Genomic DNA, 113786 nt, shown 5'->3' with positions numbered 1-113786 from the left:
TCCTCGCGGTCGACGTGGGACTGCGCCGGGTAGTCGATCAGCAGGTTCGCGAGCGCCGTGAGGGTCTGGCTGGTCGCGTACGGCCAGCTGGGTCCGTTCCAGCGGCAGCAGCCGTTCAGCGCGTCCCGCATGAACCACGGGCTGCGGCGTTCGGCGGTGGTCGGCCCGTACGGGGCGGCGAAGCCCTGCGGGTCGGTCAGCTGCGCCCACGCCGCGCTGTTGGCGGCCGGCGCCATGTGGAAGTACCACGGCACGAACCCGATCGACTCGCGGTCGGCGAGCTTGGTGCGGCCGGGGTTGTCGTCGCGCATGACGTGCTTGTAGAACTTGCCCGCGTCGTCCCAGAGCCACCGCTCCTGGTTCGCCCTGAGCGCGGCCGCGGCCTGCTCGAACGGCTGGGCGCCCGCCGGGTCGCCCTTGGCCCGGAACAGCTCCGCGATCGCCTGCGCGTCGCCGTACTGGTAGGCGTTGAGCGTCGGCCGGAAGCCGTCGCCGCCGTGGTAGGGGTCGGGGCTCTGGTAGGAGCTCGCCGTGTACTCCATCGCGTCCCAGACCGGCGTCTGCCAGTAGAGGCCGAGGTTCTGGTCGAACTGCGGCGACCAGCGCTGCCACTGCCGCACGAGCTCGGGCAGCCGGTCGGTGGCGTACCGCGCGCGCCCGTCGACCGCGGCCCGCGCGGCCACGGCGTCGGCGGCCCAGAACGAGTACTGGTGGGCCCAGTCCGTGGTGTTCTTGTTGAGGAAGTCGGTCGCGGGCTTGGGGCCGGCGCCGGAGCCGCGCAGCCAGTAGTCGACGTAGTCGTCGAGGTAGCGGTGGTCGCGCAGCCAGCGGCCCTCGTAGACGTGGTGGCCCGCCGCGGCGACGATGCCACCGTTCGGGGCGGAGTAGCCGACCGGGCCGAGGAACTCCGAGACGATCCAGCCGTCCTTCGGGCCGGTGTACTTGAGTGCCTCGCGGTAGGTCCGCCAGCGGTAGTAGTAGGTGTCGCGGATCTCCCGGTCGGGCAGGTCCACGAACGGGATGTTGGCCTCGTACCAGGCCGGCTCGGGAACGTTCCCGAGCAGCTGGGAGTGGTCGAGGAAGGCCGTGCCCGCGCCCACGGCGGGGTAGAGGTCGGAGGCCGCGGCGCTCCCCGGCCGCACGGCCGCCGGATCCGTGTCGCCAGCCGCCTCGGGGTCCTGCCGCACAGCCGCCGCGTCCGCATCGCCGGCCGCCGCACTCCCCCGCACCACCGTCGAGTCGGCACTGCCAGCCGCCGCACTGCCCGGCCGCACCTCCGCGGCGCGATCTCCGTGCGCCACCGCCGGCCCTGACGTCGAGATCGTCAACGCCGCCACCACGAGCATCGTCACTGACACGCGCATGGCCCTATTAGAGTGGGAGCGCTCTCAACGCGCAAGACTCAACGCAGTCCGACATACCTGCACAGGATCTCGAACATCGGCGATCGTCGCGGCCGCCCGAGCCGCCGCCGCGGCGAACCCGGGGTCGCCGAGCACCCGTCCCACGGCGTCCCGCAGACCCTCCACAGTGGACGGTCGGACCAGCACACCACTCCCCTGCCGCGCGACCCGGCACGCCATCTCCCACTGGTCGCCACCGCCGGGCACCACCACGACGGGCACGGCCGCGCGCAGCGCCTTCACCAGCATCCCGTGCCCGCCGCCGCAGACGAGCACCTCGGCCTCGCGCAGCAACGCGTCCTGGTCGCCGGGACCCGACCGCGCCCACTCCGGCAGGTCGGCGGCGGGCGCGAAAGTGGACACGACGGCCCGCACCCCGAGGCCCTGCAACGCTTCCAGCGCCACCTCGGCCATGCCGCGCGCGCCGGTCCACGCCGTCGACGGCGCGACGACGACCAGCGGCGCGTCGCCCGGCGGCGGGCTCAGCCGCTCCTTGCTCGCCTCCCACAGCAGCGGCCCCACGACGTGCGCGTCGCGCGGCCAGTCCGGGCGCGGCACCTCCAGCGCGGGCAAGGTCGCGATCAGCCGCGCGGCCGGTCCGGGCTCCCGCGGGTCGAGCCCGATCCGTTGCCGCACAACGGCTCGCTGCCGTTCCCCCTGCCGCAGCGACCGGGCCGTCAACGCGCGCAGCACCGCGTCGCGCAGCCTGCCCCGCACCCCGACCCCGGCCGCCAGCCCGCTTCCCATGGGCGGCAACCACTTCGAGGGCTCGTAGAGCGGGTGCGGCGACAGCTGCACCCACGGCACGCCGGCCAACTCGGCGGCCATGCCCGCGCCCAGGGCCAGGACGTCGCACACGACCAGGTCGGGCGCGAGCGCGGTCAACTCGGGTGCGAGGACCGTCGCCAAGGTCGCGGCCTGGTCGTGCAGCGCGCGGCCGAGGTCCGGCGCGTCCTTCAGGTCCTCCAACGACAGTCCGGGCACCCGCGACGCGCTGATGCCCTCGGCGGCCGCCGCCTCGACCCAGCGGCCGCCGGTGAGCAGCAACGGGGTGTCACCGGCCTCGGCGAACCGCAGGCACAACGCGATGGCGGGCACCACATGCCCGGGGTCGCCCCCGGAAACCACGACGACTCGCATCGGACAGGCCTAGTGCACGTCCACCGGCCTGTCCAGTTCGTCCGATCAGCGACGGGCGCGGTCGGTCGCGCAGCCGACGAGGAGCATCGTCATGACGGCTGCAAGCGCGTGGTCACCGCTGAGCGCGACCACGCCCACAAGTGTGAGCCAGAGCACAAGCCTCATGGATCGAGGTTAGGGACCGTACGACGCGGTCCGCATCTCATTTGGGGAAGACTTGATAGTCCGTTAAGCAAAACTGGAAAACATGAGGACAGAGGAGTTCTGGGACGCGCACGCGGCGACGTTCGACGAGGAGCCCGACCACGGTCTGAGGGACCCGCGCGTGCGCGATGCGTGGGCTCGGCTCCTGCTGCCCCTGGTCCCGCCGGCGTCGTCCGTCGTGGACCTCGGGTGCGGCACCGGCAGCCTCTCGGTGTTGCTCGCCGAGGATGGCCACGACGTGCACGGGCTGGACCTGTCCGGAGAGATGGTGAAGGCGGCGCGGGCCAAGGCGTCGGCGGCAGGCGTGACGGCCCGCTTCGACACCGGCGACGCCGCGCACCCGCCCCATCCGAAGGCGTCGTTCGGCGTGGTGCTGGCGCGGCACGTGCTGTGGGCGCTGCCGGACCCGGCCGCGGCGGTGCGGGAGTGGGTGTCGCTGCTCGTGCCGGACGGGGTGCTCGTGCTGGTCGAGGGCCACTGGTCGACCGGCGCCGGCCTCACCGCCGCGCAGACCCGCGCCCTCGTCCTCGGAGTGCGCGAGGAGGCCGACGTCACGCCGCTGACCAGCGAAGACCTGTGGGGTCGGGCGATCGACGACGAGCGCTACCTGCTCGTCAGCCGGCGCTGAGCCCGTCCAGCAGCAACCCGATCGCGAACTCGAACCGGTCGTGCCCCTCGCCCGCGTTGATCTCGTCGACGTGTTCGAGCGTGTGCGGGAAACGGTTCGGAGGGAGCATCTTCAGCCGCGCGAGCATCTCGCCGCGGTCCGTTTCACCGCGCAGGGACGACTCGACCGTGTACGCACTCACGTACAGAAGGGCGGCATCGATCGCCCACGCGGCCTTGCGCGGTGGCACGCCGCCCGCCAGCAGGATCGCCAGCACTCCCTCGGTGATGCGGAGCGTGTTGAGGTTCGCGGGCGGCGCGGCCAACGCCGCCCGCGCGATCCCCGGATAGCGCAGGAACTGGTCGCGCAACTGGGCGCAGACGTCGAGGACCTGCTCCCGCCACCGCGCGGGGTCGGGCGCGGGCACCACCACGTTCTTGCTGAGCGCGCCGATCAGCAGGTCGTCGAGCTCGGCCTTGTTCCGCACGTGCGCGTAGAGCGAGGCCGGCCCGGTCTGCAGCGCGGCGGCGACCCGACGCATGGTCAGCGCGTCGAAGCCCTCGGCCTCGACCAGCGCCAGCGCCGTCGTGACGATGCGGCCGACCGTGATCGGTTCCTTGCGGGCCGGGGGCGCGTCCTCCAGCGCGGCGATCTGCGCCGCCCACTCGTCCCGCGTGTTCCTGGTCATGCGACCCACCCTACCAGTTGACCCGAACAGTGTTCGTGAGTAGAACACTGTTCGTGACTTCCTCCCTTGCTCCGCTGCGGGCGCCGACATCGCTGCGCGAGGCGTGGATCGCCCTCACCGGCCTCTCCGCCGTGTTCCTGTTCGAGATGTTGGACAACTCGATCCTTAACGTCGCCCTGCCCACCATCGGCCGCGAACTGCACGCCTCGACCACCGCGCTGCAGTGGGTGTCGAACTCCTACGCCGTGGTGTTCGGCGGCCTGATGCTGGTGTTCGGCGCCGTCGCCGACCGCTTCGGCCGCCGCCGCGTGATGCTCACGGGCCTGGCGCTCCTCGCCGCCGCGAGCCTCGCCACCCCGTTCGTCACGTCCGTCGGAGGCCTGATCGCGGTCCGCTCGCTGATGGGCGTCGCCGCCGCCATGACCACCCCAGGCTCCATCGCGCTGGCGTTCCGCCTGTTCGCCACCGACGACCTGCGCGTCCGCGCGATGACGCTGATCTCCACCGTCGGCCTCATCGGGCTCGCCGTGGGGCCACCGCTGGGCGGCTTCCTGCTGGCCGTCGCCCCGTGGCAGGCCCTGCTGCTGATCAACGTCCCGATCGCCGTCCTCGCGTTCGCGGGCATCGGCCGCGGCATCGGCCCCGACACCGACCTGCACCGCGCCCCGGCCGACTACCTCGGCGGTCTGCTGGGCACCGCCGCCATCACCCTCGCGCTCGTCACCCCGACGCTGTTCGTCGAGGGCGCGACCTGGCAGGCCTGGACCGCCTTCACGCTGACCGCCGTGGCGTCGGTGCTGTTCGTTCTCCGCGCCCGCACGACCCGCCACCCTTTGCTGGACCTGAAGCTCGTCGCGCACCCGCTGGTCTCGAGCGGCCTCGCGCACAAGGCCGCCACCGGCCTGGCCGCCGCCGGCCTCACCTACCTCGTGACGCTGCAACTGCAGCTCGACTGGGGCTGGTCCCCCGCCCTCGCCGCCGCGGGGATGCTGCCGCAGGTGGCCGTGCTGATCGCGGCGGGTCCGCTGGTCAACCGCTTCGTGCGCTGGGCAGGCCTCGACCGCGCCGTGTGGCTGGGCGCCCTGTGCGTCGTCGCCGGCTTGGCCGTCTACGCCCTGCTCGGCCGCGTCGGCTACCTGCCCGTCGCCGCCGCGCTGGTGCTGGTCGCGCTCGGCATCCGAGTGGTCGGCGCGGTCGCGGGCGTGAACGTCCTCAAAGGTCTGCCGGAGAGCCGTACCTCGATCGGCGCCGCGCTGGTCGACACCGCCTCGCAGGTCACCTCGGCCGCCGGGGTCGCCGTGAGCGGCACGGTGCTGGCGGCGCTGTTCGCCGGGGGCATCGCGCAGCCCGGCTGGAGCGCGGCGCAGACGGGGCAGTTCGAGCGGGCGGTCACGATCGGCGGACTCGCGCTCACGGCGATGGCCTCCGGACTGGTCGGTTGGGCGTACTTCCGCGCACGCCGCGTGCAGTAGGCGGAATTGCTCCAGAAAGTTCTTGCAACGATTGGTCTTGCCTGTGTCCAGATGCTAGGACGGTGTACGAACCCTGCACACAAGGAGACAACGTGGTTTCCTCAGTTTCGCGCACCCTCCTGGCGGTGCTGCTGCTAGTCGGACTGTCCACACCGGTGCAAAGTCTTGCGGCGCCACCGGGCGCCAAGGACGTCACCGTCACCCTGTTCCAATGGCCGTTCGCCCGCGTCGCGTCGGAGTGCACCAACGTCCTCGGGCCCAAGGGCTACGGCTACGTCGAGGTCTCCCCCGCGACCGAGCACATCCAGGGTCCGCAGTGGTGGACCAGCTACCAGCCCGTGAGCTACCGGATCGCCGGCCGGCTCGGGGACGAGAACGCCTTCCGGACCATGGTGAACACCTGCCACAACGCGGGTGTGAAGGTCATCGCGGACGCGGTGATCAACCACATGAGCGCCGGGTCCGGCACGGGCACGGGCGGCACGAACTACTCGAAGTACAACTACCCCGGCGTCTACAGCGACTGGGACTTCCACGGCTGCCGGTCGCCGATCACCAACTACCAGGACCGCTACAACGTCCAGAACTGCGAGCTCGTGGGACTGTCCGATCTGGACACCGGCAGCGAGTACGTGCGCGGCGCGATCGCGGCGTACCTCAACCGGTTGATCGGCATGGGCGTGGACGGGTTCCGGATCGACGCGGCCAAGCACATCGCGGCGGCCGACATGAGCGCCATCAAGTCCAAGCTCAGCAACCCCAACGTGTTCTGGGTGCACGAGGTGATCTACGGCGCGGGCGAGGCGGTGCAGCCCGGCGAGTACACGGGGTCGGGTGACGTGGACGAGTTCCGCTACGCGTACGACGTCAAGCGGATCTTCAACAACGAGAACCTGGCCTACCTCAGGACGTTCGGCCAGTCGTGGGGCTTCCTGCCCTCCAACCAGGCCCGGCCGTTCGTCGACAACTGGGACACCGAGCGCAACGGGTCCACGTTGACGTACAAGGACGGTTCCACCTACACGCTCGCGAACGTGTTCATGCTGGCGTGGAACTACGGCGCGCCGCAGGTGTACTCGGGCTACGAGTTCACCGACAAGGACGCGGGTCCGCCCGGCAACTCCGTCTGCTACAGCGGCTGGAAGTGCCAGCACGCGTGGACCCAGATCGCGAACATGGTGTCGTTCCGCAACACCGTCGCGGGCACGGACGTGAACAACTGGCAGGACAACGGGTACGACCTGATCGCCTTCGGGCGCGGCAACAAGGGTTTCGTGGCGATCAACCGGGAGACGTTCCCGGTGACGCGGACGTTCCAGACCGCGTTGCCCGCCGGGAGCTACTGCAACGTCCAGGAGAACGGCTGCGTGCGCGTGACCGTGGACTCGCAGGGCCGGTTCACGACGACGCTCGGCGCCGGCGTCGCGCTCGCGTTGCACGTCAACGCGCGCTAGCGGAAAACACCGGCTGTCCACCGCGAGGAGCGGTGGACAGCCGGGAGTTCCGCGGATCAGGCCGTGTGCAGCCTCAGGCCGTACACGTTGAGGATCTCGTTGATCGGCTGGAACCAGGTGCGGCCACCGCTGGTGCAGTTGCCGTAGCCGCCGGACGTGACGCCCTGCGCCTGGTCACCGGTGATGAACGAGCCGCCGGAGTCGCCGCCCTGGGCGCACACCGAGGTGCCGACCATCTGGTAGACGGCGCCCTGCGCGTAGTTCACGGTCTCGTTGCGGCCCTGGATCACACCGCAGTGCCACTGCGTCGTCGAACCCGAGCGGCAGACCGAGGTGCCGACCGGCGCCTCCCACGAGCCGCGCACCAGCGCGTCCGGCACCCGGCCCCAGCCGAGCACGACCGGGACGGTCCACCAGCCACCGCCCGTGCGCACCCACGCGTAGTCGTTGCCGGGGAACGAGGATCCGGCGAAGTTGCCCTGGAACGAGCGGTCCCAGCCGTAGACGGCCGCGCCGTTGCCGCCGCAGTGACCCGCCGTGACGTAGCCGCCGTGCACCGAGAAACCGATGGAGCAGCGGACGTTGCCGGTGTAGTACGGGTCGCCGCCGACCGTGCCCGCCGCGTACGTCTGCGGCTGCTGGACGCCCTCGGTGCGCACGGTGATGGAGCCGTGCTGACGCGCCTTCTCCAGGAAGGAAGCCACTTCAGCGGTCTGCTTGCCCGCCTCGACGTCCACCACGACGGTCCCGGTGCGGGCGTCGGTGCGCCAGCCGGCGACCGCGGCCGGCACGGCACCAGTCGCGGACAGCGCGTCGATCCGGTTCTTCTGGGCCGTCATCGAGTTCGCCGAACGGCCGACGACGACGGCGTCCGCGCCGGTGGCCTCGACCTTGCGCGCGGCCGCCCGGTCCGTGACGGCCACGACCAGGCGGTTCTTCGCCTCGTCGAACCAGCTGCCGGCGAGCGCGGCGCCGGCCTCCGCCTCGGCACGCGGCGCGAGCTGCGACGCGTGGTTCTCCTTCTCCAGACGCAGCCGCGCCTGGGCCTCGGTCAGCCCGAACGCCGAGCTCATCGCGGTGAGCAGGCCGGGTGACATGTCCTTCGCCGACGCCTGGGCAGGCGTGGCGAAGGTGGACCCGACCAGCACGAGGGCCAGCGCGGGCACGATTCTGGGCATGGTGAATCGCAAGCTCTTCTCCTTGTCCGTGCAGGGATCGCTTCCGCCCCGTTGCGAGAAGCGACGAACATGAGAGCGCTCTCACCGTGCAGCAGGACAGCGGTGGTGGTCAACACCTGTTACCGGAACTGTCCTGCCCGACAAATGCCCGAACGGGCCAAAACGGGCATCACTCCATCACGACGACCTGCCGGACGGCCTCCCCGGAGGCGAGCCGGGCGAACCCGTCGTTGATCTCGTGCAGCCCCAGCCGGCCGGACAGCAGGCCGTCGACCGGCAGCCGTCCCGCGCGGTAGAGGTCGACGAACCGCGGCACGTCCCGGCGGGGCACGCAGGAGCCCAGGTAGCTGCCCTTGAGCGTGCGTTCCTCGGCGACCAGGTTCAAGGCGGGCAACGACACCGTGCGGTCGGGGTGCGGGAGGCCGACGGTGACCGTAGTGCCGCCGACGGCCGTGGCCGCGTAGGCCTGTTCGAGGACGGCCGCGACCCCCGTGGTGTCGATGACCTTGTCCGCGCCGCCACCGGTCAGATCCCGGACACGCTCCACGACCTCCGGTCCGCCCGCGGCCGCGTGCGTCGCGCCGAGGGTCAGGGCCAGGTCGCGCTTGTGCTCCACCACGTCGACCGCGACGACCTGCGTGGCGCCCGCCGTGACCGCCGCTAGCACCGCCGCCAGCCCGACGCCGCCGAGACCGAAGACCGCGACCTTCTCCCCCGGCTTCACCTCGGCGCTGTAGAACGCCGCGCCCGCCCCGGTCAGGACCGCGCAGCCGAACAGCGCGGCGACGTCGAGCGGCAGGTCGGCCGGCACGAGCGTGGCCGACCGGTCGGAGACCACCGTGTGCTCGGCGAACCCGGACACGCCCAGGTGGTGGTGCGGGCGCGTGCCGTCCGGGAGGGTCCAGCGGCGCTCCCCGCTCAGCAGCGTGCCGTCGCGGTTGGCCGCGGCGCCCGGCTCGCACAGCGCCTGGCGGCCCGACGCGCACCGGCGGCACGCACCGCAGGCAGGCACGAACGACAGCACGACGTGGTCGCCCGGCTTGAACTCGGCGCTCGGCCCGGCTTCCACGACCTCGCCCGCCGCCTCGTGGCCGAGCACCATGGGCAACGGCCGGAGGCGCGAGCCGTCGATGACGGACAGGTCGGAGTGGCACAGGCCGGTCGCGTGCACGCGCACCAGCAGCTCGCCGGGGCCGGGCGGGTCGAGCTCGAGGTCCACGACCTCCAGGGGGCCACCGACCCCGGTCAGCACCGCGCCGCGCGTCTTCACGCCACCACCAGACCTTCCATCGCCGCGCGCAGGGTCGCGGGGATCTCGACGGGCTTGCGGGTCGTGCGGTCGACGAACACGTGCACGAAGTGGCCCTCCGCCACGACGTCCTCCCGTCCCTCGAAGAAGAACCCGACCTCGTAGCGCACGCTGGAGCGGCCGAGGTGCCCGATGCGCAGCCCCGCGTCCACGGCCTCCGGGAACGAGATCGACGCCCGGTAGTTGCAGTGCGACTCCACGCAGAGCCCGATCTGCTGCCCCGCCTGGATGTCCAGTCCCGCGCCGATCAGCCACGTGTTGATCACCGTGTCCATGAACGCGTAGTGGACGACGTTGTTCACGTGGCCGTAGACGTCGTTGTCCGCCCACCGGGTCGGGATCCGCTGCCAGTGCCGGTACCGCTCGCGCACACAACCTCCATCGTCAGTCGAGTCTCCTGGTGAGCTCGACCCTCGACCGCACGCCGAGCCGCGCGAAGATGTTGCGCAGGTGGTGCTCGACGGTGCGGTGGCTCAGGAACAACCGCGCGGCGATCTCGCGGTTCGTCGCGCCCTCGGCGACCAGCCGGGCGATCTGCGCCTGTTGCGGCGTCAGCTCCGGGTGGTCCTTGGGCTCGCTGGTGGAGTCGCCCGCCGCGCGCAGTTCGGCGCGAGCCCGTTCGACCCAGTGATCCGCCTGGTAGGACTGGAAGATGTGCACGGCGTCGCGGAGGTGTTCGCGCGCGGCCTTGGGTTTGCGCCCCCGGCGGAGCCGGTTGCCGTACAGCAGCTCGGTCTTGGCGAGCTCCAGCGCGGTGCCGCTGGCGCGGTGCAACCGGATCGCCTCCTCGAAGTGCTCGTCGGCGGTCCCGCTCTCGAGCAGCCCGCGGCACCGGTGCGAGAGCGCGAGCCTGGCCGTGCTCCCGGTCGTGCCCGCCCACTGCTCGAACCGCCGCAGCGCTCTGTCCCCTGTGGACGGACGGCCGCACGCGACGGCCGCCTCCACCACGTGCGGCGCGGCCATGACCTTGATGCCGGCGTGCCCGGGGTGCAGCCGCAGCCGGTCGAGCGCGTCGGCGGGCCGGTCGCGGGCCAGGTCGACGCACGCGAAGGCCCAGGCGCCGAACGTGCCCGGCCGGGTCAGCCCGCGCCGGGTGATCTGCTCCGTGGCGGTGTCGATGCGGTCCAGCGCCGTGTCGGTGTCCCCGCGCAGAGCCGCCAGCAGCGCGAGGATCGTGAGGTGGTCGACCACGGCGTTGTGCTGCCCGATGGCCGTGGCCGCGTGCACGCCCTCGGTCGCCGCGGTGAACGCCGCCGTGTGCTGGTCCAACAACAACGCGGACAGCGCGCGGTAGACGAGCGCCCACGGCACGAGGGCCGTGAATCCGGTCTCGCGCGCCGCCGTGACCGCGCTGGTGGCCAGCTCGTGGGACCGGGTGGCGTCGCCGAGCACGTAGGCGGCCTGGCTCGCCCAGATCCGCGCCTGCGGCCCCGGCACCCGGCCGGCCAGGTCCATGACGCCGTGCAGCGCGGGCACCGCCTCGTCGTGCCGTCCGTCGAAGGTCGCGAGCATCCCGACGAGGTGGTCGAGCGTGAGCCGGGTGGCCGGGGGCTCGTCCGCGAGCCGGATCTCGCGCGCGATCGTCGCGACCTCTGTGTAGCGGCGGTGGTCGCCCGCGATGCTCGCCGCCTCGCCCGCGAACCCGAGCGCCGCGACCGCGAGCTCCCTGCGCGTGCCAACCAGGCCTTTCGCCGCCCGGATGAGCCGGTCCGCGGCCACGTCCGGGAGGCTCTCGCCGAGGTCGATGCCGCCGACGACCAGGTCCATCAGCGCCCGGAGCTCCGGCGTGCAGGTCAGCTTCGTCGCGGTGCGCAGCACGGCGCGCGAGCGGTGCGGCTCGCCGTGCGCCCAGTGGTCGGCGGCCGCCTTGAGCAGGCTGTGCGCCTTCTCCTCGGGATCGGTCGTGAGGCGGGCGGCCCGGTCGTGGTCGCGGGCGGCGGTCGCGAAGTCACCGCACCGCCGCGCGTGCTCGGCGTGCGCGGTCAGCACGGCGGCGAGTGCCGGGTCCTGCGTCGTGACGGCCTCGTGCCACGCGCGCCGAGCCCCCGGCGGGAGGGTCCGCGCGAGCTCGGCGTGCGCCTCGCGCCGTTGGACGAGCGGCACGTCCGCCAGCAGCGCGGACCGCACGAGCCGGCGCGGGTCGGCCAGCGGCCCCGCCTCGCTCACCGCGTCCGGGTCGAGCGTGCCGGGATCGACCTCCCCGTCCACCGCGAGGAGCGCGACGACGTGCTGCGCCCGCGGCGACAGCTCCGCGAACCGCGCCCGCCACCGTTGCCGCAACGAGCTGTGCTCCGGCAGCACCTCCGGCGCCGGCGCGATGCCGCCGAGCTGCGCGGACGTGAGCGAGCCCGCCAGCTCGACCAGGGCCAGCGGGGTGCCGCAGGCGAGGTCGGCCAGGTCCGCGGCGAGGGTGGAGGGCAGGCCGGGCACGAGGTCGTGCAGCACGCGCACGCTGGTCGCGGCGTCCAACGGCTCGAGCGTGACGCTCGGCAGCCCTCGTGCCTCCCCCTCGGTGGCGATGAGCAGCGCTGCTCTCGTGTCCTGCACCTCGCGCGCAAGCTGCAGCAGGTCGTCATCAATCTCTTCGACATCCACGCACAACAACGCGTCGTAGGTGTCCATCACGGCGTCGAGCAGCGCAGACTTGCCCGAGCCGGCTTCGCCGCGCAGCACCAACGCCCCGCCGCGCCCAACGCGCGCACGGTCGACCAACGCGTCCACGGCGACGCGTTGCCGCTCTCGGCCACGCAGCAGCATCAGCCCAGTCTTATGGCGGCATGGGCTCCACCGGAAGAGGGAGAGCCCAAATTCACCTACCACCGTTAGTTTTCCTCTCGAAGCTGTTCACCGAGACCGGTGGTTGCACCGATGCGGACGCTCCGCGCGGGGTTGCAGGGTCGAGACGTCCCCCTCCCCTGCCGAATGAGGTGTACAGCGCAGTGCAACTCCGAACGCTCGTCCCCATCGCCCTGTCCCTGCTGCTCGTGGGCAGCACCGCCGCCCAGGCCGCGGACAACCCGTACGAACGCGGCCCGGCCCCCACCAACGCGAGCATCGAGGCGTCCCGCGGCTCGTTCGCCGTCTCGGAGACCTCGGTCTCGTCCCTCGTCGGAGGCTTCGGCGGCGGCACGATCTACTACCCGACCAGCACCTCCGCGGGCACGTTCGGCGCCGTGGCCATCTCCCCCGGCTACACCGGCACGCAGTCGAGCATCTCCTGGCTCGGCCCGCGCCTCGCGTCCCAGGGCTTCGTGGTCTTCACGATCGACACGAACACGATCTACGACCAGCCCGACAGCCGGGCGTCCCAGCTCCTCGCCGCCCTCGACTACCTGACCCAGCAGAGCTCGGTCCGCTCCAGGATCGACTCCTCACGCCTCGGCGTGATGGGCCACTCGATGGGCGGCGGCGGCACGTTGCGCGCCGCCAGCCAGCGCCCGAGCCTGCAGGCGGCGATCCCGCTGACCGGCTGGCACACGACGAAGAACTGGTCGTCCGTGCGCGTCCCGACCCTGGTGGTCGGCGCCGAGAGCGACTCCATCGCCCCGGTGTCGTCGCACTCCGAGCCGTTCTACACCTCGCTGCCGTCCACCTTGGACAAGGCGTACCTGGAGCTGAACAACGCCTCGCACTTCGCCCCGAACTCGTCCAACACGACGATCGCGAAGTACAGCATCTCGTGGCTCAAGCGGTTCATCGACAACGACACCCGCTACGAGCAGTTCCTCTGCCCGGCGCCGGGGCGCAGCACGCTGATCGAGGAGTACCGGGACACCTGCCCGCACTCCTGATCCGCTGATCACGGGTCGCGGCGTCAACCGAGCGCGGGGCGCCGCGACCCGACCCAGCCTACTGCGTCATCATTGGAGTCCGAGCGGACACCGAGGAGACGCACGTGGCCGAGGAGCCGGGCGTTGCGATACAAGCGACCAACAGGTTCAGCGGCGACCTCCCTGTCCCGCGGAGCGCCTATCTGCACCAGGTAGAGCAGATCGCGCCCGCTTCCCTGATCGGCCGCGAGCACGAACTAGCCGAACTCGCCGAGTTCTGCACTTCTGCAAGCACCTCGGGCCGTTACCTCTGGTGGCGCGCCGAGGCGTGGTCCGGCAAGACGGCCCTCCTGTCCTCGTTCGCGCTGGACCCACCCGCTGGCGTGACGGTCGTATCGTTCTTCATCACCAGCAGGCTCAGTGGCCAAAACGACCAGACAGCCTTCCTCGACAACGTTCTAGAGCAGCTTTTCCTCCTCCTCGGTGAGGAGGTGCCGGAACTCCTCACCGAAGCCACGAAACACGCCCATCTTCTCCGTCTCCTGGACTCCGCGACCACCGCCTGTCACTCCCGCGGCGAATCCTTTGTGCTCGTCGTCGACGGCCTGGACGAGGACAACGGCGCAGGGGTCCACAGCATCGCCTCCCTGCTACCGGTCCGACCGCCGGACGGCATGCGCATCGTGGTCGCGGGCCGCCCCAACCCACCGCCGGACGCCCCGGACGACCATCCGCTGCGGTCAGGCACCGCTGAAGTCCGTTCACTGACTCCCTCCCCGGCCGCCGTCGCGTTACGCCGCGAGACCGAGCGCGAACTCAAGACCCTGATGCACGCTGTCGGCCTGCAGAAGGACGTTCTCGGGCTGATCGCCGCGGCCGGCGGAGGCCTGACGTCCTCCGACTTGGTCGAGCTCACCGGGGCATCGTCATATGAGGTCGAGGACCTCTTGTGCACGGTCGCCGGGCGCAGCTTCGCCGGGCGTGGACGTACCTACCTCCTCGCTCACGAGGAACTTCAAGTCACCGCAGTCAGGATGTTCGGGTCTGTGCTCGGGAACTTTCGCGACCGGCTGCACGTCTGGGCCGAGAAGTACGGTGCACAGGAGTGGCCCGAGGCCACACCCGAATACCTGCTGCAGGGATATCCGTCAATGCTGCGATCCGCTCCGGACCCGGCCCGGCTGGTGGAGCTCGTGACAGACCGGCTGCGCCAGTCCCGGTTGCGATGGCAGACCGGCGGCGACGCCGCCGCTTACTCGCAAATCCTCGCCGCACAGCAACTCGTGGCCGAGCACACACCCAACGACCTGCTGTCCATGGCGAGACTGGCCAGCTCACGCGGAGAACTCGGCGCGGGCAACCGTCGTCTGCCGATCGGGCTTCCCGCCGTGTGGGAGAAGCTCGGACACCCTGATCGCGCGACCGCGCTCGCCCACGGCATCGTCAACCGCAACACGCGATCGCAGGCGTTGGCGATTCTCTCCAAGGCCGTCGCCGAGTCCGGTGATCTCAGCAGAGCCGAGAGCATTGCCGACACCATCGACGAGGCACGATGGCAGGCACAAGCCTTCACCGACTTGACTCTTATCCTCGCAAGCTCCGGCGGAGGTCAGCATGCCGAACACATGCTGACGAAGGCACGGGGCTCTGCCACCAAGATCAGCGATGCGTACACCCGGACTCGTGCTCTCGTGCATCTGGCCCGCGCTCTTCATCTGCTCGGGCATCGGGAACAGGCGTCCGCGTTGCTCGACACCGCAGAACTGTTCGAAGCCAGTGAGCTGGACCTGTTGACGATCGAGCTCGTCTCCTGCGCGGAATCCTTTGGTGAGATCGAAAGGGTCTACAGGGTCGCCTATACCGCCTCAGACCCGCATGAACGGGTGGCGCTCCTCGCAGCTGCGGGCGCCGAGTCGCTCGCCCAAGGCCAGGTCGATCGAGCCTCGACGTTGTTCGTCGAAGCGGAGGCCCTGGTGTCGCGGCAAGAGCAAGACATCGAAATGGTCTCTGCGCTTACAGAGATCTGTCGCGGTGCGGCTCCGCTCGGTGATCGCGCGGCGGCGTTGGCGGAACAGGCTTACGCCGCAGCGAAGGTCCACAACAATCCCCGGCCCCACGACTCGACGCTCCTGGAGCTAGTGGATTGCTCCATCGCGTGTGGTGACTTGGAGGGAGCAGAGAACACAGCCCGCATGATCGAGGACATCACAGAGCTCCCAGGCGCACTGGCAAAAGTAGCTCAGCTGGCCCTAGCACACGGCGACAAGACGCGGGCGGACGCGCTGATCGCAGAAATAGCTGCGCTGGACACATTCGGGGACTCGGTCAATGACCTGGCGCTGTTCTTGATCCAGTGCGGCCAAAAGGAGCGAGCTGCGATACTCGCAGAGCTTGCAGAGACGACCTCGCGAGGACGCAGCTCGTCCTACATGGACTACGTCGCATCCCATCTGGTATCCGCGTTCTCATCGCTCGGGTGGTACGACGAGGCCGAAGCCGCTACACCGATGATCGAGTCGGCCACGGAGCGCGCCCGCGCGCTGCTCGACATTCTAACCGCGCTGAAACCGACCGCCAATCGGCAGCGGTGGCACCAACTCTTCGACTCGATCGATTCCATCTGGCCAGAGGTGGTCGCCGGCTTCTTCTCCGATGAGATCGCCATGGACCTCGTGAGGGTGACGGCCGCTGCGGGCGAGTTCAAGAAGCTTTCCGTCATCGTCGACTCGATGCCGGACCAGTCGCGACGAATCATGGCTTTGACAGCCGCCGCCTTGGCGTTAGCACTTCTCGACCGCGAAGCAGCCACAGCGTTCGCAGAACGCGCTGAGGCCTCGACACGGTCGTCCGTGCTGGCTCAACACCCAGAACTGTTCTCCCGAGTGGCTCTCGCCTTCGACGCCATCGGAGATGCGGACCGGGCGAACAAGATCATCACAGAGCAGCTACCGAACGTGTTCAGACGCGATCTGACCTGGCGGGAGATAGCAAGGAACGCTGCGATGGCCGGCGATCACGTGCGCGCCCGAGGCCTCGCCAGATCTATCAGGGATCCCTACCAGTACGAGATGGCCCTCGCAGAGGTAGCGGTGGCCAAGGCTCGAGCAGGGCTCACAGACGAGGCCGAAGAGTTGGCTCTGGTGCTCAAGCTGGACCACCACCGCGACCTGGTGAACTACGCGATCACGATCGCGATCGCCAGAACCGGAAATTTCGCACGGGCACGTCAATACTTGGACATGGTGCCGCACCGCGATCATGCACCTCTGCTCGACGAGCTCGCTGTGGTGGCTGCGAGCATGGGGGAATCTGCCGTGGCCAAGCAGTTCCTAATGCAGTCGTTGACGACTTCGGAACAGTGGTACAGGTCGCTGACGGCGATCGGCAAGGTGGATCCTGACGTACTGCGGCAGATCTCTGCAGTACTTCAGACGCCGCAAAGCTGAACACATCACTGCACGACGGTCATCCGCACGTCGCCCGACAACCGGTACGGCCGCGTCTGCACCAACGCCCCGAGCAGCCGCCGCAACCGCGACACCTCCGCCCGCACCGTCACCACGTGCTCGGCGTCCCCGTACAACGCAAGCCCCAACGCCTCGACCGACAGCCCGGCGGGCCCGGCCCGGTGCAGCAGCACGAGGATCTCCGCGTGCCGGCGCGTGACGGTGCGCCGCCAGTCCGCGTCCCCGCCGGACAACCGCACCTGCGGCGTCGAGGTCAGGTCCAGCTCCAGCCGGACGGTCCGGTCCCCCGAGCCGAGCCGGATCAGCCACCCACCGGCCAGCCGCTCCGGCACGCAGGCCCCGAGGCCGGGCACGGCGAGGGGTTGCCCGGCCTCCGGCACCGCCACCCGCGGCCCGACCGCCACCCCGTGCGACGCCGCCACCCAGCCGAGGTCGTCCACGACGAGCCCGGGGCCGGTGAGCAGGACCGACGTGCGCAGCCGTTCGAGCCTCTCCTGGTGGTAGCGCCACAGCCGGGACTCGGCCAGCATCCGGCCCGTCTCGACCAGCGCGCCGATCGCCGGGTGCAGCGTCAGGGCCGGTCCGCTCACGTCGATCACCCCGAGCACCGAGCCGGTGCGCGGGTCGTGGACCGGCGTGGCGGTGCAGTACCAGGGGTGCTGGCCCTGCTCGAAGTGCTCGCCCGCCAGCAGTTCGACGGGGGCGTCCTCGGCCAGGGCGGTGCCGATCGCGTTGGTGCCCACGCGGCCCTCGGTCCAGTCCGCGCCCTCGAAGAAGCCGAGGGAGTCCGCGCGGCGACGGACAGCGGGCGTGCCGGAGCGCCAGAGGATGACGCCCTCGTGGTCGGTGACCACCAGCAGCAACTGGGAGGCGTCGGCCAGCCCGCCGATGACCGCCCTCAGGTCCGGGACGACGGAACGCAGCGGTGAGGACTCCTGGCGGTGGCCCAGTTCGCTCGCGCCCAGCCAGTTGCGGGCGTTCACGTCGTCGGCGCGCAGGCCCAGGTCCAGGACTCGGTTCCAGGAGCGGGAGACCAGGGCTCGCGGGCGCAGGGTGGAGCGGCTGCCCGCGATGACCGCGTCGTGCATGCGCACCAGTTCGCGGGCATACGTGGGCAGGTGCTGACCGGGCGGCACTGCCCTGGGCACGCTCACCGGTCGAGCATGACCCAGGCGTGCAATCCGGTGCAACGGTTTCACCTGAGCGCCGGAAGGAGGTGAATCGGGGCGAAGGAGGAGCCCATGACACAGACGATGGACCGCACCGCGCAGGCGAGGGTCGACGCCTGGCTCGGACAGTTCGAGGCCGCGCTGAAGGCACGGGACGTCGACGCCGCCGCCGGGATGTTCGCGACCGACAGCTACTGGCGCGACCTCGTGGCGTTCACCTGGAACATCAAGACCGTCGAGGGCCGCGACCAGATCGCCGGCCTGCTCAGCGCCTGCCTCGACGCCACCGATCCCGCGCACTTCCGCACCACCGAGACGCCGACGGAGGCGGACGGGGTGGTGGAGGCGTGGCTCGAGTTCGAGACCGCGGCCGGGCGGTGCAGGGGACACCTGCGGCTCAACGACGAGGGCGCGTGGACGTTCCTGACGAGCCTGCACGAGCTGAAGGGGTTCGAGGAGAACAAGAAGGACACCCGGCCCAAGGGCGTCCAGCACGGCGCGAAGAAGGACCGCAGGTCGTGGGCCGAGGAACGCGAGACCGAGGCCAAGGAGCTCGGGTACGCGACGCAGCCGTACGTCGTGGTCATCGGCGGCGGGCAGGGCGGCATCGCGCTCGGCGCGCGGTTGCGGCAGCTCGGCGTGCCCGCGCTGGTGCTGGAGCGCAACGACCGGCCGGGCGACTCGTGGCGCAAGCGGTACAAGAGCCTCTGCCTGCACGACCCGGTCTGGTACGACCACCTGCCGTACCTGCCGTTCCCGGACAACTGGCCGGTGTTCGCGCCCAAGGACAAGATCGCGGACTGGCTGGAGATGTACACCCGCGTGATGGAGGTGCCGTACTGGACGCGGTCGACAGTGAAGGAAGCGACCTACGACGGTGCACAGTGGACGGTCAAGGTCGACCGGGACGGTGAGGAGGTCACGCTCCACCCCCGGCAGCTCGTGTTCGCGACGGGCATGTCCGGCAAGGCGAACGTGCCGAAGTTCCCCGGCGCGGACGAGTTCGCGGGCGACCAGCACCACTCGTCGCAGCACCCCGGACCGGAGGCCTACGCGGGCAAGAAGGCCGTCGTCATCGGCTCGAACAACTCCGCGCACGACATCTGCGCGGCGCTGTGGGAGCACGGCGCGGACGTCACGATGGTCCAGCGCTCCTCGACGCACATCGTGCGCTCGGACTCGTTGATGGACATCGCCCTCGGCGACCTCTACTCCGAACGCGCCGTCGCCGCCGGCGTCACGACCGACCGCGCGGACACGATCTTCGCGTCGCTGCCCTACCGGATCCTGCCGCAGTTCCAGATCCCGGTGTACCAGCGGATCAAGGAGAAGGACGCGGACTTCTACGCACGGCTGGAGAAGGCCGGCTTCGACCTCGACTGGGGCGACGACGACTCCGGCCTGTTCCTCAAGTACCTGCGCCGCGGCTCCGGCTACTACATCGACGTGGGCGCCTCGGAGCTCGTGGCGGACGGGCAGGTCAAGCTCGTCCGCGGCCAGGTCCAGCGCCTCACCGAGCACACCGTCGTGCTGGCCGACGGCACCGAACTGGAGGCGGACCTCGTCGTCTACGCCACCGGCTACGGCTCCATGAACGGCTGGGTCGCGGACCTCGCCGGGCAGGAGATGGCCGACCGCGTCGGCAAGTGCTGGGGCCTCGGGTCCGGCACCACCAAGGACCCCGGGCCGTGGGAGGGCGAGCAGCGCAACATGTGGAAGCCGACCCAGCAGCCCGGGTTGTGGTTCCACGGCGGCAACCTGCACCAGTCGCGCTACTACTCGCTCTTCCTGGCGCTGCAGCTCAAGGCGCGGTTCGAGGGTGTGCCTACGCCGGTCTACGGCCTGCAGGAGGTGCACCACCTCAGCTGACGGCGGCCAGGTGCCCGTCGGGCCGCACGAGCCCGGCGGGCGTCTGCACGTGCCCGCCGGTGCGCAGCCGCGCGAAGAGCGTGCCGTCGTCCGGGACCCGGCGGCCGGTGGCGTAGGCGACGTCGAGACCGGAGAGCCGCTCGGCGAGCACCTTCGACATGTCCGGGGCCGACGCGATCAACCCGCTCACCACGGCCCGCAGCGCCTGCCCCTCCGGCGAGTAGCCCGTCATCAGGGCGGTCTGGGCCCTGGTGTGCCGGAGCAGGTCGGCGCCGACCGGGTGCCGTTCGGCGTGGTAGGTGTCGAGCAGCGCGCTGTCCGACCGGCCGGCGGCCACGGCGGCGAGCTTCCAGCCGAGGTTGTGCGCGTCCTGGATGCCGACGTTCATGCCGACGCCACCGGTCGGGAAGTGCATGTGCGCGGCATCGCCCGCGAGCAGGACGTTCCCGGACCGGTACGCGACTGCCTGGCGGGTGGCGTTGCCGAAGCGCGACAACCACCTCGGGTCCCGCAGGCCGAAGTCCGTGCCCGCGATCGCCGTCACTGACGCCCGCAGTTCCTCCAGCGTCAGCTCCCCCGGCCACTCGGCCCCGTTCGTGGCGGGATCACCGCCCACGATCCGGTGGACGCCGCCGGGCAGCGGCACGACCATCAGGCCGCCGGACGGGCCGGTGACGCTCGAGAACCCGCGCGGCGGCGGGTCGTCGAGGACCACGTCACCCAGCCAGCCCCACGTCGTGGCGTCGGTGCCCGCGAACTCGATGCCCGCCGCCTCCCGCACCGTGCTGCGCGTACCGTCGCAGCCGGCCACGTAGCGCGCGGCCACCACCTCGCCGCCCTCCAGCGAGACCCCCTCGGGCACGAGGCCCGTCACGCGACAGCCCCGCCGCACCGTCGCGCCCATCTCCACGGCACGTTCCTCCAGCAGTTCCTCGGTGCGGGCCTGGGGCAAGGCCAGCGTGAACGGGTACGGGGTGTCGAGCACCGAGAAGTCCATCCGGTCGGCGAGCCCGCCGAAGTGCCCGTTGGGGATCCGCAGCCCCTCCCGCAGGAACGGCTCGGCCACGCCCCGGCAGTCGAAGATCTCGATGGTGCGCGGGTGGATCGTGAGCGCCTTGGAGTTCGGGTCCCGCTCCCGGCGCGTCTCGAGCACCGCGACCGACGCTCCTCCGAGCCGCAGCTCCCCGGCGAGCCACAGCCCGGTCGGACCCGCGCCCACGATGACGACGTCGTACATCGCACCCTCCTGTTCTTGGTCACTGACCAACAGTCGATGGGTCGAGTAGACTAGGTCAGTGACCAAGAGTCAAGCGGACGTCGTGCGCGCCGCGCTGGAGATCCTGGACGAGCGCGGGGCCGAGGCCGTGTCGATGCGCGCCATCGCGCAGAAGCTCGACGTGCGGATGAACACCGTGCTGTGGCACGTGAAGACGAAGGCGCGCCTGGAAGAGCTGATGGCCGACGCGATCGTCGCCGGTGTCTCCCTCGCCGGGCTGCCGCGGCGCTGGCACGACCGCGCCGCCGAGATCGTCCGCCGCTACCGACAGGCCCTGCTCGCCCACCGCGACGGCGCCGCCGTGGTGGCGGGCACCTACGCGGCCGAACCGGCCACTTTGGACACCGCGGAGGCGCTCGTCACGGCGTTGCTCGACGGCGGCCTCTCCGAACGGGACGCCGCGTGGACGTGCTGGGGCCTCATCTACTTCGTCCTCGGCCTGGCGCAGGAGGAACAGGCACTGCCCGCGGGCTCGCGGGACCTCGCCGTGGGCGAACGGCCCTCGTTGCGACGCGTTCTTCCCTTCCTGGCCGAGGAATCGTTCGACGAGCGGTTCGAGTTCGGCGTCGCCAGGCTGCTGGCGCGCTGAGGCACCGGCTCAGGCGTCGGTCACACCGACCAGCGCCTCCTCCACCACCTCGCTGAGCGACCGCATGAACGTGGCGCTCACGTGGTTGTCGTCGAAGTTGACGAGCAGGTCGTCGATCACGGGCGGGCACAGGTCCTCGGTGCAGAGGTGGTCGCTGAAGTCGAGGAAAGACACGTTGGCCGGCACGTCGAGGTGGGCGTAGGGCGGCACGGGCGCGAGCAGGTCGGCCCTGGGCGCACCGCAGCGCGCCGCCGGGCCGTGCACCTGCACGCAGTCGAGCACGGAGAAGTTGTAGCGCGGGTTGTCGCGCACGGCGACGACGCGGATCCCCTCGGCGTCGAGCTGCCGCCAGCGTTCGACGAACCCCGGCGGCGTCACTTCGGTCAGTCCCACCCGGACGTCGCGGGTGGCGAGGGTGAAGACGAAGTCCGGGCGCAGGTCGACGATCTCCGCCGTCGCGCTGTCGTTCCACCGCAGGCAGGACTGGTCGCCCGGCACCTTCTCCGACCGCGTGGAGTACGGGCAGGCGCCCTTGAGCATGCCGATCAACTGCCAGCCTCGGCGTTCCGCGATCGGGGCCAGCGCGGCCAGGTACTGCTGGATGTGCGAATCGCCGACGAGCACGACCCGTTTGACCGGAGGTCCCTCGGTCGGGCCGAAGCAGACGTCGAGTTCCTGGCTGTGCACCGACTTCCGGCACTCCTGGCCGTCGAACGGCGCGAAGTCCGTGGCGGTGGCCGGGAGCTGGGCGGCCACCACCTCGCCCGGGGTGAAGGGCCGCAACGTCAGCGCCGCCACCAGGAGCGGGACGAGCAGCAGCGCGGCGAGCGGGCGGGCGCGCCAATGGGACGTGCGCACCGGTTCCTCCACCAGCAGGTGTGTCGCCGCCGCGAGCACGAGCGACACGCTGATGATCGCGATCCCGCCGAGCAGCCCGACGTCGTCGCGGCCCTGCCACACGAGCCAGCCCACGAGCACCGGCCAGTGCCACAGGTAGAGGGCGTAGCTGAGATCTCCCAGGTAGCGCAACGGTTCGGCGGCGAGGAGGCGGTCGGCGCCGAACCGGCTGCCGGTCGCGCCGGCGAGGATCACCAGGGCGGCGCACATGGTCGGCCACAGCGCCAGGTAGCCGGGGAAGGCCGCGCCGACGTCCAGCACCAGCCCGCAGACCAGCAGGCCGAGCAGCCCGGCCCAGCCCAGCACCGTCCGGAGTAGACGGTCGAGCTCGATCCGCGTCACGGCGAACGCCAGCAGGCCGCCGAACGCGAACTCCCAGATCCGCGTCGCCGTGTGGAAGTACGCCAGCGGCTGGTCCACGGCGGTCAGCCACACCGAGAAGCCGAACGACACCGCGAACACCACGAGCAGCACTCGCGCCAGCGAGCGTCGCAGCAGCGTGACCACCAGCACCAGCAACGGCCACAGGAGGTAGAACTGGCCCTGGATCGACAACGACCAGAAGTGCTGCACCACGCTCGCCTGGGCGTGCTGCGCGTAGTAGTCCGTCGAGTCCGAGGCCAGCTGCCAGTTCTCCAGGAACAACGCCGAGGCGATCACCTCGCGCACCGTCTGCGGCCAGCGGTTCTCCGGCAGCAGCAGCGCGGCGGCCACCAGGCTCGCGGAGAGCACGACGAACGCGGCGGGCAGCAGCCGCTTGGCCATCCGGCCCCACGTCGCGCGCAGGTCGAGCCGTCCGCGTTCGACGGCTCGCACGAGCTGGCCCGTCACCAGGAACCCGGAGATCAGGAAGAAGACGTCGACGCCACCGGACACACGGCCGAGCCACACGTGGTAGACGACCACGAGCAGTGCGGCGACCGCGCGCAGGCCCTGCAGCTCCGCGCGGTAGGTCCGGCTGGGCGATGGTGCGCGCTCTGCCGCACGGTGATCACTGGCCAACACGCCTGCGAGGGTGGCCGCCGCGCCCTCTCCGGTAAATCCGTGGCAACACCCAATTCGGACCCGCGCCAGACCCTCATGCGGCCTGAGGTTGAGTGCCCGACCGGATCGCGCTCGGGCCCCCTGCCGGGGAATCGTTGAGGGCACCAACCCTCCGACCGCAGCTGGGAGGCGCCGTGGTCCACACCGATCGACCTGTCCGCACCCGACGGCCGGTGAGCTGGGTGCTGCTCGGGGTCGCCCTGGCCCTGCTGATCGCCGGGATCACGGCGGCGCACGCGCTCCTCGTCGCCGCCGGGCTGATCCTGGCCGGCCTGACCGGCGTCGGCCACCGGCACTGAACCCGCGCACACCAGACAGGAGGCGACCATGTCCACAGCGCAGCGACTGACCGGACGCACCGAACGGGCTGATGCCATGCAGGCACGCGACATCGCCATCAACGTTCCGACCGTGACGGTCGACGACCCGATCACCAAGGCGGTGCGGGTGATGGCGGTCAACCGGCTGCCGGGACTGGTCGTGGTCGACGACCGCGCCCGGCCGTGGACCGTGCTGCCCGGCACCCAGGTCCTGCGGCTCGCCGTGCCGCAGTCCTACCAGGAGGACCCGGCGCTCGCCCGCGTCGTCGACGAGGGCCACGCCGACCTGTTCTGGATGGAGCTGAGCGACCGCACCGTCGGCGACGTCGCTCCGAACCAGCGCGCCAAACCCGCGACCGTCCGCGCCGACGCGACCCTGCTGGAGGTCGCCGCGCTGATGGCACGCCAGCACAGCCCGCTCGTCGCCGTGGTCGACGACGACGGAGCCCTCGTCGGGGCCATCACCCTCGACCGCCTCATCACCTCGCTCGCGGTGTACACCGCCGAGGACTGAGCCCACCGGACCATCTGTCCCCGTCACCGCCGGCGTGCTGAACTCGCGCCGGCGGTGACAGCCATCGGGTTGGGAGATCCGTGAGCGCCGCACTCGCCCTGACGATCTTCCTGATCGCGTTCTTCTTCATCGCCACCGAGAAGGCGAACAAGGTCAAGGTCGTGCTCGTGGCCGCCGGGCTGATGGCCGTGTTCGGCCTGGTGCCCGGCTCGGAGGTGTTCTTCTCCGAGCACGAGGGCATCGACTGGAACGTCATCTTCCTGCTGTTCGGGATGATGATCATCGTCGGCATCGTCAAGCAGACCGGCGTGTTCGACTACCTCGCCATCTGGGCCGCGAAGAAGGCCCGCGGCCGGCCGTACCGGCTGATGGTGATGCTGATGATCATCACGGCGATCGCGTCGCCGTTCCTCGACAACGTCACGACGATCATGCTGGTCGCGCCCGTCACGATCGTGGTGTGCAACCGGCTGCGCATCTCCGCCCAGCCGTACCTGATCGCCGAGGTGCTGGCGTCCAACATCGGTGGCGCGGCCACGTTGATCGGTGACCCGCCGAACATCATCATCGGCAGCCGCGCCGGACTGTCCTTCCTGGACTTCCTGGTGCACATGGCGCCGATCGTCGTGGTCGTGTTCGTGGTGTTCGTGCTCCTCACGAAGGTGTTGTTCCGCAAGGACTTCCAGTACAACGCCGAGCACGTCGAGGCCGTGATGGCGTTGCAGGAGAAGCGGGCGATCACCGACCCCGCGATGCTGCGGCGCTGCCTCGTCGTGTTCACCGGCGTGGTGATCGGGTTCGGGTTGCACGCCGTGCTGCACCTCGATCCCGCGATCGTGGCGCTCGTCGGCGCGGGCGTGATGCTGCTCGTGACGCGGGCCGACGTGGACGACGTGCTGGCCGAGGTCGAGTGGCCGACGCTCACGTTCTTCATGGGACTGTTCGTGATGGTGGCCGGTCTCGTCCACACGGGAGTGATCGAGACGGTGGGCACCTGGGCGGTCTCCGCCTTCGGGGACAACCACTTCGCCGCCGCGACCGCGTTGCTCTTCGGGTCGAGCGTGCTCGGCGCGTTCTTCGACAACATCCCCTACGTGGCCACGATGGCGCCGGTCGTCGAGGGCATGGTGGCGGAGATCCCGGACGCCGCCACGGGTCAGTCGCTGTGGTGGGCGTTCGCACTGGGCGCGGACTTCGGCGGCAACGGCACGGCGGTCGCCGCCAGCGCCAACGTGGTCGCGCTCGGCATCGCGGCCCGTGCCGGGCACCGGATCAGCTTCTGGCAGTTCACCCGCTACGGCATCGTCGTGACGCTGATCAGCACCGCGATGGCGTGGGTCTACGTCTGGCTGCGGTACTTCTGACGCCGCAGCACCGGCGACACCCACGCCGTGACGACACCGAGCAGCAGCGCCGCGAGACCGACGACGATCCCGGCGCGCGGGTCACCGGTCGCCACGGACACGGCGCCTCCGAGTGCCGCGCCGAGCGGGTGCCCGAGTCCCCACGCGACCATCCGCGCTGTGGTGTTGACGCGCGACTGGAGCTCCTCGGGGCACACCTGCTGCCGGTAGGTGATCCCGTTGATCACGACGACCGCCCCGGCGACGCCCCAGCAGATCGCCAGCGCGCACGTCAGCAGCCAGTGCCCGCTCAGCACCACGAGCACGCCGGAGGACAGCGAGGCCGGTAGCGCCCAGAGCGCCACGCGGGCGTTGCCCCACCGCGAGGTGAGCCGCGGCAGCAACCGGGAGGCGATGATCGCGCCCAGCCCCCAGCAGCTGAACAGGGCGGCGAGCCGCGCGTCGTTCTTCGGCGCGACCCCGAGCACCTGGTCGGCGAACGGCACGAGCAACGCCATCCACGCCCCGCTCGTCACCGAGTGCGTGGTGCCGACGAGCGTGAGGATCCGGATCGTCGGCTCGTTCCAGACGAACCGCAGCCCCTCCTTCACGTCCGCGACGAGCTGACCGGCGCCCTGCACCGGACGCGGGTTCGCCAGGCTGCTGGTGATGGAGCGCAACAACAACGCCGACCCGACGGCCGTCAGCGCGTTCACCGCGAGCAGCGACGCCGGCGCGACGACCGCCACCACGAGTCCGGTCAGGCCGGGCACGACGAGCTCCACCACGGTCGTGCGGCCGAAGAGGGTCGAGTAGGCGGCGGTGATCCTCTCCTTGCCCACCAACGTCGGCAGCGCGCCGAAGTTCGCCGCGTCGAAGAACACGAACGCCGTCTGCGTCGCGAACGCCACCGCCACGACGTGCGGCGCGGTCAGTCCCCCGGCCAGCCACACCAGCGGCACGCTCAGCAGCACGGCGGCGACCACGAGGTCCATCGCGACCATCAGCCGCCGCCGGTCCACCCGGTCCGCGAGAGCACCGGCCAGCAGCCCGAACACCAGGTACGGCAACGCTTCCGCGGCCGTGACGGCCGACGTCCAGCCGGCGGACCCGGTCAGCTGGTAGACGAGGACGGGCAGCGCCACCGCGGACACGACCGCGCCGATGACGGACAACACCCGCGCGTTCAGGTAGCGACCGAAGTCGCGATCGGTTCCCGCCACTACTCCCCCTCGCCGTACCGGGCGGCGAGCGCGACCGCCCGCTGCCTCAACACCTCCCGCAACCACTGCGGCTCCAGGGCTTCCCCGCTCGTGCCCAACCGCCACAACGCCCACTCCGCGTGCCGTGCGTCCTGGAACGAGACCTCCAGCCGCAGCCACTCCCCGTCGGCCTCCTCGGCGAGCACGGCCACCACCGTGCCCACCAGTTCCTCCCGCCGCTCCGGACGGACCCGCAGCACGACGGCGACCTGGTCCCCACCCGCGCGGAACCGCGTGCTCCGCTCCTGCCAGGCCCGGTCGAGGTCCACGCGGTCCGGCCGCTCGGCGGGCTCGTCCAGCTCCTCGGCCGCGACGACGCGCGACAGCCGGTACGTCCGGTCCTCGCCGGACCGCCGCGCCAGCAGGTACCCCCGCCCCCGCACGGTGACGAGCCCGATCGGGTCAACCGTGCGCCACCGCGGCGCGCTGCCGGACGCCGCGTAGTGGATGCGCAACCGGTGCCCCGCGAACACCGCGCGCCGGACCTCCGCCACCACCTCGTCCGGCAGTTCCTCGTCCACCTCGCGCCGCGACAGCAGGTCGATCTCCGGGTCGACGAGCAACCGCTCCGCCGCACCGGCCGCGGTGAGCCGGTAGCTCTCCGGCAGCGCATCGACGACCTTAAGCATCGCGGAGGCGAGCGCCGATCCGAGACCGAACACCTGCGCACCGCGCCGGGAGCCGGCGACCAGCAGGGCGAGCGCCTCGTCGTGGTTCAGGCCGGTGAGCTCGGTCCGGAACCCGGGCAGCAGCGCGAACCCGCCGTGCCGGCCGCGTTCGGCGTAGACCGGGACGCCCGCCGCGGACAGGGCGTCGATGTCGCGCAGGACCGTGCGGGTCGACACCTCGAGCTCGCGCGCGAGGGTGGCGGCCGACAGCTGTCCGTGCCGCCGCAGCAGCAGGACCAGCGACACCAACCGGTCGGCCCGCATGCCCGAACCGTACGTGAATACGTGACACAGGATGTCGTGTATGGCTTGCGAGGCTGGCGGCACTGTCGAAGAAGATCGAATGGAGCTGTCGTGGCTGTGGAACGAACGCCGGTCGACCCGTGGACGTGGTCGGTGGCGCTGGGCTACCACCAGGGCGAGGTCGTGACCGGGCAGAGCAGGACGCTCTACTGCGCGGGCCAGACGTCGATGAACGCCGACGGCAAGCCCGAGCACGCCGGGGACATGGCGGCGCAGCTGGCGCTGAGCCTCGACAACCTGGAGGCCGTGCTGGCCGGCGCGGGCATGACGCTCGCGAACCTGGTGCGGCTCAACGTCTACGCCACCGACGTCGACCTGCTGTTCCAGCACTACGGGGTGTTCGCGGGGCGGCTGGGCGAGGCTCGGGTGGCGCCGCCGACGACGATGCTCGGGGTGAGCAGGCTGGCGCTGCCCGAGCTGATGGTGGAGTTGGAGGGAACGGCGGTGGCGTGACGGGCCGGCGTGACGCCACCGCGGTGGCGTAGCGCGGTGGCGTAGCGCGGTGGCGTAGCGCGGTGGCGGGTCCGGCTCGTGCCAGACCCGCCACACCTCCGTCAGACGCACCACCCCCTCCCTCCCGACCCATCACACCCCTCGCTCAAGGCGCTCAGCGCCCCCACCTGGCGTTTCCCATCTCGGCTGGAAACGCGAAACACCTCCTGCCGGCCGCCCGCCTCGGCTGGAGTGACCGGCATGATCACCGCGAACTCCTGCGTCTTCTGCGCCATCGCCACCGGCGCCGCCCGCGCGACCGTCGTGCGCGAGTGGCCCGACACCATCGCCATCCGCGCCGAGCCCGGGGTCAGCGCCGACGGTCACGTTCTCGTCATCCCCCGAGCGCACGTCGTCAGCGCGATCGACGACCACACCATCGCGGGCCTGGTCGCCTCCCGCGCCGCGCAGCTCGCGGTCGAACTGGGCTGGGACGAGCTCAACATGATCGACAACGTCGGCCGGGCCGCCTCCCAGACCGTCATGCACTACCACCGGCACATCGTCAGGAGACGCGCCGGCGACGGTCTGCAGCTCCCCTGGCCCCAGCGGCAGGCCTGACGCCGGATTTGGGGGCCGCCACCGATGCGGCCGGCGTGGCCGGTGGGTCACGATGAACATTCGAGCGCGGAACGGAGGACCCGATGGCACTGGCGGAGCACGAGAAGCGCGAGCTCGACGAGATCGAGCAGCGGCTCGCGGGTGAGGACCCGAAGCTGGCCGCCGCGCTGACCCGGCCTTCGCCGTTCGTGCTCCTGTCCCGCCGGACGCTGCGGGTGCTCGGCCTGGTCGCCGCCCACCTGTGCGGTCTGCTGGTCCTGGTCGGTGGGGTGACCTGGTCCTCCGTGCCGCTCCTCGTGCTCGGCGCCGTCATCTGCGCGGGCGTGTTCGCGGGCCTGTTGCTCCTGGCGCGCGTCAAGGACAGGACCTAGCCCGCTACCTCGATCGACTCGATGGCGGCGGCCGCCAGTGGCGCCGCCGTCTCGCGGTACCGGGTGGCGAGCGACTGGAAGAGCTGCTCGGCCTCGATCGCGGGCCAGTCGCCCTGCAGCAGCTCGGCGGGCAGGTGCGGGTCCTGGCGCACGAGGTCGAGCCAGTCGCTGTGCAGCAGCAGCTGGCGGGCCAGGTCGTCGGGCAGGCCGGCGTCCGGTTCGCGCCAGCGCGCGAGGAAATCCTGGTAGCGGGCCGCGATGGCGGCCGTGTCGAACGCGCGGCGCGCCAGGTCGGCCGCCTCGGTCGGTTTGGCGTGCTGGGCGGTGAAGACGGCGACGTTCTCCGCCAGTCCCTCGACCAGCGCCGTCACGTCGTGCGTGCCGGGCGCGATCCACAGGCCGTTCTGCACCGGGCCGAAGCCCGCCCACTGCAGCTGCGTGCGGAGGTCGTGCCGCTCGCCGCGCCGGCCCTCCGGCAGTGAGAAGCCGACGAGGGTCCAGGTGCCGTCCCAGTCGCGGTTGACCGCGCCGCGCTGCCAGATCCGGCGCTCGCCGTCGCGCAGGACCTCCGTGGCGCGCGGGGTCAGTCCGAAGTAGACCTTGCGGCCCGCGCGGTGCTTCGTGAGCAGCCCTCGGGAGGCCATGCGCGTCAACGTCGACCGCACCGCCTCCTCCGACACGTCGACGCGCCCGAACACGTCGATCACGCTGCCCGAGTAGACCGCGATGCCGCGCTCGAACACGTACAGGCCCAGGAAGTTGAGCATCAAGGACTGGGGCGTCACCCCGCCCACGATACATGTTGGGCAGCATCTAGACGAGCGTCACGAATATGCCCTACTTTGGGTCGGGTTCCCCACGGAGAGGACTCGCCTGATGGAACTGTCGGGAAAGGTCGCGATCGTCACCGGCGCCGGTCGCGGACTGGGCCGGGCGTACGCGGAGGCCCTGGCGCGCAACGGGGCCAGTGTTGTCGTCAACGACGTGGACGAGGTCGTGCACGAGGTCGCGGCGGCCGTCGGCGGGCACGCGGTCGTCGGCCCGGTCGGTCCCGCCGAGACCGCGGACCGGCTCGTCGCGGCCGCCGTCGAGCGGTTCGGGCGGCTCGACGTGCTCGTCACCAACGCGGGGATCCTGCGCGACCGCGTGCTCTGGAAGATGAGCGACGACGACTTCGACGCCGTGATCGACGTGCACCTGCGCGGCACGTTCACCTGCGCCCGCGCGGCGGCGGTGCGGATGCGGGAGCAGGGCACGGGCGGCAGCCTGGTGCTGATCTCCTCGCCCGCGGGCCAGCGCGGCAACTTCGGGCAGACCAACTACGCCGCCGCCAAGGCCGGGATCGCCGCGATGGCGCGGACCTGGGCACTGGAGCTCGCGCGGTCGGACATCGCCGTCAACGCGGTCGTCCCCGTCGCCGCCACCGAGATGACCCGCACCATCCCCGCGTTCGCGCCGCTGATCGAGGAGTCGGAGCGGACCGGCGCGCCGCTGCCGGAGTGGGTGCGCCGCGACGAGGGCCTCGGCACCGTCGAGGACGTCGCCGAACTGATCGTGTACCTCGCCTCCGACGCGGCGAAAGGCATTACGGGACAGGCGATCGGCATCGGCGGCGACCGGCTCGCGCTGTGGTCGCACCCGGCCGAGAAGCAGGCCCTGTTCGCGGACGGGGGCTGGAGCGCGGCCGCGATCGGCGAGCGGTTCGGCGAGTTCGAAGCCGAGACCTACGGCATCCCGCAGCCGGTGGCGCCGTGAACGCTCCCAGGATGAACGTGGACGAACTGGTCGCGATCGACGTCCACACGCACGCCGAGATCTCGCGCGACGGGCACAGCTCGCTCAGTCCCGCGCTGATCGAGGCCTCCGCGAAGTACTTCAAGGCCGCGCACAGGCAACCCACCATCGCCGAGACGGCCGCGATCTACCGCGAGCGCGGGATGGCCGCGGTGATCTTCACGGTCGACGCGGAGCACGCCACCGGCCACCCGCGCATCTCCAACGAGGAGGTGGCCGCGTCCTGCGCCGAGCACGCCGACGTGCTGATCCCGTTCGCGAGCGTCGACCCGTGGAAGGGCCGCGCTGCCGTCCGGGAGGCCCGCAGGCTCGTCGAGGAGCACGGGGTGCGGGGCTTCAAGTTCCACCCGAGTCTCCAGGACTTCTCGCCGGACGACCGGATGGCCTACCCGCTGTACGAGGTGATCGAGGAGCTCGGCGTGCCCGCGCTGTTCCACAGTGGACAGACCGGGATCGGCGCCGGCGTGCCGGGCGGTGGCGGCATCAGGCTCAAGCACTCCAACCCGATGCTGGTGGACGACGTGGCCGTGGACTTCCCGCACCTGCGGATCGTCCTCGCGCACCCGTCGTTCCCGTGGCAGGACGAGGCGCTCGCGGTGGCGACGCACAAGCCGTTCGTCCACATCGACCTGTCCGGCTGGTCGCCGAAGTACTTCCCGCCGAACCTGGTCCGCTACGCCAACACCCTGTTGCAGGACAAGGTCCTCTTCGGCTCGGACCACCCCGTGATCACCCCGGACCGCTGGCTCGCGGACTTCGCGAAGCTGGACATCTCCGACGAGGTCCGGCCCAAGATCCTCAAGCACAACGCCGCCCGCTTGCTCGGACTCGTGAAGGAGGACGCGTGACCATCTCCGTCCAGGGCATCGCCGAGCTCAAGGCCCTCGCGGGCCAGAGCCTCGGGCACACCGACTGGTTGCAGATCGAGCAGAGCCGCGTCGACACCTTCGCCGACGCGACCGACGACCACCAGTGGATCCACGTCGATCCGGAACGCGCCGCCGCCGGCCCGTTCGGCGGCACGATCGCCCACGGCTACCTGACCCTCGCGCTGCTCATCCCGCTGATGACCGAGCTGCTCGAGGTCTCGGGCGTGCGGATGAGCCTCAACTACGGGCTGGACAAGGTGCGGTTCCCCGCACCCGTGCCGGTCGGCGCCAAGATCCGGCTGCTGGGTCAGGTGGCGTCCGCCGACGACGTGCCGGGTGACGGCGTCCAGCTCACCGTCGACTTCACCGTCGAGATCGAGGGCTCCGAGAAGCCCGCCTGTGTCGCCCGTGCCGTCTACCGCCACTACTCATGAGGTGAAGTCATGGCGCCAACAACGCAGTTACGCCGTGCGGTCGCGTCGAGCTACCTCGGCAGCGTGATCGAGTACTACGACTTCCTGCTCTACGCCACGGCCTCCGCGGTCGTGTTCAACAAGGTCTTCTTCTCGTCCCTGGACCCGCTGGTCGGCACGATCGCGAGCTTCGGCACGTTCGCCACCGGCTACCTCGCCCGGCCACTCGGCGGGGTCCTCTTCGGACACTTCGGCGACCTGCTGGGGCGCAAGAAGATGCTCGTGCTGACCATGAGCCTCATGGGTGTGGCGAGCTTCCTGATCGGTCTGCTGCCCACCTACGCCCAGGTCGGCTGGCTCGCCCCGGCCGGGCTCGTCCTGCTGCGGGTCGTGCAGGGCATCTCCGTCGGCGGCGAGTGGGGCGGCGCCGTGCTGATGTCCGCCGAGCACGCCACCTCGCGGCGCGGGCTGTGGGCGAGCTTCACCAACGCCGGCGCGCCGTCCGGCATGGTGCTGTCGACGGCCGCGCTCACCGGCACCGCGGCACTGGTCGGCGAGCAGGCGTTCCTCGACTGGGGCTGGCGGGTGCCGTTCCTGCTGAGCGTGGTGCTGCTGGGCATCGGCCTATTCGTGCGGATGAAGGTCGAGGAGACGCCGGTCTTCCAGGCCGAGCGGAAGCGGGCCTCCCTGCCGCTGGCCGACGTGCTGCGCAACCACCCCCGCACGTTGCTGCTGGCCATCGGCGTCGGTCTCTCGGCGTTCGTCGCGCAGTCGACGCTGACCACGTTCGTGCTGGCGTACGGCGTGCAGGCGGGCGAGAGCCGGCAGACGATCCTGAACGGGCTGACGTTGTCCTCGGCGCTCGCGGTGATCGGCATCATCGGCTGGTCGGCGACCTCGGACCGGTTCGGGCGCAGGCCGGTGGTGCTCGTCGGCGCCGTGCTGATGGCGGCCTTCGGCTTCGTGTTGTTCCCGTTGGTGGACAACGGGTTCGTCGTGATCGCCCTGGTGCTCGGCCAGGCCGTGATCCACCCGATGATGTACGGGCCGCTGGCCGCGTTGTACAGCGAGCTGTTCAACACCGGCAGCCGCTACACCGGTGCCTCGCTCGGCTACCAGCTGGCGGGGCTGGGCGCGGGCCTCGCGCCGTTGCTCTTCGCCCAGGTCCAGAAGTCGTCGGGCACGGGCGCGATCCCGTTCATCCTCGCGGCGTTCTGCCTGCTCACCGTCGTGTGCACGGTGACGCTGCACGAGACCAGCCGGACCAGCCTGACGGGAGACGGGAATGCGGAACGCGGGACTGGGCAGCTGGCCACTCCGCCGAGCGCGGATCGCGCCGAAGCGTGAGGCGTTCACGTACGAGGGGGTCTCGACCTCGTACGAGGACCTGGCGGTGCGGACGACGCGGCTGGCGTGGCGGTTGCGGGAGCTCGGCGTGGGGCGCGGTGACCGGGTCGCGTACCTCGGCCCGAACCACCCGTCGTTCGCCGAGACCCTGTTCGCCGCGCACCAGCTGGGCGCGATCTTCGTGCCGCTGAACTTCCGGCTCAGCCCGGCGGAGATCAACTACCAGCTCGCGGACTGCGGCGCGCACGTGCTGGTCCACGCGGCCTCCCACGTCGTGGAGCACCCGCGGGCGGTGTCGCTGTCGGACTACGAGGACTGGCTCCTCGGCGGGTCGGCCGACCCGCTGGACGAACCCGTCGGCGTGGACGACATCGCGTTGATCCTCTACACCTCCGGCACGACCGGCAGGCCCAAGGGCGCGATGCTGAGCCACGCCAACCTGCTGTGGAACACCTACAACCTGATGATCGGCGTCGACATCGCCTCCGACGAGGTCGCGCTGATCACCGCACCGCTGTTCCACGTCGCGGCGCTCAGCCAGACGCTGCTGCCCACCTTCATCAAGGGCGGGCACAGCGTGATCGCCTCGCGCTGGGACGTCACCGAGTGCGTCTCGCTGATCGAGACCCACCGCGTGACGTGGATGTTCGGGGTGTCGACGATGTTCGCCGACCTCGCGAACTCTCCACTGTGGCCGGACGCGGACCTGTCGTCGTTGCGGGTGCTGCTGTGCGGCGGGGCAGCGGTCCCGTCCTCGCTCATCGAGACCTACCAGGACCGCGGTCTGGTGTTCTGCCAGGGCTACGGCCTCACCGAGACCGCGCCCGGCGCCACGTTCCTGGAGGCCTGGGACAGCGTCCGGCGCGCGGGGTCGGCCGGTCCGAGCGTGTTCTTCGGCGACCTGCGGCTCGCGGACACCGGCGAGGTCGAGGTGCAGGGCCCGAACGTGACGCCGGGCTACTGGAACGACCCGGTCGCCACAGCGGCGGCGTTCACCGAGGACGGCTGGTTCCGCACCGGCGACCTGGGGCGGCTCGAGGACGGGCACCTGCACGTCCTCGACCGGCTCAAGGACATGTTCATCTCGGGCGGCGAGAACGTCTACCCGGCCGAGGTGGAGAACGCGATCACCGCGCACCCGGACGTGGCCGAGGTGGCCGTCGTCGGGGTGCCGGACGAGCGCTGGGGCGAGGTCGGGCGGGCGTTCGTCCGGCCGCGCGACGGCGCCTCGGTGGACGCCGCCGGGTTGCGGGACTTCCTGTTGCCCCGCCTCGCGAAGTACAAGATCCCGGTCCACGTGTCGGTGGTCGCCGAACTGCCGCGCACGGGGTCCGGGAAGGTCCTCAAACCCGCGCTGCGCCGGTTGCCGCTGTGACCGCGTGGCGGGCCAGGACCGTCTGGACCGCCTCGTTCACCGAGTGGGCCAGGGCCTTCTCGGTGGGCGCCCAGTTCACCAGCAGCATCCGCGGCCAGAACGCGAAGTTCGAGATCATGCCGAGGAACTGCGTGGCCGTGCCGACCGGGTCGTCGAGGGTGAGCGTGCCGGCGTCGCGCTCGGCCGCCAGGTAGTCGCGCACCGAGTCGAAGAACGGCTGTTTACCCAGCTTGAACTGCGTCTGGCCGAGCTCGGGGAACCGCGGCGCCTCGGCGATCACGATGCGGAACAACGCGACCATGCCCGGCCGCGTCAGCAGCGCCACGTACCGGTCGCCGAGTGCCTTCAGCCCCTTCGCGGGATCGCCCGGCGGCGGCGCGAGCGCGCCCTCCTCCGTGCGCCAGTAGTCCGTGACGATCGCGTCGAAGAGCTCCGCCTTCGTCGGGAACTGCTTGAACAGCGTCGCCTTCGACACCCCGGCCGCGTCGGCGATCCGCGCGAGCGAGGTCTTGTCGTAGCCGGACTCCAGGAACAACGTCGTCGCCGCGTCGACGATCGCCGTCCGCTTCTGCTCCGCCATGCGCTCGTGGTAGGTCGGCATACCGTCATTGTGCCATGAGGTGAGTCACTTGACTCACCATCGGGGTCGTGACTACCGTTCCGAGGTGAGTCACTCAACTCACCACTGGAGGACATGATGGGACGCTTCGACGGACGGACGGTGCTCGTCACCGGCGCGACGAGCGGGATGGGTGCGAGCCACGTGCGGGGCTTCTGGGAGGCCGGCGCGCAGGTCGTGGTCGCCGCGCGCAACGAGGAAGCGGGGTCGGCGTTCGCCGCGGAACTGGGCTCGCGGGCGTTCTCCGTGCGGCTCGACGTGACATCCGAGCCCGACTGGAGCGCGGCGGTGGAGGCCGCGACCGAGCGGTTCGGACCGCTGTCGGTGCTGGTCAACAACGCGGGCGCGCAACACCCGGCCGCGTTGATCGAGGACACGAACCTCGACGTCTGGCAGCGGACGCTCGCGGTGAACCTGACCGGCCAGTTCCTCGGCATCAAGCACGTGGCACCGTCGCTGCGGAAGGCGGGCGGCGGGTCGATCGTGAACATCGCCTCGACCATGGGCAACGTCGGCCAGGCCTATTACGCGCCGTACGTGGCGAGCAAGTGGGCGCTGCGCGGCCTGACCCGCACCGCCGCGCTGGAACTGGGCCGCGACGGCATCCGCGTGAACTCGGTCCACCCCGGCGTCGTGGCCACCCCGCTGATCACCGAACCGGTGACCGAAGGCCAGCCGGCGATCGGCGACCTCTACTCCCCCGCACCGTTCGCCGTCCCCCGCCTCGGCACGCCGGAAGAGGTCACCGCGCTCGTCCTGCACCTGGCCTCCGACGACGGCGCGTTCGCGACGGGCGCGGAGTTCGTGCTGGACGGCGGCCTGCTGCTGGGCCCGGCGCTAGCCGCGTAGGAGGTCCGCGACCGGCCCGAACGTGAACAACCCGGTGCCTGCCACGAGCTCGTTCCCGGCAGGCAACAGGATCGCGTGCGCCCGTGCCCGCAACTCGTCGTCGCCGAGCCGGGCCGCCGCCATCGCCAGCAGGCAGGCGCGCGTCTCGATCAGCAGGTCCGCCGGCCCGTCGGGCAACGCGTGCGCCGCCTCCCGCGCCTCGTCCGGCGGCAACGCGAGCGGCCGCACCCAGTCGAGGTGCGGACCCCAGTCGTCACCGAGGTCCACAGTGGACGGCCCGTGCAGGCTCAGCAGGGCCAGCGGCAGGAGTCCGCGTTCCATCCCCCACATCCCGGTGCCCGCGACCCGCGCGGCCGCGGCCCGGTAGGCGCGTTCGGCTTGTGCCTTCTGTTGCGCGGCAGCCAGTTTCAGCGCCGCGTACCACTCCGTGAAGACACCGACAAGCGGCAGGTCGTGCCGGCGAGCCAGGTCGTCGGCGGCCTGCGCGTGCCGGTCTCCCGTGGCGAAGTCGGCCAGTGCCGAGCACGCCTGGACGAGGATCAGGTGGCCGAGCACGTCGTGGGTGACGCCTGCCCCGACGTCGAGGAGCGCGCGGCCGATCGCGGCCCGTTCCGGCGCGAGTCCGGCGCGGTGGAAGGTGTGCATGAAGCGGGCGTTGAGGGCGAACGCCCGCAGGGCGGGGTCGCCGAGGTCGCGGGCGATGGCCTCGGCCTCCTCGGCTTCGGGCAGGCGGGTGCCGGTGCCGCGGTCCTCCATCGCGATGGTGGCGAGGAGGCGGGCGCGGGTGGCGGTCGGGGCGGGGAAGGCGGGGAGGGTGCGTTCGGCGGCGGCGACGAGTTCGGCGGAGTGGGCCGGGTCGTCGTTGGTGGTCCAGATGCCGGGCACGTCGAAGGAGCCGATCACCTCGGCGAGGAGGTGAGGGTCGGCGGGAGCGGGGAATGCTTCCGCCTGCGGGCCGGGTGACCCGCTCGCCACCCGCAACGCGGCCGACCGCTGCTCCCGCGCCCCGGCCAGATCCCCGCTCACCGCCAACGCCCTCGCCAGCCCGACCAGCAGGTCCACCCGCGCCACCCCGGCCGCCGCGATCGCCGCCCTCCACCACCGCACCGCCTCACGCGGCGAGTGAGTCACCTCCGCCGCCGCGACCAGCGCCCGCACGGCCACCGCACTCTTCGTGCCCGCGAGCGCGTGGTGGTGCGCAAGGGTCTGCACGTCGCCCAGCGGCAGCGCCGCCACCGCGGCGTGCCAGCGCGACCGCCTCGTCAGCGACACGTCCTCGTACAGCGTGTCGCGGACCAGCGCGTGCGTGAACCGAGCGTGTCCCGGCGCCACCTCGACCACGAACCCGGCCTCCAGCGCCACGTCCAGCGCGTCGAGCACGTCCTGGCCCGCCAGCGCGGTCAGCAGGTCCACGTCGACGTCGCGGCCCAGCACCGAGGCCTGGTGCAGCACCGTCCGCACGGAGGCGGGCAGTGCGGCGAGCCGGTGACGCAGCAGGTCCCGCACCCCCGCGGGCACCGAGGCGAGGTCGCCGCCGGAGTGCACCAGCCTGACGAGCTCCTTGACGTAGAACGGGTTGCCGCCGCTGCGCGCGTGGATCGCCCCCGCGTCGAGACCGCCCGCTAGCTCTGCGACAGCTCCCACGGACAGGCCACCCAGCTCGATCCGGACGGGCTCCGCCCGTGCGACCTCCCGAACGGCAGTGCGGGAGGTCGCGAGGATCAGGACGCGACCGGAGAGTCTGCTCGTCGTGAACGCGTTCAACACGGCGAGGGTCTCCTCGTCGGCCTGGTGCAGGTCGTCGAGCACCACCAACACGGGCGCGGCCGACTCCACGACCGACACGATCCGCCGGCGCAGGTGGAACCGGTCGGTGGCGGCCAGGTTCTCCCCCAGCGCCTCGACCACCTGCTGCCACGGCCAGGCCACCGGCGCGTCCTCCTGGCAGCGCGCCAAGACCGTCGTCCAGCCGAGGACCTCGGCGAACGCCTCGGCGAGCGTCGTCTTGCCCACGCCCGCCTCGCCCGTCACCAGCGCGAGCCCGAGGCCCGACGCCGGCACGGCCGCCTGCAGCGCGGCCAGTTCGGCGGACCGTCCCACCAGCGAGGGCGTGCGCGTGAGGCGCGGGGACTGGGCGAGCACGTCGGCCTCCAGCGCGCGGAGTTCCGGGCCGGGGTCGACGCCCAGGTTCTCCACCAACGCGGTGCGGGCCTCGCGCAGCACGGCCAGCGCGTCGCCCTGCCTGCCCTCCCGGTACAGCGCCAGGGTGAGCAGGCTCCAGGCCTTCTCGCGCCACGGGTGGTCGGCGAGGTGGGCGCGCAGGTCGGCGACGACACCGGCGGACCGGCCGAGGTCGAGGGCCGCCGAGGCACGGCGTTCGACGGCCACCAGCCGCAGTTCCTCGAGGCGGTCGATCTCCGCGCGTGCCCACGGGAACTCCGCGAACTCGGCGTAGGCGGGGCCGCGCCACAGCGCCAGCGCACCGTCCAACACGGACAGATCACCGCCGAGCATCTCCTCGAACCGCCACGCGTCCACGTCCTGCGCGAGCAACGCGTACCCGCTGCCCTCCGTGACGAGCAACGTCGAGGGTGTCCGGGGTGGACGGTCCGGTTCCAAGGCCTTGCGCAGCGCTCCGACGAACGTCTGCACGGTGCCGACCGCGCCGTCCGGCGGGTCCTCCCACAGGTCGTCGACCAGCACTCCCACCGGCACCGCCCGGCGGCGGGCCACCAGCAGCCTGGCGAGCACGGCGCGTTGCTTCGGACCGCCCAACCGCGCGGAACCCGCGGTCAGCGGGCCGAGCACCCCGAACGTCACCACCCGCTGACCCTAACGCTGATCCGTTGCTGATCGGGCCGGCGCACAGTGTCCCCGTGAAGCACACCGCATTCGACTACCAGCGCGTTCAGGTCTCCGAGGGCATCGAGCTGAACGTGGCCACCACCGGCAGCGGCAGCCCCGTCGTGCTGCTGCACGGCTTCCCGCAGACCCACCTCATGTGGCGGCACGTCGCCGCCGACCTGGCCGCCGACCACACCGTGATCATGCCCGACCTGCGCGGGTACGGCGACAGCGACAAGCCCGCCGACACCGGCCTCACCTACGCCAAGCGCACGATGGGCGCCGACGTCGTGGAGGTCGCCCGGCAGCTCGGGCATGACCGGTTCGCCCTGGCCGGGCACGACCGGGGCGCACTCGTCGCGTTCCGCACCGGCCTCGACCACCCCGGCCACGTGACGCACCTCGCCTCGCTCGACGTCCTGCCGACGCTCGACATGTGGGACGTCATGCGCGGCACGTCCGCCGCCGTCGGGTTCCACCTGTTCCTGATGGCCCAGCCGCCCGGCCTCGCCGAGGAGATGATCGGCGCCACCCCGGACGCGTTCTTCGGCCACTTCCTCGACGCGTGGGGCGGCACGCCGTTCCCCGAGGACGTGCGCGCCGAGTACCTGCGCGCGAGCCGCGAGGCCGTCACGTCGATCGTCGCGGACTACCGCGCGTCGGCGACGATCGACGTCGAGCACGACGCCGCCGACAAGGCCGCGGGCGCGCAGCTCGCGATGCCGGTCACCGTGCTGCAACAGGACTGGGGCGCCGCGCTCGGGTTCGACGCGAAAGCGTTGTGGCAGGCCTGGGCGCCGGATCTCGACCACCGCACGGTCTCGTGTGGACACTTCATGGCCGAGGAGGCGCCCGAGGTCGTCGCAGGTGCGATCCGAGACCTGCTCGAGCGCTGATCCAGGACGCGAGCGGGTCCAGCACCACCGGGCCGTCCCAGCGCGACCCGGCCACCCGTCACGCCTGGACGCGGCCCTTCGTCGTCCACATCCGGTACCCGGCGGACACCGCCTCCGCCTCCGTCCGGAACGTCATGTCGCCCTTGGTCCGCCGGTAGTACGGCGAGTCCGGCGTGTGGTACACCATCGTCTTCGAGTTCCCCTTGACCGGCAACGGTTCCGGCTTCACGGGCGCCGGCACCACCGGTGCCGCGGGCTGCTCGGCGATCACCACCTGCTCCGCCGCCGGACGGGGCGCGGGCAGGGCCAGGCGGGTCTTCGGGCGCTCCGGCTGCAGGCGGGAGCGCACCGACAGCCACGTCACCAGGGAGCCGACGGCGAACGACACCAGGCAGAGCAGGAACATCTGCGAGAACAACCAGAGCACAGCGGACTCCTAACGGACTGCGACGTCGACCTGGCGCGTGACCGGGTCGTACTCGCCGCCGGGGGCGGGACGGGTCTCGATGGCGATCAGCGCGGGGGACACGCCCTGGCCGACGAGGACGTCGCGGACCATCTCGCCGCGCTTCGTCGCCATCGCCTGGTCGGTGCCGTGCGCGATCAGGGTGATCGAGGCGCGCGGGGCGACCAGCAGCATGCGGCCGACGCGCTCGACGAGCACCGGCCCGTGGCCCTCCCACGCGGTGGTGCCCTGCACGAACCGGATCGCGCCGTTGCCGTTGACCAGGCGGGAGATCGAGTCGTGCAGCGCCGCGACGTCCAGGTCGCCGACGGAGGTGGACGGGCCGACCTCGATGCGGTCGCTGACCTGCAGGCCGTTCGCGGCATCGCGGACGGCGGCGCGGACGGCGGTGGCCCTGTCCTCGTCGGGGACGCGGGCCGCGATCACGATCTGTCCGTTGTGGACCGTCGCGGTCACGTCCGACACCTTGGCCGACAGAGCGGCGCCGAGCACCCTGCCGATCACGGCCGGCGGGATCGGCAGGAGGCCGCCCTGGCGGAGCGCGGCCGTGACGCGGTGGCCGTCGGTCTGCACCGCCTCGATCAGGGCGCGTTGCTCCGCCTCGTCGGCGACCGCGCCGGACACCAGGATCTCGGCGCCGCGCACCGCGACGAGCAACTGCTCGGGCTCGGCCGCGCGCACGTCGGCGGCGGTGACGCCGGAGACGTCGGACACCACGGCGCGCACCGCGTCGACCGAGCGCGGCGAGACCTCGCTGACCACGACCGTCCGGCCGTCGACCGCGACCACACCGTGGTAGCCGGCCTTTCCCAGCGCTGTGCGGACGTCGGAGTGCAACGTCCGTTCGATGCCACCGCCGTAGACGAACACGCCGGTGGCGGCCAGCAACGCGGGCACCAACAGCCCGCCGATCCAAACCGCGTGAGGCAAACGCACGGCGAACTGGCTACCGGACCGCGTCGCCGGAAATCCAGCCAGTCCATCCGTTCGGACCGAGCTTCACCCGGTCAGGTGACCAGGTGAAGCTCGGCGGCACTAGTCCACGGAGGTGCGCGTGCGCCGCCAGGCGACGACGATCAACGCGATCAGGCCGAACAGCGGGATCGTGCTGATGGCCCAGGACAGGCCCATCGGCGGGCCGGGCTGCTCCATCACCTGGAGGTTCGCGAGCTCCCCGGACCCGGCGCCGGCCGGTCCCTCGACGTCGAACCGCATCGACCAGTTCCCCTGCTCGGGCAGGGCGAAGATGTCGAGCCCCCACACCTCGCGCTTGCGCGGGTGCCGCGCCAGCGGGCTGTCGTCGGCCTCCACGCCCTCGCGCAGCAGCGTGAGCGTGCCCTTCTTGCCGTCGATGCCGTTCTCCGGGGCGAAGGTGAAGTCCAGCGACTGCATGGCCTTCACCGGCCACGTGCTGAACCCGATCGTCAGCTCGTACGGTCCGGCCTGCACCTTCTCGGTGTGCACGACGTTCACCGGCTCGAACGCGAGAGCCGGGGCGGTGAGGCCGAGCAGCAGCGCGACCGTGCCCGCCAGTCCCAGCAACGTCTTACGCATGGCGGTTGTCCTTTGCTGGCGCGAGGTGGCGGAGCATGTGGCCGAACCGGCGGCCGAGCATCCCGGCGAGGGCGCCGAGCACCACACCCGCGACGACCGTGGCCACGTACCGCTGCAGGGCCGGGAAGTTGCTGCCGTACGTCAACATCCGCTGCACCGGCGCCAGGGCCGTGATGATCAGCCCGCCGGCCGCGCCCGCGACCCAGGCGGGCAGTCCGCGCAGCAGTTCGACGGCGACCGCGACGAGGAGCAGGCTCATCGGGATCATGTTGGGCAGGCCGGGAACGCCGTCGACGTAGTCGCGCAGCGGCAGGCCGGTGGCGTCGGCGTAGACCTCGGTCGCCCACGGCGAGAACCACCAGAACACGGCCTGCAACGCGGCCACGACGACTCCGACCGCCAGTGCCCCGCCGCGCCGGTTCAGCACGTACGCGCCCATGAACAGGATCATCACCGAGAAGAACGCGCTACCGGCGTTGATCGTGTTGACCGGCCCGCCGGGCAGCGCGCTCAGGCCGAGCACGGTCACCATGCTGAACGCCAGCAACGTGCCCGCGGCCCCGGCGATGCCGTAGGTGCCCCACGTCTGGTCACGGGCGACCGCGAAGATCATCACGGAGCCGACCATGGTGATCGAGATCGACAGCAGCAGTCCGATGTGCGGCGGCGAGTCGATCACGGCGTCGAAGCCGTACAGGCCGTGCCACCACTGGTCCCACAGGCCGTAGACGAGGAACAGCGCCGCGCCGATGCCGGAGATCAGGTAGCCGACGGGTGCGGCGAACGTGCGGCCGAAGACGCCGACCGCGCGGCCGCCGACCACCGGGTCGACCGCCTTGCCGCGCTTCGAGTCCGCGGTCGTCATCAGCACGACCGCGAGGCTCGCGAGGCCGGAGATCGCGCTGCCCGCGTACAGGAACAGGTGCGGCATGGTGAAGAACGTGTCCGGCCCGACGTCGCTGTGCCACTGGATGTCCCAGGTCAGGCCGATCAGCGAGATCAGGGTGCCGCCGACCACGACGGCGGCCGGGACCACCCCCTTCGGGACCGTCCTCGCCGACGACACCGTGGTCGCCGCGATGTTCGCGGTCATTTCCTCCCCCTTCTCAGGTGAGCAGCAGCGGGATCACGACCCGCTCGCTGCGCAGTGACACGGTGATTTCCCATTGGCCGGCCATGAACAGGTCGACGCCCGCGACCTGGTAGCGGCCGGGGGCCCGCGGCGCCGCGGTGATCGGGGCGAGCGCGTGGCCCATCTGCGGCATGGCCGGTTCGACCGTCACGTCGCCGTCGGCGGCGTTGCCGGACAGGTCGGTGATCCGCAGGTCGAACGAGTTGTTGCCGGTCTTCGTGCTGCTGGGCGTGAGTTCGAAGCGGAGCCGGGCGCTCTCCGCGAGGTGCGGCCGGGCCTCGACTCCCCGTGGCCACAGGACGAGCACGGCGGCCACCACGGCGATCACCCCGGCCACGACGGCGATCGTGGAACGCTTCACTTCACGGCCCCCTTCCCGGCCGGGACGTCGACGACGTGCGGCACGGTGATCACCGAGTAGTCCCGCTCGACCTGGATCCACACGAGGTACCTGCCGGGCAAGGGGAACGAGTACGTGAACGGGACGTCCGGCCCGAACGCGGCGACGCTCTCGTCGGGCTGGCCGGGGATGCCCGGTGTCGGCGGGATCATCGAGTGCACGTGCGCCCAGATCGGCGCGGAGGCGGGGCTGCCGGTGACCGGGCCGACGACGATCATGTGCCCGAGCATGCCGAGCCACGGCTGCAGGTCGCGCTCGCCGAACTTCGCCGTGATGGTGCTCGGCCGGCCGGCCTCGCGGATCTCCAGCGCCGTCTCGGCTTTCCCGTCGTGGCGCGGAGAAGCCGCGCCGGCGACGTCGACGCTCGACCGCAGCAGCTGCACTCCCCCACCGCGCCGGGCGATCTCGGCGGCGACCGCGTGCACGCCCTGTTCGGGATCGCGCAGCTTCGCCCGGAACTCACCGGGTGCCGTGCGGACCGGGTGCAGGTGGCGCAGGTGCCCGCTCGGCGACACCACGACGAGGTGGACGAACGCGCTGTCGTGCACCAGCAGGTCGTCCACCGGCCGGCCGGACGAGCCGTCGGTCAGGTCGAGCACCAGGTCGGCGCCGTCCACGCGCGGCACCATGTTCACCGGCGGCCGTGAGAAGTCCATGATGGACGTTCGCTCGTACGGGTTCATCACGGTGTCGTACGTGGGATCCAGCTCCGTGCCGGGTGCCGCGACCGGCGGGATGCTCGGCGACAACAGGGCCGCCGTCACCCCGACCGCGACCGCCGCGACCACGCCCGCGGTCGGCACCAGCGCCAGGCCGATCCTGCCGAACACCGCGCACAGCAACGCCGCCAGCAGGAGCACACCGGCCGCGATGAACCCGCCGTAGGTCGCGTTCTCCCACGGCGACGGGACGAGCGCCGGCACCACGAACGGGATGGTCGCCTCGTCGACCGCGAGCTCCCACGGACCGGGCCGGTCGACGTGCAGCCGTCCGGAGTAGAACCCCGGCGTGGCACCGAGAACCACCTTGGTGGCACTCGACTGCGCACCGGCGGAGCGCAGGGTCAGCGACAGCTCGCCGGCGGGGGTGCCGGCGTGCGTCACCACGTCCACGTGCACCGGCCCCGGCACCTCGGCGACCCGGCGGATGATCACCGTCAGGTCGCGGTCGCCCAGGGTCTGCGCGACGTGGATGTCGGCGCCGGTCTGGGTGCCGTCGGCCAGCGCGGGGGACGCGATCCCGAGGAGCGCCCCCAGCACGAGCAGCAAGGTCACAACACGTCGTTTCATCGCGACCGAACGTATCGATCATGGCGGTCCCTCCGCGTCACTGCGGAGTCGGAAACCGCATCCCCCGCGCGGGGGATGCGCGACCCCTGCGAAGCGGGAGGTCCTCAGGGACGCGATGCGGCAGGATCACCCCCGATGGATCTGATCAAGCTGCCCCTCAAGCACCAGTCGTGGCTGGTCGCGTCCGTGTGCATGGTCGTCGACGGCGCGTTCGTGCTGCTCGACGGCGAACCGTTGCCGCAGACGGTGATCGTGCTGCTGCTGACGCTGGCCGTGGACGCGATGCTCGCCGGTCCCGCGCGGCTGTCGCTGTGGGTGGCGGTGGCGCAGGCGGCCGTCCCGGTGTTCGTCGTCCTCGCCTGGCACAACGGGTTCGACGCCAACGACGCCGGCATGCTCATCGCCGGGTACCGGGCGGGGGCGTGGTTGCGCGGCACCCCGGCGTACGCGTCGCTCGCCGTGCTCGCGGCCGGGTGGATCGCCTGCATCGCGCTGCAGGACTTCGGCTGGCTCACCGCGGTGCTGGTGGCGGGCAAGGGCGCGCTGCTCCCGTGGCTCGTCGGCCGCTACACGACGGCCCGCCGCGCGTACCTCGCCGAGCTGGAGAAGCAGTCGGCGATGGCGGAGAAGGACGCGAAGGCCGCCGTGACCAAGGCGGTCACCGAGGAGCGCGGCGCGATCGCCCGCGACCTGCACGACGTGATCATCCACCACGTCAGCGCGATCAACCTGCACGCCGGCGCGGCGCGGCTCGGGCTGCCGGAGGGCAACCCGAAGCTGACGAACTCGTTGCGGGCCGTGGAGACCTCCAGCCGGGCGGCCATGGTCGACCTGCGGCACCTGCTGGACCTGTTGCACGGCGACAAGTCCGAGGGCGCGCGGCAGCCCGGCCTCGACAACCTCGACGAGCTGCTCGACGGCGTCCGCGCGGCGGGCATGCCCGCCCGGCTCGAGGTGCGCGGACCGCGGCGGGAGGTGCCGGAGTCGTTGGACATCACCGTCTACCGGATCATCCAGGAGATGCTGACCAACGCGCTGCGGCACGGCGACGCGTCCGGCGTGACGGTGACGCTGGAGTACGAACTGGAATCGCTGACCGTCTCGGCGTGCAACGTCGCGGGAGCAGGTGACGACTCCGGCTCCGTGCGCCGCGGCCTGGTCGGCATCCGCAACCGCGCGGGCATGTTCGCCGGCACCACGAGGTCCGGACTGGAAGCGGACGGCCGCACGTGGCGCACCGTCGTCACGTTCCCCCTGGAGGCGTCATGACGCTGTCGGTGCTGCTGGCCGACGACCACGCGATGCTGCGCTCGGGCATGCGCGCGATCTTCGACACCCAGGAGGACCTCCACTGCGTCGCGGAGGTGGCGGACGGCAGGGCCGCCGTGGCCGAGGTCGCGCGGCTGCGCCCGGACGTGGCGGTGCTCGACATCCGGATGCCCAAGCTCGACGGGCTCGGCGCGACGGAGATGATCCTCGCCGACCCCGCGAACCGCACGAAGGTCCTGCTGCTCACGACCTACGACACCGACGAGTACGTCTACCGGGCGTTGAAGGCCGGTGCCAGCGGGTTCCTGCTGAAGTCGCTGCCGCCGGAGGAGCTGATCTCGGCGGTGCGCGTCGCGGCGCGCGGGGACGCGTTGATAGACCCGTCGGTCACGCAACGGCTGATCGCGCGGTTCGCCGTCAGCCTCGCCCCTCCCCCGACGCCGCCGGAGCTCGAGTCGCTGACCGCGCGCGAACGCGAGGTGCTGCAACTGGTCGCGGCGGCCCACAGCAACGCCGAGATCGCCGCGCGGCTGCACGTCGGCGACGAGACGGTGAAGACCCACGTGTCCCGGGTGCTCGCCAAGCTCGGCCTGCGCGACCGCGTGCACGCCGTGGCGTACGCGCACATCAACGGTCTGGTGCGGTGACCCGTTCCTCGACGATCCAGGACCGTGTCCGGGAGCGGTCGAGGAAGCGCTCCTCGTCCTCCGCCACCCCGGAACCCGGCGCGAGGACGAGCGAGAGCCAGGTCCGGCGGGTGGCCGCGTCGGCGAACTTCATGTGCGTCACGACGTCGAACTCCGCCGGGAACCCCTGCTCGTCGCGGGGCGGCAGGTAGTTGCGCACGTAGTGGAACGGGCCGGAACCGATGCCGAGGATCAGCGGCACGTGGTGGTTCTCGTAGTAGTCGACGAACTCTTCCCTGCTCATGCCCTCACGGGCCTTCAGGAAGGCCATGGTGGTGATCACGGATCACCACCCTAGGAGACCTGCTGAGCCGCGGGAACCCCTCGTGCGCCCCGCGGCTCAGCTCTCCCAGACCACCGGCGACTTGGTGTAGCCGTCGCCGCGGTTGTACTCGCCGGCCGCGACCTTCAGGCCGTCCGGTGCCGCGGTCAGCACGCAGGTCTCGTAGGTCTCGCCGGCCGCGCTGAAGGTCTTGGGCGCGCTGGTGGAGTCGCAGTTCGGGGTGTCGCCGCTGATGATCACGCCGGTGCCCTTGCCGTCGGCGCCGAGACCGCGCAGCGAGACGGAGGTGTAGCTGAGGTCGGTGCCGCTCAGGTTCTCGACCTTGACCCGCAGGTAGAACGGCGAGATGCCCTTGGCCTTGTCGCCGAACTTCGCGAGGTCCTCCTTCGCGCCCGCCTCGATCGCGGTGAGCGTGACGGCGATCGTGCCGTTCTTGTCCCCGGAGGCGAACGGGATGACCGCGCGGGCGCCGACCTTGAGCTTCGTGCCGGGAGCGGTGACGTCGCCGCCCGCGGGCGTGGCCTCCTTGGAGGCGCTGGTCTTCTCGGTGCTCGTGGCGGTGGTGGTGGTCGTCGTGTCCGTGGCCGGCGAGGCGGACCCGCCGGTCTCCGAGCCGCAGGCGGACAGCAGCAGGCCCGCCGTCGCGGCGGCGGCGATGAACAGGGGGCCACGGGCGTGCGTCACTGCGGAACTCCTCGGACTGCGGAACCAGGGGTGCCCCGCACGTTAGGCCGGATGTCGCAGCGGCGGTATCGGTCGTTCACACCACACCCGGCCGTCAGAGGTCGTCGAGGCCGATCAGCCCGTCCTGGATGGCCCGCGCGACGAGAGCCGCCTTCGTCGGTGCCTGCCGGCCGATCGCCGCGTACTTGACCCTGATCCGCTCCAGGTGGGAGTTCACCGTGCTGAGCGTGATGTTCAGGCGTTGCGCCACGAACTCCTTCGACTCGGACTGGAACCACTCGACCAGGACCTCGGTCTCGCGCGGCGAGAGAGCGGGCCGCGTCTCGGACCGGTCGCCCGCGAGCGCGCCGGCGAGGGCGGGCGGCGTGTACGACTGGCCCTCGGCCGCGGCCCTGACGGCCTGCACGAGGTGGTCCGCCCCCTCGGCCTTGGTGAGGTAGCTGAGGGCGCCGATCTCCAGGCACTGCAACACGATCTCGTCGTCCGCGCGCATCGAGTAGACCACGACCCGGCGGCCGTTCTCGACGAGCTTGCGCAGTTCGGACGTGGCGGGCGCGACGCCACCGAGGTGCAGGTCGAGCACCACGACGTCGGCCGTGGCGCCGGGCCCGGACCACGCGACCTCGGGCTCCTCGCCGCTCGCCACGAGCTCGACGCCCGCGGTGGACAGCCAGTGCGCGACCCCCGCGCGCACCACGGGGTGGTCGTCGACCACGACCGCCGTCACGTCGTCCGCCATCGCGCCTCGCTCCTCACCAGTCCGCTGTGGACACTCGTCTCCACGCTGACCGCACTCGTGTCGTGGCTTTCCGGCAACGCCCGGCGCGCGTCCGCGACCACGGCCACCCGCACCTCGGTCGCGGTGCGCAACAGGCTCACCTTCGCACGCCCGGTCGCCGCGGCGAGAGCCTGGGCCATCGGCGCGACCAGCTCCCGCCGCACCTCCGTGGGCACCGGCGTGGCCGTCCCGCTGACGGCGAGCGACACCACGACACCACGCCGTTCGGCGACGTCCACACAGGCCGTCAGCTCGTGCAGCAACGGGTCGGGCACGTCGTCGTTCTCCGCGAACAACCTCCGCAACTGCACGGCCGCCACCGAACACCGCAACCGGGTGTCCGGCTCGTCCGCGCCGACCCGCTCGTCGGCGAGGTCGGCCAGCAACGGCAGCAGCGCCCCCAACTGCCCCTCGAACCCGGCCCGCAGGTCCTGCTCCCGCCGCCGCGCCAGCACCTCCTTGGTGCGCGCGGCGTCCAGCGCGGCAGCGGCCTCGGCGGCGAGCCGGGCGTCCCGTTCCAGCACGCGCGTGATCACGAGCACCCCGACCTGGAAGCTGGTGCCGCTGAGGATCACCACCCCGGCCGTCCCGACGTCACCGCCCCCGCCGTGGGCGAACCAGGCGACGCTGAAGCAGAGGTGGGCGGTGAGCGCGCCGACGAAGGCAGCGGGCTTGTCGAACAGGACCAGCAGCAGGTACCAGCCGACCAGCCCGAACGCCCAGTCCGCCGGACCGAACGACGCACCCGGCGGGAGCGCGGTGGTGGCGAGGACGGACGCCGCCAGGGGTGCGGCGGCCAGTGCGGCTCTGGTCGGGGTGTGGGCGGCCACCTGGCCGGCGACGGTGGCGAGGACGGCGGTGAGGAGGGCGTAGGCGAGGTAGGCGGGTGGGGCGTGGGGGTGGCTGACGAGGGACGGGAGGGTGAGGACGAGTTGGACGGCGGAGACGACCACCAGCAGGACCTGGCGGGTGGTGGTGAAGACGGCCTGGTCGGTGGCGGGTGGGGTGGGGGTGGACTGGGAGGTGTCGGGCGCGGCGAGGTCGGGCCGCGAAGGGTCGGCGTGAGCGGGCTGCGTCCCACGACGCGGCTGCACCTCCCCGCCCGGCCTCGTCTCGTCGTCTGGCCGCGCACCACCCTCGGAACTCGCACCGTCGCCCGGCCCCACACCACCGCCCACCCCGGAGCTCGCGTCGTCAGCCGTCCGCGACCACTCCAGCCGGGCCACCGTCCCACCGGCCCCCGACTCCACCACCGCCGTCCCGCCCACCGCCTCCAGCCGCCCGACCACCGACCCGCGCAGCCCACGCCGGTGCTCCGGCACCTCGTCCACGACGAACCCCCGCCCCCGGTCCGCCACCACGACCACCGCACCCCGGCCGGCCGTCACCGACACCGAGGCCTCACCGGTGCCCGCGTGCCGCTCGACGTTCGCCAGCAGCTCCCGCACGGCCCGGACGAACGCCAGCGCGACCCCCGCCGGCACCGGCACCACCGAGGCGTCGACCCGCACCCGCACGGTGCTGTCCAGGCTGACCGCCGTCAGTGCGGCGCCGAGGTCCACGGTGCCCGGCACGTCGCGTTCGGCCAGCACCACGAGGTCGCGGCGGGCCTGGGCGGCGACGTCCGCCGGGTTGCCGCCGTGTGCGGCCATCAGGAACGTCGCCGCCGCCGTGTCGTGCAGCAACGCCAGGTACTCGCGCTCCCGCCTGCTCTGGTCGAGGGCCACGGCGGCGGCGACGTCGCGTTCGGCGGCTCGTTCGCGCAGCTGGTCCACGCGGCGGCTGGACCTGCGCAGGAGCTCGTACGCCAGGCGGGCCAGCACCGACTCCAGCACGGCTCTGACCAGCACCGCCGGGCCGGTGGTGACCACCTGCACGGCGAGGAGCGCGGCCGTGGCCGGGATCGTGACGCGGAGGGGCCACTGCCACTGCCAGGTGATCAGCGTCGTGGTGAGCACCGTCAGGACCCACTGGTCGGCGTCCGCGCCCAGCAGCACCGAGAGCACCACCACGCGCAGGAACGCCACCGGCAGCGCTATCCGGGGCAGGCGGAAGTCGGCGACGGTGCTCACGGCGACGGCCGCGAACAGCCACCAGCCGAGCGGCGAGCTCACCGAGAAGGCGCCGAACAGGCTGATCAGGACTACGCCGGCGCCTCGGACGGGACCCGCGAGACGGGACACCGTCGCCAGCAGCCTCGCCTCCAGCACGTCTCGCATTCTGCGTGACCCGGCCCGGCGACGCGAAAGCGGGTGCTCAGCGCGAGCGCCTGTCCCACCAGAGGGCTCCGGCCGTGATCACCGCGCCGGCCGCCTCCCACACGGCCGCGCCCACGTACGACGTCGGCGCCTTGCCGAGCGCGATCATCGTCAGGAATCCGGCGGCCTGCGCGGACCGGGTCGCGACCGTCACCGCGGGGAACCACGACCAGCCCTTCGCCACGCCCAGCACGTACAGGGCGCCGGTGTTCACCGCCGCGATCGACGTGCTCGTCATCGTCACGCGCAACGGGTCGTCCGCCGGGTAGGCGGCAGGCTCCAAACCCACCGCCGCCAGCTGCGCGTCCTGGTTCAGCAGCCCCAGCACACCCAGCCCGAGGGCGATCACCCCCGCCACTCCCACGGTCCAGCCCGCCGCACCGCGCTCCCGGAACAGCTGCTCGCGGGCCTTCGAGAAGATCTCCACATCGGCACGCTAACCACGGGCGAGCTTCCCCTTCAACGTGCCGGCAAATAGTGCCTGAGCTGCGAATACGGAGTCACGATGTAATCGGCGGACCGCGCCGGAGTCACGATGTGACCGGGGTTTGACACCCCCGGAAACGGCTCCGTTCACTCGCGTCATGACCTGGACTCCACCCGACCTGACCGGCAGGACGTACGCCGTCACCGGCGGCACCGCGGGCATCGGCCGGCACCTCACCGACCGGCTCACCGAGGCGGGCGCCGAGGTCGTGACGCTCGCGCGCGGCGGCCGGGCGACCGTCCGGCTCGACCTGGCCGACCTCGACTCGGTCGCCGCGGCGGCCGCCCGGCTGTCCGAACTGGACCGGCTGGACGGCCTGGTCCTGAACGCGGGCACCAACGACGACCAGCGCGCGTTCGCGACGAACCACCTCGGCCACTTCGCGCTCACCGCGCTCACGTTGCCGTCGCTCACGGGCGGCCGGGTGGTCTCGACCGGCAGCGTCATGACCCGGTTCGTGAAGTACGACCCGCACGACGAGAAGTCCTACGCGCAGTCCAAGCACGCCGTCCTGCTGTTCGCGTTCGAGCTCGACCGCAGGCTCCGGAGGTCCGGTGTGGACGTCCGCTCGCTGGCCGCGCACCCGGGACTCGCGGTCGAGAACCTCCCCCTGCGGTGGCCGGTCCAGAGCAAGGCCCGCGGCGCCTGGCCCGCCCTGCGCGCGCTCACCGACCCGGACGCGGCGGGAGGACTCCACTTCGGTCCCAGGTTCGGCACCGCGGGCTCCCCCGTCGTCGTGCCGGCCCGCGCGGACGCCGCCCTCGCCGCCCGGCTGTGGACCCGCTCCGAACAGCTCACCGGCATCACCTTCGACCTCCCGGCAGGCACCCGATGACCTCACTCGACCAGCTCGCGAAGAGCAGCACCGTCAGCCTCACCACGTTCCGCCGGGACGGCACGCCCGTCGCCACGCCGGTGGGTGGCGTCGTCAGCGGCGACGCGCTCTACGTCCTCAGCTACGCCGGCACGGGCAAGCTCAAGCGGCTGCGCAACAACCCCCGCGTGGTCGTCGCACCGTGCGACAACGCCGGCCGGATCCCCGCGGACGGGCGGAGCATCGAGGGCACCGCCCGCGTGCTCGACCGCGAGGAGACCGAGCGCGCGTACCGGCTGATGGCCCGCAGGACGCCGCTCGCCCGCCTCGCCAAGGCCTGGTACACGATCCGGCGCAGGCAGGACCCGTGGGTCGGTGTCGAGGTGACGTTCTGATCCTGCCCGGCCAGAATCGGCTCGTGGACACCGTCGAGCCGTCGGTCACCGGCACGCAGAGCGTCTTCCGCGCGCTGAAGATCCTGCACGCGTTCACGGCGGCGCGGCCGACGCTGACCGGTCCCGAGGTCGCCGACCTGTTCGGCTACTCGCTGCCCACCGCGTACCGGTTGCTGCGCGCGTTGGAGGCGGAGAACTTCCTGGTGCTCGACCGCTCCACCCGCGCCTACAGCCCCGGCCCGGAGATCCTCCGCCTGGCCGGGGTGATGCTGCACCGCGACGCGCTCGTCGCCCAGACGCAGACGAGCCTGGTCAGGCTGCGCGCGCTGACCGGCGAGACCGTCGCGGTCTACTGGCGGCTCGGCAACCGGTGCACGTGCACGCAGGAGATGCCGAGTCCGCAGGTCACCCGTGCCGAGGCGGGCATCGGCGCGGACTTCCCGATCACGCGCGGTGCCGCGGGCAAGGCGCTGCTGCTGGGTCTCCCGGAGTCCGAGGTCCGCGCGCTGCTGCGGGAACCGGACGTGCCGGCCCCGATCGGCGGCGCGGACGCCCTGCTCGCCGAACTGGCGGTCGGCCGGCGCCGCGGTTACACGGTCAGCGGCGGCGAGACCGTGGCGGGCTCGGTGTCGATCGCCGCGCCCGTGCCGTGGGTGCGGGAGGGGCTGGCGGCCTACTGCGTGATCGCACCGGAGTCGCGCTTCGGGCCACGCGAACGGGACGCGGCCGCCCGCACGCTGGTCGAGGAGATGGAGCGCCTGCGGTCGATCCTGCAGGGCCACACCCCGTACTGACCCCGCATATCGTCCGCGTATCGAAAAACGCGTACGTCCTCGCAACGGGCGGGCGAGTTCACTCGGCAGGTGCTCAACACCTGGCAGGAGTGGGTCGGTACGGAGACCGGGGTCGTGGTCGGCGGGGTCCTCGGCATCCCGGTGGCCGTGCTCGTGGCCCTGCTCCTCGGGCTCCGCCGCAAGCTCGCCCACCGCGACCACCCGTGGCGCACGGCGCTGGCCGACGCCGGCATGGTTTGGGGCACGCTGCCCTGGGTCTGGCTGATCATGCTGCCGGGCTCGGGACCGGGCCTCAGCCTCGTGCCGTTCGCGGACATCGCCGACCTGGTGGCGCACCGCGACGCCGGGCAGATCGTCGGCAACATGCTGGTGTTCGCCGCACTGGGCTTCTTCGCCCCGCTGCGGTTCGCGGCACTGCGGTCGGTGTGGCGGGTGCTGGCGCTCGGGGCGGCCTGCTCGGCGTTCCTGGAGGTCCTGCAGTTCGCCCTGCACCTCGACCGGGTGTCCTCTGTGGACGACGTGCTGCTCAACGCGATCGGCGCGGCACTGGCCTCCCTGCTGTCCCGCTGGTGGTGGCGCCCGAAGCCCGCGGCCGTGCCCGAACGCCACCTGGTCACCGTCTGAATATGCCCGCGATATGCCGCCGTGCCTAGGCTGGCGGCATGCGCGTGCTGATCGTCGAGGACGAACCCCACCTGGCCGAGGCGGTCCAGGACGGGCTCCGGCTGGAGGCGATCGCCGCCGACATCGCCGGGGACGGCGACACGGCCCTCGAGATGCTCAGCGTCCACTCCTACGACCTGGCGGTGCTCGACCGCGACATCCCCGGCCCGTCCGGGGACGAGGTCGCCCGGCGGATCGTCGCGTCCGGCAGCGGCATGCCGATCCTCATGCTCACCGCCGCCGACCGGATCGACGACAAGGCCTCCGGGTTCGGGCTCGGCGCCGACGACTACCTGACCAAGCCGTTCGAGCTGCGCGAACTGGTGCTGCGGCTGCGGGCCCTCGCCAGGAGGCGCGCGTATGCCCGGCCGCCGGTCACCGAGATCGGCGGGCTGCGGCTCGACCCGTTCCGGCGCGAGGTCTTCCGCGACGGGAACTACGTCGCGCTGACCCGCAAGCAGTTCGCGGTGCTCGAGGTGCTCGTCGGGGCGCAGGGCGGGGTCGTGAGCGCCGAGGAGCTGCTGGAACGCGCCTGGGACGAGAACGCCGACCCGTTCACCAACGCCGTCCGCATCACGGTCTCGGCGCTGCGCAAGCGGCTCGGCGAGCCGTGGCTCATCGCGACGGTGCCCGGTGTCGGCTACCGCATCGACGCCGATGCCTAGGACCCCCGGCCTGAGCGCCCGCCTCAAGTTCACGCTGAGCTACGCGGGCATCGTCGTGGTGTCCGGCGTCGTGCTGATCGCGGTGGCCTGGTGGTACCTGCTGCGCTACGTGCCGGACAAGGACCAGGGCCTGCTCTTCACGAGCCCCAACCGCTACCTGCTCAGCCGCATCTTCGGCCGGGCCGCGGCGGTCGCCATGCTGTTCCTGGTGGCGTTCGGCCTGATCGGCGGCTGGCTGCTGGCGGGCCGCATGCTCGCCCCGCTCGACAAGATCACCGACGCGGCGCGGCAGGCCGCGAAGGGATCGCTCGCGCACCGGATCCGGTTGCCGGGCAAGGCGGACGAGTTCCGCGAGCTGTCCGACGTCTTCGACACCATGCTGGAGAAGCTCGAGTCGCACGTCGCCGAGCAACGGCGGTTCGCCGCCAACGCCTCGCACGAGCTGCGCACACCGCTCGCGATCTCCCAGTCGCTGCTGGACGTCGCGCGCCAGGACCCGTCCAAAGTGGATGGAGAGCTGCTCGACCGGCTGCACACCGCGAGCCGTCGCGCGATCGACCTGACCGAGGCCCTGCTGCTGCTCAGCCGAGGCGAGCGCGGCACGTTCACGCGCGAGCCCGTCGACCTCTCGCTGGTCGCCGAGGAGGCCGCCGAGACGCTGCTGCCCCTGGCCGAACGGCGCGGGATCACGCTCGACGTCACCGGCTCGACCGCGATCACCGACGGGTCCCCGGAACTGCTGCTGCGGGTGGTGACGAACCTCGTCCAGAACGCGATCGTGCACAACCTCCCGTCCGGCGGCGTGGTCACCGTCCACACCGAACCGCAGCACCAGGCGTGCGTCGTGCGGGTCGAGAACACCGGGCGGGTCCTCGCCGCGGAGTTGGTGCCGACGCTCACGGAGCCGTTCCAGCGCGGCGGCGAGCGGGTCCGCGACGACGACCACGCGGGCGTGGGACTCGGGCTCGCCATCGTGCACAGCGTGGTCCGCGCGCACGACGGCGCGGTCGACGTCGCCGCACGCCCGGAAGGCGGCCTGCGCGTCACGATCCGGCTTCCTGGTCGTCCCTCGCCGCAATTCCGTTACAGCCCCGCTTGGGGAAATCCATCAATTCGGTGAATGCCATGGAGCCTTTCGACTCTAGGCCGGTAATACCGCACGGGATCACGATTGTTCGTCTTCCGCACCGACGGGGAGGACGACATGACCGAGCCGAGTGGCGAGGTGACCGGCAGCGGCCAGTTCCGCGTCGGACCCGAGCTGAGAACCGGTGTGATCGAAACGCGGACCCAGGGCGGGAAAGCCGTTCTCTACACCGTGGTCGACGGCGAGCCGATGGTCGAGGGCGACATCGTGCTCACGCTCGTCCAGGAGGGTGACGTCCACCCCGAGGGCGTGATCATCCCTGGTCAGCAGTTCCGCTGGCCCGGCGGGCGGGTGCCGTTCGAGATCGACGCGGCCCTGCCGGACCAGGCCCGCGTGCACAACGCGATCGCGCACCGGGAACGCAACACCCGAATTCGCCTGGTGCCGCGCACCGCGACGGACACGAATTTCATTCGTTTCCAGCCGGGCGGCGGGTGCAGTTCCCCGGTGGGCATGCGCGGAAACCGGCAGAACATCACCCTGGCGGCCGCGTGCGGCACCGGTGCGACGATTCACGAAATCGGGCACAGCGTCGGCCTGTGGCACGAGCAGAGCCGCGAGGACCGCAACAACTTCGTGCGCATCGACTTCACGAACGTCCAGCAGCAGCACGCCCACAACTTCAACCAGCACATCACCGACGGCGACGACATCGGCCCGTACGACTACCACTCGATCATGCACTACCCGCGGTGGGCGTTCGCGATCGACACGAGCCGCGACACCGTCACGCCGCTCCAGAACGTGGAGATCGGCCAGCGCGACGGGCTCAGCCCCGGCGACTGCGCGGCGGTGCGGGCGATGTACGCGGGTCTCGAACCGGCGGCGGTGTTCCGGGGCGTGCAGTTCACCGGGTCCGTGCCCGCCGGCACCACCAAGCGCTGGTTCACCCACAGCTGGCCCGCCCACTGGTACGTGCTCTGGACGGTCGTGCCGACGGCACCAGCGGTCGACGGCGGCGCGCAGATCGAGTGGACCACGCAGGTCACCCGGCAGTCCGGCGGCCTGCTCAAGTACTTCCTCGCCATCACGAACCTCACCGGCGGCCCCGTCGACGTCGAGGCCCGCTACGACGTGCTCGGCTGGTCGCCGAGCGCCCTGTGAGAGGAGCCGCCATGAGCGCCGACCTCGACGGCGGGGCCGCCCCCGCCTCGCTCGACGACCTGGTGTCCGCCGAGCCGCCCGCCGCCGCGGACGACGGCGGTGCCGCCCCCGACGCCACCGACGACAGCGCGGACGTCGTGGCCGAGGAGGCCTCGCACGCGGCCGAGGACGCCGGTCCCGCACCAGAAGGAGAGTGAGTCCCGATGCGACTTGGTGTGCAGTTCCGAGGACAGGTGCCGGGCGGGACGTCGCGGCGCTGGTTCACCCACAGCTGGCCGGAGAGCTGGCGGGTCGTGTGGATGGTGGTGCCGACGTGGCCGGTGGTCGACGGCGGCGCGCAGATCGAGTGGAAGGTGCAGGTCGACCGGCAGGCCGCCGGACTGATCAAGTACTTCATCGAGATCCGCAACCTCACCGGCGGCCCCGTCGACATCGAGGCCCGCTTCGCCGTGCTGAACTGAGCACGTGGACGGCGTCGTGGTGATCCCGGCCGGCACGCCCGCGTTCGGCCGGGCGGTGCTGCGGGTGCGGCTGCTCGACGTGACGCTCGCGGACGCACCGGCCGTCACGACGGCCGAGCACGTCCGCGAGTTCTCCCGTGACGACACCGCCGAGCAGCGCCTGCCGTTCGAGCTGGACGGGGACGGCGGGGACGTCGCCGCGCACGTGGACGTGAGCGGCGACGGACAGGTCCGGCACGGAGATCTCGTGAGCACGGCCGCCGTCCAGCCCGTGGACGGGGTGGTGGTGCGGGTGGAGGTCGTCTGAGGACGGGTCCGCGGAACGGCGGGTGCGGACGGACCGGCCTGCGCGGACGCCGCGGCACGGTGGGTGCGGCCGCACCGGCCTGCGCGGACCCCGCCGCACCCCCGCCCGGCACCCCGCCGGGTGCCCGCCCTACACGCGGCCGAGCAGGTGGCGCGCCGCCTCGAAGTCCCGCTCCCCCACCAGGAACTCCCGCAGCGCCTGCTCCAGCTCGTCACCGTGCACGGTGCCGTCGCCGTCGTGGTCGAGCTCCCGCAACGCCGCGATCAGCTCGTGCCGCTGCGGGCTGTGGTCGAGCAGCCGGGTGTACTCGTCCTGCCGCACCTCGCCGTTGCCGTCGCGGTCGATCAGCCGGCGGACCGCGGCCGCCACGGCGCCGTACCCGCGTTCGCGGTCGGGCGGGCCGGGGTACGCGCCGTCGACCAGCGCGACGTTGTACGCGGCCAGGGTCACGTTGCCGTCCGGCGGGGTGCCGGTGGCCGCGGCGAGCTGTTCCCACCACGAGCGGAACGCGTCGTGCACCGCGTCCTCGTCCTTCTCGTCCAGGTCGAGGTGCGTGCTGATCTCCCGGGCCATCGCGAGCAGGTCGCTCCACCGCAGCACGCCGTCGCCGCTCTGGTCCAGCACCGTCTCGAAGAACGACTCGGGCACGACCGCGGCGGCCGGGGACTCCGCCGCCCGGATCGAGGCGGCGGCCAGCGGCATGTACCGCCACGGCTTGGGCAGCACGTCGGTGATCATCCGCACGGCCTGGTGCAGCCCGTGCACCACAAGGTCCACTCCGGGGACCTGCGCGAGCCTCAGCCGTTCGCGGTAGACCGGTGGCAGGGTCGCCGTGGTGGCCTGGACGGCGGCGGTCACCAGGGCGAACCGCAGCGGCGCCCACACCAGCCCGGGAACCGGCAGTCCGGGAGGTGGCGGCACGCGGTAGACGCTGCCCGACAACAGGTCCCGGACCGTCGCGTTGTCCTCCAGCACCTCGGCGACCACCCGGTCGAAGTAGGCGTGGAACTCCTCCAGCGTCGCCGGCAGGTCCTCCTCGCGCAGGCCGAACCGCCGGCCGACGTGGCGCCACTCGCCGTAGAAGCGGCCGGTCTCCTCGGCCGAGAGCGGATCGCCGCCGAGGCGTTGCATCGTCAGCACGGCCTCGAACAGCGTCAGGTGCACCCACGCCCTGGACGAGGTGTCGCCCGCGTCGAACGCCCGGCCGTAGCCGTCCTGGCCCTGCATCCTGCGGTGCAACCGTTCCAGGCGCGCGAGTTCACGGCGCTGCTCGGACGCACTGCCGTAGACGTACGTGTGCAGGCTTTCGATCGTGCGGAGCAGTCGCCGCCACGGTCGCGCGTTGTAGACGGAGAACTCGGCGACCGCGGCGCCCACGGCGGGGTGCGCGGACTGCAACACCAGCGACCGGTGCATCACCAGCAGGTACCGCCACTGCCCGAGGTGCTCCCACGTGCTCGTCCCCGGACCCAGCGCCACTTCGACCGTCATCGTTCCGAAGCTAGTCACGAGGCCGGGACCGGAGAACGACATTCACCTCATGCGGTAACAAGATCCACCCGCTTGGCCGCGCGGGCGGACGCGCGCCATCACGCCTGCCCCGACACGGGGAAGTGCGAGGAGAGCGCTCTCACAACCCTGCCGCCGAACGGTACGACCAGACGCCGCGACTGTCAAAGAACCGGTCTTGACACCTCGCGCGGCCGGGCGGGACGCTGTTTGGGAGAGCGCTCTCCAAGCCGGTTTCCCCACTCGGCAGGAGGACACAGGTGTCCCGAAAACTCAGCGCGTTGGCGATGACGGCTGCCCTGGTGGCAGCGGTGGTGGTGACCCAGTCGGCCCAGGCCGACGACCTGGTCACGCACCACGAGTTCCAGGCGAACTGCTCGGTCACGACCCACCTCCCGGACGACCCGATCGTCTTCCCGGGACTTCCGGGCGCGTCGCACATGCACACGTTCCTCGGCAACCCGTCGACGAACGCCCGCAGCACCAACGACTCCCTCAAGGGGGCGCAGACCAACTGCAGGACGCCGGACGACAAGTCCGCGTACTGGTTCCCCTCGGTCTACAACGGCGACCAGATCGTGCCGCCGAACTTCCCGCAGGTCATCTACTACAAGTCCGGCATCCTGCGGTACCAGGACGTGGTGCCGTTCCCGCCCGGCATCCGGTTCGTGGTCGGCAGCCCGACGGCGACGCAGGAGCAGTTCCGCACCGCGCCCGGCGCGGTCGAGGGCTGGGAGTGCGGCGACAGCTTCCACAACTACGACTTCCCGGCGTACTGCCCGCCCGGCACCCAGCTCAACGTCCGCTACCAGGCGCCGAGCTGCTGGAACGGCCGTGACCTCGACTCGGCGGACCACAAGTCGCACATGGCCTACCCGGACCGCGCGACGCTCGTGTGCCCGCCGAGCCACCCCGTGGCGGTGCCGATGATCGAGTTCAAGATGGCGTTCCCGGTGTCCGGGGACATGTCGCGGGTCCGGTTGTCGAGCGGCCGCGGCTACACCTGGCACTACGACTTCATGAACGCCTGGGACGCACCCACCCAGGCCGCCCTGGTCCGGCACTGCATCAACGGCGGGCTGCAGTGCGACCCACGCGGCTACGACCTCTACAAGCCCCACCGGGGTGCCGCACTCGGACCGGACTACCGGTTGCCGCGGTGAGGTTCCTCGCCTCATGCACCCCAGGGCGGCGCGTGCCCTGGGGTGTTTCCGCCTTGCTGCTGCTCGCGGGGTGTGCCGCGCCCGCTCCCCCGCCCGCGCCGCAGGCCTCGCCGTTCAACGCGACCGACACGGCGTGGGTCCAGCTGATGATCCCGATGAACGAGCAGCTGCTGCCCGCGCTCGACGTGGCCCCGGCCCCGCTGGCGGAGTTCGCCCGCGAGCTCAGGGCGTCGCACGAGACCGAGCTCGTCCACTTGCGACAGCTGCGCGACCGCGCGGGGTTGCCGGACACCAACGTGCACGCCGGCCACCAGATGCCGGGCCTGGTGTCGGCGGCCGACCTGCTGGCCATCCGGACGGACCCCTCGTCGCTCGCGAAGAAGCTGCACGAGCACCTGGACCAGACGGCCAAGCTCGCGCGGAGCGAGCTCGAGAACGGAACGGACGCCGCGACCAAGGAGTTCGCGGCGTCCGTCGAGTCATCCCGCAGGGATCAGCTCACGCGGCTCGGTCAGGGGTAGTTCACGACGTACCGGACCTGGTTCGCCAGGTCCGCCTGACCGCCCGTGCCGTTGATGACGTTGGCGATCGTGCCCACGCCACCGAGCGAGACCGCCACGAGGTGCGTGAACCGGACTCCCGACCGGTTCGGCGCCTCGAAGGCGTTGTCGGTGACCACGCTCGGGTTCGCCTGGTTGAAGCAGTACACGCCGACACCGAACGCCTGGTGCGTGGTCACGTTGTCCGACACCTTGTACCCGGCCCAGCCGCGCTTGGTGCCGTTCATCCACGCGGCCTGGTTCGGCGGGTCGTACGGCAGCTCGTTCTGGTACAGGTAGACGCGGCCGCCGTTGCCGTTCCAGATCAGGTTGTGCTGCTGGTAGTGCTCGACGAACAACCCGTACGCGATCACGTCGTCGCCGTTGACGATCACGCCGTTCTGGCCGGGGTTCGCGGTCCAGCTGACGCCCTCGCCGTGGTCGGCGCGCCACACCCAGGTGTGGTCGATGATGGTGTTGCGGCTGTTCACCCGCATGCTGACGGTGGCCTTGCCGGCCTGCGACCCGCCGACGCGCAGGTACACGTCGTGCAGCGACGTCGGGTTCGCCGCGTGCGAGACCGCACCGGAGTCACCGACCTCCAGCAGCACCGGGGAGTTCTGCACGCCCGCGTCGACCAGGAACCCGGCGAGGCGCACACCGTCCACATCGGACGTCGTCAGCGCGGCCCTGCCCGTGGCCGGCGTCAGGGTCGCGAGGCCGAGGCCCAGCACGACGGTGTTCGGGCGGGTGACCCGGATCGTGTCGTCGAGCTGGTGGATGCCCGGCGTGAGCAGGAGGTGCTTGCCCTGCTGGAGAGCCGCGTTGATCGTCGCCGCCGGCGTGCCGGGCTTGACGATGAAGAAGTCCGCGAGCGACACCGAGGTGCCCGGGTTGCCGTTCTCCCAGCTCGTGCCACGCGAGTTCTGCCGCAGCGCGGGCAGGAAGACCCGGTACTCACCGGAGCTCGTGAAGTACAGGTAGGGCTTCTCGCGCGTCACCGGGGAGGTGTCGACGGTGGTGTGCGACGGGTTCGGGAAGTTGTTGGGCGGGGCGCCCTGGGTGCCCGCGAACACCATGTTCCAGACCGAGCCCGACCAGCCGCCCGCGAGGTTGCTGTTGCGGGTGAGGAACTGCTGCTGCGAACCGGAGACGACCACGCCGTCGATCTTGCTGTCGACGATCAGGCCACCGCTGGCCCAGCCGTCGTAGCCGTTCCACAGGTGCTGCTGTCCGCGCAGGTGCATCCGCCGGTACGCGGTGGCCTGCGAGACGGCCCAGCGCTCGATCTGGTTGGGAGGCAACGTGACCGAGAGGTTCTCGGTGCCGCGCCAGAAGTTCTGGGTGGCGTTGCCGAGGTTGTTGGGGTCGTTGCCCTGCTGCAGCCAGTCGGCCTCGACCCTGATGTGGCCGTTGATGTTCACGTCGTCCGGCATCAGACCCAGACCGACGATCTGGGTGTAGAAGCGCAGGTTGACGTCGGCGTTGTAGGTACCGGGCTTGAACAGCACCGCGTGCCGCTGCGGCCCGAACTGGTTCGTCTTCATCTGCGCGGCGATGGTGTCGAGGCGCGACTGCATCTCCGCCTGCGACGAACCGGGGCCGTAGACGTGCACGTTCGGACCGAAGTCCGGGTTGCGCGGATCGGTCGGCGTGACACCGGGGACGTCCGGGGTGCCGGTGTAGACGCCCAGCTCCCACAACGAGTAACCGTAGCCGGTGCCGCGCTGGGTGCCGAGCACGCGCAGGTAGCGGCCCGACCCGCTGACGTCGAGCGACTGGGTGCCGCCCGTGCCCGTGGTCGTCGAGTAGACGTCGCGCCACGAGTTGGCGGCCGCCGTGTCGGACACCTGGACCTGGAACGCCTTGCCGTACGCGCCCTCCCAGTTCAGGGCGACGCGGCAGACCTGTTGCGTGGAACCGAGATCGACCTGGATCCACTGCGGGTCCGAGAACTGCGACGACCAGCGCGTGCCGGTGTTGCCGTCGACGGCGGCCGACGCGGGCGTGCCGCCGTTCTCCGTCGAGGACGCGGTGGCGGTCTTGCCGAGAGCGACGTTGGTGGTGCCGCAGGCGGCGGCACCGGCCTGCGAGGTGGCGCTGACTGTCGTGACCAGACACAGGGCGGCAGCGGCGAACGCGGCGGCCCTGGACAGGGGTGAGCCCATGATCCTGCCTGACGGGGGAAGGGCGGAAAGCCTTGGACAGGGGCGTGAGAGCGCTCTCCCAAGGGACGTTAACGCCGCGTGTCGGGCAGGTCAATCAGGCGGAGGCCCTCACGACGAGTTCCGGTTCGAAGATGACGGATTTCGGCCGTTGTCCCGGTTTTTCCAGGTCCGAGAGCAACATCTCGGCCATCTGCGCCGCCATCCGCTCGACCGGCTGGCGGATCGTGGTGAGCTGCGGCCGGCAGGACAGCGCGGGCGCGCTGTCGTCGAACCCGACCACGGCGACGTCCTCCGGCACGCGCAGGCCGTGCTCCAGCAGCACGTCCACGGCTGCCTGGGCCATCAGGTCGTTCGCGGCGAACACCGCGTCGAGGTCCGGGGTGTCGGCGAGCAGCCGGTGCATCGCCGCCGCGCCGCTCTCGGCGGTGAACCCGCCCTCGACGGTCGGGACGAACGGGAAACCGTGCCGTGCCATGGCGTCGCGGAACCCCGCGTGCCGGTCCTGGCTCGCGAGCACGTCCATCGGGCCGGAGATCGTGGCGATGTTGTACCGCCCGGACGCCACCAGGTGGTCGGCGGCGATGCGGCCGCCCGCGCGGTGGTCCATGTCGACGTAGCTGATCGGCATCGGGCTGCCGGGGCGGGCGTAGAGCACCGCCGGGACACCGGCCTCGACCAGCCTGCCGGGCAACGGCTCGGCGGCGTGCGTGGTCACCAGCAGCGCGCCGTCGGCGCTGCCCTGGCGGAGGAACTCGACGACCTCGGTGCGCGCGGAGTCGGTGTCGGCGAGCATCAGCACCGGGTGGACGCTGTGGCCGCGCAGGAAGTCGACCACGCCCGCCGTCACGCGGCCGAAGAACGGGTCGGTGAAGACGTCCGACCCGCCCCCGGCGCCGGAGATCACCAGCGCCACCGTGCCGGTGCGCCGGGTGACGAGAGACCGGGCCACGCGGTTGGGCGTGTACCCGGTCTGCTCGATCGCGTTGCGCACGGTCTCCTGGATGTCCGGATCGACGTTCCGCGTGCCGTTGACGACACGCGAGACCGTCGCGCGAGACACTCCCGCGACCCTGGCGACGTCCTCCAGCGTGGGCGCAACCTTGCTCATGCTGACGGTTGTACCACGCCGGAGAGCGTTCTCCCGTGATCAGGAGGTGACGACCACGTCCTTGATCGCACCTCGCCAGTAGTCGACGTTCTGCCCGTTGTACTTCGCGCGTCCGACGGTGAACGCGCCGGTGCTCAGCGTGGCCGGCCCGGCGGTGGCGGTGGCCACCAGCGCGCCGTCGACGTAGAGCCTGATCTCGGTGCCCTTGCGCTCTCCCTTGAGCTCGTACCAGCGGCCGATCTCCGGCGTGACCTCGAACCGGGCGCGGTTGCCGCCCGGCGTGCTGAACGCGAACGCGCCCTGGCCGTACTGCAGGTAGAAGGGGTTCTCCGCCTGCCGGCCGTCCTGGCTCACCGCCGTGGCGTAGTTGCCGGGCAGCTCGTCGAGCCGGACCTTCGCGGACACGGTGTAGTCCTTGGTCGTGTCGACCACCGGGCCGTAGGTGTCGGCCGAGCCGCCGCGGAACTCCAGCGCGCCGTCCTTCCAGGTGGCGCCGGTCGGGCTGAGCGTGAGCGGGTTCTTGCCCGTCGAGTCCTTGGCGGTCGTGCCCTTGGTCTCGTTCAGCTTCCAGTCGCCGCTGCCCGCGTACGGGTACGGCTTGCCCGCGTTGGCACCGGCCTCGATGACGCGCCGGTTGATCTCGCGGACGGGACCGGGGTCGACCTTGATGCGCTTGCGGTCGTAGGTCCAGAGGCCGTTGAGCTCGCCTTCGAGGTCGGTCACCTGCGTGTAGACCGACGCGGACATCTCCTGGCGCGCCTGGCCCAGGTAGAAGGTGCGGGTGTTGTCGACGTACTTCGCCGTCAGCGCCGCCTTGTCCGCTACGCCGCTGTAGATCGCGATCGGCGCACCGGGCCACTGGTGGCCGGGCGTGCGCAGCGTGAAGCCGCCGTGCTCACCGTCCATCACGACGCGCTTGCCGTCCGGGCGGGCCGGGTCGGTGTTGTTGTAGTCGTGGTGGTCGATGACGTCGCCCTTGCCGCTGTCGCCCTTGGAGGCGCAGCAGTTCACGCCGCTGTGGGCGCTGACGATCCGGCTCGGGTCGAGCGCCTTGACCTCGTCGGTGATCTGCCCGGTGACGGTCTTGTCCCACTCGCCCCAGCCCTCGTTGAACACGATCCAGGCGTAGATGGACGGGTAGTTCTGGAGCTGGTGCATCAGCTCCTTGCCCTCCTTGACGAACCGCTCCTGCGAGAGCGGGTTGTTGCCGTCCTCGAGGGCCACGAAGTCCTGCCACACCAGCAGTCCGAGCCGGTCCGCGTGGTAGTACCAGCGGGCGGGTTCGGCCTTGATGTGCTTGCGGACCGAGTTGAAGCCGAGGTCCTTCTGCGCCTGCAGGTCGAAGACCAGCGCCTCGTCGCTCGGCGCCGTGTTCAGGCCGTCCGGGTAGAAGCCCTGGTCGAGCTGCATCAGGTTGAAGATCGGCTGGCCGTTGAGCGTGAGCTTCGGGGTGCCGCCGACGTTCGCGATGCCGGTGGAGCGCATGCCGAAGTAGCTCTTGACCTTGTCCTTGCCGAGCGTGATGTCGAGCTTGTAGAGGTACGGGTCGTCCGGCGTCCACAGGTGCGCGTTCGGCACCGGCAGCACGAGGTCGGAGTTCGCCGCGCCGGTGACCGTGCCGACCTGCTTGCCCTTGGCGTCGCGGGCGACCGCGGTGACGGTGGCGTTGCCCGCGGACTTGACGTTCACCTTGAGCGAGCCGGTGGTGAGATCGGGGGTCGTCTTGATCTCGTCGATCCCCTTGTCCGCCACGGGCTCCAGCCACACGGTCTGCCAGATGCCCGACGACGGCGTGTAGAAGATGCCGCTGGGGTTGGGCGACTGCTTGCCCTTGGGCTGGTTCGGGCCGGTCGTGTCGGTGACCGCGACGACGATCTCCTGCTCACCACCGCGCTTCAGCGCGTCCGTGATGTCCGCGCTGAACGCCGTGTAGCCGCCGGTGTGCTCGGTGACGAGCTTGCCGTTGACCCAGACCTTCGCCTGGTAGTCGACGGCGCCGAAGTTCAGCTTGAGCCGCTGGCCGGAGCCGATCTTCCAGTCGTGCGGGACGTTCACCGTGCGGCGGTAGAACATGTGGTCCTCGTGCCGTTCGAGTCCGGAGAGCTGCGACTCGATCGGGTAAGGCACGATGACCTTCTCGCGCAGCTTCTTGCCGAACTGCGGCTGCTCGCCGGCCTTGGCGGCGGCGAACTCCCACGGGCCGTTGAGGTTCAGCCACTTGTCCCGCTCCAGCTGCGGCCTCGGGTACTCCGGCAGCGGGTTGCGCGGGTCGACCTTCTCGCCCCACGGCGTCTTGAGCCGCTCGGTGGAGACGTTGCCGGTCGTGCGGGCGGTCTTCTCGACCTTCTGGCCGTCGACCGCGAGCGCGCCCGCGCCGTCGTAGTACATCCGGACCCGCTGGCCCTTCAGCACCCGCTCACCCAGCCGGATCGTCGCCTTGTTCCGGTTCGTCGTGATCAGCGAGATCGGGAACGGGGTGGCGTCGACCTCGATGCGCAGGTGGTCCTTGAGGTCGTTGGTGCCGGTGACGCGGCCGCCGAAGTCGGCGGTGAGGGTGCGGCCGTCCCTGGAGACCTCCGCCGTGCGCGGCACGACCTCGAAGTCGGCCGGCGGCGTGAACGCCGACGTCGGCACAAGCTGCTTCGGCGTGGTCGCGCTCGACCAGCGCAGGAACATGTTGGCGCCGCCGACGTCCTGGAACATCTCGAGCTTGAAGTCGTACTGGCGCCCGGCGGTGAGCGTCACCGGGGCGCTGTTCTGCTCGCGGTCCCAGTCGCCGACCCAGTGGTCGATCACCGGCTGGCCGTCGATCAGCAGCCGGAAGCCGTTGTCGCCGATCGCGTGGAACGTGTAGTCGCCGGTCTGCGGCACCGCGATCTGCCCGGTCCACCGCGCGGTCGTGTGTTCGGTGCGCCCGTTGAGGAACGCGAACACACCGGTCAGGTCGCCCTGGTTGATGTCGGCGTCCAGCACGGTGCCGCCCAGGGTCGCGAAGTCCCGCGCGCCCGGTGCCGACATGCTGAAGTACTCGCCCTTCAGGCCGTGCACGGGCTCGGCGGCGCTGGCGGCCTGCGTGCCGGGGGCTATGCCCAGTGCCAGCAGCAGCGCGACGAGTACGGGGGCGGTTTTCTTCATCGGCGAAGATCCCCTTCGTTTTTACAACGTTGTAAGAGCGCTCCCCCACATCAACGCACAAGAATCAACGCGAGGGCTACGGCCGTTCGGAGGTATCGGCCATGTCAAACCGGACAAGTTTCCGGGACGACCCCGGTCGTTTGGAGCGACCGATGAGTTCGGCGCACCGCGTTGGTCCACCTGCGGCAGGACGTTCGACGGAAGGATGACGCCATGCGGAAACTGGTCTACGGCATGAACGTGAGCGCGGACGGCTACATCGCCACGGCCGACGGCGACCTCGGCTGGGGCTCGTCGAGCGACGAGCTGTTCGAGTGGTGGCTCGAACGGGAGCAGGCGGTCGAGCTGTTCCTGTACGGGCGCCGGCTGTGGGAGGCGATGAGCTCGCACTGGCCCACGGGCGACCAGCTGCCGGACGCCACCGCGGCGCAGAAGGCGTTCGCGCGGAACTGGCGGGACACGCCGAAGGTGGTGTTCTCCTCGACGGTCGGCGAGGTCGACTGGAACACCCGCGTGGTGCGCGGTGACGCGGTCGCCGAGATCACCCGGCTCAAGGCCGGGGAAGGCGGGCCGATGAGGGTGGGCGGCGCGACGCTCGCCGCGGCGGCCATGAGGGCCGGGCTGGTCGACGAGTACGAGGTCGTGACCCACCCGGCCGTGCTGGGCGGCGGCGCGCCGTTCTTCCCGGCGCTCGACGGCGTGCTGGGGCTGACCCTGGTGCAGACGCGGGAGTTCCCGGGCGGGGTCGTGATGACGAGGTACGAGCGGCGCTGAGCCGCTCAGCCCCCGGCGAGCCGGAGGTCCTCGGTCACCCGCAGCCCGGCGCCGGTCCACTCGACGGCGCGCAGGTCGGGGACGACGACGGGCGCGGCGGTGTGCAGTGCCTTCTCCCCCACGCCGATCACGCCGGCGGGCTCGGCGGCGAGCCCCGCCGCGACCCCGTTGCCGCTGTCCTCGAAGACCACGCACTCGCCGATCGGCAGCCCGAGCTTGCCCGCCGCGAGCAGGTACCCCTCGGGGTCGGGCTTGCCCCGCGACACGTCGCGGCCGTTGATCACCACCTGCGGCTCCGGCATGCCCGCGGCGGCCAGGCGCGCGACGAGCAGGTCCGGCGGGGCGGACGTGACCAGCGCCCAGTTGCCCGGAAGCGACTCCAGCAGCTCCCGGGCACCGGGGATGGGCTCGGTCGCGTCCGCGTCGGCGATCTCGATGTCGTCGATGCGCCGCAACGCCTCATCGTGCACGGCGTCGGGCACGTGCAGCCGCACGGTGTCCGTGGCGCGCCGGCCGTGCAGGCCCTTCATGACCTCCGCGGGGTCGACGCCGTACTCGTGCGCCCACTGCGTCCAGGCGCGTTCGGCGGCCACGGTCGAGTCGACCAGCACCCCGTCCATGTCGAACAGCACACCTCGGCAGGACAGGTTCATCGTGTTCCTCACTGCAGCGGGATCTCCAGGCTCACCGTGCCGCGCAGGTCGAGCCACGCGCGGTCGCGGCCGCGCACCAACCTCAGCACGACCTCCTCGCAGTGCGGGCAGCGGGCCACCACTCCGGGGGCGTCGCGGTAGACGCGCAGGCTCGCCACCGCGCCGCGGTAGCCGCAGCCGGAGCACTGCCCGGTCGCCGCCGTCAGGTCGACCGCGAAGATCTCCCGCAGGTCGCCCGCCAGCGCGTTGCCGTCCACGTGGGTCATCGGTGCTCTCCTAGTCAGCCGAAGCGTTCCGTGCGGACGCGGCGGGGGTCGTGGCCCAGTGCCACGAGGATGTCGGACACCGTCTCGACGAACCCGGTCGGCCCGCACACGAACACGTTCGGGGCGAAGTCGGCGGGCCAGGCGTGGGTGTTGATCGTGGCGAGGCCCAGGCGCTTCGGTTCGGGCGCGCCGTCCGGGGCCTCGCGCGTGTGCACCAGGTGGACGTCGAGCCCGCCGTCCTCGCGCGCACGCCGGCGGAGCTCGTCGGCGTAGTAGACGTCCCCGGGTGTGCGCACCGAGTAGATCAGCCGGAACGGCACCTTGCTGCCCTGCGCGGCGCGCGTGCGGATCATCGCCATCAACGGCGCGATGCCCGAACCTCCGGCGACGAGTGTCACCGGCGCCGGGTCGGTCGCGCGCCACACGAACCAGCCGCCGACCGGTCCGCGCAGCTCGACCTGCTGGCCGGGCTCGAGCACGTCGCATAGGTACGGCGACACCTCGCCGTCCTCGACGCGCTGCACGCTGAGCTCGACCCGGTCCCCGTCCGGTGCGGAGGAGATCGAGTAGCTGCGCTGCACCGAGTAGCCGTCCTCGGCGGTCAGCCGCACGTCGACGTGCTGGCCGGGCAGGTGGCCGGGCCAGCCGGGCACGTCGAAGACGAGGCCGCGCGCGCTCTTGGTGATGTCGGTGGCCTCGGCCAGGTCGGCCACCCGCCAGGTCAGTCGCCCTGGTACCGCTGCTCGCGCCATGGGTCTCCGTAGTCGTGGTAGCCCGCGCTTTCCCAGAAGCCGGGTTCGTCCTCGAGCAGCAACTGGATCCCGCGGACCCACTTCGCCGACTTCCAGAAGTACAGGTGCGGCACCAGCAACCGCGCCGGGCCGCCGTGCTCGGGCGTGAGCTCGTCGCCGTCGTAGCGGTACGCCACCCACGCCTGGCCGTCGACCAGGTCCTCGAGCGGCAGGTTCGTGGTGTACCCGCCGTAGGACTGGACGAGCGCGTAGTCGGCCGCCGTCTCGACGTCCTCCAGCAGCACGTCGAGCGACACGCCCTTCCAGCGCGTGCCGAGCTTGGACCACTTGGTGACGCAGTGGATGTCCGTGGTGATCTTCTCCGCGGGCAGCTCCATCAACTGCTGCCACGACCAGTCGTAGCGCTGACCGGCCTCGGTGTTGATCGTGAACTGCCACCGGTCGGTGGTCACCCGCGGCGTCGGCCCCGCCGTGAGCACCGGGAAGTCCTCCGCCAGGTACTGGCCGGGCGGCAACTGCACGTCCGGTGACTGGCGCCGCCCGGTGAAACCGGGAGAGACGATTGGCATCGTTTCAGTAGACGACAGCGGCGCGCCGAACGCCACTGCTGATCACGGAGGTCACATTGGACGTCTTGGTCGAGCACACCGGTGCCGTGACGATCATCCGGATGAACCGCCCGGACCGCCGCAACGCGGTCGACGGCCCGATGGCGGCCGCACTGCGCGACGCCTTCCTCGCGTTCGAGGAGGACCCCGCGCAGCGCGTGGCCGTGCTCTGCGGTTCGGGCGGAACGTTCTGCGCCGGCGCGGACCTGACGTCCGTCGGGGATCCCGCGCGCCGCAACCCGCTGGACCCCGCGGGCAGCGGGCCGATGGGTCCGACGCGGCTGGAGCTGAGCAAACCGGTGATCGCCGCCGTCAGCGGGTACGCGGTGGCGGGCGGGCTGGAGCTCGCGCTGCTGGCCGACCTGCGGGTGGTGGAGAGCGACGCGGTGTTCGGGGTGTTCTGCCGGCGGTGGGGCGTGCCGCTGATCGACGGCGGGACCGTGCGGCTGCCTCGCGTCGTCGGCTTGGGGCGGGCGCTTGACCTGATCCTGACCGGGCGGCCGGTGGCGGCGGACGAGGCGTTGGCGATGGGACTCGCGAACCGGGTGGTGGAGCCGGGGACGGCCGTGGAGGTCGCGGTGGAGCTGGCCGCGCGGATCGCGGAGTTCCCGTTCGCGTGCGTGCTGGCGGACCGGGCTTCGGTGTACGGCGGGCTGGACCTGCCGGTGGCGGAGGCGTTGCGGGCGGAAGGGGTGGCGGGGGTGCCGGTGGTGATGGCGGAGGGGGTGGCCGGGGCGGCTCGGTTCGCCGGTGGGGCCGGGCGGCACGGCGAGTTCGGTCGCTGAGCGGGCCGGGAGGCACGGCGAGTTCGGTCGCTGAGCGGGCCGCACCGCCCGTGCCGGCTCGGTACCGCACTCCGTGCTGCCACGGATCCGCCGCGCGCCCGGTGCGCCGAGACTCGGTGCACCAACCCAGGAGGCCACCATGTACGCGCAGCTCACCTACTTCGACGGGCCCCGCGGCCCGGAACAGCTCGCCGCCGCGGACTTCGCGGCCAGGGAGCGGATCACGCCCGCGGCCCTGTCCGTGCCGGGCAACATCCGGACCTACGTGCTGCGCCGCGCGGACGGGTCGGAGGTCGTGCTGTCGATCGCCGAGTCCGAGCAGGTGCTGATCGACACCCAGAAGGCGATCACGAGCACCCGGCTGCTGCCCGGCGAGGACGCGGCGCTGCTGCCGGGCGCGGACCGCGTCGAGATCTACCCTGTGCTGCAGGTCTTCGAGTACGAGCAGGCGCGGTCGTGACCGCCGTCCGCACGCTCGCCGCCGGCACGTGGCGAGCCGACGTGAGCCGCAGCACGGCGTCGTTCCAGGTCGGCAACCTCGGCCGCAAGGCGCACGGCACGGTGCCCGTCACCGCGGGCACCGTCGAGGTCGGACCGGACGGCGCGCTGCTCGCCGTGCACGGGACCCTCGACCTCGGCGCCATCGACACCGGTGTCGCCAAGCGCGATCAGGACCTGCGCAAACCCGGTCTGCTCGACCTCGACCGGCACCCCGCGATGACGTTCACCGCGACGTCCGCGCGCACCACCGGCGGCGGCTGGCACGTCACCGGCACGCTGTCCGCACGCGGTACCGAGACCGTGCTCGACGGCACGGCAGAACTGTCCTCATTGGACGGCCGCGAGGCCGTGCTCACCGCGACCACCCGGCTCGACCGCCGGACTCTCGGCATCCGCGCGCCGCGCTTCCTGATCGGCCGGTACGTGGACGTCACGGTCACCGCGGTGCTCACTCAGTCCGCGTGAAGCACGAAGAACAGGAAGTTCGGCGCGCCCTCGTAGTGCGCGAACTCGTCGGGGAACAGGTCGCGCGCCTCCGGCAGCGGCTGCGGCTCGCTGATCCGCGCGAGCCGGAACCCGGCGGCGGTGAACGCGTCGGTCATCGCGTGCAGCGACCGGTGCCAGAAGGTCAACTCGACCACCCCGTCGCCCACCGGCCACGCCGCCTCCTGCGCCCAGGTGGTGAAGTGGTCCGGCCGGCGACCGGCGACGAGCTCGTCGCTGTACCCGGCGGCGGGGTGGTTGACCGACGCGATCAGCCTGCCGCCGGGCCGCAGCACGCGCCGCAGCTCGGCCAGGGCCGGTCCCCAGTCCCGCAGGTAGTGCAGCACCAGCGACGCGATCACGTCGTCGAACCCGCCGTCGGGGAACGGCAGCGGCCCGGCCAGGTCGGCCACCCGCACGTCGGCGTCCGCACCGAGGCGCAGCCGGGCCTGCCGCACCATCCCGGCGCCGACGTCGAACCCGCTGACGACCGCACCCCGGTCCCGCAACGCGGCGAACAACGGCCCGGCCCCGCACCCCGCGTCCAGGACCCGCCGCCCGGTCACGTCCCCGGCCAGTGCCAGCGTCGCCGGGCGCTCGTAGTACGCGTTCGCGTAGCTGCGGTCGTTGTCGGCCGCGTACGCCTCGGCCACGACGTCGTAAGCGCTCACTCGACCTCCAGCACGAAGAACAGGAAGCTCGGCGCGGTCGCGAGCAGGTGGTAGTCGTCCGGGAACAGCTCGCGGGCCTCCGGCGCGGGAGGCGGTTCGCTGATCCGGGAGATCCGGAACCCGGCGGCGGTGAACGCGTCGGTCATGGCGTGCAGCGGCCGGTTCCAGAAGGTCACCTTCACCACCTGGTCGCCGACGGGCCATTCGGCGGCCTCCGCCCAGGTCGCGAAGTAGTCGGGTCTGCGGCCCTGCAGGCGGGCGATGCAGTAGTCGGCGACGGGGTGGTTGACGGACGCGATGAGGCGACCGCCGGGCCGCAGCACGCGCCGCAGCTCACCGAGCGCGGGTCCCCAGTCCTCCAGGTAGTGCAGCACCAGCGACGCCACCACGTCGTCGAACTCGGCATCGCCGTACGGCAGCGGATCGGCCAGGTCCGCGACCCGCAGATCGGCGTCCGGGCCGAGCCGCAGCCGCGCCCGTTCCACCATGCCCGCGCTCACGTCGAAGCCGCTGACCACCGCGCCCCGCTCCCGCAACGCCGCGAACAACGGCCCGGCGCCGCACCCGGCGTCGAGCACCCGCCGTCCGGCCACGTCCCCGGCCAGCCCCAACGTCGCCGGACGCTCGTAGTAGGCGTTCAGCAGGCTGTTCTGGTTCTCGAGGTCGTAGGCCTCTGCCACGGAGTCGTAGTCGCTCATGCACTCGATCTTGCCCGAGCCACCCGGTCACCGTCCGAAACCAGGGCACCACGGGAAACCGCCCACCTGTTGTACCGGTCTTTTACGCGTGCGGAACCGGGACGTCCCGCGTTCTCGCTGGCCAGCGGACATGACTCGATCCCGAAGCGATGACATCGATGTCTTCGCTGTCAATTCCTGTCTCGCTTGTCTTATTGACCAGTGCGGTAACGGCACCGAAGCTTCCTGGCAACGTTGTCAGGACAGGGATCGGAGCTCGCAATGGCGCAGGACTTCGGCAGCGGCATCTCGCGGAGACAGGCACTGACCATGGGCGGCGGGCTGCTCGCCGGCTTCGGCGTGACCAGTCTGCTGCCGGGGACCGCGACGGCCGCACCGGAGGCAGCCGCCAGGCAGGAGAAGGCTGTGGACCTCGCGCTGTTCCGCCCGGTGTCGGTGTCCTCGACGGACTACGCCGCCACCCCGGCGAAGTTCGCGGTGGACGGTCTCGCGCAGGTCGGCGTGCAGGGGTCGGGCTGGCGTGCCGGGCAGGGCGACAGCCAGTGGCTGATCGTCGACCTGCAGGGCCGCTGCGAGGTCTCCTCGATCGTGCTGACGTTCGAGGCGAAGCCGGGTGACCCGGCGTTCGACGCCAACGCCTCGCGGGCGGAGACCTTGGGCACCGAGATCCTGTCGAGCTACGCGGTGGCGTTCGACCTCGACGTGTCCGACGACGGCCGGACGTGGCGGACGGTCCACCACAGCGAGTCCGGTGCCGGCGGCCAGGTCACCGTCCCGTTCACCCCGGTCGTGAAGGCGCGCTGGGTCCGGTTCTCCTCGACCCGCAGGTCCACGACGAACCCGTTGGGGCTCAACGGTCTCCAGGTCTACGGCACCACCAGGGACAACCGTCCGGCGGTGCAGGGCTGGACGAACTGGCCGGTGCGCACCCACGAGAGCCCGGCGCTGACCGTGGCGCCCGACGGCTCCGTGCCGCTCGAGTCCGGCTGGGTGCTGACCATGCAGGACTTCGCGCCCGCCAAGGACGGCGCGGCGTTGTCGTCCCCGAACGTCGACACCCGCGGCTGGGTGCCCGCGACCGTGCCCGGCACCGTGCTCGCGTCGCTGGTCGAGCAGGGCCACCTGCCGGACCCGGTGTACGGCATGAACAACCTGGAGATCCCGGAGGCCCTCTCGCGGCACGTGTGGTGGTACCGCCGCACGTTCGGCCTGCCTTCCGGCCTGAACACCGGTGCGGGCAGGCACGTCTGGCTGGAGTTCGACGGCATCAACCACGAGGCCGAGTTCTGGCTCAACGGAGCCAGGATCGGCGCGATCAGCAACCCGTTCGGCCGGGCCGTGATCGACGTGACGACGGCGCTGCGGCGGTCCGGCGACCAGAACCTGGCCGTGCGGATCGCGCCGATGCCGTTCCCCGGCAGCCCCGGCGACAAGGGACCGCGCGGTGAGGCGTGGGTCGGCGCGAACAGCACGATGTTCAAGAACTCCCCCACCTACCTCGCCGTGTCGGGCTGGGACTGGATGCCCGCGGTCCGCGACCGCGCGTCCGGCATCTGGAACCACGTCCGGCTGCGCTCGACCGGTGCCGTGGTCGTCGGCGACCCGCGCATCGACACGAAGCTGACCGACGCCACCACCGCCGAGGTCACGTTCACCGTGCCGGTCCGCAACGTCGAGGCGAGCGCGAAGACCGTCACCGTCACCGCCGAGTTCGACGGCGTCAAGATCACGAGCACGGTCACCGTGCCGGCGAACTCCGCGGCCGACGCGGTCTTCTCGCCGGCCACGCACCCGCAGACGCGCATCAAGAACCCGAAGCTGTGGTGGCCCAACGGGTACGGCGACCCGGTCCTGCACGACCTCACGCTGACGGCCACCGTCGGCGGCGCGGTCAGCGACCGCAAGAAGCTCAAGTTCGGCATCCGGCAGGTCACCTACAAGTACGACCTGCCGATCACCATCGTCGACGGCGCCGCCGACCAGACCGTCGACTTCCCGGCGCAGCAGGCCCGGTACGTCCGGATGCAGGGCGGCCGGCGCGCCACCAGCTGGGGCTTCTCGGTCTTCACGATGTCCGTGCTGGACAGCAGGTCCCCGGACACCGACCTCGCGCGCGGCAAGACCGCCACCGCGTCGTCGAGCGCCGACTGGACCTCGCCCGGCGCCGTGACCGACGGCGACCCGAAGTCCCGCTGGACCTCGAACTACAACGACAACGAGTGGGTGCAGGTCGACCTGGGCGCCACCACCTCGTTCGACCGCGTGACAATGCGCTGGGAGACGGCCTACGCCGCGACGTTCAAGATCCAGGTCTCGCAGGACGGCGACACCTGGACCGACGTGGTGGCGCAGGACAACTCCCCCAAGCCGCTCGTCATCTTCGTCAACAACGTGCGGATCTTCGCCCGCGGCGGCAGCTGGGGCTGGGACGAGCTGTTGCGCCGCATGCCCGGCTCGCGCGCGGACGCGGCCGTCGCGCTGCACCGCGACATGAACTTCACGGTGATCCGCAACTGGGTCGGCTCGTCGTACCGCGAGGAGCTGTTCGAGGCCTGCGACAAGTACGGCATCCTGCTGTGGAACGAGTTCTGGCTCGGCTGGTCGTCCGACCCCGCGAACCACGAGCAGTTCTTCGCGCAGGCGAAGGACACCGTGCTGCGCTACCGCTCGCACGCCTGCTGCGTCGTGTGGTTCGGCTGCAACGAGGGCAGCCCGCCCTACGCCGTCGACAAGGTGCTGCGCGAGATCGTGCACACCAACACCGACCTGATGTACCAGCCGAACTCGGCGAGCGGTGTGATCACCGGCGACGGCACGTACCGCTGGGTCGACCCCCGCACGTACGGCACCGGTGAGGCCACGGGCGGGAAGTTCGGGTTCTGGAGCGAGATCGGCCTGCCGACCGTGTCGGTCGTCGAGAGCATGCGCAACCTCGTCGGCCAGGGCAACCCGGGCTGGCCGATCGGCGACGCCTGGTACATGCACGACTGGTCGGAGAACAGCAACCAGCAGCCGAAGGGCTACCAGGCCGCGATCGACGCCCGCCTCGCGCCGTCGAGCAGCCTGGAGGAGTTCTGCCGCAAGGCGCAGTTCGTCAACTACGAGAACATGCGCGCGATCTTCGAGGCGTGGAACGCCAAGCTGTGGAACGACGCCTCCGGTGTGCTGCTGTGGATGTCGCACCCGGCGTGGCACAGCACCGTGTGGCAGACCTACGACTACGACATGGACGTCAACGGCAGCTACTACGGCTCCCGCAAGGGCTGCGAGCAGCGGCACGTGCAGGCGAACCTGACGACCTGGCAGGTCAGCGCGGTCAACCACACCGCGTCCGCGCTGACCGGCGTCACCGTCAGGGCGCAGCTGCACGGCCTGGACGGCAAGGCGATCGGCCCGGCGCACGAGCAGAAGCTCGACGTGGCGGCGACGTCGGTGAGCCACCTGTTCACCGTGCCGTTCGACGACGCGCTGCCCGCGTTCCACCTGCTGCGCCTCACGCTGACCGACGCGCAGGGCAAGCAGGTCTCCGAGAACACCTACTGGCGCTACCGCACCCCGGAGTCCATGCACGCGCTCAACCAGCTGGCCTACACCCAGCTGGCGACCACGATGAGCGCCACCAAGGACGGCTACACCGCGACCGTACGCAACACCGGCAAGACGGTGGCCGCGATGGTCCGGCTGTCGCTGCGCGAGCGCAACGGCACCGACCGCGTCCTGCCGACCCTGTACAGCGACAACTACTTCTGGTTGCTGCCGGGCGAGGTGCGGACCGTGACGATCAGCCCGCAGCGGTCCGTCCGGACGCCGCGTCTGCTGGCGGAGGCGTACAACTCGGCTCCGAAGCTGACCTGAGGTCCTCCCGGCCTGGGTGCCGTCGCGCCGACCACAGCGTCAGCGCGGCGGCACCCAGCCCCACCAACAACGACGTCCAGATGTTGAGGCGCAGCCCCAGGATCGTGTTCGCCTCGTCGATCCGCAGCGCCTCGATCCACAGCCGGCCCGTCGTGTAGAGCACGACGTATAGGCCGAACGCACGGCCGTGCCCGAGCGCGAACCGGCGTTCGGCCCAGATCAGCACAGCGGCCGCCGCGAAGGTCCACAGCAGTTCGTAGAGGAACGTCGGGTGGAACGTCCCGAGCACCACCGGCTGCCCGTCCGCACCGGCCACCGCCCGGCCGGCGCCCTGGTCCCACTCGTGGATCGTGAGCGCCCACGGCAGGTCGGTCGGCCCGCCGTACACCTCGTTGTTGAACCAGTTGCCGAGCCGTCCGATGCCTTGCGCCAGCAGGATTCCCGGAGCGGCCGCGTCGGCCAGCGGAGGCAGCGCCACGCCCGCGCGCCGAGCGCCGATCCACGCGCCGAGGGCACCGAAGGCGATCGCGCCCCAGACACCCATCCCGCCCTCCCAGATGTAGAGGGCCTTCACGGGGTTCCCGCCGGGACCGAAGTACGGCTGCCAGGACGTGGCCACGTGGTAGAGCCGGGCGCCGACGATGCCGAACGGCACGCCCCAGGTCGCGATCTGGTTGATGACACCGGGCCGGCCGCCGCGCGCGACGTAGCGCCGTTCGGTCAGCCAGGCGGCGACGAGGATCCCCGCGATGATGCAGAAGGCGTAGGCGCGGATCGGCACCGGGCCGAGGTGCCAGACGCCCTGGGTCGGACTCGGGATGGCCGCGAGCAGCATCGCGCCACCCTAGTGAGGCCGGGGCTCGCGCACTGTGAAGTCCGCGAACCCCGGCCCGTTCGCACTAGTTGAGCGCGCCGCCGACGATCGGCAGCACCACCTTGCTGACACCGAGCGACACCTTCAGCGAGACACCACTCGCCGCCGAGTCCGACGCGATGTAGGCGTTGTGGTTGGTGACGAGCACGATGCCGATCCGGTGCCCGGCCGGGATCAACGCGTCCCTGGCGTGCAGCTTCCAGGTGACGTCCGCGGTGGACCCGTTGGTGGGCAACGGGGTCGCGGTCTCGAGCGACGACCGGTTCTTGGTGTCGATCGCGCCCTTGGTGAGCATCGTCGCCGTGACGGCCTGGATCGACACGTCCGGCTCCTTCGCGCAGCCGGTGCGGTCGCGCAGGTCGTTCTTGCCGCACACCTCGGTGGACAGCTGCAGCGGGCTGCGTTCGGACAGCACCGCCTGCGTGCTCGGGCCGTAGTCCACCAGCACCGCCGTGAGCGGCGTGGACGCGCGGTTCGACGCGACCCGGACCGTCAGGCTGACCTCACCGGAGAGCCGCGCGTCCTTCGTCAGCGGCGCGGTCACGTAGGCCAGCCGGCTGGTGTTCGCCGTCTCCGGGTTGGCCATCATGCTCGCCTCGCTGATGTTCGCGTTCGCGCCCAGCGTCTGCGTGCCGCTCGCAACCGGCGAGGTCGTGAGCGACCCGGACATGCCACCGGAGGCCGGACCGAGGTACAGCGTGGTGCTCTGGGTGTTCGGCCGCGGCCACGACGCCGCCTGCTCCCAGCTGCCGTCCGGCTTCTGCACGTCGGCCATGGGCTCGCTCATGATCCCGTTGTCGGCGCCCTTGAGCCAGTGGTCCATCCACAGGCCCATGACGCGCTGCCACTCGGCCTGGCGGAACGAGATCGGGTCGAGGTGCCCGCCGCGGTGCAGCCAGATCTTGCGCGGCACGTTGTTGTCCTGCAGTTCCTTCCACCAGCGGCCGAACTGCGACGGCTTGACGTTCCAGTCCGCCTGGCCGTGCACCACGAACACCGACGCGGTCGTGTTCTGCGCGCCCGGCCGGTAGTCGCGGGCCTTCCAGAACGACGTGTAGTCCCAGGACTCGTCGCCGTCCTGCGCCGTCAGCTTGTCGAACACCGGCTTGCACTTCGCCTTCTGCGCCGCGCTGACGACGTAGTTGGCGAGGTACGTCGGGTAGTTCGACTCCCAGCCCTTGTAGCCGATGCCCTGGTCGCGGGCGTACTCGTACCAGCTGGAGATCGCGGCGATCGGCACGATCGTCTTCACGCCGGGGATGTTCGCCGCGGCCGCCGCGTTGGGCAGCGTGCCGTTGTAGGAGACGCCGAGCATGCCGACGTTGCCGGTGCTCCAGCTCGCGACCGCCGCGCGGCCGTCCGCGTAGAACGCCTTCGCCCGGCCGTTCAGCCAGTCCACGACCGCGCGGACGCTCGCCGTGTCCTCGGGACCGCCCGTGGTCGGGCAGCCGGTCGAGCGGGAGGTGCCTTGCATCTCCATCTCGACGACGGCGTACCCGCGCGGCACGAAGTACTCGTCGTACCAACGGCCGAAGCCGCGCGGCACGGTCATCGACGACGCCGCGGCGGCGCCCAGCCCGTAGTAGGGGCTGGCCTCCATCACGATCGGCACCTTGCCCGCCGTGTCCGGGCGCATGACGTCGGCGGCGATCCGGTCGAGCTTGCCGTCCGCGTCGCTGTCGATTGTGGACTCGACGTAGACGGTCTCGGTGATCGCCGCCGCCGCGGCGGGCGCCGCGGTCGAGGCAGGCGTGTGGATCGTCGCGGCCGTGAGCAGGGCGGCCACGACGAGGTAGACCCTTCGCATAGGTTCCTCCGTCGGAGGGCCCGATGAAGCAGCAGGGATGGAGCTCGGGCCCTACGAAGGAATCTCACCGGTTCCGGCGGTGTCGCCGGTACGGCCGAAAGATCTAAACCATTGCTTGTCTCAGGCCGCGACCAGTTCCTTGTCCCGGTCGGACGTCTTCTTGGCCTTGGGCTTGCGGTTGGGCAGCGACAGGCGGAACACCCTGTGCCACGCGGAGAAGACCTGCTTGGGCAGCGGGCCGGTCACGTAGTCCAGCTCGTACTTCTCGAACAGTGCCTTCACCTTGACCGCGACCTCGGCGTACCGGTTGCTCGGCAGGTCCGGGAACAGGTGGTGCTCGATCTGGTGCGACAGGTTGCCGGTCATGATGTGCATGGCCTTGCTGCCGCTGATGTTCGCCGAGCCCATCATCTGGCGCAGGTACCACTGGCCGCGCGTCTCGCCCTTGATCGAGCGGCGCTCGAAGACCTGCACGCCCTCGGGGAAGTGACCGCACATGATCACCGAGTGCGACCACAGGTTGCGGATCAGGTTCGCGGTGAACGTCGCCGCGAGCGTCGTCAGGAACGACGGGCCGGACAGCAGCGGGTGGATCACGTAGTCCTTGAGCACCTGGCGGCGGATCTTGCGGCCCACGGCCTTGGCCCGCGCGCGGAACTCGGGGTTCTTGCGGCGGCGCTTGTGGAGGTTCTTGCCGAGCTCCAGGTCGTACGCCGCGATGCCGTACTCGAAGAAGCAGGCGTTGATGAAGTTCCACAGCGGCTGGCCCAGGTGCATCGGGTGCCACTTCTGGTCCTCGTCCACGCGCATGATGCCGTAGCCGAGGTCGTTGTCCTTGCCGATCACGTTCGTGTACGTGTGGTGCAGCTCGTTGTGCGAGTGCTTCCACTGGTCGGCGGGCGACACGTGGTCCCACTCCCAGGTCGTGGAGTGGATCTTCGGGTCGCGCATCCAGTCCCACTGGCCGTGCAGGATGTTGTGGCCGATCTCCATGTTCTCCAGGATCTTCGCCACGGAGAGACCGGCGGTGCCGATCAGCCAGGCCGGCGGGAAGATCGAGAACAGCAGGATTCCCCGGCTCGTGATCTCCAGCTTGCGCTGCACCGAGATCACCTTGCGGATGTACGCGGCGTCCTTCTCACCGCGGCTCGCGATGACCTCGTCGCGGATCGCGTCGAGCTCGCGGCCGAGCTCCTCGATCTGCTCGGCGGTGAGGTGGGCGGTGGGGTCGATGGCGGTCATGGAGCTCGCTTTCGAGGGTCCAGTGGCTGGGGGTGGGCCACTTCGCGGGGGGAGGGAGGTCTGTGGTGGAGAGGTACGCGGCCTGGTCGGGTCAGGCCGTCAGCGTTCGAGTTCGCACGGCCCGGCGGCGGCGGACACGCAGGTCTGGACGAGCACGCCGTCCTCGGCCTCGGTGATCTCGCCGGTGCGCAGGTCTCTCACCGCGCCGGACTTCAGCGGCGTGACGCAGCCGAAGCAGATGCCCATGCGGCAGCCGGACGGCATCAGCACGCCCGCCTCCTCGCCGACGTTGAGCAGCGGGGTGGCGCCGTCGGCCTCGACGGTCTTGCCGGTCTTGCCGAACGTGACCTCGCCACCGTCACCCGCCACGACGACCGTCGGGCGGAACCGCTCGGTGTGCAGCTTGTCGGAGATGCCGTGCGCGGCCCAGTGCGCCTCCGCGGCGTCCAGCAGACCGGCCGGGCCGCAGGCCCAGGTCTCGCGCTCGGCCCAGTCGGGCACGAGCTTCTCGAGGTCGGCGATGTCGAGCATGCCGTCGGTGTCGGTGTGCAGCTCGGTGAGCGTGAGGGCCTTGTCCGCGACCAGGTCGTGCAGGTCGTTGCGGAAGATCACGTCTTCCTGGCGCGGCGCGGAGTGGACCATCACGACGTCGGCGAGCCGGGAGTCGCGCAGCATGCCCATGGCGGGCGTGATGCCGCTGCCGGCGGTGAGGTAGAGGACCTTGGCGGGACGGGTGGCGGGCAGGACGAACTCGCCGGTGGCCTGGTCGAGCTGGATGACCGTGCCGGGCTTCGCCCTGCGGACCAGGTGGTTGCTGACCTTGCCGTCGGGGATGGCCTTCACGGTGATCGTGATGCGGCCGTCCGCGCGGTTCGTCGGCGACGTCACCGAGTAGGCGCGCCACAGTCTCACGCCGTCGACGTCGATGCCGATCCGGATGTACTGACCGGCGACGTGACCGCGCCAGCCCTTGCCGGGCCTGATCACGATGGTCGCGGCGTCGTCTGTCTCGCGGTGCACGGCCTCGATGCGGCCGCGCAGGTCGGCACCCGCCCGGAGGGGGTTGACCAGGTCGAGGTAGTCGGACGGCAGCAGTGGCGTCGTGACCAGCTCAAGGAACTTCCACGCCCTGCTGCGGAGGGCGGCACTCGTCATGACTCCAGCTTGATGCGCCTCAGGGCGTAAAGTCCTGTCCGCAGGACGTGAATTTGAACCTTCAGATTGTTCGCAGGGAACAAATCGTGACTCACGCAATGAGGAGGGCCACCGAACTGGCCCTGGATGAGAAGACCGTGACCGCGTTGCGGGCGGTTCTGAAGACCACCGCGGACGAGGTCGTGCGGGCCATCATCGCCGAAGTGCCGTCTTATGCGAACGCACTGTCCGGACGCATGGGCGGCACGATCCGCCGTGCGGTTCGCACGGCGCTAGGACACTACTTGGATCTGGCCGGTGGCACAGGTGGTGGCGGTGACGCGAGTGACGCGGCGTACGAGCTCGGCCGCGGTGAGGTGCGCGACGGCCGGTCGATGGACGCCCTGCTCAGCGCGTACCGCGTGGGCGCCAGGGTGGCCTGGCGAGGCCTCGCCGCGGGCGCCGTACCAGCGGGTCTGCCCGCCTCCGAGGTGGCGAAGTTCGCCGAGCTGACGTTCGCGTACATCGACGAGCTGTCCGCCGCGTCCGCCGCGGGCCACGCCGACGAACTGGCCGCGCGGGGCCTCGCCCACGAGCGCCACCTGGAACAACTGGCCCGCGACCTGCTGGCGGGGTCGAGCACCGAGGTCCTCCTGGCCGCCGCGAGCCGGGCCGGCTGGCAGCCGCCCACCACGCTGACCGCGGTGCTGCTGCCCGCCTTCCAGACCCGCCCCGCCTACCGCCTGCTCGACCCCGGCACCCTCGTCCTGGACGACCTGCCGGACACCACCGGCGTGCTGTTCGTCCCCGACGCCGACCGCTCTCATCTGCTACGACAGCTCATCGGCCGTAACGCCGTCGTCGGCCCAGCACGTCCATGGACGCGTGCCTCCGCTTCGTACGCACGGGCCGAACGCGCGCGCTCCCTCTCCCCCGACATCCGCGACACCGAGGAGCACCTGGCCTCCCTGGTCCTGAGCGCCGACCCTGACGCGTACGCCGACCTCCGAGCGCGCGCGCTCGCCCCGTTGCTCGCTCTACCTGCAGCTTCAGCCCGACGCCTGGAGGAAACACTGCGCGCGTGGCTGCTGCACCACGGCCGCCGCGAGGAGGTGGCCGCCGCCCTGTTCGTGCACCCGCAGACGGTGCGCTACCGGATGGGTCAGCTCCGCGACCTGTTCCCGGACCTCGGCTCTCCGCAGCGCGTCCTGGAGCTGACGCTCGCCGTCGGACTGCCTGATTTTGGTCAACACTGAAGCTATAGAGCAGCATGATTGAAGTGGCGCACACCACAGCGGGACGAGAACCTGGCCGTCGATCTCGACGTCTTGCGGAGTGTGAGAGCCATCCGGGGTGAGCCTGCGGACCTCGACGAGGAACAGCTCGTGCGCCGAGTCGCACGGGGCGACCGCCGCGCGTTCGAGGAGCTGTACCGCCGCACGTCACCGTGGCTGACCGTGCGCCTGCGCCGCCGCTGCGCGGACGACCAGATCGTCGCCGAGGTCCTCCAGGAGACCTACCTGGCGGTCTGGCGGGCGGCCGACGCCTTCGCGGGCGCCGCCGCGGGAGGCACCGCGGTCGGCTGGCTGTGGACCATCGCGGCCCGCCGCCTGATCGACGCTTTCCGCCGCCGCGCCCACCACGCCACCCCACCGCTGGCGGCCGCGCCGGCCCCGTCGATGGCGGCCGACGAGGAGGTGCTCGACGGCGTGGTCGGCGACGAGGTGGGGGACGCACTGCGCCGGCTCGCGCCCGAACTGCGGCAGGTGCTGCAGGCGATGGTGCTGGACGGGCTGACGGTGCGGGAGACGTCGGTGCTGCTCGGGGTGCCGGAGGGGACCGTGAAGACGCGCGCTCGGAGGGCGCGGATCGCGATGAGGGAGGCGCTGGCATGAGGTCGAGCCGCACCGCGTCGGGCACGCCCGCCGGTCGCCGGCGAGGGTGGTTCGGCGACGCCGCCCGGCAGCCGAGGCCGTGCCGCTGGGCACCCAGCCACGCCGCCCGCCTGCCTGCACCACACCGCCTGACTCCCAGCCCACCCGGCCAAGGCGCGTCGACCGGCCCGGCCCCGCACCTCCCCGGCGCCCCTCACCTCGACCGCCCCCACCCCGCGACGAAGGAGGCGCGACCATGACCGCCCACCACCCCGGCGACCCCCTGCTCCGCCGCTACTCCCAGGGCGACCCCGACATCCCAGCCGACCAGCTCTGGGCCGTCGAGGCGCACCTCGAAACCTGCGCCCCCTGCCGCGCGAGGCTCGCCCCCGTCCCCCTCGCCGACGCCGTCTGGACCGGCCTCTCCCCCCTCCTCGACCGCACCCCGCAGATGCCGCGCGCCAAGCCCTGGCACCGGCTGCACGCCTGGATGTCGCCCGCGGCCGGGCCGTGGCTCGCGATGATCCTGCTGGTCATCGCGGCGGCGGTGGCGCTCGACCGGGTCGGGGTCGTGGTGGGTGATCGGGTCTCGCTGGTGCTGCTCGTCGCGCCGGTGCTGCCGGTCCTGGGCGTCGCCGCGTCGTGGGGGCGGGCGCTCGACCCCGCCCACGAGATCACCGCCGCCACGCCCAGGGCGGGGTTGCCGCTGGTCTTCCGGCGGACGGCGGCCGTGCTGGCCGTGGTGGTCCCCGGGTTGGGGGTGGCGAGTCTGTTGACCGGCGCGGGGTTCGCGCGGTGGCTGCTGCCGTGCCTCGCGCTCACCGTCGGCACGCTCGCGCTCGGCACGCTGATCGGCGTCACGCGCGCGGCGGTCGTGCTCACGGCGGGCTGGGCCATCGCCATCGTGGCGCCCACGATCGCGTTCAGCCGCACGGCGGCGGCGCTCGACCTCGCGCCCGTGTGGGTGGCGATCACCGTGCTCAGCGTGGTGACCATCGCCGCGCGCCGCCTGACGTTCACGCGACTGGAGGTCCACCGGTGACCGCACCCACCACCTACGCCTGGGAGATCGAGGCGCGCGGACTGCGGGTCAGGGCGGGGCGCCGCACGGCCGTCGACGGGGTGACGCTCCGGATGGGACGCGGCGTGCACGGGCTGCTCGGGCCCAACGGCGCCGGCAAGACCACGCTCATCCGCGCGCTCGCCACCGTGCTCAAGCCGCACGGCGGTGAGCTGACCCTGTTGGGCGGCATGGACTTGCGGGAGCTGCGGCGCCGGGTCGGGTACCTGCCGCAGGAGTTCGGGCACTACCGGCGGTTCACCGTGCGGGAGTTCGTGTCCTACGTGGCGTGGCTCAAGGAGGTGCGGGACGTGCCGGGGGCCGTGCAGCGGGCGGTCGAACGGGTCGGGCTCGCCGACCAGGCCGACGACCGGATGAAGACGTTGTCCGGCGGCATGATCCGCCGGGCGGGCATCGCGCAGGCCATCGTCAACGACCCCGAGGTCCTGCTGCTCGACGAACCCACCGCGGGCCTCGATCCCGCGCAGCGCCTCAGGTTCCGCGAGCTGCTCACCGAGCTCGGCAGGGACTCGTGCGTGGTCGTCTCGACGCACCTCGTCGAGGACGTCGCCGCCGCGTGCACCGACGTAGTACTGCTGTCCCAAGGAGAACTCATCTTCCAGGGCACGCCGGATCAGCTCGCGCAACGAGGAACGGACGAGCACGCCGGGGACAGTCCCCTCGAACGCGGGTACAGCGCCCTGCTCGGCATCGCCCGCCGACCCGGCGCGTGGTGACCGGCGTCACACGAAACCGAGAACCTCGCGCGCACCACCGCCGTCTAGCCCGTCGAGAACGCAAAACACTTGAGGGAGAACAGGATGCAGGCGATCGAAGCCGACAGCCTGGTGGTGCGCGTGGGCGGGCGCAGGGGCCGCGACGCGGTCAACGGGCTCAGCCTGGAGCTCGGCCGCGGCGTGCACGGGCTGCTCGGGCCCAACGGCGCCGGCAAGACCACGCTGATCCGCACGCTGGCCACGGTGCAGGCCCCCACGTCGGGGACGTTGTCGTTGCTCGGCACGCCGTCGCACGGGAAGTTGAAGGCCGTCCGCAGGAAGCTGGGCTACCTGCCACAGCACTTCGGCTACTACAAGCGGTTCAAGGTGCGCGAGTTCGTCGAGTACCTGGCCTGGCTCAAGGAGATGCCGGCCAGGGAGATCCCGGGCGCCGTGCACGACGCGCTCGACCGGGTCGGGCTCGCCGACCGCGCGAACGACCGGATGAAGTCGTTGTCCGGCGGCATGGTCAGGAGGGTCGGCATCGCGCAGGCCATCGTCAACCGGCCCGAGATCCTGCTGCTCGACGAGCCGACGGTCGGGCTGGACCCGGCGCAACGGCTGCGGTTCCGCGAGCTCGTCGTCGAGCTCGGGCGCGACGCCTGCGTGCTGATCTCCACCCACCTGGTCGAGGACGTCGCGGCGGCCTGCACGGACGTCGTGCTCGTCAACGAGGGTTCCCTCGTCTTCCAGGGAACTCCCGCCGACCTGTCCACCGCGGGCACGGACGCGCACGTCGGCGACAGCCCGATCGAACGCGGCTACTCGGCACTGATCAGCGCGAGGTCCGCCGGGGGTGCCTGGTGACCGGACTGCGCATCGAGCTCAGGCGCTCCACCGCGCTGTGGGCCGGACTGGTCGTGCTGGTGTCCGGCACGGGCATGCTGGCGCTGATCACCTCGGCCGGCGCGGCCTGGACGGCCAACTCGACGTCGGCGGTGCTGCAGCTGCGGCTGCCGATCGCCTACGTGTGGGCGCTCGCCGTCGGAGTGGCCGTCCTGCAAGGGATGCGGGACAGCCGGGCCGGGGTCACGGAGCTCTTCGCCACCACCTCCCGGCCCGGCTGGGTCCGGCTCGGCACGCTCGCCTCGGCGGTCGCGGGGGTGGTCGCCGCCGCCGCGGTCCTGCTGTGCGCGGGAGTGGTCGCCAAGGTCGCGCTGGGCGGTGGGTTCGTCTCCGCAGGGTTCGTGCCGCTGATGGTGACCGTGGTGCTCGCCCTCGCGTCGAGCGTCCTCTTCGGACTCGCGCTCGGCAGGCTCCTGCCGCACCCGCTGACCGTTCCGGTCGCGCTGGTCGGCACGTTCATGCTCGCGACCACCGCGGGCCGGGCGGTCGAGGCCCGGTCGCCGGACGACGAGATCTCCGCGCTGGCCCTGCTCACGCCCGTGATGGACCCGCCGAGCTCCGACCTCGTCACCACCTCGACGTCGGTGGACCTGGGCCAGATCGCGTGGTTCACCGGTCTGGGCGTGACGGCGTTCCTGCTGCTCGTCGCACGCACCCACCTCGGGAGGCTGGCCGCGCTCGGGCCGGCGGCGCTGGCGGCCGCCCTCGCCCTGTCGATCATGCCCACCAAGTACTCCGACGTGCTGGTGACGGACTCCATCGCGAGCAAGCAGGTCTGCGACGGTCCGGTGTGCGTCAGCCAGGTGCACGCGGACCAGCTGCCCAAGGTGGCTGCCGCCGGCAGGGCCGCGCTGGCGAAGCTCGGGGTGCTGCCGGACGCGCCCCGCGAGGTCCGCGAGGACACCTCCGCCATGGCCCACCTGACGGTGCCGCAGCGGAACGAGAAGATCATCTACCTCCGGGCGTCCGGCTACCCCCGCCCGCTGACGTTCTCCGAGGACCAGCTGCGGCTGGAACTGCTCTCCGGGGCGGGCGTGCCGAGCTGCGCCGAGCCGAGCAGCTTCAACCCCACCGAGGGCGTGGTCCGCTACGTGACCGCGGGCTACTTCAACGGCGACCTGGCCGAGCTGGCGTCCGAGCCCCTCATGTGGCGCAACGAGAGACTGCGCGGCGAGATCGACCAGGCGTGGCAGCGGTTCCGCGCCCACTCGCCGCAGGACCAGCTCGCGCGGGTCGCGCAGGCTCGTCAGATGTTGCTGACGTGCCAGGACCCCGAACGCACGCTCGACGCCCTGGGGGCGAGCTGATGAGGCCGCTCGCGCTCTACGCGCGATCGCGCGGCATTCCCGCCGCGGTCGTCGCCCTGCCGGTGGTCGTGCTGATCGCCTGGTCGGCGCTCCACACGCCGTGGACGGCGCTCAGCGCGTCGCTGACCACCCTCGCCGCCGTGCTGGTCGCGACGACCGGCCTGGCAGGACAGGACCCGGAGCTCGACGCCTCGACCGCCGTGCCGTGGCCGCTGTGGCGCCTCGGTCACCTCCTGCTCGCCACGTCCGCGGCTGCCGGCGCGGTGCTCCTGGTGCAGCGGCTCGGCGACGAACCGTTCCCGGCGGAGTTCGTCGTCCGCGACGTGGCGGGCCTGGTCGGCCTGGCCGGAATCACGGCAGCGGTCGCCGGGGCGAGACTCGCCGCCACCGCCCCGGTGCTGTGGTGGGCGGTGGCGGCGATCATGCCGCCGACGGAGTCCGTGACCGGACGGATCGTCACGTGGCCTCTCGGCGCTCCGGACGACCCGGCGACCAGGTGGACCGCGGGCATCCTGTTCGTGGCCGGGATCGCCGCGTACAGCGTGCGCGGCGCACGCCGCTAAGCGATGGTCTCCAAAGCGATGTAGTCGGCGATCGCCTGCTGTCCCTTGATGTTCGCGTGCACGCCGTCACCGGTGTCGTAGGGCGCGTTGATGCTGTTCGGCTTGACCGGGTCCTCCAGCACCTGGTCGAAGTCCTGCACCGTGGCGCAGGTGTCCGAGCAGTCGCCGCCGCGCTTCACGAAGTCGTTGACGGCGTGCCGGTCCACGTTGTTCCGGTCGCTGTAGCCGGGCCGGGGCGTGATCGGGGTGACGTGCACGGCGATCCCGGCCGCACGCAGCCGCTGGAACACCGTGCGGTAGCTCGTGATGATGTCGGCGGCGGAGCAGCCGTTCGCGAGGTCGTTCGTGCCGTAGTAGTAGATGACGTCGGTGACGCCGTGCAGTGCGAGGACGTCCCTTTCCAGTCGTGCCACCGCATCCAGGCCGACGAACGCACCAGGGGTGTTGGGGCACAAGGAACTCGTGGTGCCGCTGATGCCCGCGTTGGCCACGGCGAGCTGCGGGCCGGGTGAGGCGGCGAGGCGGCGGGCGAGCACATCGGTCCACCGCTTGTTCGTGCCGAGCTCGGTGCAGCCCGGGCCGCAGTTCGTGCTGCCGACGCCGTCGACGACCGAGCTGCCGAACGGCACGACCGTCCCCTTGAGCCGCGGGTTGTGCACGTCGACGGCGCTCACCACGTACGTCGACTGGACCTTCTGCGTGTACGCGGCGCCCTGGCCCGCGGCGTGGTCGCCGGAACCGGGCGGGGTCAGGTAGTTCTCGCGGAACGCGGACTCGTGCCGGCCGGGCACGACGTCCCCGGCCACGTGCATGCTGACCGCGAGGTCGGTGCCGGGAGCGGTGGTCAGGGACGTGCGGTCGCTCCACAGCTCACCGCCCGCGGGGATGGTCACCGCGCGGCGGCCGCCGAACGTCAGCTCGCGGCTGCCCTCGATCTCCGCGCCGCCCGCGCTCACCGCGACCGTGGTCCGGTCGATCGTCAGCGGAGCCGTGCCGAACGTGTTCTGCACCCGGATCCGCACCGCGCCACCGCCCTGACTGAGGTGCGTGATCATCCGCATCGACTGGTCGTGCAGCACGACGGGCGCGAGGCCCTGCTGCGACTGGGCCCAGGAGGTGAACCAGCCGGGGCGTTCGGCGGCGGCCGCGGGCGACAAGAGCGCTCCCACGGCGAGTACGGTCGAGACGATCGCAGGGATTCTCATACAGAGGTTCTTAGCGTTTCGTGACGATCACGTCACGTCTCGTAAGCACCCAGTAATCACGTCACCAGGCCTCGGCGGTACGCGTAGACCACCGCCTGCACGCGGTCCCGCAGGTCGAGCTTGGTCAGGATGCGCGACACGTACGTCTTCACCGTCTCCTGGCTGATGACGAGCGCCGCCGCGATCTCGCTGTTGGACAGGCCCTCGGCGATGAGCCGCAGCACCTCGAGCTCGCGCGGCGCCAGCTGGGTCTCCGCGACCTCCCCGGCGGGCCGGATGCGCGCCGCGAACCGGCCGACGAGCTGCCGCGTCACCTCCGGCGCGAGCAGGGCGGCGCCGCTCGCCACGGTCCGGATGCCGTGCAGCAGCTGGGCCGGCGGCGCGTCCTTGAGCAGGAACCCGCTCGCACCGGCCCGCAACGCCTCGTAGACGTACTCGTCCAGGTTGAACGTCGTGACGACGAGGACCTTGACCGGGTCGGGGACGCCCGCGCCCGCGAGCAGCCGGGTTGCCCCGATGCCGTCGAGCACGGGCATCCGCACGTCCATCACCACGACGTCCGGGCTGAGCCGCCGGGCGAGGTCGACGGCCGCCCTGCCGTCCCCGCACTCCCCCACGACCTCGAGGTCGGGCTGGGCGTCGATGATCGTGGCGAAGCCGGTGCGGATGAGCGCCTGGTCGTCGCACACCAGCACGCGAACCGGTGCGGTCACGCCGGGTTCCCCGCCGGGATGCGCGCCCTGACCACGAACCCGCCGTCGCGCGAGCCCGCCGAGAACTCGCCACCCAGCACGTCGACCCGATCGCGCAACCCGGCGAGGCCCCGCCCGCTGCCCCCGACCGCACTGGACGACTTCGCGCCCTCGGTGCCGACCTCCACGGTGATGTCCCTTTCGCCGTAACGCACGTGCACGTTCGTCGGGTTGCCGTGCGCGTACTTCAGCGCGTTCGTCAACGCCTCCTGCACGACCCGGTAGGCGACGGCCTCGGCGCTGCCCGCGTCCCGCGTCGCCTCGCCCTCCTCCGCGAACTCAACGGGCTGCCCGGCCTGCCGCGTCTGCTCGACGAGCGAGCGCAGGTCCCCCGGTGTCTCCGTGCTGTGGTCGGGGTTCAGCAGGTCGAGCAGGTGCCGCAGGTCCGTCAGCGACCGCCGGCCGGTGTCGGTGATCGCCTGCAGCGTGCCGTCGAGCTTGTCCGGTGCGGCGGTCAGGTACCGCGCGGCCTCGGCCTGCACCACCATCGCGGTCACGTGGTGGGTCACCACGTCGTGCAGCTCGCGGGCGATCAGCGTCCGTTCCGCGACGCGGGTGGCGGCGGCGACGTGCACGCGGCGTTCGGCCTCGGCGCTGCGGGAGAGCCGCAGCCACGCCCCGATCCCCCACGCGGCGACCAGCGCCAGGTAGAAGGTGACGAACCCGGCCACGCCCTCGGTCGCGCCCCTCAGGTCCAGCCCGACGGCGAGCGCCGCGTACCCGGCGGAGAGCGCGATCACGGTGGCGCGCCGGTGGTGCGAGAGGTGCAGGCCCGTGCTGATCAACGCGATCGGCAGGGCCGTGCCGCCGACGGTGTGGTAGCCGAGCAGCTGGTCCACCGCGAAGGCCACCGCCACCACGGCCAGGCTGACCAGCGGCCACGTGCGGCGCACGACCAGCGGCAGGCACTCCAGGGCGATCACGGCGAACGCGAGCGCGTCGAACGGCCGGTTCGGCAACCCGCCGAGCTGGGTTCCCTTGTCGTGCAACGCGGGTACCAGCGACCCGAGCACGAGCAGCAGCGCGAGCGGCGCGTCCTGGACGCGGACGTCCCAGCCGCGCCACCGCTGGAGGCTGATCACGCGCTGAGGGTAGCGGCCGACGTGGCACGACCCCGGCGCGGCACGATGGTCCCCCGCCGCCGCGCGAGCCACAGGAACGCCGCCGTGACGACCACGCCGGCCAGCACCGAGTACGCGCTCGCCTCGGGCCCGAAGTCGCCGCCGGTGAGGATCGCGGGCCCGGACGTGACGCCGTAGAGCAGGCCCTGCGGGGCGTCCTGGCCGGACACGCTGGTGCTGAAGACGCCGCCCTGCGCGAAGTTCCACGCGAAGTGCACGCCGATCGGGACCCACAGGTTCCGCGTGGCGACGTAGGCGGCGCCGAGCATCAGCCCCGCCTCGACGGCGATGGCGAGCGAGCTCCACACCGTGGCGTTCGGGTTGAAGATGTGCGCGAAGCCGAACACCAGGCCGCTCAACGCCAGGGAGAGCCACGTTCCGAGGCGTTCCTCGACGATCCGGAACAGCACGCCCCGGTACAGCAGCTCCTCGGTCACCGCGACGGCGACCATGAACCCGAAGATCGCGACGGCGCCGGTGACCGACCCGAACCCGCGCACCTCGTACCCGCCGAGGAAGGCGATGTTGGCGATCACCGCGACGAACATCGCGAGTCCGATCAGGACACCGCGGCCGAGCGCACCCGGAGCGGACTTCAGGGAGACCTCGGTGGGCTCGCGGTGCTCGGTCCTGCGCACGATCCAGGCGTACGCGGCCAGGGCGAGCGCCGCCGCCACGAACCCCGCCACGAGGGTGAGCGGCCAGTTCCACCCCAGCGCCTGCACACCCGTGCCGCCCGCCCACGACACCACCGCCACCACCAGCAACTGCTTCACGAATCGCATGGCCGGAACGCTAGGGATCTCCCGCCCGCCAAACGTCCCCGCGCGGTGGACAGCCGCGTGTAGCTCCTGCGGGGGACACCTGAGACGCACCCCACGATCGGGTTACTTGAGCATTACTATCCCTTTACCTATGCTGACCGGCGAGGGGAGTACTTCCCAAGCGCCTGCCCGGTCAGTACGGACATCCGACGGTGTCCCCGGGAGGCCGCCCGCACCGGGTGAAGGAGACCTCGAACGCTCGTTGTTCGAGGAGGTTCCGTGCCCGTGGAATCCGTGGCATCACCCGCACTGTGGTTCATCAGCATCGCGGTGCTGCTCGGTCTGCTGGTGGTCGACTTCCTGGTCACCCGGCGCCCGCACGAGGTGTCGATCAAGGAAGCGACCGGCTGGTCGATCTTCTACCTGGCGCTGCCGTTCGTGTTCGGCCTCTGGCTGTGGTTCGAGTTCGGCAGTGCCCAGTCGCTGGAGTTCGTCACCGGGTTCGTGGTGGAGAAGTCCCTCTCGGTGGACAACCTCTTCGTGTTCATGCTGCTGCTCGCGGCGTTCAGCGTGCCGAACGAGGTCCAGCAGCGCGTGCTGCTCTACGGCATCGTCGGCGCACTGGTGCTGCGCGGCGTCTTCATCGCGGCCGGCGCCGCCATGCTGTCGGCCGGCACCTGGGCGTTCCTGGTGTTCGGGCTCGTCCTGTTCGCCTCGGCGGTGAAGATCCTGCACTCGGCGCTGGCCGGCGAGCCCGCCGAGAAGGACACGTCGAAGATGCGGTCGGTGCGGCTGCTGCGCAAGCTGATGCCGGTCACCGACGACTACCGCGGCACGAAGATGGTCGTGCGCGAGCACGGGCGGCGGGCGCTCACCCCGCTCGCGATCGTGGTGGTGGCGATCTTCGCGACCGACGTCGTGTTCGCGATCGACTCGGTGCCCGCCGTGTACGGCATCACCGAGGACCCGTACCTGGTGTTCGCCACCAACGCGTTCGCGCTGCTCGGCCTGCGCGCGCTGTACTTCGTGCTGCAGTCGGTGCTCGCGAAGCTCGTGCACCTCAACCACGGTCTCGCGATCATCCTGGCGTTCATCGGGCTGAAGCTGGTGCTGCACTGGGCGCACGACGTGTGGCCCTCCGTGCCGACGATCCCGACCCCGCTCTCGCTCGCCGTCATCGTGGCCACGCTGGGCGTCGTCACGCTGACCAGCCTCCGTGCCAACCGCAGGGAACACGCCAGTTTGGACTGATCCGCATGGCCACCGCGCGCCTGATCGAGTTCCTCGTCGACGTCAGCGTCACCCTCCTGGTGCTGAGCGCCCTCGTGATCGCGTGCGCGGTGCTGGCGTCCAGACCGTAGCTCCAGCGCCCACGACAACGGACAGGTGTCCGTTATCGTGGGCGCATGCCTGCTCGCCCTGACACCGGCCCCGACTTCATCGAGGCGCTCGCCCGCGGCCTGGACGTGATCCGCGCGTTCCGGCCGTTGCGCCCGGTGATGACGCTCAGCGAGGTCGCGGCGGCCACCGGCCTCGCGCGGCCGACCACCCGCCGGATCCTGCTCACGCTGGTCGAGCTCGGGTACGCGCGGCAGGACGAGGCCGGCTTCGCGCTCACGCCGCGGGTGCTGGAGCTCGGGGTCGCGTACGTGCGGTCGATGGGCTTGTGGGACGTCGCGCGGCCGCACATGGAGCGGCTGTGCGCGCGCACCAACGAGTCGGTGTCGATCGCGCAGCTCGACGGGCCGGACATCGTCTACGTCGCACGGGTGGCCGTGCCGAAGATCGTCACGTTGTCCGTGCAGATCGGTACGAGGTTCCCCGCGCTTTCCACATCGCTGGGAAAGGTGCAGCTCGCGGCTTTGCCGACGGACGAGCTGGAGGCCGTGCTCGCGCAGCCGACCCGGTCCGGGCTCACGTCGCGGTGGCAGCCGGACGCCGCCGAGCGCGACGCCGAGCTGCGCGACGTGCGGGCGCGCGGGTGGGCGTTGACCGACGAGCAGCTCGCGCTCGGCATCCGGTCGATCGCGGCGCCGCTGCGGGACGGGACCGGCGCCGTCGTCGCCGGGATCAACGTCAACTGCCACGCCTCGGAGACCTCGGTCGAGCACATGCTCGAGCACCACCTGCCGCTCCTGCTGCAGGTCGCGGGCGACATCAGCGCGGACTTCGCCCGGCTCGGCACGGTGCCGCACGAGGTCGTCGCGTCCTGAGGGGTTGACCGGCGGGCGGCGAAGGTTGAGGATTCAACGGACACCTGTCCGCCAGACGGTCAAGGAGTTCCCCGATGAGTTCCCTCGTCTTCCGCAACGGCACCGTCCTCACCATGGACGGCCGCCCGCCGCTGGTCGGCCACGACGTGCTGGTGACCGGCGACCGCATCGCCGCGATCGGGCCGCGGCTGGAGGTGCCGGAGGGGACCGAGGAGATCGACGCCGCGAACGGCGTCGTGATGCCCGGCATGATCGACACGCACCGGCACCTGTGGCAGACCGCGATGCGCGGCTACGGCGCCGACTGGACCCTCACGCAGTACTTCGTCTGGTACTACCTGGAGTGGGGCAAGGTCTTCCGGCCGCAGGACATCCACGCCGGCAACCTGCTCGGCGCGGCCGAGGCGCTCGACGCCGGCGTCACCACGACCGTCGACTGGTCGCACGGACTGCAGACCACCGAGCACGCCGACGCCGCGGTGGACGCGTTGCAGGCGGTGCCGGGCCGGTTCGTGCTGGCGTACGGCAACATCCAGGACAGCCCCGCGTCGTGGACGGCCACGCCGGAGTTCCGCGACTTCGTCTCGCGCCGCATCACCGGCGACGACATGCTGGGCTTCCAGCTCGCGTTCGACGTGACCGGCGACCCGGCGTTCCCGGAGAAGCCGGCCTTCGAGGTCGCACGGGAGCTCGGCGTGCCCGTGACGACGCACGCGGGCGTGTGGGGCGCGACGAACGACGACGGCATCAGGTTGATGTACGACAACGGGTTCATGACACCGGAGTCGATCTACGTGCACGCGGCGACGCTGTCCGCCGACTCCTACCACCGCATCGCGGCGACCGGCGGCTCGATCTCCGTGTCGACCGAGAGCGAGCAGAGCGCGGGCCAGGGCTACCCGCCCACCTGGGCGATCCGCGAGCACGGCATCCCGGTGTCGCTGTCGATGGACACGTCCGTGTGGTGGAGCGGCGACCTGTTCTCGGCGATGCGCGCGACGCTGGGCGCCGACCGGGCCCGAGAGCACATGGCCGCGCACGCGCGGAACGACACCGTCACGCACTCCTCGTTGCGGGCGGAGCAGGTCGTGGAGTGGGCGACGATGGGCGGCGCGCGGGCGTTGGGACGCGCGTCCGACCTCGGCAGCCTCGAGGTCGGCAAGAAGGCCGACATCGTGTTGCTGCGCAACGAGAACTCCCCCGCCATGTTCCCGATCCTCAACCCGTACGGGCACGTGGCGTTCCAGGCGCAGCGGTCCGATGTGGACACCGTCGTCGTCGACGGCCGGATCGTGAAGCGCGACCACCGGCTCGTCGGCGTCGACCTCGGCGCGATCCGCTCGCAGGTGCTGGGCACCGTCGAGCACCTGCGCGCGCAGCTCGGCGAGGAGGCCTGGCACAAGGGCATGAACCCGGACATCCCGGAGTCCAAGGTCCTGGACAACCCCTACACCTACACCGAGTACCGCGGCGACACCAGGACGTCCGTCTGATGGGTCCGCTGGAAGGCCTGCTCGTCGCCGACTTCTCCCGCGTCCTGGCGGGCCCGTACGCGACCATGCTGATGGCCGACATGGGTGCCACCGTCGTCAAGGTCGAGGGTCCGTCCGGGGACGAGACCCGCACGTGGATGCCGCCGGTCCGCGACGACGTCTCGACCTACTACCTGGGCGTCAACCGGGGCAAGCGGTCGATCTCCCTGGACCTGCGCGACGAGGCCGACGCCGCGCTGGGCCGCGAGCTCGCCCGCCGCGCGGACGTGGTGATCGAGAACTTCAAGCCCGGCGGCCTCGCGAAGTACGGGCTCGACCACGCGTCCGTCAGCGCCGCGAACCCGCGGGTGGTCTACGCGTCGATCACGGGTTTCGGCTCCGGCGGCGGGAAGCACGTGCCCGGCTACGACCTGATGGTGCAGGCGATCTCGGGACTGATGAGCCTCACCGGCGATCCGGACGGGCCGCCGTACCGCGCGGGCATCTCGGTGTTCGACGTGATGGCGGGCAACCACGCGGTGATCGGGGTGCTCGCCGCGCTGCGCCACCGCGACGCGACCGGGCAGGGCCAGCTCGTCGAGGTGAACCTGCTGTCGTCGGCGCTGACCGGTCTGGTGAACCACAGCTCGGCGTTCGCGGCGGGCGGGGTCGTGCCGTTCCGGATGGGCAACGCGCACCCCAGCGTGTTCCCGTACGAACCGCTGCCCACCGCCGACAACGACCTGATCGTCGCCGCCGCGAACGACGGCCAGTTCCGGCGGCTGTGCGAGGTCCTCGGGCTGGACGAGGTGCCCGACGACCCGCGCTTCGCCCGCAACGCCGACCGCACCCGCAACCGCGAGGAGCTGCGGCCGGTGCTGGAGGAACGGCTGCGCACGCGCGGCGCCGTCGAGTGGTTCGACCTGCTCGTGGCGGCCGGGGTGCCGTGCGGGCCGATCAACACGATCGACGGCGGGTTCGCGATGGCCGAGCGGTTCGGGCTCGACCCGGTCGTGGTGGTCGGCGACGTGCCGACGACCCGGCACCCGATCCGGTTCTCGGAGACACCGGCGGTCTACCGGTTGCCGCCACCGGGACTGGACGAGCACGGCGAGGAACTGCGGAGCTGGCTGAAGGAGGACCGTGACGGTCTATGAAACGGCGCTGGGCGCGTCCACCCCCGACACGATCACGTTGCTGGGCAAGGACCTCGCCCGCGACGTGATGGGCACCGTCGGCTTCGGCGAGCTGTCCTTCTGGCTCGCCACCCAGCGCCGCCCGAGCCCCGGCGAGACGCGGCTGTTCGAGGCGGTGCTCGCGGCCCTGGCCGACCACGGCTTCACCCCGACCGCGATCGTGAGCCGCCTGACCTTCCTGTCGGCGCCCGACTCCGTGCAGGGCGCGCTCGCGGCAGGCCTGCTGGGCGGCGGCTCGCGGTTCCTCGGCGTCACCGAGGACGCGGGCAGGTTCCTCGACGCCGTCGTGCGCGACCACCCCGACCCCGACTGGGACGCGCTCGCGCTGGACACCGTGCGGGCGCAGGGGAAAGCGCGCATCCCCGGGCTCGGCCACCACGTGCACAAGAACGGCGATCCCCGCACCGCCAGGCTCTACCAGATCGCGGAGGAGGAGGGCCTGGTCGGCCCCCACCTCCGGTTGTTCGCCGCGATCGGCCGCGTGCACCCGCAGGTGCTCGGCAAGACGTTGCCGCTCAACGGCGCCGGCACGTGCGGCGCGGTGCTCGCCGACCTCGGCCTGCCGCTGGAGCTGTTGCGCGGCTTCGCGTTGCTGGCCCGCACCGCCGGGCTGATCGGGCAGCTCGCCGAAGAGCTGCGCAACCCGGTCGCCAACGAGATCTTCCTTTCCGTGGACACGAACACCAGGTCCGTCGCGCCTGTCGAGGAGTGAGCAATGCAGCTCGTCACCGAGGACAACATCACCGAGCTCGCGCAGCGGCGCTGGGCCACCGCGAAGGACCCGCGGACGGCGACGCTGATGACCGCGCTCGTCCGGCACCTGCACGAGTTCGCGCGCGAGGTGCGGCTCACCGAGGCGGAGTGGATGGCCGCGATCGGGTGGCTCACCGCGACCGGGCAGATCAGCGACGCCAAGCGCGAGGAGTTCATCCTGGCGTCCGACGTGCTGGGGCTGAGCATGCTGGTGGTGCAGATGAACCACCGGTTCGCGCCCGAGGCGACGCCCGCGACCGTGCTCGGCCCGTTCCACATCGACGGCTCCCCCGAGCTCGGGTTCGGCGGCGACATGTCCGACGACGTCGACGGAACGCCGCTCTACCTCACCGGGACCGTGCGGTCGCTCGACGGCACACCGGTGCCGGGCGCGGTGCTGGACGTGTGGCAGGCCGACGCCGACGGCGCGTACGAGGCGCAGCTCGAGGTGGACGAGGCGCGGTTGCGGGCGAAGTACCGCGCCGAGGCGGACGGGAGCTACTGCGTCCGCACCATCACGCCGAAGGGCTACTCGATCCCGATGGACGGGCCGGTCGGCGCGCTGATCGAGCAGACCGAGATCAGCCACTTCCGGCCCGCGCACGTGCACTTCCTGCTCACCGCCGACGGCTTCGAGCCGCTGATCACGCACCTGTTCGAGGAGGGCGCGCAGTACCTCGACAGCGACGTCGTGTTCGGCACCAAGCAGGAGCTCGTCGTGCGGTTCGAGCCGCGCGAGCCCGGTGTCACGCCGGACGGCGGGCTGTCCGAGGTGCCCTGGGTGCTCGCCGAGTTCGACTTCGTGCTGCAGCCGTGCGCGCCGCGGTAGTCGTTCGTCCCGGTCAGCCGCCGTCGCTCGCTGACCGGGGCGAGCCTTCCGGCGACGTCGTCGTGGACGTCCTCGCCGCGCCCGTCACGCCGCTGGACCGGCTGTGCGCGGGCGGGAAGTCGTACTTCGGCGTGCCCGAGACGCCGTACGTGCCGGGCGTGCAGGGGGTCGGGACGGTCGGCGGACGGCTGGTCTGGTTCCCGACCACCGCGGGCATGGCGCCGGGCGACGGCAGCATGGCCGCGAAAGCGTTGGCACGGCAGGAGGACCTGGTGTTCCTGCCGGAGGTCGACCCGGTCCTCCTGGCCGCGCTGGGGTTGTCGGCCGTGGCCGCGCTGCAAGCGTTGAAGTCGCTGCGCCCCGGCGAGACCGTGGTGGTGCTGGGCTGCGGTGCGGTCGGTCAGGCGGCGATCCAGCTCGCCCACCTGGCCGGTGCCGGGAAGGTCGTGGCCGCCGCGCGGTCGGCGGAGGCACGGGACCGCGCCACACGGTCGGGTGCGGACGTCGTGGTGCCGCTGGAGGACGTCGGCGAGGCCGCGCGGGACGCCGACCTGCTGGTAGACCCGCTGTTCGGGCCTCCCGCCGCCGCGGCCGCCGAGGCGATGCGCCCCGGCGGCCGGTGGGTGAACCTCGGTGGGTCCGCGAGCGAGACGAGCCCGGTCACCTCGTCCACGTTGCGCAGCAAGTCGTTGCAGCTCAGCGGGTACACGAACAACTCGCTGACCGCGCAGCGGCGGTCCGACGCCATCTCCGCGATCGCACGTCACGCGGCCGCCGGTGTGCTCACCGTCGACCACGAGGTGGTGCCGCTCGCGGACGTCGCCGAGGCGTGGGAGCGGACGGGTCAGGGCCGGGTCGTGCTGGCCATGTAGTCCCGCACCGTCGCGAGCGTCACCGGGTCGTCCAGGCCTCCACCGTGACCGACCTGGTCGGTGACGACGTGGATCGCCTTGTGCCCCAACTGCTTCCGCACGTGCTCGGCCCACACCACCGGCGTGGCGGGGTCGAACGTGTTGCTCAGCAACAACGTCGGGTTCGCGCTGCGCGACGACACCGGCTTCGGCCGCCCGGTCCTCGGCCCACCGACGCAGATCGACGTGTAGTTGCTGGAGTTGGTCGAGTACCCGACGACGGGCGCGGCCTTCCGGGTGGCGGCGAGATCACCGCGCGCCTCCTCCGCGCTCGCCAAGGCGAACGGCCAGTCGGAGCAGGCGATCGGGTCGGCGTACTCGAGCCGCTGCGGCGGCTGCTCCCCGCCCGGCGGCTCGTCGGGGAACGGGTTGCGGCCGTCGGCGAGGTCGCGCAGTCCCTTCGCCACCTCGGTGAAGTCGCGCGGTGCGAAGATCTCGAAGTAGCGCGTGATCATGGCTTCGGACCACGGCACGCCGAAGAACGTCCCCGGCAGGTGGGCGGCCTGTCGCTGCGCCTGCCGGAACACCTCGGCCGGGTCGCGGCCGTGCAACGGGCTGTCCGGGGTCTCGTCCGACCACCGCGCGAACTTCGTGAAGATCGCCTCGACGCCCGCCGCGGCCGTGGCCATGAACTCCCGGCGGCCCTGGCCCGGGTTCATCACGCCTTCGAGCACCGAGCCGGTGACGTGCTGCCCGAACCTCTCCAGGTACCGCTCGCCGAGCAACGTGCCGTAGGAGAGGCCGTACACGCTCACGTTCCGCACTCCCGCGGCCTTGCGCAGCGCGTCGGCGTCGTTCGCCGTGCTGTAGGCGTCGAGGTGGCGGTCGAGGTTCGGCACGCCGGTCGTGCAGGTGCGCCAGAACTCCTGCTGGTCGCGCCGCAGCGCCGCGAAGCTCGCCGAGTCCGCCGGCGGGATGTACGGAATCCTGAGGATCTTGTCGAAGTCGCAGGTCATGGGGTGGCTCTCGCCGACGCCGCGCGGGTCGAGCGACAGCAGGTCGTAGCCGGGCAACGCCTTCTTGAGGGTGCCGAAGGTGTAGTCGCCGGGCTGCCCGGGACCGGACGGGAAGCTCAGGACCGTTCCCCTGCTGTGCTCGGCCTTCCAGCGGTAGACGCGCAGCCCGACGGTGCCCTGGTCCGGTCTCGCCCAGTCGACCGGCACGGTCAGGGTGCCGCACTCGACCCCTTCGGCCACGTCCTTGTCGCACTTGCCCCAACTCGGGCCCGCTGCCGCCGACGGCGCGCAGACCAGCGCGATCATGCCGGTGGCGAGGAGGACCGCCACGTGTTTGCGAATGACTCCCACCGCTCCAGAGTGGATCTGCCGGCCGTCAGCCCGCATCACACCGCGGGCTGGGATGTCGGTCCTCCTGAGGTAGCACGGAGTGCGGAGCCGATCATGGCGTGCCAGGATCGATCAGGTGGATCGACGCGGGTTTCTGAAGGTCGCGGGACTTGCCGGTGCGAGCGCGGCGCTGACCGCCTGCTCCTCCCCCACCTCCCCGACGCCGCCACCGTCCAGTTCGTCCGTTCCGAGTGGACCGCCCGACTGGGCAGCGTTGCGCGGCGAGCTGTCCGGCCGGCTCGCGCTCGCAGGGGACGACGGGTTCGCCTACCAGGGCTTCAACCCCGTGTGGGACGGCCAGAAGCCCGCCGCCGTCGCCAGGGTCGCCTCCGCCGCGGACGTGCAGGCCTGCGTGCGGGCCGCGCGGGGCCGGGTCGCGATCGCCGCGCGCAGCGGCGGCCACAGCTACGCCGGGTACTCGTCGCCGTCCGGCGGCCTGCAGGTCGACGTGCGCGGGCTGGCGGCCGTCGAGGTGCTGCCGGGTGACCAGGTCCGGATCGGGTCCGGCGCCGCCCTGGGCGACGTGGCCAAGGCCCTGGTGCAGTCCGGGCGGTGCCTGCCGACCGGCACGTGCCCGTCCGTCGGCGTCGCCGGTCTGACGCTCGGCGGCGGGATCGGTGTGCTCGCGCGCAGGTACGGGCTGACGTGCGACCACCTGGTGTCCGCGACGGTCGTGACGGGCACCGGCCGGGTGGTGACCGCGTCGGCAGACCAGGAGCCCGACCTGTTCTGGGCGTTGCGCGGCGGCGGTGGCGGCAACTTCGGGATCGTGACGGAGTTCGTGTTCGCGACGGTGCCCGCGCCGGACGTCACCGTGTTCTCGCTGTCGTACCCGGACGCCGCGGCGCCGCTCGGCGCGTGGCAGCGCTGGATCGCGGACGCGCCGAACGAGCTGTGGTCCAACGTCGTCGTGCGCGGCGGCGCCCAGCCGAGCTGCCGGATCGGCGGGTGCTTCGTGGGCTCCGCAGGCGAGCTCGCCACCCTGCTCAAGGCGTTGCCCGCGCCGGCGGAGCGGTTCCTCCAGCCGCAGACCTACGCGCAGGCCACCCAGTACTTCGCGGGCGGCCCGATCGCGCGCGAGTCGGCCGTCGCGTCGTCGCGCGTCCTGCGGGAGCCGCTGGATGATCCCGCCCAGGCCGTGGCACTGCTGGAGGGTCAGCCGGACGAGACCTACCTGATCTTCGACGGGCTGCGCGGCGCGGTGGCCGACGTCGCGCCGGACGCGACCGCGTTCCCGCACCGCACGGCTCTCGCGAACGTGCAGGTCTACGTCAAGACACCGCCCGAGGCCGCCGAGGAGGCGCGCGGCCGGCTGGCCGTGATCCGCGACGGGCTCGGCGCGCTGACCGGCGACGGCGGGTACGTCAACTACATCGACCCGGCGATGCCGCGGTGGGCGGAGGCGTACTACGGCGGCAACCTCGCCCGGCTGCGGGAGGTCGCCGCCCGGTACGACCCGGACCGCGTGTTCGCGTTCGCGCAGTCCGTGTCCCGGTGACGCCGGACCGGTGAGCTGACCGGCCCGGCGTGACCCGTCCACTGGTCGGGCGGTGCCCCGAGGAAGTTCCCGATCTCACCCTGTCGAGGGAACTGATCGGCTGCGCGCACCGACTAGATGCTCGTGAAGACGACAGGTCTGCCGGTGCGGCTGGCGGGGGTGAGCTGTGCGCACGGCGGCAGGACCGTCGTCCGCGCCGTCTCGCTCGACGTGCCCGCCGGCCACCGCGTGGCGCTGACCGGCACGAACGGGTCCGGCAAGACGACGTTGCTGCGCGCGGTCCTCGGCCTGCACCGCGCGTGCGACGGCGTGGTCGAGGTCGGGGCGCGGCAGGCCCGCACCGCGGCAGACTGGACGCGGCGGCGGCGCGAGATCGCGTGGATCCCGCAACGGCAGGCGGCGGGCCGGTTCCCGTTGCTGGTGGACGAACTGCTGGCGAGCAGCGGCGCGGTGGACCGTGCCCGCGAGGCCGCTCGTGAGCTCGGGGTCGGTGATCTCGGGCGGCAGCCGGTGCACACGTTGTCCGGCGGGCAGCTGCAGCGGGCGTACTTGGCGCGCGCTATCGGGTGCGTCGAGGCAGGGGCCGGGGTGCTGCTGGCCGACGAACCCACGGCGGCACTGGACTTCGCGGGGCAGACGGCGGTGGCGGAGCTGCTGACGAGCCTGCCGGTGACCGTGGTGGTCGTGACGCACGACCGGGCCGTGGCGGCGCGGTGCGAGCGGGTGCTGGAGATGGCGGCCGGGTCGCTGCGGGAGATCACGTGACCGAGCACCTCCGCCGTCCCGTCCCCACCGCGCGGGAGATCACGTGATCCAGCTGCTCGAGCTCGCCGCCGTCCAGCGCGCGGCTTTTGCCCTGTTGCTCGGCGCGGTCGCCCTCCCGATCGTCGGCGTCGTGATCATCGGACTCGACATCATGCCGGTCCGCTTCGCGATGATGCACATCGCGTTGCTGGGCATCGCGATCGGCCTGCTCACCGGCCTGGACCCGTTGCTGTGCGCGGTGGTCGCGTGTGGACTGTCCGGCGCCGGGCTCGCCCCGCTGGCCCGCAGCCCGTCCGGCCTGTCCGGCGCGATGGGCCTGCTGATGAGCCTCGCGATCGCCGCCGCGTTGCTGGTGCTGTCGATCTCCGGGGTGAACGCGTCCGCGGCGTTCGAGCTGCTGTGGGGCTCGATCCTCGCGACCCGGACCGGCGACGTGGTGCTGCTCGGCGTGCTCGCGGTCGCCGTCCCCGCGCTGTTCCTGTGGCGGCGCAAGCAACTCGCGTTGCTGCTGCACGACCGCGAGCTCGCCGCGTGCTCGGGGGTACCGGTGAACCGGCTGACGCTCGTGCTGCTGGTGCTGGTGGCGGTCGCCATCGCCGGTGCCATCCGGCTCACCGGCGCGCTGCTGGTCGACGCGCTCACGTTGCTGCCCGCGCTCGCCGCGCGCCGGCTCGCGCAGTCGCTGACCGGGATGGCGCTGTGGGCGGTCGGGATCGGCGTCGTCGTGAACCTGGCCGGGTTCGTCCTGGCCCTGCTGCTGGACCAGCCGCCCGGTCCGGTCCTCGTGCTCCTGGCGGGTGCGGTCGCGCTCGCCGCTCACTTCCTTCCCGAACGGAGAAACACCGCATGGCAGTCCGCCTCCTCGCACTGACCGCCGTCCTGCTGGTGGCCGGGTGCGGCACGACCGCGGCACCGGCTGACCAGCGCACCGGGCCGAAGATCGTGGCGACCACGAGCTGGGAGGCCGGGTTCGCCAAGGCGGCCGGCGCCTCCGACGTCACGGTGATCGTGCCCCGGTCCGTGCTGCACGCGCCGGACTACGACCCGAAGCCGTCCGACCTGAAGGCCGTGGCCGACGCGGACTACGTGCTGTACGCGCCGTTCGAGGCGTTCGCGCCGAAGATCACCGACGCGGCCGGGTCGCGGGCGCGGAAGGTCGAGGTCGCGCTCGACAACTCGCGGGACAAGGTGAAGGCCGAGGTGACGCGGCTCGGTGAGCTATTCGGCACGCAGGACGCCGCGCGGAAGTGGATCGAGGGCTTCGACGCCGAGTACGCGAAGCTCAGCGCCGAGGTGAAGGCGAAGTGGCCGGGCGGGCAGCGGCCGAAGGTCGTGGCGCAGATGTTCGTCGGGTACGCGGCGGACCTCGCGGGCGCGGAGCTGCTCGGCGTGTACGGACCCGAGCCCGTGACGCCGTCTCAGCTCGCGGAGCTCAGGACCAAGGCGCCGCAGTTCGTCTTCGAGAACTCGCACATGAGCACCGGCACGGTGCTGCCGGACGCGGGCGCCGAGCAGGTCGACCTCGTCAACTACCCCGGTGAGGACAACGACCTGCTCAGCGTCTACCGCGCGAACGCGAGGACGATCAGCGACGCGCTCGCCTAGCGAGCACTCGCAACGCGTCCCGGTCGACCTTGCCCGCGGGGCTGAGGGGGAACTCGTCGAGCACCAGCAGGTGCTCCGGGTGCTTGTAGCGCGCGAGTTCCCCCAGGAACTCCCCCAGCTCGACGATGGTCACCGGCGCGTCCACGACGAGGCACGCGCACAGCCGTTCCCCCATCAGCTCATCCGGCACGCCGACGCACGCGACGTCGCGGATCGACGGGTGGGCGGCGAGCGCCTGCTCCACCTCGGCCGGGCTGATGTTCGCGCCGCCGCGGATCACGATGTCCTTGCGGCGCCCCACGACCGAGAGGTAGCCCTCGTCGTCGAACACGCCGAGGTCCCCGGTGCGCACCCAGCCGTCCGGCGTCCGGTAGCGGGCGTTGAGGTCGTCGTCCAGGTACCGCAACGGACTCATCGGCCCGCGCGCGATGATCTCCCCCTCGGTGCCCGCCGGCACGGGCCGCAACTCGTCGTCCACCACCAGGATCTCGGCCACGGCGGGGTTGGGCCGCCCGGCACCGCGACCGGGCCGGTCGTCGAGCGCGGTGTGGCAGTTGACACCGTCCGCGGACCCGTAGACGTTCACCACCCGCGCGCCGAAGACCTCCCGGCAGGCCCGCGCCGTCTGCTCGTCGAGCTGGGCGCCGCCGGGCGCGACGACCCGGATCGACGAGAAGTCGCCGGGCAGGTCGAGCAGCATCTTGAACATCGTGGGCACGCCGAACAGGTGCGTCGGCCGGGCGCGTTCGATCAGCTCCACAGTGGACCGAGGGCTGAACCTGCTCTGCAGCACGAGGGTGCCGCCGTGCCGGGCCAGCGTGACCGTGGTCCCGTTGCTGCCGAACGACGACGCCAGCGGCACGAGGAACAACGCCCGCAGCTCCTCGCCCGGCGGGATCAGCCTGCCGACGAAGGCACCGCGCCCGCCGAGTAAAGCGTTGTGGGAGTACAGCACCATCTTCGGCGCCGCCTCCGAGCCGGACGACACGAGGATCCGTGCGGGCCCGTTGGGATCCGACCGCACCGGCTCGAACACCCCGGCGGGCGCCAGCAGTTCCGCCGTGGTCCAGCCACCGTCGAGGTCGTCCGCGATGAGGGCCTTCGCACCGCTGAGCCGGACGAGCGCCTCCGCCTCACCCGCGCCGCGCCCGACCGGGAACGGCAGCACCACACCCCCGACCGCGGCGACGGCGAGGTCGGCCGCCACCGCGTACCGGCCGTTGGGCACCTGCACGGCCACGACGTCCCCGGCCCCGACACCGCGCCCGGCGAGGTTCGCGGCCATGCGCAACGCGAGCTCGTTGAGCTGCACGTAGTTCAGCTCGCCGTCTTCGTCGACCACGGCTGTGCGCAACGGGTCCAGGAACACCCGCACCGCGAACAGGTCGTAGATGTCGCGATCGGGGTAGTACCCCTGCTCGGCCCACCGGTGGCGGAGCTCGGCGGGAACGAGATCGCGGACGGTGGTCGCCGTCATCGGAACCTCCAGGGTGTCAGGACTTCGGGGCATCCGGCGGAGTCGAGCCCGACCGCGCCGGCGAACCGCGGGTCGGTGGTGAGGGAGGCGAGGTCGTCGGTGACCGCGACCCCTTCGTGCACCCAGCCGCCGTCACCCAGCAACGGCCTGCGGAACCCCGGCGCCGGCCGCCCGTTCGCCTGGCGCATCAACAACTCGGCCGCCGCGAGCAACGACGACTCGGCGCGGACCGCACGCCCGGTGTGTTGGCGTTGGAGGAGTGCCGCGACCGCCGTGTAGGCGCCGAGGAGGCCGCCCAGCACGTCGAGCAGGGTCATCAGCGACGGGGCAGGTGACTCGTCGGCCGGTCGCAGGAGCGCACCGAGGCCGGTGCGGGCCTGGACCATGAAGTCGGTGCCGAGCGGGGCGTCCCGGAGCCGGCCGGCCCAGCCCGACGTGTGCACGAAGACCAGGCGCGGGTTGACGGCGGCGAGGTCGTCGGCGCCGAGGCCGAGTCGTTCGGCGGTGCCGGGGGCCCAGTTGTGGAGGAAGACGTCGGCGGTGCGGACCAGGTCGCGCAGGCGGTCGCGGTCGTCGGCGTTCTTGATGTCGATCTCGACGGCGGACTTGGCGCGGTTGAGGGCGAGCCAGCGGGCGGAGGTGTCGCCGCACATCGGGGGCATGCCGCGCAACGGGTCGCCGCCGGGTGGTTCCACGCGGACCACCGTGGCGCCTAGGAGGGAGAGGAGGTGGGCGGCTAGAGGGGCTTGGACTCGGCGGCCGGCTTCGAGGACGAGGAGGCCGGCGAGGGGTAAGGCGGGCTGCGGTTGTGAGGTGGGGACGGGCCGCGCGGCGGGGACAGGCAGCGCGGCAGGAGCGGGCAGCGTGGCAGGGAGGGCCGCTGCGGCAGCAGCGGGTCGCGCGGCGGGTGGGATCGGCGCGGCGGGAGCAGGCAGCGCGGCGGACGGGATCGGCGCGACGGGTGCGGAGTCCTGCGGCGAGGCCGACCCCACCTCGCACCCCCGCCACCCAACCTCCCGCAGCTCGAAAGCCGGTCCCCCGGCCGAGTTCGGCGCGTGCAGCCGGCAGATGCTCATCCCCGTCCCACCCGCGTGCGCCACCAGGTCCGCGAACGTCCGCGCCCCCGCCGCCTCGTGCAGCTCCGCCGGCAGCGGCGCGGTCGCCGTCGGGTAGCGGAACTGGAACGGCCGCCACCCCGCGCCGATCACCCGGCCGGCCACGCCGAGGCCCGCCCAGAAGGCCTGCCACACCGCCGGGTCCAGCGCCTCGATCTCGAACAGCACCCCGTCCGCGCTCACGAACGGCGGGCCGCCCGGACCCGGCGTCGTGGCCTCCGGTGCGCCGGCCGCCGCGAGGTACTGCGACACCGACAGCAGGGCGGCCTGCGCGACGCTCGTCGTCACCGCGGACGCGCCGCCGAACAGTGCCGCCAGCAGGCCCGTGCCGCCGAGGACGCCGGCGGCCACACCGCAGTAGTCGAGGCCGAGGCCTCGGGGAGAGCCCTGGCTGCGACCGTGCACGTGCATCGGGCCGCAGACGGCCTGGGCGCTGGCCTCGTCCGTGACACCGGCCGAGACGGGTCCCGCCCAGGTGATCGTCAGGGACGCCGGGCCGTCCACGTGGGCGGGGTCACCGGTGGTGGCCGGGAACCGGGTGACGGTCGCGCCCGACTGGTGCAGGAGCGTGCCGAGCACGTCGGCCGCGGCCGAGTCGCCGCGGACGGTGAACTCGGTGGCGGACAACGGTGGATCGCTCGTCGTCCGGTCGAGGTGCAGGGTCACGCGGGCCTCCTCCTGGCGGTGCGGTGCGCTTGTCCACCAGTCGGGCGGGACGCCGTGCTGGTTCCCGGCGGAGAGGAGAAGGCTTTGCTGGCAGAGGTTTCCGCGTTCGTCGAGCGCGAGGTGTGGCCGGCCGAGACGGTGCTCGACGCTGGTGGAGGGGCCGCCGCGCGTGAGTTGCGGAGGTTGCGGGGACTCGCGAAGGACGCCGGGTTGTGGGCCTTGCCACTGCCGCGCGAGTCGGGCGGTGGCGGGCTCGGGCTCGCCGAGTACTTCGCCCTGGCGGAGCGGGAGGGCAGCAGCGATCACGGGCCCGCGGTGCTGGGGTCGGCGTGCCTGCTCGACGTGCGGATGTTCGAACGGTTCGGGCGGCCGGCGGTGCGCGCACTCGTGACACCGTTGGTGGCCGGGGAGATCAGCGGCTGCTACGCGATGACGGAGCCGGGGGTGGCGGGGTCTGATCCGGCCGCCGCGCGCACGACCGCCGTGCGGACCGGCGGGGGCTGGGTCCTCACCGGGCGGAAGTGGTTCACCAGCGGTGCCGGGAACGCCTCGTACGTCACGGTGCTGGCGAGCGGGTCGTTGTTCGTCGTGCGGGACTTCCGCGTGGTGCGCGAGATCCCGGTGCTCGGTGCCGGAGGGCAGTTCGAGATCGCTCTGGACGACGTCTTCGTGCCGGACGACCACCTGATCGGCCACGGCGGGGACGGTCTCGCCATCGCCGGCACGCGGCTCGCGCTCGGCAGGACGTTGCGCTGCCTGCGGTGGGTCGGGATGGCGGAGCGCGCGTTCGACCTGATGTGCGTGCGCGCCAACGAACGCCAGGTGCGCGGCAGTGCCCTCGCCGATCGCCAGTTGGTGCAGCAGCACGTGTTCGAGTCGTTGCTGGCGATCCGGTCGGCCAGAGCGCTGACGGTCCGGGCGGCCGAGCTCGTCGCCGCGGACGCGGACGCGCGCACCGAGATCGGGCTCGCCAAGGTCGCCGCCGCCCGCACCCTGCACCAGGTCGCCGACGCGGCGATCCAGGTGTTCGGCGCGGAGGGGCTCGGTCCCGGCACGCCGCTGCCGGCGCTCGCGCGGATCGGGCGGGCGGCCCGGATCCTCGACGGCGCCGACGAGATGCACGTCTCCGACACCGCGCGGCGCGTGCTCAGAACTCGTGCGGGCTGACCTCCCCGGCCGCGATCGCCAGCGCCAGGGCGTAGAAGAACGTGCCCCACACCAGTTCGTGGTTCTCCAGACCGTCGTAGGTGCCGCCGAGCAACCGGCCGTCGTGCACCGACTCGCCCAGCCGTGCCAGCGGGAGTGACGCGTCGAGGCCCAGCTTGAGCATCGCGACGGAGGCGATCGCGTCCGCCGCGGTGTCGCCGGGAGCCTCCCACTCCCGCGCCAGGGCCAGCGCTCGCGGCCGGTACTCCTCCCCCAGCCACCACGCCGCGTCGGCCGCCGCCAGCATCAGCCAGGCCCGGCCGCGCGGCCAGGTCTCGGCCAACGCCAGATGAGCGTCCACATGGGACCGTGCGAGCTCGCCGAGGCCGTGGGAAGCGAGCAACGGCACCACTCCCGCCGCCCCGTCCGAGCGAGGTCCCGCGTCCGGGCCGAACGCCGTGCCCCACGGGACCACGCCGTCGACCGCGCGCGAGGCCAGCGACCGCGCCGCCCGCGCGGTGTCTCCCCTGCCGTACCAGAAGATCAGCGCCTGCAGCACCGTGTCGCTGTCGTGCCAGGTGTCGAGCTTCGCCGTCCACCGCGCCGCCGCCGGATGTCCGGTCAGCCACAGCAATCCGGCCCAGCATCCGCCCGCCCACGACCCCCGCGCCGTGGTGCGCCAGCTCCCGCCGGGCGGTGCGACGAGCGGGAACCGGTCCCCGACCTCAGCCAGGGTCGCCTCGACCCGCGCCCTCACCGCGTCCGCCACGCCACGAGCGCCGCGGCGGCGAACTCGACAGCCACCAGCACCCAGCCCGCGGTGTAGCCGAGCAGACCGAAAACCGGTGGCCCCACGGCGAATCCGGCGAAGAAGCCCGCTGACACGAGAGCGGAGTGGCGCCCCAGCTCCGGACCCCGGGACGCGGCCACGACCAGCACCATCGACAGCGCGTTCGCCGCCACGGCACAGCCGCCCACGACCACCACGGCGAGCCACGGCATCCCGAGCAGCAGCAAGACCGGCGCCAGGACCGCCGCCGCGGACAGCCGCACCAGCACGCGCCCCGGCGACGTCCCCGCCACCCGCGACCACAGCACGCGGCACGCGATCCCGACCACGCCGAGCACCGCGACCAGCCCGGCCGCCGCCGTCGCGCCGAACCCGAGCTCCTCCGTCGCGAACAACGCGACGTACGTGTTCACCGCCGCGATCCCGGACCCGAGCAGCACGGAGAACCCGGCAAGCCGCCAGATCACCGCGTCCGCCGTCAGCGCGAACCGCAACGGTGGCAGGCGAACCGGAGCCGGATCAGCGGGCTGCGCCGCGCACGCGAACGCCGCCGACAGCGCCACACCCGACGCCACCGCCACGGCGAGCCGCCAGTCCACGCCGTCCGCCAGCCACGCCAGCGGCAGCCCGGCGGCGAACGCCCCCAGCTGCACCCCGGACTGCTTGATCCCCAAGGTCGAGGCCCGGCGTGGCGCGGGCACGGACGCGGCGATCAGCTTGTTCGTCGAGGGGTTCGCGAGCGCCTGCGGAACTCCGCCGAGTGCCACGGCGAGCACCAGCACGGCGTAGTGCGGCGCCGACGCGAAGACGGTCAACGCCACCGCGCTCGCCGCGAACAACACAACCAGCGACCGGCGCGGCCCGACCGCGTCCACCACCGGCCCGATCACGAGCGACAGCACCACCGCCACGCCGAACCCCGCCGTCACGAGCACGCCGAGCAACGGCCGGGCGATCCCGAACTCCCGCACCAGGGCGGGTGAGAGCGCTCCCAGCAGGAACAACGGCAGCATCGACACCGTCATCGCCGCCGTGGTGAGCACGGGCACCGCGGCCCGGCCGCGCAGTTGGACCTCCTCCACGACCACTAGTCGTGCGCGAAACCCTTCCGGTTCCCGGGAACCGGAAGCACCGCCGCACCGACCTGTGAGCCATGGAACGTCGAACCTTCTTGCGCGCTTCCGCGCTGTCACTGGGACTCACCATGACCGCCACCGCGGCGACCGCCGCGAGCCCGCTGCGGGTGCAGGTACTGATGTTCGACGGGGTCGAGGAGCAGGACTTCGTCGCCCCCGTCGAGGTGCTGGGCCTCGCCGGCAAGCTCAGCGGCGGCGCCGTCCGGACGACCCTCGTCTCCCCCGACCGCCCGCGCACCGTCACCTGCACGTACGGCACCGAGGTGAAGGTTCCGCACGGCTGGTCTCCGGCGGACGCGGACGTGCTCGTGGTGCCCGGCGGCGGCTACACCAACCGCACCGGGCCGGGCGTGCACCGGCTGATCGGCGACAAGGCCTTCCTGCGCCGACTGGCCGAGTCCGAGGCGCTGCCCGTGGGCATCTGCACGGGCACGATGATCCTGTCCGCGGCGGGGATCACCCGGGGCCGCAACGCGACCACGCACTCCGGCGCCAAGGCCGACCTCGCCGCCCAGGGCGCGACCGTGGTCAACGCCCGCGTGGTCGACGACGGCGACCTGGTCACCGGCGGTGGCATCACGTCCGGGCTGGAGGTCGCGCTGTGGCTGGTCGAACGGTTCGCCGGCGCCCAGGTCGCCCAGCGCGCGGAGACCGTGCTCGAGTACGAACGGCGCGGCACGGTCTGGCGCCGTTAGACGACGCCGACGTCCTCGTGGCCCTGCCCGCTGATCAGGTCCTCGCGCGCCCGCGCCACCCGCGACCGCACCGTGCCGATCGGGCACCCCGCCACCTCGGCGGCCTCGGCGTAGGACAGGCCGAGCACCTGGGTCAGCAGCAGGGCCTCGCGGCGTTCGGGAGCGAGGCCCGCGAGCATGAGGTTGAGCTCCACCACGTCCTCGAACCCGGCGGAGCGCGCGTGCTCGGCGTAGCGGTCGGCGTCCGAGGCGAGCTGGTAGTCGGCGGACCAGGCGATCGACGGGCGGGCGACGGCGGCGCGGATGTGGTCGACGACGGTGCGCCGCGCGATCGAGAGCAGCCAGGTGCGGGCCGAGGACCGGCCCTCGAAGCCGGGCAGCGATCGCAGCGCGCGCAGGTAGACGTCCTGGGTGAGGTCGTCGGCGACCCCGATGCCGCCGAGGTGGGCGACCAGTCGCCAGACGTCGCGCTGCGTCAGGCGGATGAACCGCTCCAACGCCTCGCGGTCACCGGCACCGGCGGCGAGCGCGCACGCTGTGACCGCCTCGTCGTCACCCCTCGAAGTCGACACGGTTCGGCAGAGTAACCCACCGATCGAGATCCCCGGGAACTGTGAACGGCCAATGGCCGACAATGACGGTGTGGAGTGCACCAGCTGCCGCGAAGCCCTGTCCGCGAGGCTCGACGGGGAAGAGGAGGGCGTGCCCGCCGACCAGGTGGACGCGCACCTCGACGGCTGCGCGTCCTGCCGGGAGTGGCACGACAGCGCCGCCGCGCTCACCCGCACGCTCCGCGTGCGACCGGCCACCCCGGTGCCGGACCTGGCCGCGGCGGTCCTCGACGCCGCTCCCCCGGTCGTGCCCGCGACGCCGAAGGGCTGGCTGCCGCGCGGTCTGCTCACCGGTGTCGCCGTCGCGCAGCTCACGCTCGGGCTGGCGCAGGTGCTCGGTGTCAGCTCCTCGCACAGCGGCCACACGACCGGTGTCGACAGCAGCCACCTGTTCAACGAGAGCACGGCGTGGAACCTCGCGCTGGGCCTCGGTCTGCTGTGGACGGCGCTGCGCCCGGTCGCGGCCACGGACCGACCGTACTGTGGGGCCGATCACAGCCCTAGGGGATCAATCCAAAGGAACTGCAAAGACTGCACGGCCAGCCGGAACACGCAGA

At 71.7% G+C, this 113786-nt stretch carries 110 protein-coding genes (1 of these 110 running past the window's edge); 60 read left to right on the top strand and 50 right to left on the bottom strand.

Going from position 1 to position 113786, the window contains the following annotated elements; translation table 11 throughout:
- A protein-coding gene (locus ABZX02_RS00550) for a discoidin domain-containing protein (protein WP_355293949.1) crosses the window boundary here: on the bottom strand, positions 1-1364 show its 5' portion. 1789 nt of this gene lie to the left of the window's left edge; only the first 1364 of its 3153 coding nucleotides appear in the window; the start codon lies at positions 1362-1364; its stop codon lies beyond the left edge, outside the window.
- 24 nt (positions 1365-1388) lie between these two features.
- Positions 1389-2543, bottom strand: a complete 1155-nt coding sequence (locus ABZX02_RS00545; RefSeq protein WP_355293948.1) for a nucleotide disphospho-sugar-binding domain-containing protein — start codon at positions 2541-2543, stop codon at positions 1389-1391.
- A 247-nt stretch (positions 2544-2790) separates the two neighbouring features.
- On the opposite strand from ABZX02_RS00545, the gene ABZX02_RS00540 reads away from it, so the two are divergent.
- Entirely contained in the window at positions 2791-3375 is a 585-nt protein-coding gene (locus ABZX02_RS00540; RefSeq protein WP_355293947.1) for a class I SAM-dependent methyltransferase, read from the top strand.
- Here ABZX02_RS00540 and ABZX02_RS00535 read toward each other — a convergent pair.
- Complete coding sequence (locus ABZX02_RS00535) at positions 3362-4042, bottom strand: TetR/AcrR family transcriptional regulator (protein WP_355293946.1); 681 nt, start codon at positions 4040-4042, stop codon at positions 3362-3364. The two genes, ABZX02_RS00540 and ABZX02_RS00535, sit on opposite strands and share 14 nt — an antisense overlap.
- Before the next feature lie 53 nt (positions 4043-4095).
- Between ABZX02_RS00535 and ABZX02_RS00530 the strand changes: the two genes are divergently transcribed.
- Together ABZX02_RS00530 and ABZX02_RS00525 are read left to right on the top strand one after the other, a co-directional pair.
- Entirely contained in the window at positions 4096-5514 is a 1419-nt protein-coding gene (locus ABZX02_RS00530; protein ID WP_355293945.1) for an MFS transporter, read from the top strand.
- A gap of 92 nt (positions 5515-5606) precedes the next feature.
- Positions 5607-6968: an alpha-amylase family protein gene (locus tag ABZX02_RS00525; protein ID WP_355293944.1), complete on the top strand. Its 1362-nt coding sequence runs from the start codon at positions 5607-5609 to the stop codon at positions 6966-6968.
- A 56-nt stretch (positions 6969-7024) separates the two neighbouring features.
- Here the strand turns inward: ABZX02_RS00525 and ABZX02_RS00520 are convergent, their stop codons facing one another.
- From ABZX02_RS00520 to ABZX02_RS00505, 4 genes are all read right to left on the bottom strand, one after another.
- Positions 7025-8158 (bottom strand): S1 family peptidase, encoded by a 1134-nt coding sequence (locus tag ABZX02_RS00520; protein WP_355293943.1) that lies wholly within the window; start codon positions 8156-8158, stop codon positions 7025-7027.
- Between the two features lie 157 nt (positions 8159-8315).
- A complete protein-coding gene (locus ABZX02_RS00515; RefSeq protein ID WP_355293942.1) occupies positions 8316-9416 on the bottom strand; it encodes a zinc-binding dehydrogenase in 1101 nt (366 codons plus the stop codon).
- The gene (locus tag ABZX02_RS00510) at positions 9413-9826 is read right to left on the bottom strand and encodes a thioesterase family protein (protein ID WP_355293941.1); all 414 of its coding nucleotides are present in this window, start codon (positions 9824-9826) and stop codon (positions 9413-9415) included. The genes ABZX02_RS00515 and ABZX02_RS00510 overlap by 4 nt, the downstream gene beginning before the upstream one ends.
- 13 nt (positions 9827-9839) lie before the next feature.
- Positions 9840-12212 carry a LuxR family transcriptional regulator gene (locus ABZX02_RS00505; RefSeq protein WP_355293940.1) on the bottom strand — a complete coding sequence of 791 codons (2373 nt, stop codon included), beginning with the start codon at positions 12210-12212 and terminating at the stop codon, positions 9840-9842.
- A gap of 206 nt (positions 12213-12418) precedes the next feature.
- Between ABZX02_RS00505 and ABZX02_RS00500 the strand changes: the two genes are divergently transcribed.
- Positions 12419-13246, top strand: a complete 828-nt coding sequence (locus ABZX02_RS00500; protein WP_355294350.1) for a dienelactone hydrolase family protein — start codon at positions 12419-12421, stop codon at positions 13244-13246.
- Between the two features lie 104 nt (positions 13247-13350).
- On the top strand, positions 13351-16671 hold the full coding sequence (locus tag ABZX02_RS00495; protein ID WP_355293939.1) for an ATP-binding protein: 3321 nt from the start codon (positions 13351-13353) through the stop codon (positions 16669-16671).
- Between the two features lie 5 nt (positions 16672-16676).
- Here the strand turns inward: ABZX02_RS00495 and ABZX02_RS00490 are convergent, their stop codons facing one another.
- Entirely contained in the window at positions 16677-17846 is a 1170-nt protein-coding gene (locus ABZX02_RS00490; RefSeq protein ID WP_355293938.1) for a transcriptional regulator, read from the bottom strand.
- Between the two features lie 87 nt (positions 17847-17933).
- Here ABZX02_RS00490 and ABZX02_RS00485 point away from each other — a divergent pair, with 87 nt between their 5' ends.
- The gene (locus ABZX02_RS00485) at positions 17934-19730 is read left to right on the top strand and encodes an NAD(P)/FAD-dependent oxidoreductase (RefSeq protein ID WP_355293937.1); all 1797 of its coding nucleotides are present in this window, start codon (positions 17934-17936) and stop codon (positions 19728-19730) included.
- On the opposite strand, the gene ABZX02_RS00480 is transcribed toward ABZX02_RS00485, so the two are convergent.
- Positions 19723-20967 carry an FAD-dependent monooxygenase gene (locus ABZX02_RS00480; RefSeq protein ID WP_355293936.1) on the bottom strand — a complete coding sequence of 415 codons (1245 nt, stop codon included), beginning with the start codon at positions 20965-20967 and terminating at the stop codon, positions 19723-19725. The genes ABZX02_RS00485 and ABZX02_RS00480 overlap by 8 nt on opposite strands.
- Positions 20968-21025: 58 nt before the next feature.
- Here ABZX02_RS00480 and ABZX02_RS00475 point away from each other — a divergent pair, with 58 nt between their 5' ends.
- A complete protein-coding gene (locus ABZX02_RS00475) occupies positions 21026-21595 on the top strand; it encodes a TetR/AcrR family transcriptional regulator C-terminal domain-containing protein (RefSeq protein WP_355293935.1) in 570 nt (189 codons plus the stop codon).
- A gap of 9 nt (positions 21596-21604) precedes the next feature.
- On the opposite strand, the gene ABZX02_RS00470 is transcribed toward ABZX02_RS00475, so the two are convergent.
- On the bottom strand, positions 21605-23497 hold the full coding sequence (locus tag ABZX02_RS00470) for an acyltransferase family protein (RefSeq protein WP_355293934.1): 1893 nt from the start codon (positions 23495-23497) through the stop codon (positions 21605-21607).
- Positions 23498-23709: 212 nt separating this feature from the next.
- Between ABZX02_RS00470 and ABZX02_RS00465 the strand changes: the two genes are divergently transcribed.
- The 3 genes from ABZX02_RS00465 (at position 23710) to ABZX02_RS00455 (ending at position 25734) form a co-directional block, all read left to right on the top strand.
- A complete protein-coding gene (locus tag ABZX02_RS00465; protein ID WP_355293933.1) occupies positions 23710-23835 on the top strand; it encodes a hypothetical protein in 126 nt (41 codons plus the stop codon).
- A gap of 28 nt (positions 23836-23863) precedes the next feature.
- Positions 23864-24370 (top strand): CBS domain-containing protein, encoded by a 507-nt coding sequence (locus tag ABZX02_RS00460; protein WP_355293932.1) that lies wholly within the window; start codon positions 23864-23866, stop codon positions 24368-24370.
- An 80-nt stretch (positions 24371-24450) separates the two neighbouring features.
- The gene (locus ABZX02_RS00455; RefSeq protein WP_355293931.1) at positions 24451-25734 is read left to right on the top strand and encodes an ArsB/NhaD family transporter; all 1284 of its coding nucleotides are present in this window, start codon (positions 24451-24453) and stop codon (positions 25732-25734) included.
- On the opposite strand, the gene ABZX02_RS00450 is transcribed toward ABZX02_RS00455, so the two are convergent.
- Together ABZX02_RS00450 and ABZX02_RS00445 are read right to left on the bottom strand one after the other, a co-directional pair.
- Complete coding sequence (locus ABZX02_RS00450) at positions 25710-26936, bottom strand: MFS transporter (protein ID WP_355293930.1); 1227 nt, start codon at positions 26934-26936, stop codon at positions 25710-25712. The two genes, ABZX02_RS00455 and ABZX02_RS00450, sit on opposite strands and share 25 nt — an antisense overlap.
- Positions 26936-27907: a WYL domain-containing protein gene (locus ABZX02_RS00445; RefSeq protein ID WP_355293929.1), complete on the bottom strand. Its 972-nt coding sequence runs from the start codon at positions 27905-27907 to the stop codon at positions 26936-26938. The genes ABZX02_RS00450 and ABZX02_RS00445 overlap by 1 nt, the downstream gene beginning before the upstream one ends.
- 96 nt (positions 27908-28003) lie before the next feature.
- Between ABZX02_RS00445 and ABZX02_RS00440 the strand changes: the two genes are divergently transcribed.
- The 3 genes from ABZX02_RS00440 (at position 28004) to ABZX02_RS00430 (ending at position 29370) form a co-directional block, all read left to right on the top strand.
- A complete protein-coding gene (locus tag ABZX02_RS00440) occupies positions 28004-28399 on the top strand; it encodes a RidA family protein (protein WP_355294349.1) in 396 nt (131 codons plus the stop codon).
- Positions 28400-28639: 240 nt separating this feature from the next.
- On the top strand, positions 28640-28999 hold the full coding sequence (locus ABZX02_RS00435) for an HIT family protein (RefSeq protein WP_355293928.1): 360 nt from the start codon (positions 28640-28642) through the stop codon (positions 28997-28999).
- A gap of 83 nt (positions 29000-29082) precedes the next feature.
- Complete coding sequence (locus ABZX02_RS00430; protein WP_355293927.1) at positions 29083-29370, top strand: DUF3040 domain-containing protein; 288 nt, start codon at positions 29083-29085, stop codon at positions 29368-29370.
- On the opposite strand, the gene ABZX02_RS00425 is transcribed toward ABZX02_RS00430, so the two are convergent.
- Positions 29367-30155 carry a PaaX family transcriptional regulator C-terminal domain-containing protein gene (locus ABZX02_RS00425; RefSeq protein WP_355293926.1) on the bottom strand — a complete coding sequence of 263 codons (789 nt, stop codon included), beginning with the start codon at positions 30153-30155 and terminating at the stop codon, positions 29367-29369. The genes ABZX02_RS00430 and ABZX02_RS00425 overlap by 4 nt on opposite strands.
- A 91-nt stretch (positions 30156-30246) precedes the next feature.
- Between ABZX02_RS00425 and ABZX02_RS00420 the strand changes: the two genes are divergently transcribed.
- From ABZX02_RS00420 to ABZX02_RS00400, 5 genes are read left to right on the top strand one after another with little or no spacing between them, the layout of a single operon-like run.
- Positions 30247-31125, top strand: a complete 879-nt coding sequence (locus ABZX02_RS00420) for an SDR family oxidoreductase (protein ID WP_355293925.1) — start codon at positions 30247-30249, stop codon at positions 31123-31125.
- A gap of 11 nt (positions 31126-31136) precedes the next feature.
- On the top strand, positions 31137-32012 hold the full coding sequence (locus tag ABZX02_RS00415; protein WP_355293924.1) for an amidohydrolase family protein: 876 nt from the start codon (positions 31137-31139) through the stop codon (positions 32010-32012).
- A complete protein-coding gene (locus ABZX02_RS00410; RefSeq protein ID WP_355293923.1) occupies positions 32009-32467 on the top strand; it encodes a MaoC family dehydratase in 459 nt (152 codons plus the stop codon). The genes ABZX02_RS00415 and ABZX02_RS00410 overlap by 4 nt, the downstream gene beginning before the upstream one ends.
- A gap of 9 nt (positions 32468-32476) precedes the next feature.
- Complete coding sequence (locus ABZX02_RS00405; protein WP_355293922.1) at positions 32477-33793, top strand: MFS transporter; 1317 nt, start codon at positions 32477-32479, stop codon at positions 33791-33793.
- Positions 33732-35168 carry a long-chain fatty acid--CoA ligase gene (locus ABZX02_RS00400; RefSeq protein WP_355293921.1) on the top strand — a complete coding sequence of 479 codons (1437 nt, stop codon included), beginning with the start codon at positions 33732-33734 and terminating at the stop codon, positions 35166-35168. Before ABZX02_RS00405 ends, ABZX02_RS00400 begins: the two co-directional genes overlap by 62 nt.
- Here the strand turns inward: ABZX02_RS00400 and ABZX02_RS00395 are convergent.
- Complete coding sequence (locus ABZX02_RS00395) at positions 35137-35769, bottom strand: TetR/AcrR family transcriptional regulator (RefSeq protein ID WP_355293920.1); 633 nt, start codon at positions 35767-35769, stop codon at positions 35137-35139. The two genes, ABZX02_RS00400 and ABZX02_RS00395, sit on opposite strands and share 32 nt — an antisense overlap.
- Before the next feature lie 96 nt (positions 35770-35865).
- Between ABZX02_RS00395 and ABZX02_RS00390 the strand changes: the two genes are divergently transcribed.
- The gene (locus ABZX02_RS00390; RefSeq protein ID WP_355293919.1) at positions 35866-36636 is read left to right on the top strand and encodes a glucose 1-dehydrogenase; all 771 of its coding nucleotides are present in this window, start codon (positions 35866-35868) and stop codon (positions 36634-36636) included.
- Here ABZX02_RS00390 and ABZX02_RS00385 read toward each other — a convergent pair.
- The gene (locus ABZX02_RS00385) at positions 36625-39459 is read right to left on the bottom strand and encodes a BTAD domain-containing putative transcriptional regulator (protein ID WP_355293918.1); all 2835 of its coding nucleotides are present in this window, start codon (positions 39457-39459) and stop codon (positions 36625-36627) included. The genes ABZX02_RS00390 and ABZX02_RS00385 overlap by 12 nt on opposite strands.
- A gap of 53 nt (positions 39460-39512) precedes the next feature.
- Here ABZX02_RS00385 and ABZX02_RS00380 point away from each other — a divergent pair, with 53 nt between their 5' ends.
- Positions 39513-40376: an alpha/beta hydrolase gene (locus ABZX02_RS00380; protein WP_355293917.1), complete on the top strand. Its 864-nt coding sequence runs from the start codon at positions 39513-39515 to the stop codon at positions 40374-40376.
- Between the two features lie 58 nt (positions 40377-40434).
- Here ABZX02_RS00380 and ABZX02_RS00375 read toward each other — a convergent pair whose 3' ends face one another.
- The 6 genes from ABZX02_RS00375 to ABZX02_RS00350 all read right to left on the bottom strand — a co-directional run bounded on the left by ABZX02_RS00375 (position 40435) and on the right by ABZX02_RS00350 (position 45217).
- Positions 40435-40803: a hypothetical protein gene (locus ABZX02_RS00375; RefSeq protein WP_355293916.1), complete on the bottom strand. Its 369-nt coding sequence runs from the start codon at positions 40801-40803 to the stop codon at positions 40435-40437.
- A gap of 9 nt (positions 40804-40812) precedes the next feature.
- Entirely contained in the window at positions 40813-41778 is a 966-nt protein-coding gene (locus tag ABZX02_RS00370) for a hypothetical protein (RefSeq protein ID WP_355293915.1), read from the bottom strand.
- Positions 41779-41877: 99 nt separating this feature from the next.
- Positions 41878-42396: a hypothetical protein gene (locus ABZX02_RS00365; RefSeq protein WP_355293914.1), complete on the bottom strand. Its 519-nt coding sequence runs from the start codon at positions 42394-42396 to the stop codon at positions 41878-41880.
- Positions 42389-43489 (bottom strand): hypothetical protein, encoded by a 1101-nt coding sequence (locus tag ABZX02_RS00360; protein WP_355293913.1) that lies wholly within the window; start codon positions 43487-43489, stop codon positions 42389-42391. Before ABZX02_RS00360 ends, ABZX02_RS00365 begins: the two co-directional genes overlap by 8 nt.
- Positions 43490-43502: 13 nt before the next feature.
- Positions 43503-43889, bottom strand: a complete 387-nt coding sequence (locus tag ABZX02_RS00355) for a FixH family protein (RefSeq protein ID WP_355293912.1) — start codon at positions 43887-43889, stop codon at positions 43503-43505.
- Entirely contained in the window at positions 43886-45217 is a 1332-nt protein-coding gene (locus tag ABZX02_RS00350) for a hypothetical protein (protein ID WP_355293911.1), read from the bottom strand. The genes ABZX02_RS00355 and ABZX02_RS00350 overlap by 4 nt, the downstream gene beginning before the upstream one ends.
- Before the next feature lie 135 nt (positions 45218-45352).
- Here ABZX02_RS00350 and ABZX02_RS00345 point away from each other — a divergent pair, with 135 nt between their 5' ends.
- Together ABZX02_RS00345 and ABZX02_RS00340 are read left to right on the top strand one after the other, a co-directional pair.
- On the top strand, positions 45353-46486 hold the full coding sequence (locus tag ABZX02_RS00345; RefSeq protein ID WP_355293910.1) for a histidine kinase: 1134 nt from the start codon (positions 45353-45355) through the stop codon (positions 46484-46486).
- Positions 46483-47133 carry a response regulator transcription factor gene (locus tag ABZX02_RS00340; protein WP_355293909.1) on the top strand — a complete coding sequence of 217 codons (651 nt, stop codon included), beginning with the start codon at positions 46483-46485 and terminating at the stop codon, positions 47131-47133. The genes ABZX02_RS00345 and ABZX02_RS00340 overlap by 4 nt, the downstream gene beginning before the upstream one ends.
- On the opposite strand, the gene ABZX02_RS00335 is transcribed toward ABZX02_RS00340, so the two are convergent.
- The 5 genes from ABZX02_RS00335 to ABZX02_RS00315 form a co-directional block, all read right to left on the bottom strand.
- Positions 47114-47455: an EthD domain-containing protein gene (locus tag ABZX02_RS00335; RefSeq protein ID WP_355293908.1), complete on the bottom strand. Its 342-nt coding sequence runs from the start codon at positions 47453-47455 to the stop codon at positions 47114-47116. The two genes, ABZX02_RS00340 and ABZX02_RS00335, sit on opposite strands and share 20 nt — an antisense overlap.
- A gap of 57 nt (positions 47456-47512) precedes the next feature.
- Positions 47513-48139 (bottom strand): hypothetical protein, encoded by a 627-nt coding sequence (locus tag ABZX02_RS00330; protein ID WP_355293907.1) that lies wholly within the window; start codon positions 48137-48139, stop codon positions 47513-47515.
- Positions 48140-48233: 94 nt separating this feature from the next.
- The gene (locus tag ABZX02_RS00325; RefSeq protein WP_355293906.1) at positions 48234-48878 is read right to left on the bottom strand and encodes a response regulator transcription factor; all 645 of its coding nucleotides are present in this window, start codon (positions 48876-48878) and stop codon (positions 48234-48236) included.
- Positions 48863-51127, bottom strand: coding sequence for a hypothetical protein (locus ABZX02_RS00320; RefSeq protein WP_355293905.1), 2265 nt, complete (start codon positions 51125-51127; stop codon positions 48863-48865). The genes ABZX02_RS00325 and ABZX02_RS00320 overlap by 16 nt, the downstream gene beginning before the upstream one ends.
- Positions 51128-51173: 46 nt before the next feature.
- Positions 51174-51602, bottom strand: coding sequence for a hypothetical protein (locus ABZX02_RS00315; protein WP_355293904.1), 429 nt, complete (start codon positions 51600-51602; stop codon positions 51174-51176).
- A 157-nt stretch (positions 51603-51759) separates the two neighbouring features.
- On the opposite strand from ABZX02_RS00315, the gene ABZX02_RS00310 reads away from it, so the two are divergent.
- The 10 genes from ABZX02_RS00310 (at position 51760) to ABZX02_RS00265 (ending at position 58012) form a co-directional block, all read left to right on the top strand.
- Complete coding sequence (locus ABZX02_RS00310) at positions 51760-52497, top strand: SDR family NAD(P)-dependent oxidoreductase (protein WP_355293903.1); 738 nt, start codon at positions 51760-51762, stop codon at positions 52495-52497.
- A complete protein-coding gene (locus ABZX02_RS00305) occupies positions 52494-52871 on the top strand; it encodes a PPOX class F420-dependent oxidoreductase (RefSeq protein WP_355293902.1) in 378 nt (125 codons plus the stop codon). The genes ABZX02_RS00310 and ABZX02_RS00305 overlap by 4 nt, the downstream gene beginning before the upstream one ends.
- A gap of 23 nt (positions 52872-52894) precedes the next feature.
- Positions 52895-53665: an IclR family transcriptional regulator gene (locus ABZX02_RS00300; protein WP_355293901.1), complete on the top strand. Its 771-nt coding sequence runs from the start codon at positions 52895-52897 to the stop codon at positions 53663-53665.
- A gap of 69 nt (positions 53666-53734) precedes the next feature.
- A complete protein-coding gene (locus ABZX02_RS00295; RefSeq protein ID WP_355293900.1) occupies positions 53735-54289 on the top strand; it encodes a VanZ family protein in 555 nt (184 codons plus the stop codon).
- A gap of 38 nt (positions 54290-54327) precedes the next feature.
- Positions 54328-54993 (top strand): response regulator transcription factor, encoded by a 666-nt coding sequence (locus ABZX02_RS00290; RefSeq protein ID WP_355293899.1) that lies wholly within the window; start codon positions 54328-54330, stop codon positions 54991-54993.
- A complete protein-coding gene (locus ABZX02_RS00285) occupies positions 54986-56113 on the top strand; it encodes a HAMP domain-containing sensor histidine kinase (protein WP_355293898.1) in 1128 nt (375 codons plus the stop codon). The genes ABZX02_RS00290 and ABZX02_RS00285 overlap by 8 nt, the downstream gene beginning before the upstream one ends.
- An 84-nt stretch (positions 56114-56197) precedes the next feature.
- Positions 56198-57244, top strand: a complete 1047-nt coding sequence (locus tag ABZX02_RS00280; protein WP_355293897.1) for a M12 family metallopeptidase — start codon at positions 56198-56200, stop codon at positions 57242-57244.
- 11 nt (positions 57245-57255) lie between these two features.
- Positions 57256-57441: a hypothetical protein gene (locus tag ABZX02_RS00275; RefSeq protein WP_355293896.1), complete on the top strand. Its 186-nt coding sequence runs from the start codon at positions 57256-57258 to the stop codon at positions 57439-57441.
- Between the two features lie 6 nt (positions 57442-57447).
- On the top strand, positions 57448-57705 hold the full coding sequence (locus tag ABZX02_RS00270; RefSeq protein ID WP_355293895.1) for a hypothetical protein: 258 nt from the start codon (positions 57448-57450) through the stop codon (positions 57703-57705).
- Between the two features lie 4 nt (positions 57706-57709).
- A complete protein-coding gene (locus tag ABZX02_RS00265) occupies positions 57710-58012 on the top strand; it encodes a hypothetical protein (RefSeq protein WP_355293894.1) in 303 nt (100 codons plus the stop codon).
- A 129-nt stretch (positions 58013-58141) separates the two neighbouring features.
- Here the strand turns inward: ABZX02_RS00265 and ABZX02_RS00260 are convergent, their stop codons facing one another.
- Positions 58142-59503: an oxygenase MpaB family protein gene (locus ABZX02_RS00260; protein ID WP_355293893.1), complete on the bottom strand. Its 1362-nt coding sequence runs from the start codon at positions 59501-59503 to the stop codon at positions 58142-58144.
- A 278-nt stretch (positions 59504-59781) separates the two neighbouring features.
- Here ABZX02_RS00260 and ABZX02_RS00255 point away from each other — a divergent pair, with 278 nt between their 5' ends.
- Together ABZX02_RS00255 and ABZX02_RS00250 are read left to right on the top strand one after the other, a co-directional pair.
- Positions 59782-60684, top strand: a complete 903-nt coding sequence (locus ABZX02_RS00255) for a DUF1996 domain-containing protein (RefSeq protein WP_355293892.1) — start codon at positions 59782-59784, stop codon at positions 60682-60684.
- 32 nt (positions 60685-60716) lie between these two features.
- Positions 60717-61205: a DUF305 domain-containing protein gene (locus tag ABZX02_RS00250; protein WP_355293891.1), complete on the top strand. Its 489-nt coding sequence runs from the start codon at positions 60717-60719 to the stop codon at positions 61203-61205.
- Here ABZX02_RS00250 and ABZX02_RS00245 read toward each other — a convergent pair.
- The 3 genes from ABZX02_RS00245 to ABZX02_RS00235 all read right to left on the bottom strand — a co-directional run bounded on the left by ABZX02_RS00245 (position 61196) and on the right by ABZX02_RS00235 (position 67634).
- Positions 61196-63391 carry a discoidin domain-containing protein gene (locus ABZX02_RS00245; RefSeq protein ID WP_355293890.1) on the bottom strand — a complete coding sequence of 732 codons (2196 nt, stop codon included), beginning with the start codon at positions 63389-63391 and terminating at the stop codon, positions 61196-61198. The genes ABZX02_RS00250 and ABZX02_RS00245 overlap by 10 nt on opposite strands.
- A 94-nt stretch (positions 63392-63485) precedes the next feature.
- A complete protein-coding gene (locus ABZX02_RS00240) occupies positions 63486-64499 on the bottom strand; it encodes a LacI family DNA-binding transcriptional regulator (protein WP_355293889.1) in 1014 nt (337 codons plus the stop codon).
- A 39-nt stretch (positions 64500-64538) separates the two neighbouring features.
- Complete coding sequence (locus ABZX02_RS00235; protein WP_355293888.1) at positions 64539-67634, bottom strand: PA14 domain-containing protein; 3096 nt, start codon at positions 67632-67634, stop codon at positions 64539-64541.
- Positions 67635-67847: 213 nt separating this feature from the next.
- On the opposite strand from ABZX02_RS00235, the gene ABZX02_RS00230 reads away from it, so the two are divergent.
- Positions 67848-68408 carry a dihydrofolate reductase family protein gene (locus tag ABZX02_RS00230; protein WP_355293887.1) on the top strand — a complete coding sequence of 187 codons (561 nt, stop codon included), beginning with the start codon at positions 67848-67850 and terminating at the stop codon, positions 68406-68408.
- A 5-nt stretch (positions 68409-68413) separates the two neighbouring features.
- Here the strand turns inward: ABZX02_RS00230 and ABZX02_RS00225 are convergent, their stop codons facing one another.
- From ABZX02_RS00225 to ABZX02_RS00210, 4 genes are read right to left on the bottom strand one after another with little or no spacing between them, the layout of a single operon-like run.
- The gene (locus tag ABZX02_RS00225) at positions 68414-69073 is read right to left on the bottom strand and encodes an HAD-IA family hydrolase (protein WP_355293886.1); all 660 of its coding nucleotides are present in this window, start codon (positions 69071-69073) and stop codon (positions 68414-68416) included.
- A complete protein-coding gene (locus tag ABZX02_RS00220; RefSeq protein ID WP_355293885.1) occupies positions 69070-69327 on the bottom strand; it encodes a DUF6510 family protein in 258 nt (85 codons plus the stop codon). Before ABZX02_RS00220 ends, ABZX02_RS00225 begins: the two co-directional genes overlap by 4 nt.
- 14 nt (positions 69328-69341) lie before the next feature.
- On the bottom strand, positions 69342-70079 hold the full coding sequence (locus tag ABZX02_RS00215) for a ferredoxin reductase (RefSeq protein WP_355293884.1): 738 nt from the start codon (positions 70077-70079) through the stop codon (positions 69342-69344).
- Positions 70049-70648, bottom strand: coding sequence for a sulfite oxidase-like oxidoreductase (locus tag ABZX02_RS00210; RefSeq protein WP_258949340.1), 600 nt, complete (start codon positions 70646-70648; stop codon positions 70049-70051). The genes ABZX02_RS00215 and ABZX02_RS00210 overlap by 31 nt, the downstream gene beginning before the upstream one ends.
- Positions 70649-70704: 56 nt before the next feature.
- Here ABZX02_RS00210 and ABZX02_RS00205 point away from each other — a divergent pair, with 56 nt between their 5' ends.
- The 3 genes from ABZX02_RS00205 to ABZX02_RS00195 all read left to right on the top strand — a co-directional run bounded on the left by ABZX02_RS00205 (position 70705) and on the right by ABZX02_RS00195 (position 72438).
- On the top strand, positions 70705-71472 hold the full coding sequence (locus ABZX02_RS00205) for a crotonase/enoyl-CoA hydratase family protein (protein ID WP_355293883.1): 768 nt from the start codon (positions 70705-70707) through the stop codon (positions 71470-71472).
- A gap of 139 nt (positions 71473-71611) precedes the next feature.
- Positions 71612-71932: a hypothetical protein gene (locus ABZX02_RS00200; RefSeq protein ID WP_355293882.1), complete on the top strand. Its 321-nt coding sequence runs from the start codon at positions 71612-71614 to the stop codon at positions 71930-71932.
- Complete coding sequence (locus tag ABZX02_RS00195) at positions 71929-72438, top strand: YceI family protein (protein ID WP_355293881.1); 510 nt, start codon at positions 71929-71931, stop codon at positions 72436-72438. Before ABZX02_RS00200 ends, ABZX02_RS00195 begins: the two co-directional genes overlap by 4 nt.
- Here ABZX02_RS00195 and ABZX02_RS00190 read toward each other — a convergent pair.
- Both ABZX02_RS00190 and ABZX02_RS00185 read right to left on the bottom strand, forming a co-directional pair.
- Positions 72426-73127 (bottom strand): methyltransferase domain-containing protein, encoded by a 702-nt coding sequence (locus ABZX02_RS00190; protein WP_355293880.1) that lies wholly within the window; start codon positions 73125-73127, stop codon positions 72426-72428. The genes ABZX02_RS00195 and ABZX02_RS00190 overlap by 13 nt on opposite strands.
- Positions 73124-73825 carry a class I SAM-dependent methyltransferase gene (locus ABZX02_RS00185; RefSeq protein ID WP_355293879.1) on the bottom strand — a complete coding sequence of 234 codons (702 nt, stop codon included), beginning with the start codon at positions 73823-73825 and terminating at the stop codon, positions 73124-73126. Before ABZX02_RS00185 ends, ABZX02_RS00190 begins: the two co-directional genes overlap by 4 nt.
- Before the next feature lie 261 nt (positions 73826-74086).
- Between ABZX02_RS00185 and ABZX02_RS00180 the strand changes: the two genes are divergently transcribed.
- Positions 74087-77680: a discoidin domain-containing protein gene (locus ABZX02_RS00180; RefSeq protein ID WP_355293878.1), complete on the top strand. Its 3594-nt coding sequence runs from the start codon at positions 74087-74089 to the stop codon at positions 77678-77680.
- Here the strand turns inward: ABZX02_RS00180 and lgt are convergent.
- From lgt to ABZX02_RS00160, 4 genes are all read right to left on the bottom strand, one after another.
- The gene (gene lgt, locus ABZX02_RS00175; protein WP_355293877.1) at positions 77607-78515 is read right to left on the bottom strand and encodes a prolipoprotein diacylglyceryl transferase; all 909 of its coding nucleotides are present in this window, start codon (positions 78513-78515) and stop codon (positions 77607-77609) included. The two genes, ABZX02_RS00180 and lgt, sit on opposite strands and share 74 nt — an antisense overlap.
- Positions 78516-78579: 64 nt before the next feature.
- A complete protein-coding gene (locus ABZX02_RS00170; RefSeq protein ID WP_355293876.1) occupies positions 78580-80361 on the bottom strand; it encodes a CocE/NonD family hydrolase in 1782 nt (593 codons plus the stop codon).
- 120 nt (positions 80362-80481) lie between these two features.
- Positions 80482-81603 carry an acyl-CoA desaturase gene (locus ABZX02_RS00165; protein WP_355293875.1) on the bottom strand — a complete coding sequence of 374 codons (1122 nt, stop codon included), beginning with the start codon at positions 81601-81603 and terminating at the stop codon, positions 80482-80484.
- Positions 81604-81702: 99 nt separating this feature from the next.
- Positions 81703-82758: a ferredoxin reductase gene (locus ABZX02_RS00160; protein WP_355293874.1), complete on the bottom strand. Its 1056-nt coding sequence runs from the start codon at positions 82756-82758 to the stop codon at positions 81703-81705.
- Positions 82759-82844: 86 nt separating this feature from the next.
- Here ABZX02_RS00160 and ABZX02_RS00155 point away from each other — a divergent pair, with 86 nt between their 5' ends.
- The 7 genes from ABZX02_RS00155 (at position 82845) to ABZX02_RS00125 (ending at position 89163) form a co-directional block, all read left to right on the top strand.
- Positions 82845-83993, top strand: a complete 1149-nt coding sequence (locus tag ABZX02_RS00155; protein ID WP_355293873.1) for a helix-turn-helix domain-containing protein — start codon at positions 82845-82847, stop codon at positions 83991-83993.
- Positions 83994-84083: 90 nt separating this feature from the next.
- Entirely contained in the window at positions 84084-84632 is a 549-nt protein-coding gene (locus tag ABZX02_RS00150) for an RNA polymerase sigma factor (protein ID WP_355294348.1), read from the top strand.
- 235 nt (positions 84633-84867) lie between these two features.
- Complete coding sequence (locus ABZX02_RS00145; protein ID WP_355293872.1) at positions 84868-85653, top strand: zf-HC2 domain-containing protein; 786 nt, start codon at positions 84868-84870, stop codon at positions 85651-85653.
- Positions 85650-86408, top strand: coding sequence for an ABC transporter ATP-binding protein (locus tag ABZX02_RS00140; protein WP_355293871.1), 759 nt, complete (start codon positions 85650-85652; stop codon positions 86406-86408). The genes ABZX02_RS00145 and ABZX02_RS00140 overlap by 4 nt, the downstream gene beginning before the upstream one ends.
- An 84-nt stretch (positions 86409-86492) precedes the next feature.
- Positions 86493-87254: an ABC transporter ATP-binding protein gene (locus ABZX02_RS00135; protein WP_355293870.1), complete on the top strand. Its 762-nt coding sequence runs from the start codon at positions 86493-86495 to the stop codon at positions 87252-87254.
- On the top strand, positions 87251-88600 hold the full coding sequence (locus tag ABZX02_RS00130) for a hypothetical protein (RefSeq protein ID WP_355293869.1): 1350 nt from the start codon (positions 87251-87253) through the stop codon (positions 88598-88600). Before ABZX02_RS00135 ends, ABZX02_RS00130 begins: the two co-directional genes overlap by 4 nt.
- Positions 88600-89163, top strand: coding sequence for a hypothetical protein (locus ABZX02_RS00125; RefSeq protein WP_355293868.1), 564 nt, complete (start codon positions 88600-88602; stop codon positions 89161-89163). The genes ABZX02_RS00130 and ABZX02_RS00125 overlap by 1 nt, the downstream gene beginning before the upstream one ends.
- Here ABZX02_RS00125 and ABZX02_RS00120 read toward each other — a convergent pair.
- From ABZX02_RS00120 to ABZX02_RS00105, 4 genes are all read right to left on the bottom strand, one after another.
- A complete protein-coding gene (locus tag ABZX02_RS00120) occupies positions 89160-90332 on the bottom strand; it encodes a GDSL-type esterase/lipase family protein (protein ID WP_355293867.1) in 1173 nt (390 codons plus the stop codon). The genes ABZX02_RS00125 and ABZX02_RS00120 overlap by 4 nt on opposite strands.
- A gap of 92 nt (positions 90333-90424) precedes the next feature.
- Complete coding sequence (locus ABZX02_RS00115; protein WP_355293866.1) at positions 90425-91081, bottom strand: response regulator transcription factor; 657 nt, start codon at positions 91079-91081, stop codon at positions 90425-90427.
- Positions 91078-92202, bottom strand: coding sequence for a histidine kinase (locus tag ABZX02_RS00110; RefSeq protein ID WP_355293865.1), 1125 nt, complete (start codon positions 92200-92202; stop codon positions 91078-91080). Before ABZX02_RS00110 ends, ABZX02_RS00115 begins: the two co-directional genes overlap by 4 nt.
- A complete protein-coding gene (locus tag ABZX02_RS00105; protein ID WP_355293864.1) occupies positions 92199-93026 on the bottom strand; it encodes a type II CAAX endopeptidase family protein in 828 nt (275 codons plus the stop codon). Before ABZX02_RS00105 ends, ABZX02_RS00110 begins: the two co-directional genes overlap by 4 nt.
- Before the next feature lie 258 nt (positions 93027-93284).
- Here ABZX02_RS00105 and ABZX02_RS00100 point away from each other — a divergent pair, with 258 nt between their 5' ends.
- The 7 genes from ABZX02_RS00100 (at position 93285) to ABZX02_RS00070 (ending at position 100340) form a co-directional block, all read left to right on the top strand.
- On the top strand, positions 93285-94256 hold the full coding sequence (locus ABZX02_RS00100) for a TerC/Alx family metal homeostasis membrane protein (protein WP_355293863.1): 972 nt from the start codon (positions 93285-93287) through the stop codon (positions 94254-94256).
- 155 nt (positions 94257-94411) lie between these two features.
- A complete protein-coding gene (locus ABZX02_RS00095; protein ID WP_355293862.1) occupies positions 94412-95218 on the top strand; it encodes an IclR family transcriptional regulator C-terminal domain-containing protein in 807 nt (268 codons plus the stop codon).
- Between the two features lie 74 nt (positions 95219-95292).
- Positions 95293-96711, top strand: a complete 1419-nt coding sequence (locus ABZX02_RS00090; protein ID WP_355293861.1) for an amidohydrolase family protein — start codon at positions 95293-95295, stop codon at positions 96709-96711.
- Positions 96711-97847 (top strand): CoA transferase, encoded by a 1137-nt coding sequence (locus ABZX02_RS00085; RefSeq protein WP_355293860.1) that lies wholly within the window; start codon positions 96711-96713, stop codon positions 97845-97847. The genes ABZX02_RS00090 and ABZX02_RS00085 overlap by 1 nt, the downstream gene beginning before the upstream one ends.
- Positions 97834-98598 (top strand): citryl-CoA lyase, encoded by a 765-nt coding sequence (locus ABZX02_RS00080; protein WP_355293859.1) that lies wholly within the window; start codon positions 97834-97836, stop codon positions 98596-98598. The genes ABZX02_RS00085 and ABZX02_RS00080 overlap by 14 nt, the downstream gene beginning before the upstream one ends.
- Before the next feature lie 3 nt (positions 98599-98601).
- Positions 98602-99468 carry a dioxygenase gene (locus tag ABZX02_RS00075; protein WP_355293858.1) on the top strand — a complete coding sequence of 289 codons (867 nt, stop codon included), beginning with the start codon at positions 98602-98604 and terminating at the stop codon, positions 99466-99468.
- On the top strand, positions 99453-100340 hold the full coding sequence (locus tag ABZX02_RS00070) for a zinc-binding alcohol dehydrogenase family protein (RefSeq protein WP_355293857.1): 888 nt from the start codon (positions 99453-99455) through the stop codon (positions 100338-100340). Before ABZX02_RS00075 ends, ABZX02_RS00070 begins: the two co-directional genes overlap by 16 nt.
- Here ABZX02_RS00070 and ABZX02_RS00065 read toward each other — a convergent pair.
- Entirely contained in the window at positions 100313-101686 is a 1374-nt protein-coding gene (locus ABZX02_RS00065; RefSeq protein ID WP_355293856.1) for an alpha/beta fold hydrolase, read from the bottom strand. The two genes, ABZX02_RS00070 and ABZX02_RS00065, sit on opposite strands and share 28 nt — an antisense overlap.
- A gap of 115 nt (positions 101687-101801) precedes the next feature.
- Between ABZX02_RS00065 and ABZX02_RS00060 the strand changes: the two genes are divergently transcribed.
- From ABZX02_RS00060 to ABZX02_RS00045, 4 genes are all read left to right on the top strand, one after another.
- Complete coding sequence (locus ABZX02_RS00060) at positions 101802-103223, top strand: FAD-binding oxidoreductase (RefSeq protein ID WP_355293855.1); 1422 nt, start codon at positions 101802-101804, stop codon at positions 103221-103223.
- A gap of 123 nt (positions 103224-103346) precedes the next feature.
- The gene (locus ABZX02_RS00055; protein WP_355293854.1) at positions 103347-103988 is read left to right on the top strand and encodes an ATP-binding cassette domain-containing protein; all 642 of its coding nucleotides are present in this window, start codon (positions 103347-103349) and stop codon (positions 103986-103988) included.
- Between the two features lie 43 nt (positions 103989-104031).
- Positions 104032-104859, top strand: coding sequence for a metal ABC transporter permease (locus ABZX02_RS00050; RefSeq protein WP_355293853.1), 828 nt, complete (start codon positions 104032-104034; stop codon positions 104857-104859).
- Positions 104835-105593: a zinc ABC transporter substrate-binding protein gene (locus ABZX02_RS00045; RefSeq protein WP_355293852.1), complete on the top strand. Its 759-nt coding sequence runs from the start codon at positions 104835-104837 to the stop codon at positions 105591-105593. Before ABZX02_RS00050 ends, ABZX02_RS00045 begins: the two co-directional genes overlap by 25 nt.
- On the opposite strand, the gene ABZX02_RS00040 is transcribed toward ABZX02_RS00045, so the two are convergent.
- Positions 105574-107070, bottom strand: coding sequence for a class I adenylate-forming enzyme family protein (locus ABZX02_RS00040; protein WP_355293851.1), 1497 nt, complete (start codon positions 107068-107070; stop codon positions 105574-105576). The genes ABZX02_RS00045 and ABZX02_RS00040 overlap by 20 nt on opposite strands.
- Positions 107067-108851, bottom strand: coding sequence for a CoA transferase (locus tag ABZX02_RS00035; protein ID WP_355293850.1), 1785 nt, complete (start codon positions 108849-108851; stop codon positions 107067-107069). Before ABZX02_RS00035 ends, ABZX02_RS00040 begins: the two co-directional genes overlap by 4 nt.
- Before the next feature lie 84 nt (positions 108852-108935).
- On the opposite strand from ABZX02_RS00035, the gene ABZX02_RS00030 reads away from it, so the two are divergent.
- On the top strand, positions 108936-110018 hold the full coding sequence (locus ABZX02_RS00030; protein ID WP_355293849.1) for an acyl-CoA dehydrogenase family protein: 1083 nt from the start codon (positions 108936-108938) through the stop codon (positions 110016-110018).
- Here ABZX02_RS00030 and ABZX02_RS00025 read toward each other — a convergent pair.
- Together ABZX02_RS00025 and ABZX02_RS00020 are read right to left on the bottom strand one after the other, a co-directional pair.
- The gene (locus ABZX02_RS00025; protein WP_355293848.1) at positions 109999-110766 is read right to left on the bottom strand and encodes a hypothetical protein; all 768 of its coding nucleotides are present in this window, start codon (positions 110764-110766) and stop codon (positions 109999-110001) included. The genes ABZX02_RS00030 and ABZX02_RS00025 overlap by 20 nt on opposite strands.
- Entirely contained in the window at positions 110751-111869 is a 1119-nt protein-coding gene (locus tag ABZX02_RS00020; protein ID WP_355293847.1) for an MFS transporter, read from the bottom strand. The genes ABZX02_RS00025 and ABZX02_RS00020 overlap by 16 nt, the downstream gene beginning before the upstream one ends.
- Before the next feature lie 122 nt (positions 111870-111991).
- Between ABZX02_RS00020 and ABZX02_RS00015 the strand changes: the two genes are divergently transcribed.
- Positions 111992-112618: a DJ-1/PfpI family protein gene (locus ABZX02_RS00015; RefSeq protein ID WP_355293846.1), complete on the top strand. Its 627-nt coding sequence runs from the start codon at positions 111992-111994 to the stop codon at positions 112616-112618.
- Here ABZX02_RS00015 and sigC read toward each other — a convergent pair.
- Positions 112615-113190 carry an RNA polymerase sigma factor SigC gene (gene sigC, locus ABZX02_RS00010; RefSeq protein ID WP_355293845.1) on the bottom strand — a complete coding sequence of 192 codons (576 nt, stop codon included), beginning with the start codon at positions 113188-113190 and terminating at the stop codon, positions 112615-112617. The two genes, ABZX02_RS00015 and sigC, sit on opposite strands and share 4 nt — an antisense overlap.
- A gap of 52 nt (positions 113191-113242) precedes the next feature.
- Here sigC and ABZX02_RS00005 point away from each other — a divergent pair.
- Positions 113243-113786, top strand: a 544-nt coding sequence (locus ABZX02_RS00005) for a zf-HC2 domain-containing protein (RefSeq protein ID WP_355293844.1), incomplete at its 3' end; no start/stop codon positions are given.

The sequence above is a fragment of the Lentzea sp. NPDC003310 genome, assembly GCF_040610935.1.
GTDB lineage: Bacteria > Actinomycetota > Actinomycetes > Mycobacteriales > Pseudonocardiaceae > Lentzea.
This window is presented reverse-complemented; position numbering and strand designations above follow the sequence as displayed.

Coding starts and splice junctions, on each gene's coding strand:
- lgt (WP_355293877.1), bottom strand. CDS start 78,515: ATGCTGCTCGCGGCCATCCCGAGTCCGACCCAGGGCGTCTGGCACCTC.
- ABZX02_RS00245 (WP_355293890.1), bottom strand. CDS start 63,391: ATGGGCTCACCCCTGTCCAGGGCCGCCGCGTTCGCCGCTGCCGCCCTG.
- ABZX02_RS00325 (WP_355293906.1), bottom strand. CDS start 48,878: ATGGCGGACGACGTGACGGCGGTCGTGGTCGACGACCACCCCGTGGTG.
- ABZX02_RS00290 (WP_355293899.1), top strand. CDS start 54,328: ATGCGCGTGCTGATCGTCGAGGACGAACCCCACCTGGCCGAGGCGGTC.
- ABZX02_RS00085 (WP_355293860.1), top strand. CDS start 96,711: ATGGGTCCGCTGGAAGGCCTGCTCGTCGCCGACTTCTCCCGCGTCCTG.
- ABZX02_RS00505 (WP_355293940.1), bottom strand. CDS start 12,212: ATGCTGCTGCGTGGCCGAGAGCGGCAACGCGTCGCCGTGGACGCGTTG.
- ABZX02_RS00430 (WP_355293927.1), top strand. CDS start 29,083: ATGGCACTGGCGGAGCACGAGAAGCGCGAGCTCGACGAGATCGAGCAG.
- ABZX02_RS00160 (WP_355293874.1), bottom strand. CDS start 82,758: ATGACGAGTGCCGCCCTCCGCAGCAGGGCGTGGAAGTTCCTTGAGCTG.
- ABZX02_RS00545 (WP_355293948.1), bottom strand. CDS start 2,543: ATGCGAGTCGTCGTGGTTTCCGGGGGCGACCCCGGGCATGTGGTGCCC.
- ABZX02_RS00230 (WP_355293887.1), top strand. CDS start 67,848: ATGCGGAAACTGGTCTACGGCATGAACGTGAGCGCGGACGGCTACATC.
- ABZX02_RS00420 (WP_355293925.1), top strand. CDS start 30,247: ATGGAACTGTCGGGAAAGGTCGCGATCGTCACCGGCGCCGGTCGCGGA.
- ABZX02_RS00210 (WP_258949340.1), bottom strand. CDS start 70,648: ATGCCAATCGTCTCTCCCGGTTTCACCGGGCGGCGCCAGTCACCGGAC.
- ABZX02_RS00075 (WP_355293858.1), top strand. CDS start 98,602: ATGCAGCTCGTCACCGAGGACAACATCACCGAGCTCGCGCAGCGGCGC.
- ABZX02_RS00220 (WP_355293885.1), bottom strand. CDS start 69,327: ATGACCCACGTGGACGGCAACGCGCTGGCGGGCGACCTGCGGGAGATC.
- ABZX02_RS00105 (WP_355293864.1), bottom strand. CDS start 93,026: ATGCGATTCGTGAAGCAGTTGCTGGTGGTGGCGGTGGTGTCGTGGGCG.
- ABZX02_RS00305 (WP_355293902.1), top strand. CDS start 52,494: ATGACCTCACTCGACCAGCTCGCGAAGAGCAGCACCGTCAGCCTCACC.
- ABZX02_RS00310 (WP_355293903.1), top strand. CDS start 51,760: ATGACCTGGACTCCACCCGACCTGACCGGCAGGACGTACGCCGTCACC.
- ABZX02_RS00365 (WP_355293914.1), bottom strand. CDS start 42,396: ATGCGTAAGACGTTGCTGGGACTGGCGGGCACGGTCGCGCTGCTGCTC.
- ABZX02_RS00135 (WP_355293870.1), top strand. CDS start 86,493: ATGCAGGCGATCGAAGCCGACAGCCTGGTGGTGCGCGTGGGCGGGCGC.
- ABZX02_RS00015 (WP_355293846.1), top strand. CDS start 111,992: ATGACCGCCACCGCGGCGACCGCCGCGAGCCCGCTGCGGGTGCAGGTA.
- ABZX02_RS00040 (WP_355293851.1), bottom strand. CDS start 107,070: ATGACGGCGACCACCGTCCGCGATCTCGTTCCCGCCGAGCTCCGCCAC.
- ABZX02_RS00260 (WP_355293893.1), bottom strand. CDS start 59,503: ATGACGGTCGAAGTGGCGCTGGGTCCGGGGACGAGCACGTGGGAGCAC.
- ABZX02_RS00180 (WP_355293878.1), top strand. CDS start 74,087: ATGGCGCAGGACTTCGGCAGCGGCATCTCGCGGAGACAGGCACTGACC.
- ABZX02_RS00435 (WP_355293928.1), top strand. CDS start 28,640: ATGATCACCGCGAACTCCTGCGTCTTCTGCGCCATCGCCACCGGCGCC.
- ABZX02_RS00170 (WP_355293876.1), bottom strand. CDS start 80,361: ATGCGAAGGGTCTACCTCGTCGTGGCCGCCCTGCTCACGGCCGCGACG.
- ABZX02_RS00185 (WP_355293879.1), bottom strand. CDS start 73,825: ATGAGCGACTACGACTCCGTGGCAGAGGCCTACGACCTCGAGAACCAG.
- ABZX02_RS00480 (WP_355293936.1), bottom strand. CDS start 20,967: ATGTACGACGTCGTCATCGTGGGCGCGGGTCCGACCGGGCTGTGGCTC.
- ABZX02_RS00540 (WP_355293947.1), top strand. CDS start 2,791: ATGAGGACAGAGGAGTTCTGGGACGCGCACGCGGCGACGTTCGACGAG.
- ABZX02_RS00280 (WP_355293897.1), top strand. CDS start 56,198: ATGACCGAGCCGAGTGGCGAGGTGACCGGCAGCGGCCAGTTCCGCGTC.
- ABZX02_RS00200 (WP_355293882.1), top strand. CDS start 71,612: ATGTACGCGCAGCTCACCTACTTCGACGGGCCCCGCGGCCCGGAACAG.
- ABZX02_RS00345 (WP_355293910.1), top strand. CDS start 45,353: ATGGATCTGATCAAGCTGCCCCTCAAGCACCAGTCGTGGCTGGTCGCG.
- ABZX02_RS00415 (WP_355293924.1), top strand. CDS start 31,137: ATGAACGTGGACGAACTGGTCGCGATCGACGTCCACACGCACGCCGAG.
- ABZX02_RS00145 (WP_355293872.1), top strand. CDS start 84,868: ATGACCGCCCACCACCCCGGCGACCCCCTGCTCCGCCGCTACTCCCAG.
- ABZX02_RS00285 (WP_355293898.1), top strand. CDS start 54,986: ATGCCTAGGACCCCCGGCCTGAGCGCCCGCCTCAAGTTCACGCTGAGC.
- ABZX02_RS00125 (WP_355293868.1), top strand. CDS start 88,600: ATGAGGCCGCTCGCGCTCTACGCGCGATCGCGCGGCATTCCCGCCGCG.
- ABZX02_RS00485 (WP_355293937.1), top strand. CDS start 17,934: ATGACACAGACGATGGACCGCACCGCGCAGGCGAGGGTCGACGCCTGG.
- ABZX02_RS00045 (WP_355293852.1), top strand. CDS start 104,835: ATGGCAGTCCGCCTCCTCGCACTGACCGCCGTCCTGCTGGTGGCCGGG.
- ABZX02_RS00405 (WP_355293922.1), top strand. CDS start 32,477: ATGGCGCCAACAACGCAGTTACGCCGTGCGGTCGCGTCGAGCTACCTC.
- ABZX02_RS00090 (WP_355293861.1), top strand. CDS start 95,293: ATGAGTTCCCTCGTCTTCCGCAACGGCACCGTCCTCACCATGGACGGC.
- ABZX02_RS00275 (WP_355293896.1), top strand. CDS start 57,256: ATGAGCGCCGACCTCGACGGCGGGGCCGCCCCCGCCTCGCTCGACGAC.
- ABZX02_RS00340 (WP_355293909.1), top strand. CDS start 46,483: ATGACGCTGTCGGTGCTGCTGGCCGACGACCACGCGATGCTGCGCTCG.
- ABZX02_RS00350 (WP_355293911.1), bottom strand. CDS start 45,217: ATGAAACGACGTGTTGTGACCTTGCTGCTCGTGCTGGGGGCGCTCCTC.
- ABZX02_RS00360 (WP_355293913.1), bottom strand. CDS start 43,489: ATGACCGCGAACATCGCGGCGACCACGGTGTCGTCGGCGAGGACGGTC.
- ABZX02_RS00095 (WP_355293862.1), top strand. CDS start 94,412: ATGCCTGCTCGCCCTGACACCGGCCCCGACTTCATCGAGGCGCTCGCC.
- ABZX02_RS00535 (WP_355293946.1), bottom strand. CDS start 4,042: ATGACCAGGAACACGCGGGACGAGTGGGCGGCGCAGATCGCCGCGCTG.
- ABZX02_RS00240 (WP_355293889.1), bottom strand. CDS start 64,499: ATGAGCAAGGTTGCGCCCACGCTGGAGGACGTCGCCAGGGTCGCGGGA.
- ABZX02_RS00235 (WP_355293888.1), bottom strand. CDS start 67,634: ATGAAGAAAACCGCCCCCGTACTCGTCGCGCTGCTGCTGGCACTGGGC.
- ABZX02_RS00270 (WP_355293895.1), top strand. CDS start 57,448: ATGCGACTTGGTGTGCAGTTCCGAGGACAGGTGCCGGGCGGGACGTCG.
- ABZX02_RS00460 (WP_355293932.1), top strand. CDS start 23,864: ATGTCCACAGCGCAGCGACTGACCGGACGCACCGAACGGGCTGATGCC.
- ABZX02_RS00400 (WP_355293921.1), top strand. CDS start 33,732: ATGCGGAACGCGGGACTGGGCAGCTGGCCACTCCGCCGAGCGCGGATC.
- ABZX02_RS00215 (WP_355293884.1), bottom strand. CDS start 70,079: ATGGCGCGAGCAGCGGTACCAGGGCGACTGACCTGGCGGGTGGCCGAC.
- ABZX02_RS00165 (WP_355293875.1), bottom strand. CDS start 81,603: ATGACCGCCATCGACCCCACCGCCCACCTCACCGCCGAGCAGATCGAG.
- ABZX02_RS00445 (WP_355293929.1), bottom strand. CDS start 27,907: ATGCGGGCCGACCGGTTGGTGTCGCTGGTCCTGCTGCTGCGGCGGCAC.
- ABZX02_RS00390 (WP_355293919.1), top strand. CDS start 35,866: ATGGGACGCTTCGACGGACGGACGGTGCTCGTCACCGGCGCGACGAGC.
- ABZX02_RS00395 (WP_355293920.1), bottom strand. CDS start 35,769: ATGCCGACCTACCACGAGCGCATGGCGGAGCAGAAGCGGACGGCGATC.